Source organism: Methylosinus sp. KRF6 (assembly GCF_018887255.1).
Lineage (GTDB): Bacteria > Pseudomonadota > Alphaproteobacteria > Rhizobiales > Beijerinckiaceae > Methylosinus > Methylosinus sporium.
In genome coordinates this window covers 283345-398687 of record NZ_JAHLJF010000001.1, presented here as the reverse complement: position 1 = coordinate 398687, position 115343 = coordinate 283345, and the positions used below count along the sequence as shown (strand labels likewise).

General features: G+C 64.3%; 89 protein-coding genes and 5 pseudogenes (1 of these 94 running past the window's edge). 66 read left to right on the top strand and 28 right to left on the bottom strand.

Translation table 11 applies throughout. The features are described from left to right. Together KP010_RS01875 and KP010_RS01870 are read left to right on the top strand one after the other, a co-directional pair. Positions 1-2080: the 3' portion of an efflux RND transporter permease subunit gene (locus tag KP010_RS01875; protein ID WP_142861661.1), read on the top strand. It extends 1061 nt beyond the left edge of the window; the window shows 2080 of its 3141 coding nt (coding positions 1062-3141); its start codon lies off the left edge, out of view; it ends in the stop codon at positions 2078-2080. Positions 2081-2497: 417 nt separating this feature from the next. Continuing rightward, entirely contained in the window at positions 2498-3430 is a 933-nt protein-coding gene (locus tag KP010_RS01870; protein WP_371824180.1) for a fatty acid desaturase, read from the top strand. A gap of 214 nt (positions 3431-3644) precedes the next feature. Here the strand turns inward: KP010_RS01870 and KP010_RS01865 are convergent, their stop codons facing one another. After that, a complete protein-coding gene (locus KP010_RS01865; protein WP_216280330.1) occupies positions 3645-4988 on the bottom strand; it encodes a sigma-54 dependent transcriptional regulator in 1344 nt (447 codons plus the stop codon). Then, positions 4985-6709, bottom strand: coding sequence for a HAMP domain-containing sensor histidine kinase (locus KP010_RS01860; RefSeq protein WP_216280329.1), 1725 nt, complete (start codon positions 6707-6709; stop codon positions 4985-4987). Before KP010_RS01860 ends, KP010_RS01865 begins: the two co-directional genes overlap by 4 nt. Positions 6710-6879: 170 nt before the next feature. On the opposite strand from KP010_RS01860, the gene KP010_RS01855 reads away from it, so the two are divergent. From KP010_RS01855 to KP010_RS01825, 7 genes are all read left to right on the top strand, one after another. After that, on the top strand, positions 6880-8130 hold the full coding sequence (locus KP010_RS01855; RefSeq protein WP_142861665.1) for an NAD(P)H-binding protein: 1251 nt from the start codon (positions 6880-6882) through the stop codon (positions 8128-8130). 3 nt (positions 8131-8133) lie between these two features. Then, a complete protein-coding gene (locus KP010_RS01850; protein WP_142861666.1) occupies positions 8134-8604 on the top strand; it encodes a DUF2269 domain-containing protein in 471 nt (156 codons plus the stop codon). A 15-nt stretch (positions 8605-8619) separates the two neighbouring features. Beyond that, positions 8620-9585: a DUF4166 domain-containing protein gene (locus KP010_RS01845; protein WP_246659693.1), complete on the top strand. Its 966-nt coding sequence runs from the start codon at positions 8620-8622 to the stop codon at positions 9583-9585. A 195-nt stretch (positions 9586-9780) separates the two neighbouring features. Further along, positions 9781-10026, top strand: coding sequence for a type II toxin-antitoxin system ParD family antitoxin (locus tag KP010_RS01840; RefSeq protein WP_108918434.1), 246 nt, complete (start codon positions 9781-9783; stop codon positions 10024-10026). Next, on the top strand, positions 10013-10333 hold the full coding sequence (locus tag KP010_RS01835) for a type II toxin-antitoxin system RelE/ParE family toxin (protein WP_142861667.1): 321 nt from the start codon (positions 10013-10015) through the stop codon (positions 10331-10333). Before KP010_RS01840 ends, KP010_RS01835 begins: the two co-directional genes overlap by 14 nt. A gap of 170 nt (positions 10334-10503) precedes the next feature. Beyond that, positions 10504-10968 (top strand): hypothetical protein, encoded by a 465-nt coding sequence (locus KP010_RS01830; RefSeq protein WP_142861668.1) that lies wholly within the window; start codon positions 10504-10506, stop codon positions 10966-10968. A 55-nt stretch (positions 10969-11023) separates the two neighbouring features. Next, positions 11024-11329: a hypothetical protein gene (locus tag KP010_RS01825; protein WP_142861669.1), complete on the top strand. Its 306-nt coding sequence runs from the start codon at positions 11024-11026 to the stop codon at positions 11327-11329. 82 nt (positions 11330-11411) lie between these two features. Here the strand turns inward: KP010_RS01825 and KP010_RS22570 are convergent, their stop codons facing one another. Beyond that, on the bottom strand, positions 11412-13841 hold the full coding sequence (locus KP010_RS22570; RefSeq protein WP_246659694.1) for an APC family permease: 2430 nt from the start codon (positions 13839-13841) through the stop codon (positions 11412-11414). Positions 13842-14040: 199 nt separating this feature from the next. Between KP010_RS22570 and KP010_RS01810 the strand changes: the two genes are divergently transcribed. After that, entirely contained in the window at positions 14041-15204 is a 1164-nt protein-coding gene (locus KP010_RS01810) for an alpha/beta hydrolase (protein WP_142861670.1), read from the top strand. A 28-nt stretch (positions 15205-15232) separates the two neighbouring features. On the opposite strand, the gene KP010_RS01805 is transcribed toward KP010_RS01810, so the two are convergent. Next, a complete protein-coding gene (locus KP010_RS01805; RefSeq protein WP_216280327.1) occupies positions 15233-16162 on the bottom strand; it encodes a LysR family transcriptional regulator in 930 nt (309 codons plus the stop codon). 114 nt (positions 16163-16276) lie between these two features. Here KP010_RS01805 and KP010_RS01800 point away from each other — a divergent pair, with 114 nt between their 5' ends. The 3 genes from KP010_RS01800 to KP010_RS01790 all read left to right on the top strand — a co-directional run bounded on the left by KP010_RS01800 (position 16277) and on the right by KP010_RS01790 (position 18068). Then, positions 16277-16975, top strand: coding sequence for a pirin family protein (locus KP010_RS01800; protein WP_216280326.1), 699 nt, complete (start codon positions 16277-16279; stop codon positions 16973-16975). A 61-nt stretch (positions 16976-17036) separates the two neighbouring features. Further along, complete coding sequence (locus KP010_RS01795) at positions 17037-17465, top strand: DoxX family protein (RefSeq protein WP_142861673.1); 429 nt, start codon at positions 17037-17039, stop codon at positions 17463-17465. Between the two features lie 147 nt (positions 17466-17612). After that, positions 17613-18068, top strand: a complete 456-nt coding sequence (locus tag KP010_RS01790; RefSeq protein ID WP_142861674.1) for a YaiI/YqxD family protein — start codon at positions 17613-17615, stop codon at positions 18066-18068. A 60-nt stretch (positions 18069-18128) separates the two neighbouring features. Here KP010_RS01790 and KP010_RS01785 read toward each other — a convergent pair whose 3' ends face one another. After that, complete coding sequence (locus KP010_RS01785) at positions 18129-19847, bottom strand: DEAD/DEAH box helicase (protein WP_142861675.1); 1719 nt, start codon at positions 19845-19847, stop codon at positions 18129-18131. A 400-nt stretch (positions 19848-20247) separates the two neighbouring features. Here KP010_RS01785 and repA point away from each other — a divergent pair, with 400 nt between their 5' ends. From repA to repC, 3 genes are all read left to right on the top strand, one after another. Beyond that, positions 20248-21375: a plasmid partitioning protein RepA gene (gene repA, locus KP010_RS01780; protein WP_246659708.1), complete on the top strand. Its 1128-nt coding sequence runs from the start codon at positions 20248-20250 to the stop codon at positions 21373-21375. After that, positions 21372-22388, top strand: coding sequence for a plasmid partitioning protein RepB (gene repB / locus KP010_RS01775; RefSeq protein WP_185966386.1), 1017 nt, complete (start codon positions 21372-21374; stop codon positions 22386-22388). Before repA ends, repB begins: the two co-directional genes overlap by 4 nt. A gap of 169 nt (positions 22389-22557) precedes the next feature. Beyond that, positions 22558-23892 carry a plasmid replication protein RepC gene (gene repC, locus KP010_RS01770; protein WP_142861677.1) on the top strand — a complete coding sequence of 445 codons (1335 nt, stop codon included), beginning with the start codon at positions 22558-22560 and terminating at the stop codon, positions 23890-23892. Between the two features lie 42 nt (positions 23893-23934). Here repC and KP010_RS01765 read toward each other — a convergent pair whose 3' ends face one another. From KP010_RS01765 to KP010_RS01755, 3 genes are read right to left on the bottom strand one after another with little or no spacing between them, the layout of a single operon-like run. Continuing rightward, positions 23935-24849, bottom strand: a complete 915-nt coding sequence (locus KP010_RS01765) for a recombinase family protein (protein ID WP_216280325.1) — start codon at positions 24847-24849, stop codon at positions 23935-23937. A gap of 36 nt (positions 24850-24885) precedes the next feature. After that, positions 24886-25161 carry a toxin-antitoxin system HicB family antitoxin gene (locus KP010_RS01760; protein WP_216280324.1) on the bottom strand — a complete coding sequence of 92 codons (276 nt, stop codon included), beginning with the start codon at positions 25159-25161 and terminating at the stop codon, positions 24886-24888. Continuing rightward, entirely contained in the window at positions 25158-25580 is a 423-nt protein-coding gene (locus KP010_RS01755; RefSeq protein ID WP_216280323.1) for a putative toxin-antitoxin system toxin component, PIN family, read from the bottom strand. Before KP010_RS01755 ends, KP010_RS01760 begins: the two co-directional genes overlap by 4 nt. Positions 25581-26047: 467 nt before the next feature. On the opposite strand from KP010_RS01755, the gene KP010_RS01750 reads away from it, so the two are divergent. Next, positions 26048-27106 (top strand): RHE_PE00001 family protein, encoded by a 1059-nt coding sequence (locus KP010_RS01750; protein WP_371824179.1) that lies wholly within the window; start codon positions 26048-26050, stop codon positions 27104-27106. Here KP010_RS01750 and KP010_RS01745 read toward each other — a convergent pair. From KP010_RS01745 to KP010_RS01735, 3 genes and pseudogenes are all read right to left on the bottom strand, one after another. After that, positions 27079-27326, bottom strand: a pseudogene (locus KP010_RS01745) (transposase); the annotation flags it as partial. The gene KP010_RS01750 and the pseudogene KP010_RS01745 overlap by 28 nt on opposite strands. 105 nt (positions 27327-27431) lie before the next feature. Then, positions 27432-28421 carry a glycosyltransferase family 2 protein gene (locus KP010_RS01740; protein ID WP_142861681.1) on the bottom strand — a complete coding sequence of 330 codons (990 nt, stop codon included), beginning with the start codon at positions 28419-28421 and terminating at the stop codon, positions 27432-27434. A gap of 57 nt (positions 28422-28478) precedes the next feature. Further along, complete coding sequence (locus tag KP010_RS01735; RefSeq protein WP_142861682.1) at positions 28479-29399, bottom strand: glycosyltransferase; 921 nt, start codon at positions 29397-29399, stop codon at positions 28479-28481. Positions 29400-29634: 235 nt separating this feature from the next. Between KP010_RS01735 and KP010_RS01730 the strand changes: the two genes are divergently transcribed. From KP010_RS01730 to KP010_RS01720, 3 genes are all read left to right on the top strand, one after another. Further along, on the top strand, positions 29635-30714 hold the full coding sequence (locus KP010_RS01730) for an endo-1,4-beta-xylanase (protein WP_142861683.1): 1080 nt from the start codon (positions 29635-29637) through the stop codon (positions 30712-30714). A 50-nt stretch (positions 30715-30764) separates the two neighbouring features. Continuing rightward, positions 30765-31793 carry a glycosyltransferase family 2 protein gene (locus tag KP010_RS01725; RefSeq protein WP_142861684.1) on the top strand — a complete coding sequence of 343 codons (1029 nt, stop codon included), beginning with the start codon at positions 30765-30767 and terminating at the stop codon, positions 31791-31793. A gap of 260 nt (positions 31794-32053) precedes the next feature. Next, on the top strand, positions 32054-33493 hold the full coding sequence (locus KP010_RS01720) for a lipopolysaccharide biosynthesis protein (protein WP_142861685.1): 1440 nt from the start codon (positions 32054-32056) through the stop codon (positions 33491-33493). 117 nt (positions 33494-33610) lie between these two features. Here KP010_RS01720 and KP010_RS01715 read toward each other — a convergent pair whose 3' ends face one another. Beyond that, the gene (locus KP010_RS01715) at positions 33611-33751 is read right to left on the bottom strand and encodes a hypothetical protein (RefSeq protein ID WP_185966387.1); all 141 of its coding nucleotides are present in this window, start codon (positions 33749-33751) and stop codon (positions 33611-33613) included. Between the two features lie 170 nt (positions 33752-33921). On the opposite strand from KP010_RS01715, the gene KP010_RS01710 reads away from it, so the two are divergent. The 4 genes and pseudogenes from KP010_RS01710 to KP010_RS22565 all read left to right on the top strand — a co-directional run. After that, positions 33922-34179 (top strand): hypothetical protein, encoded by a 258-nt coding sequence (locus KP010_RS01710; RefSeq protein WP_142861686.1) that lies wholly within the window; start codon positions 33922-33924, stop codon positions 34177-34179. A 204-nt stretch (positions 34180-34383) separates the two neighbouring features. Beyond that, entirely contained in the window at positions 34384-35499 is a 1116-nt protein-coding gene (locus KP010_RS01705; RefSeq protein WP_216280322.1) for an RHE_PE00001 family protein, read from the top strand. Between the two features lie 100 nt (positions 35500-35599). After that, positions 35600-35797, top strand: a pseudogene (locus KP010_RS01700) (IS66 family transposase zinc-finger binding domain-containing protein); the annotation flags it as partial. A 62-nt stretch (positions 35798-35859) separates the two neighbouring features. After that, positions 35860-36060 (top strand): annotated as a pseudogene (locus KP010_RS22565) (IS630 family transposase); the annotation flags it as partial. A 293-nt stretch (positions 36061-36353) separates the two neighbouring features. On the opposite strand, the gene KP010_RS01695 reads toward KP010_RS22565, so the two are convergent. Next, positions 36354-37004, bottom strand: a complete 651-nt coding sequence (locus KP010_RS01695; RefSeq protein ID WP_246659698.1) for a TetR/AcrR family transcriptional regulator — start codon at positions 37002-37004, stop codon at positions 36354-36356. 119 nt (positions 37005-37123) lie between these two features. On the opposite strand from KP010_RS01695, the gene KP010_RS01690 reads away from it, so the two are divergent. The 3 genes from KP010_RS01690 to KP010_RS01680 are packed head-to-tail and all read left to right on the top strand — an operon-like array spanning position 37124 to position 40223. Further along, entirely contained in the window at positions 37124-39127 is a 2004-nt protein-coding gene (locus KP010_RS01690) for an FUSC family protein (protein ID WP_142861689.1), read from the top strand. Beyond that, a complete protein-coding gene (locus KP010_RS01685) occupies positions 39124-39315 on the top strand; it encodes a DUF1656 domain-containing protein (RefSeq protein WP_142861690.1) in 192 nt (63 codons plus the stop codon). Before KP010_RS01690 ends, KP010_RS01685 begins: the two co-directional genes overlap by 4 nt. Positions 39316-39329: 14 nt before the next feature. Continuing rightward, positions 39330-40223, top strand: a complete 894-nt coding sequence (locus KP010_RS01680) for an HlyD family secretion protein (RefSeq protein WP_142861691.1) — start codon at positions 39330-39332, stop codon at positions 40221-40223. 205 nt (positions 40224-40428) lie between these two features. Here KP010_RS01680 and KP010_RS01675 read toward each other — a convergent pair whose 3' ends face one another. The 4 genes from KP010_RS01675 to KP010_RS23180 form a co-directional block, all read right to left on the bottom strand. Then, complete coding sequence (locus KP010_RS01675) at positions 40429-41574, bottom strand: AGE family epimerase/isomerase (protein WP_142861692.1); 1146 nt, start codon at positions 41572-41574, stop codon at positions 40429-40431. Positions 41575-41751: 177 nt separating this feature from the next. Beyond that, positions 41752-42990 (bottom strand): HAD-IIIA family hydrolase, encoded by a 1239-nt coding sequence (locus tag KP010_RS01670; RefSeq protein ID WP_142861693.1) that lies wholly within the window; start codon positions 42988-42990, stop codon positions 41752-41754. A gap of 51 nt (positions 42991-43041) precedes the next feature. After that, a complete protein-coding gene (locus KP010_RS01665; RefSeq protein ID WP_142861694.1) occupies positions 43042-43932 on the bottom strand; it encodes a hypothetical protein in 891 nt (296 codons plus the stop codon). Between the two features lie 627 nt (positions 43933-44559). Then, positions 44560-44904 (bottom strand): hypothetical protein, encoded by a 345-nt coding sequence (locus KP010_RS23180; RefSeq protein ID WP_371824245.1) that lies wholly within the window; start codon positions 44902-44904, stop codon positions 44560-44562. Here KP010_RS23180 and KP010_RS23175 point away from each other — a divergent pair. Continuing rightward, entirely contained in the window at positions 44860-45531 is a 672-nt protein-coding gene (locus KP010_RS23175; protein WP_343219782.1) for a glycosyltransferase family 4 protein, read from the top strand. The two genes, KP010_RS23180 and KP010_RS23175, sit on opposite strands and share 45 nt — an antisense overlap. A gap of 98 nt (positions 45532-45629) precedes the next feature. Here the strand turns inward: KP010_RS23175 and KP010_RS22560 are convergent, their stop codons facing one another. Continuing rightward, positions 45630-46160 carry a hypothetical protein gene (locus KP010_RS22560; protein ID WP_253203947.1) on the bottom strand — a complete coding sequence of 177 codons (531 nt, stop codon included), beginning with the start codon at positions 46158-46160 and terminating at the stop codon, positions 45630-45632. Here KP010_RS22560 and KP010_RS22555 point away from each other — a divergent pair. Further along, on the top strand, positions 46143-46793 hold the full coding sequence (locus KP010_RS22555) for a glycosyltransferase family 4 protein (protein WP_371824178.1): 651 nt from the start codon (positions 46143-46145) through the stop codon (positions 46791-46793). The two genes, KP010_RS22560 and KP010_RS22555, sit on opposite strands and share 18 nt — an antisense overlap. Further along, positions 46790-47887, top strand: a complete 1098-nt coding sequence (locus KP010_RS01650) for a GHMP kinase (RefSeq protein WP_210244269.1) — start codon at positions 46790-46792, stop codon at positions 47885-47887. Before KP010_RS22555 ends, KP010_RS01650 begins: the two co-directional genes overlap by 4 nt. Positions 47888-47957: 70 nt before the next feature. Here KP010_RS01650 and KP010_RS01645 read toward each other — a convergent pair whose 3' ends face one another. Together KP010_RS01645 and KP010_RS01640 are read right to left on the bottom strand one after the other, a co-directional pair. Next, the gene (locus KP010_RS01645) at positions 47958-49313 is read right to left on the bottom strand and encodes an ATP-binding protein (RefSeq protein ID WP_142861695.1); all 1356 of its coding nucleotides are present in this window, start codon (positions 49311-49313) and stop codon (positions 47958-47960) included. After that, the gene (locus KP010_RS01640; RefSeq protein WP_142861696.1) at positions 49310-50029 is read right to left on the bottom strand and encodes a response regulator transcription factor; all 720 of its coding nucleotides are present in this window, start codon (positions 50027-50029) and stop codon (positions 49310-49312) included. Before KP010_RS01640 ends, KP010_RS01645 begins: the two co-directional genes overlap by 4 nt. Before the next feature lie 209 nt (positions 50030-50238). Here KP010_RS01640 and KP010_RS01635 point away from each other — a divergent pair, with 209 nt between their 5' ends. The 21 genes from KP010_RS01635 (at position 50239) to KP010_RS01535 (ending at position 92246) form a co-directional block, all read left to right on the top strand. Further along, positions 50239-51486 (top strand): MdtA/MuxA family multidrug efflux RND transporter periplasmic adaptor subunit, encoded by a 1248-nt coding sequence (locus KP010_RS01635; RefSeq protein ID WP_246659701.1) that lies wholly within the window; start codon positions 50239-50241, stop codon positions 51484-51486. After that, positions 51483-54590: an efflux RND transporter permease subunit gene (locus KP010_RS01630; protein ID WP_216280321.1), complete on the top strand. Its 3108-nt coding sequence runs from the start codon at positions 51483-51485 to the stop codon at positions 54588-54590. Before KP010_RS01635 ends, KP010_RS01630 begins: the two co-directional genes overlap by 4 nt. Beyond that, positions 54587-57871, top strand: coding sequence for an efflux RND transporter permease subunit (locus KP010_RS01625; protein ID WP_371824177.1), 3285 nt, complete (start codon positions 54587-54589; stop codon positions 57869-57871). The genes KP010_RS01630 and KP010_RS01625 overlap by 4 nt, the downstream gene beginning before the upstream one ends. Continuing rightward, positions 57868-59274, top strand: a complete 1407-nt coding sequence (locus tag KP010_RS01620; protein ID WP_142861698.1) for an efflux transporter outer membrane subunit — start codon at positions 57868-57870, stop codon at positions 59272-59274. The genes KP010_RS01625 and KP010_RS01620 overlap by 4 nt, the downstream gene beginning before the upstream one ends. A 650-nt stretch (positions 59275-59924) precedes the next feature. Next, a complete protein-coding gene (locus KP010_RS01615; RefSeq protein WP_142861699.1) occupies positions 59925-60626 on the top strand; it encodes an energy transducer TonB in 702 nt (233 codons plus the stop codon). 82 nt (positions 60627-60708) lie between these two features. Next, positions 60709-61503, top strand: coding sequence for an STN domain-containing protein (locus KP010_RS01610; RefSeq protein ID WP_185966389.1), 795 nt, complete (start codon positions 60709-60711; stop codon positions 61501-61503). Positions 61504-61674: 171 nt separating this feature from the next. Continuing rightward, positions 61675-62217 carry a sigma-70 family RNA polymerase sigma factor gene (locus tag KP010_RS01605; protein WP_216280320.1) on the top strand — a complete coding sequence of 181 codons (543 nt, stop codon included), beginning with the start codon at positions 61675-61677 and terminating at the stop codon, positions 62215-62217. Positions 62218-62637: 420 nt separating this feature from the next. Next, the gene (locus tag KP010_RS01600; RefSeq protein WP_371824176.1) at positions 62638-63624 is read left to right on the top strand and encodes a DUF4880 domain-containing protein; all 987 of its coding nucleotides are present in this window, start codon (positions 62638-62640) and stop codon (positions 63622-63624) included. A 209-nt stretch (positions 63625-63833) separates the two neighbouring features. Continuing rightward, positions 63834-65618, top strand: coding sequence for a ShlB/FhaC/HecB family hemolysin secretion/activation protein (locus tag KP010_RS01595; RefSeq protein ID WP_216280319.1), 1785 nt, complete (start codon positions 63834-63836; stop codon positions 65616-65618). Then, positions 65618-67474 (top strand): MotA/TolQ/ExbB proton channel family protein, encoded by a 1857-nt coding sequence (locus tag KP010_RS01590; protein ID WP_216280318.1) that lies wholly within the window; start codon positions 65618-65620, stop codon positions 67472-67474. Before KP010_RS01595 ends, KP010_RS01590 begins: the two co-directional genes overlap by 1 nt. A gap of 5 nt (positions 67475-67479) precedes the next feature. Further along, positions 67480-67884, top strand: coding sequence for a biopolymer transporter ExbD (locus KP010_RS01585; protein ID WP_142861703.1), 405 nt, complete (start codon positions 67480-67482; stop codon positions 67882-67884). A 51-nt stretch (positions 67885-67935) separates the two neighbouring features. Beyond that, positions 67936-68685, top strand: a complete 750-nt coding sequence (locus tag KP010_RS01580; protein WP_253203519.1) for an energy transducer TonB — start codon at positions 67936-67938, stop codon at positions 68683-68685. A 65-nt stretch (positions 68686-68750) separates the two neighbouring features. Further along, positions 68751-70598 (top strand): putative porin, encoded by a 1848-nt coding sequence (locus tag KP010_RS01575; RefSeq protein WP_216280317.1) that lies wholly within the window; start codon positions 68751-68753, stop codon positions 70596-70598. 3 nt (positions 70599-70601) lie between these two features. Beyond that, positions 70602-71198 (top strand): hypothetical protein, encoded by a 597-nt coding sequence (locus KP010_RS01570; protein WP_216280316.1) that lies wholly within the window; start codon positions 70602-70604, stop codon positions 71196-71198. Continuing rightward, a complete protein-coding gene (locus tag KP010_RS01565) occupies positions 71195-72238 on the top strand; it encodes a peptidyl-prolyl cis-trans isomerase (protein ID WP_216280315.1) in 1044 nt (347 codons plus the stop codon). Before KP010_RS01570 ends, KP010_RS01565 begins: the two co-directional genes overlap by 4 nt. A 20-nt stretch (positions 72239-72258) precedes the next feature. Beyond that, positions 72259-72786: a YbjN domain-containing protein gene (locus KP010_RS01560; RefSeq protein ID WP_159289023.1), complete on the top strand. Its 528-nt coding sequence runs from the start codon at positions 72259-72261 to the stop codon at positions 72784-72786. A gap of 115 nt (positions 72787-72901) precedes the next feature. Next, entirely contained in the window at positions 72902-85414 is a 12513-nt protein-coding gene (locus KP010_RS01555) for a filamentous haemagglutinin family protein (RefSeq protein WP_216280314.1), read from the top strand. Positions 85415-85488: 74 nt separating this feature from the next. Continuing rightward, positions 85489-86169 carry an acetyltransferase gene (locus tag KP010_RS01550; protein ID WP_216280313.1) on the top strand — a complete coding sequence of 227 codons (681 nt, stop codon included), beginning with the start codon at positions 85489-85491 and terminating at the stop codon, positions 86167-86169. Between the two features lie 6 nt (positions 86170-86175). After that, complete coding sequence (locus KP010_RS01545; protein WP_216280312.1) at positions 86176-87315, top strand: DegT/DnrJ/EryC1/StrS family aminotransferase; 1140 nt, start codon at positions 86176-86178, stop codon at positions 87313-87315. Between the two features lie 545 nt (positions 87316-87860). Then, positions 87861-90140, top strand: a complete 2280-nt coding sequence (locus KP010_RS01540; protein ID WP_216280311.1) for a glycosyltransferase — start codon at positions 87861-87863, stop codon at positions 90138-90140. An 18-nt stretch (positions 90141-90158) separates the two neighbouring features. Then, positions 90159-92246 carry a glycosyltransferase gene (locus KP010_RS01535; protein ID WP_216280310.1) on the top strand — a complete coding sequence of 696 codons (2088 nt, stop codon included), beginning with the start codon at positions 90159-90161 and terminating at the stop codon, positions 92244-92246. Between the two features lie 255 nt (positions 92247-92501). Here KP010_RS01535 and KP010_RS01530 read toward each other — a convergent pair whose 3' ends face one another. Beyond that, positions 92502-94280, bottom strand: a complete 1779-nt coding sequence (locus tag KP010_RS01530; protein WP_216280309.1) for a substrate-binding domain-containing protein — start codon at positions 94278-94280, stop codon at positions 92502-92504. A 508-nt stretch (positions 94281-94788) separates the two neighbouring features. Next, positions 94789-96549 (bottom strand): substrate-binding domain-containing protein, encoded by a 1761-nt coding sequence (locus KP010_RS01525; protein WP_216280308.1) that lies wholly within the window; start codon positions 96547-96549, stop codon positions 94789-94791. Between the two features lie 327 nt (positions 96550-96876). Between KP010_RS01525 and KP010_RS01520 the strand changes: the two genes are divergently transcribed. Next, the gene (locus KP010_RS01520; protein ID WP_216280307.1) at positions 96877-99105 is read left to right on the top strand and encodes a tetratricopeptide repeat protein; all 2229 of its coding nucleotides are present in this window, start codon (positions 96877-96879) and stop codon (positions 99103-99105) included. 58 nt (positions 99106-99163) lie between these two features. After that, on the top strand, positions 99164-100204 hold the full coding sequence (locus KP010_RS01515; protein ID WP_216280306.1) for a tetratricopeptide repeat protein: 1041 nt from the start codon (positions 99164-99166) through the stop codon (positions 100202-100204). 66 nt (positions 100205-100270) lie between these two features. On the opposite strand, the gene KP010_RS01510 is transcribed toward KP010_RS01515, so the two are convergent. From KP010_RS01510 to gspD, 3 genes are all read right to left on the bottom strand, one after another. Then, entirely contained in the window at positions 100271-100831 is a 561-nt protein-coding gene (locus tag KP010_RS01510) for an RNA polymerase sigma factor (protein ID WP_142864394.1), read from the bottom strand. A gap of 181 nt (positions 100832-101012) precedes the next feature. Further along, the gene (locus tag KP010_RS01505; protein ID WP_142864395.1) at positions 101013-101594 is read right to left on the bottom strand and encodes an A24 family peptidase; all 582 of its coding nucleotides are present in this window, start codon (positions 101592-101594) and stop codon (positions 101013-101015) included. Beyond that, positions 101591-103966, bottom strand: a complete 2376-nt coding sequence (gene gspD, locus KP010_RS01500; RefSeq protein WP_371824175.1) for a type II secretion system secretin GspD — start codon at positions 103964-103966, stop codon at positions 101591-101593. Before gspD ends, KP010_RS01505 begins: the two co-directional genes overlap by 4 nt. 204 nt (positions 103967-104170) lie before the next feature. On the opposite strand from gspD, the gene KP010_RS01495 reads away from it, so the two are divergent. The 13 genes from KP010_RS01495 (at position 104171) to KP010_RS22545 (ending at position 114008) form a co-directional block, all read left to right on the top strand. After that, positions 104171-105832, top strand: coding sequence for a GspE/PulE family protein (locus KP010_RS01495; RefSeq protein ID WP_216280305.1), 1662 nt, complete (start codon positions 104171-104173; stop codon positions 105830-105832). 4 nt (positions 105833-105836) lie between these two features. Next, a complete protein-coding gene (locus tag KP010_RS01490; protein WP_216280304.1) occupies positions 105837-107042 on the top strand; it encodes a type II secretion system F family protein in 1206 nt (401 codons plus the stop codon). Then, complete coding sequence (gene gspG / locus KP010_RS01485; protein ID WP_142864398.1) at positions 107039-107518, top strand: type II secretion system major pseudopilin GspG; 480 nt, start codon at positions 107039-107041, stop codon at positions 107516-107518. Before KP010_RS01490 ends, gspG begins: the two co-directional genes overlap by 4 nt. After that, on the top strand, positions 107505-107948 hold the full coding sequence (locus KP010_RS01480; RefSeq protein ID WP_216280303.1) for a prepilin-type N-terminal cleavage/methylation domain-containing protein: 444 nt from the start codon (positions 107505-107507) through the stop codon (positions 107946-107948). The genes gspG and KP010_RS01480 overlap by 14 nt, the downstream gene beginning before the upstream one ends. Beyond that, a complete protein-coding gene (locus KP010_RS01475; protein ID WP_216280302.1) occupies positions 107938-108384 on the top strand; it encodes a prepilin-type N-terminal cleavage/methylation domain-containing protein in 447 nt (148 codons plus the stop codon). The genes KP010_RS01480 and KP010_RS01475 overlap by 11 nt, the downstream gene beginning before the upstream one ends. 9 nt (positions 108385-108393) lie before the next feature. After that, positions 108394-109191, top strand: a complete 798-nt coding sequence (locus KP010_RS01470; RefSeq protein ID WP_216280301.1) for a prepilin-type N-terminal cleavage/methylation domain-containing protein — start codon at positions 108394-108396, stop codon at positions 109189-109191. Further along, positions 109188-110129 (top strand): type II secretion system protein GspK, encoded by a 942-nt coding sequence (locus tag KP010_RS01465; protein WP_142864402.1) that lies wholly within the window; start codon positions 109188-109190, stop codon positions 110127-110129. Before KP010_RS01470 ends, KP010_RS01465 begins: the two co-directional genes overlap by 4 nt. 5 nt (positions 110130-110134) lie before the next feature. Continuing rightward, positions 110135-111190, top strand: a complete 1056-nt coding sequence (locus tag KP010_RS01460) for a PilN domain-containing protein (RefSeq protein WP_142864403.1) — start codon at positions 110135-110137, stop codon at positions 111188-111190. A 4-nt stretch (positions 111191-111194) separates the two neighbouring features. Continuing rightward, positions 111195-111746 carry a type II secretion system protein GspM gene (gene gspM / locus KP010_RS01455; RefSeq protein ID WP_142864404.1) on the top strand — a complete coding sequence of 184 codons (552 nt, stop codon included), beginning with the start codon at positions 111195-111197 and terminating at the stop codon, positions 111744-111746. After that, complete coding sequence (locus KP010_RS01450; protein ID WP_142864405.1) at positions 111743-112204, top strand: hypothetical protein; 462 nt, start codon at positions 111743-111745, stop codon at positions 112202-112204. Before gspM ends, KP010_RS01450 begins: the two co-directional genes overlap by 4 nt. Positions 112205-112321: 117 nt before the next feature. Continuing rightward, positions 112322-112783 carry a hypothetical protein gene (locus tag KP010_RS01445; protein WP_142864406.1) on the top strand — a complete coding sequence of 154 codons (462 nt, stop codon included), beginning with the start codon at positions 112322-112324 and terminating at the stop codon, positions 112781-112783. 62 nt (positions 112784-112845) lie between these two features. Then, positions 112846-113577, top strand: coding sequence for a lytic transglycosylase domain-containing protein (locus tag KP010_RS01440; protein ID WP_142864407.1), 732 nt, complete (start codon positions 112846-112848; stop codon positions 113575-113577). 53 nt (positions 113578-113630) lie between these two features. Then, positions 113631-114008: a hypothetical protein gene (locus tag KP010_RS22545; protein ID WP_371824174.1), complete on the top strand. Its 378-nt coding sequence runs from the start codon at positions 113631-113633 to the stop codon at positions 114006-114008. Positions 114009-114144: 136 nt separating this feature from the next. Here the strand turns inward: KP010_RS22545 and KP010_RS01430 are convergent. The 3 genes and pseudogenes from KP010_RS01430 to KP010_RS01420 all read right to left on the bottom strand — a co-directional run. Then, positions 114145-114580, bottom strand: a pseudogene (locus KP010_RS01430) (SufE family protein). A gap of 64 nt (positions 114581-114644) precedes the next feature. Then, positions 114645-114944, bottom strand: coding sequence for a hypothetical protein (locus KP010_RS01425; RefSeq protein ID WP_142862697.1), 300 nt, complete (start codon positions 114942-114944; stop codon positions 114645-114647). A 104-nt stretch (positions 114945-115048) separates the two neighbouring features. Then, positions 115049-115270 (bottom strand): annotated as a pseudogene (locus KP010_RS01420) (transposase family protein); the annotation flags it as partial. Positions 115271-115343: the final 73 nt, after the last annotated feature.

Here is a 115343-nt window from a genome sequence, read left to right as displayed (position 1 = left end):
CATGCATTTGCGCAGCGCGCTCGTCGCCATCGTCATGCTGCCGATCGGCGTGCTCATCGCCTTCGCGGCGATGAAGGCGATCGGCGTCGGCTCCAACATCATGAGCTTAGGAGGCGTCGCCATCGCGATCGGCGCTATGGTCGACGCCGCGATCGTGATGATCGAGAACGCGCATAAGCATTTGGAGCGCGCCTCGCCCGAAAAGCCCCGCGTCGAAATCGTGATCGAGGCGGCGAGCGAGGTCGGGCCGGCGCTATTCTTCAGCCTGCTGGTCATCACCGTGTCTTTCCTGCCGATCTTCACTTTGGAGGCGCAGGAAGGAAGGCTGTTCTCGCCGCTCGCCTATACGAAGACCTTCGCCATGGCGGCGGCGGCGCTGCTCTCGGTGACGCTGGTTCCGGCGCTGATGGTGGTCTTCGTGCGCGGAAACATAGTGGCGGAAGCGAAAAATCCGCTCAATCGCGCCTTGATCTGTCTCTATCGTCCGATCATCGCGCGCGTCTTGAAGGCGAAGACGGCGACCATTCTCGTCGCCGTGATTGCGATCGTCATGACGATTGTCCCGGCGCGCCGGCTCGGCGGCGAATTCATGCCGACATTGGACGAGGGCGCCCTGCTCTATATGCCGACGACGCTGCCCGGCCTTTCCGTCACCAAAGCCGCGGAACTGTTGCAGACGCAGGATCGCATCATCAAATCCTTTCCCGAGGTCGCCTCCGTCTATGGCAAGGCCGGCCGCGCCGCGACGGCGACCGATCCGGCGCCGCTCGAAATGTTCGAGACCATCATCGCGCTGAAGCCGAAAGACCGATGGCGAGCAGGAATGACGACGGGCCGGCTGATCGCCGAACTCGACGCCGCTCTGCAATTTCCCGGCGTCTCCAACGCCTGGACCATGCCGATCAAGGCGCGCGTCGACATGCTCGCCACGGGCATACGCACGCCGATCGGCGTGAAGATTTTCGGTCCCGATCTCGCGCAGATGGAGGGGCTGGCGCGGCAGGTCGAGGCGGCGCTGAAGCGCGTTCCCGGCACGGCGAGCGCCTATGCCGAGCGCGTCAATGGCGGCTATTTTCTGGACATTGTTCCCGATCATCCGGCGCTCGCCCGCTATAATCTGATGATCGGCGACGTGCAGGAGGTGATCGCCACCGCGCTCGGCGGCGAGACGATCACGACGACGGTCGAAGGGCGCGAGCGCTACGGCGTCAACATACGCTATCCTCGCGAGTTCCGCTCCGATCCACAGACGATCGCGCGGGAAGTGCTCGTCCCGCTGCCGCGCGGCGGCGCCGTCCCGCTCGGCGAGGTCGCGACCATCGAACTGACGCGCGGCCCGACGGCGATCCGCACGGAGAACGGCCAGCTCGCGGTCTATGTCTTCGTCGATGTGCGAGATCGCGATCTTCGCTCCTATGTCGCAGAGGCGCAGAAGACCGTGGCGCAATCGGTTGCCTTTCCCGCCGGCTCCTATGTGAGCTGGAGCGGGCAGTTCGAGTATATGCAGCGCGCGGCGGCGCGGCTCGAAATCGTCGTTCCGCTGACGCTCGCGATCATCTTCCTGCTGCTCTATCTCAATTTCCGCCGCTTGACGGAAACGCTGATCGTGATGGCGTCCCTCCCTTTCGCGCTCGTCGGCGGCGTTTGGGCGATGTGGATCATGCGGTTCGATCTCTCGGTGGCGGCGGCGGTCGGCTTCATCGCGCTCGCCGGCGTCGCCGCGGAAACCGGCGTCGTCATGCTGATCTATCTGGATCAGGCCATGAGGGAGCTCGCCGCCGAGCGCGCCGCGCAGGGACGCGCCGTCACGCGCGCCGATCTGCACGAGGCGATCATGCGCGGCGCCGTCGAGCGCGTGCGTCCGAAAATGATGACGGTCACGGCCATTATCGCGGGCCTCGCGCCGATCCTGTGGAGCGCCGGCGCGGGCTCGGAGGTGATGCAGCGCATCGCCGCGCCGATGATCGGCGGCATGGCCTCCTCCACGGTTCTGACGCTCGTCGTCATTCCGGCCATCTACGCCCTCGTCGAGGGCGTCCGCACGCCCGCCGCAGATGGCGGGGCCGGCTCTCGCCGATAGTCTCGAGAATGGTCTCGCGGGCGGCGGCCGTCTCGAGCGGGACCGTCTGGCTCAAAGCTCAGCTTTCGTCAGCAGGAAAAGCATCTTATGCTCTTGTTCCAGGTTGTCGGCTCTGGAATCGCTCGACGAATGCCGCCGAGCCTGCGCCCGGCGGGAGGGGGCCTCCCGCGATTAAGATTTGACAGCGGCCTCGGCTTGGCCCGATACGCAAGGGCTGCGGCCTCGAACTGTAGCCGAGCAGGCTAAGCGGGTATTCCATTGAACCAACAACAAGCAACTGCGCCCGCCCGGATCGATCCGGACCTCCTGGACGCGAAAAATCTGGCTCAGCGTATCGCTGCGTTGCGGGCTTGGGCTCGCGAGAAGGGGTATTACAACGTGCCGTTGTGGGAGCGGGCGCTCCGCTGCCTCGAGCTCGTGGCGGCCCCCACGCTCGCTTTCCTCCTGCTCGCGCAGGGCGGCTTCGCCGCGGCGCTCGGCGCTTTCATTCTCGGGCTGCATTATCCGCGCACGGCCTATCTCGGCCATGACGTCGCTCACAACCAATGGGGGCCGCGCGGCGAGACGAAGGCGCGCATCATGTTGCGGCTCGTGTCGCTCGCCCAGGGTTTCGGCTCGACCTGGTGGATCGAGAAGCACGAGCTGCATCACGCCTTTCCGAACGCCTGCCGCGTCGAAGCGGACGGGACGCGCACGCCGATCGACGGCGATATCGATTCGCCTCCCTGGCTCGTCTGGGACAAGTCGCTGGCCCGATACAACGCCAAGGCGCGCCAAAAAGGGCTCGGCCGCGCGCTGTCCTTCGTGCTGCCGCGCTTTCAGGTGCCGCTTTTCTTTCCGATCCTTTCGGTCGCTCGCTTCAATTGGAGCTGGCAGAGCATCGACGTCGCTCTGACCAAGGAGCAATGGATCGAAGCGGCGCTCTGCGCCGCCCATTGGATTTTGGGATTTACGCTCGCAGGCTTGCTGGCTCCGGGCGCGGCCTGGACGGGCTGGCTCTGGTTCCTCGCCGCGCAGCTGATCGGCGGCTTCATCCTCGCCTTCGTGTTCGTGCTCAACCATACGGGCATGGAAGTCTACGACGCGTCGGAAACCAAGGGATTCTACGACCGGCAGGCGCGCTCGACGCGCAACACGCCGAGCTCGCCGTTTCTCGATTGGCTGACGGGCGGACTGAACAGCCAGATCGAGCACCATATGTTCCCGAGCCTCTCGCGCAGAAGCCTGACCAAGATGCGCAAATTAACGAAAGCGGCGATGGAGGAATGCGGCTACGCCTATGTGACGCTCGGCAATCGCGAAGCGATGCGCGCCGTGCTCGTCACGCTCGGCGAAGCGGCCTTTGCGTGACGATCGGCCATTCGGACGCCGCGCTTTGGCGCGCGGCGTCGGTTCGGCCCGAACAAGCGCCGGATATCTCGACCCAGGGGCGGCATCCTCCCACACCAGCCAGAATTCCGCTCGTCGACGAGAAGCGTTCCGACCACGGCGCGCCTGAGTGGGCCGCGCACATTGCGGACGCCGTCTACGGCGTTCTACGGCATCGCTATGAGATGACGCTGGGCTATCGCAACCCCAGCCTCGCCATCATCTTCAACAGCCCGACGCGGGAGACGCCGAGACGGCGGGCCGCAGCGCTATGATTGTGCTCGGTGGCGGCGAGCGCGGCGCCGATCATGCGGCGCTCCAATTTCTCCTGCGCTTCGGGAAGCGTTTCGGCAACAGCTTCCGCCGAAGGCAGAACTCCGCCGCCGCGCGCGAAATTCAAATCCTCGGCGGAAATCGTCGATGATTGCGGATCGGCGAGCGCGGCGGCGCATTCGATCATCGCTTTCAGCTCGCGGACATTGCCGGGCCAGGACTGCGCGACGAGCCAAGCGAGCGCCTCCTGCGAGAACCGCAATTTGCGCTTCTTCGCCGCTTGGCCGAGAAAATGTGCGGCGAGAAGACCCAAATCTTCGCGCCGCTCGTCCAGCGCCGGCGTGCGAATAACGACTCCGCGCAGGCGATAATAGAGGTCCTCGCGAAAGGCGCCGGAAGCGATCATCGCCTCCAGATCGCGGTGCGTCGCGCTGATGATGCGCGCATCGGCGCGCCGCGCATCGCGCCCGCCGACGGGCGTATAGGTACCTTCTTGCAGGAAGCGCAGCAGCTTCACTTGGCAGGGAAGCGGAGTCTCGCCGATCTCGTCCAGAAACAGCGTTCCGCCGCGCGCCGTCGCGACGAGGCCTGGGCGATCGGCATGGGCGCCGGTGAAGGCGCCTTTGAGATGGCCGAATAATTCGCTCTCGATCAGCTCGGCTGGGATCGCGCCGCAATGGACGGAGACGAAAGGCCCGCGACGCGCGCTCACCCTGTGCAGCGCATGAGCGACGAGCTCCTTGCCGGAGCCGGTCGGGCCGAGGATCATCACGGGAACCTCGGCCGGGCCGATGCGGCGGATCATATCCTTCACATGCGCCATGGAAGGGCCATTGCCGATCAGCCCATCGTCGGAACTCGCCTTCTCCGACCGCAGCCGCGCGATCTCGCGCTCCAGCGCCGCTTTGGCGAGCGCCCGCTCGACGCAGAAACGCAGCAGCTCCGGCTCCACGGGCTTGGCGAGAAAATCCCAGGCGCCGAGCGCGACGGCGCGCAGCGCCAGCTCATGCTCGCTATGCGCCGTCAGCACGACGGTGACCGCGCTCGAAAACTCCGGCAGCAGCGACAGGCCCGCCTCGGGCGTGCGCTCCGGCGGCATGACGAGATCGAGAAGCACGAGATCGGGCCGCGCCTGCGCGAAGGTTTCGCGCGCAGAAGCTGCGTCCTTCGCCGTCACGACATGATAACCTTCGCGCGTCAGAAAGGCGCCGGCGACGCGCGCGAAAGCGGGCTCGTCGTCGACGATGAGGATCGTCTCGCCGCTCACGCCGGAAACCTCAGAGTGACGCAGGTGGAGAAGCCCTCGCGCGCGCCGAGCGCGACGGAGCCGCCATGCGCCGCCATGATCTTGGCGACAATGGCGAGGCCGAGCCCCGTGCCTTCGCTGGAGCGCGAGACGAAAGGCTGAAACAGCCTGTCTTTGATCTCATCGGGCACGCCGGGACCATCGTCACAGACATGAATGAGCGTCGCATCCCGCGTCGCCTCGACGAAAATGGCGATGCCGCCGCCGGCGGCGCGCGCATTGGCAATGAGATTATCCATCGCCTGAGCGAAGCGAAACGGATCGGCGCGCAAATGCGCATCGCTCGCGATGTGAGTCTCGACATCGCCGAAGGCCGCGGCGAGATCGATGTCGACGGGCTCGATCTTCCACGGCTTGGCGTAGTCGAGCAATTCGGCGACGAGACGATTCATGCGCCGCGTCTGCTCTATGATCTCAGCGCGCGTCTCCGCCGGCGCGGCGGCGGCGGCCATATTCACGATGTTGAGCGGATTGCGCAGATCATGCGCGATCGTCGAGGCGAGCATTCCGAGCTCGGCGAGCCGCTCGCTCTCGGCGCGGCGTCTTCGGCGGTCGATGTCGTCGAGGCTCTGCGCCAGAATATCGGCGTAGACAATGGCGAGGCGGCGCGCGCCCGGCGGCGAATCCTCGAAGCCCGCGAGCCGCGCCTCCCATTTGCCGCCGTCATCGGCGCAGCGAAGCGCCGGCTCCGGCCCATCGCCGAAAAGAGTCACATCGACGAAGGGGCGCATGGCCGCGCGCAAATGCGTGCGCGCGATCTCCATCGCCTCGTACGGCCTATCCGCGCCGGCGAGCTCGCCACGCCATAACGCGATCATCTCGGCGGAAATCTCTGGGCCGGCGTAGACGAGCCGATCCGCCGCGCGGCGGATGGGCTCGCCGAAAGCAAAGGCCAATGCCATGGCCGTGGCGACGACGAGCCACAGGGACGGGAAATCCATCGACAGCGCGACCAAGCTCAAAGGCGCTGCGGCGAGCAATCCGGCCACGGCGGCGGCGAGCAGCAGCACGAGCGCATAGGCGGCGGCGCGTCGCGCCCAGACATTGGCGGCCATCAGTTCATAGCGCAATATTCCGTAGACGAGCAGCGCCGGATAGATCGGCAGAGCGAGAATGGACCAGGGCGCGACAGCCATGCCGAATAAAGGCGGCGCGAAGGAGACGACGGTCGAGAGGCCGACGAGCGAGGAGACGAGAACGATGGCGATCTCGCGTCGGCGCTTGCCCTCCGCGCGGCGCAGAGCGAAAGCCATCAGGCCATTGCCATAAGCGGCGAGGCCGATCGCGACAGCGACGCCGAAGAGGCCGGCGCCCTCATAGCGAAAACCGCGCAGGCCTGCATGTGTTTCGAAAAAGGCGCCGGCGCCGAAGATGAAAAGCAATAGGGTCGCGCCAGCGCCGAGCGCGTGGACGATCGGAAGCTCGCGCGCGCCCTGCCCCGTCAGCCGGATCGCGAAATCGACCGCCATAGCCGAGCCCAGCGGCGCCAGCGCCATGGCAGCCGCGCCGATGCGCTCGGGCAAAATCAAGCCGAGGGCGAAAAGCCCGACGATCACGACGAAGGCCGCGAGTCGCTTCGCGCCCGGCGCGACGCCGGCGCGAGCCAGGAGAAACGCCGAAAGCGCGACGCTCGACAGGAAGGTCGTCGAGATGGAGAGGGTGAACAGCAGGCTCGGCGTCATCGCCCGACTGTATCCTTAGTATATAGGGGATTCAATGATATCTATCTCTAAGGTTTACAGCATACGTATTAGGGTGACTTAAAAACATATAGTTACATAGTGGTGCCGCCATTGCCCATAGGTCTCCCGAAGGCGAAGCTTTTTCGCCCCCATTGCCGAGGAGACCGATCTTGGCCCGCATTCTCATCATCGGCGGCAGCGGATTCATCGGACGGCATATCGCCGGCCGGCTTCGCGACCGCGGCCATAAAGTCGTCGCGGCCTCGCGCCGCGAGGTCGATCTCGCGCGCGACAGCGAGGCGCGGCTTCGCGATAAAGTCGCGAGGTTCGAGATCATCGTCAATTGCGCCGGGCTTGTTCGCGACGACGGCGCCAACAGCATGGCGGCCGTCCATGCGGAGGGCGCCTGCAATCTGTTTCGCGCCTGCCTCGCCGCTGGCGTCACGCGGCTCATTCACATCTCGGCGCTCGGCGTCGAGAGTGACGGCGGGACGCTCTATCAGCGCAGCAAGGCGGTCGCCGAAGAACGGCTCGCGGCGCTCGATCCCGAAGGCGCGCGCCTCGATTGGCGCATATTGCGTCCGTCGCTCGTCGTCGGCCGCAGCGGCGCCAGCACGCGCTGGCTGCTCGCCGCCGCCGTATTGCCATGGCTTCCGAACTTCGGCGATGGCGCCTGGCGCTTTCAGCCCGTGCATGTCGGCGATCTCGCCGAAGTCGCGGCGCGTATCGCGGAGGGAGCCCCTTCGCCGCGTCGCCTCGATGTCGTCGGCCCGGAGCCGATGACGACGGATGCGCTGCTCGCGCTCTTGCGCGAATGGCTCGGCCTGAAGCCGACGCGCTTCTTTCGCGTGCCCTATCGGCTCTTTCTGCTCGCGGCGTCGATCGGCGGACGCTTCTCGACCGGCCCGCTCAATCGCGAGGTGATAAAGCTTCTCTCGCGCGGCAATGTCGCCGATTGCGCGCCGATGACTGCGGCGCTCGGCCGGCCGCCGCGCGCTATTCGCGATGCTCTGGCGCTGGAGCCGGCGTGCGAGGCGGACAGGCGGGCGGCGCGACTGTTCCTCCTGCCTCCCGTGCTGCGCTGGAGCCTCGGCCTGTTGTGGGTCGCGACGGGCCTGCTCTCCTTCGGGCTCTATCCGCAGGAGAAGAGCTATGCGCTGCTCGCCGAGATCGGCGTCCATGGCGCGCTCGCCGACTTTGCGCTCTATGGCGGCGCGGCGGTCGATCTCCTGCTCGGCGTGCTGTTGCTGCTGCGATGGCGCCCTGCCCTCACCGGCGCCGCGCAACTCGCGACAATGCTCGCCTTCACCATCATCGCGACGCGCCTGCCATCCGATTATTGGCTGCATCCTTTCGCGCCGCTCCTCAAGAATCTGCCGATCGCAGCGGCGATCCTCGTCATGATCGCCTTGGAGGCCTGACCCATGCTCGATCCTCTCACTCTGAAGACGGCTCATATCGTCAGCTCGACGATATTGTTCGGCACGGGGCTGGGCACGGCGTTTCACGGTCTCGCGAGCAATTTGCGCGGCGATCTGCGCGCCATTGTCGTCGGCAACAGAAATGTCGTGCTCGCCGATTGGCTGTTCACGACGCCCGCCGTCATCGTGCAGCCTGTCACCGGCGTGCTGCTGGCGTTGGATCAAGGCTGGCCGCTCGATACGCCCTGGCTGCTCGCGGCCATCGCGCTCTATCTCTTCGTCGGCGCCTGCTGGCTGCCGGTCGTGTGGCTGCAAATCCGCATGGCGCGCATCGCCGAACAATGTCTCGAGAAAGACGCGCCGCTGCCGCCGATCTATGGAACCTATTTCCTCTGGTGGTTCGCGCTGGGCTGGCCGGCCTTCATCGCCATGATCGCGATCTTCTGGCTGATGGTCGCAAAGCCGCAATTTTGAAAAATGGAGATAGAAATGACCACTCTGTTCCAAGACCTGCTCGCCGAGCGCTTCGATCTCCTGCCCGCGCCCGTCCGTCGCTTCCACACGCTCGAGCGCGAGATTTTTACCGGCGGCCGCGCGAAAATCTCCGCGCAGGGCCGAGGACTCGGAGCCACCTTGCTCGCCTTTGTCGCCGGTCTTCCGGCGCCGGGCGAGAATGTCGAGACGCACGTCCGCTTCACGCCGCTCTCTGGAAAACGGGAATTCTGGCGGCGCGATTTCGCCGGGCGGCGCTATGAGAGCGTCATGCGGGCGGCGCCAAACAGGCGCCTGATCGAGCATTTCGGCCCCTTCGATCTCTATTTCGATCTCACCGCCTCGCCCGTGGGTCTGCGCTGGTCGCTGGCCGAATGGCGGTTGCTGAAAATCCCGCTGCCGCGAGCGACGACGCCGATGATCGAATGTTTCGAGAGCGCCGAGGGCGAGCGCTTCGCCTTCGACATAGATGTCGTCTTTCCGATCGTCGGCCATGTCGTGCATTACAGCGGCTCACTGGCGGAGACGCCGGAGGATGCGCCGATCTTCGTCTATGATGGCGTCTGCGCTCTCTGCGACTGGACTGTTCGCTATGTCCTCGCACATGAGATCACGCCGTCGATCCGCTTCGTCGCGATACAATCCGAGGAGGGACGCGCCTTGGCGCGAGAGGACGATATCGACCCGGATGCGCCCGAGAGCTTCCTCTTCATCGAGAACGGCCGGCTGATGAAAGACTCCGAGGCGCTGCTCGCGCTCGCCCGGCAATTGCGCGGACCGGCGCGCGCCGCCCCTCTTACCCGCCTGCTGCCGCGCTTCGTCGCCGATGCGCTCTATCGCCTCGTCGCGTGCAACCGCTATCGTTGGTTCGGCCGAATAACCGCCTGCCCGGTCGCCGACGAGAGCATCGAGGCGGACCGCCGACGCGTGAGTGCGGATAGCGGGCGCCGCCGAACGCTCTAGGCCTTTGTTTTAACGCGCTTCCAACGCCGAAGCGGTGTCCACTTCGGCTGGAAACGCTCAGTGCCGCGGGGCCGGCGGCAAAAGGCGCTTTTTCGCCCGGCGTCGACCCGCGCCGAATTTCAGATAGCAAACTTTGCCATCTTTATTGACAAAAAATCACCGTCGTCATAGGGTTTCCTGAAAAGGAGAGGTGTAATGGCCACGATGAATGTTTCGCTGCCCGAGGCGATGAAGGCGTGGGTCGAGCGCCAGGCCGAAAGCGACGCCTATGGAAATGCGAGTGACTATATCCGCGATCTGATCCGCAAGGACCAAGCGCGGAAGGAAGCAATCGCGACGTTGCAGGCCGCTATCGCCGAGGGGATAGCGAGCGGGCCGCCGCAACCTTTCGACGCAACCGCCTTCAAGCTGCGTATGAGAGAGCGGCATGTCGTCCGATGAAATAGGTCGATATCGTCTTTCCCCCCGCGCCTTGGCCGATCTCGACGAGATATGGCGTTTTTCCGCGGAATCATGGTCCATCGAACGAGCAGATCTCTACATCGATGAAATGGTGCGGATTTTCGAGTTGATCGCCGCCATGCCGATGCTGGCGCGCGAGCATCGCGAGTTCGACCCGCCCGTGCGCATCCATGTTCATGAAAGTCACCTGATCATATACGAGGCAGCCGAAGATCATGTTTCCATCATACGCCTGTTGGGCGGACGGCAGGATTGGGTCTCGATCCTGAAAGCGGCCGATCTGTGAGGCGGGTCGTGGCGGCCGCGCGAGGTTCGATAGCGTCGAATTCCCGACCGATCTGTCTGCGCCACTTCACGCCGGGAGTGAGCGCCGAAGTGGCGCGCAATATGCGTATCGGGGGCGGAGCCCGGCGTCCTGGTCGGGTTTCCGACGTCGAAAGCGATAAGGAGCCGATCTTGCCGTCATTGCGAGAAGCCCGCGCCACCGTGACATTGGCGCCCGCGAAACCCACGGGATTGGGCGATTTGGGAGTCCCATTGGGCGACGCCACAGTGGTGAAAAAGGGGCGCGCGCACGAGTTTCCGCAGCTTCTGGCCGATGGCGCGATCGGTCGCCGCTTCCAGGACCTTCGCGTCATCGGGATCAAAACGGCCGAGGGCGAGGTCGTCACGGCGAAATTCTTCGTCCAATTCGAGGTGTTCGGCGACAATACGGCGGCGCCGGCGAACGGGGTCGGTTTCGACGCCCTTCTCTTTGCGGGCGAACAGCAATTGGCGAGCCTGTCCTCGAGCAGCCTGTTCCTGCCCTACGGCAATTTCTGGTATCCGAACCGCTTCGTCTTCGAGACGGCGGCGGCGGACTTCGAGCGCGCCGATCGCTTGGAGTTCATCGCGAAGCCGGAAGAGGTTCGTATCGCCTAGTGGCGAACCACGAGCGGCGTGGCGCCGTCCGGTTTCTCCTATCGAGCGAAGCGACATGAATTATCCGTTGGTCAAACGCGTGTCGCGCCGGATGTTCGGCGACATGCTGCGGATGATGCTGAGCGAGAAGCTCTTTTTCGACCTGACGCTCGAAGAGGGCCGTGCATTGTCGCGCGTTTTCACGGCCATCGCCTATGACTGGCGGCGGAACGATATCGTTTATTTGAGCCCGGTCGGCGGCGATGAGGAATTCTCGGGCGCGGTCCGGCAAGACGGCGTCCATGTGGAAACAGCCGATGGCGTCCATCATTTGAGCTGGGAAGATGTGACGGAACTCGCCGAGCGCTTGGCCGTGGAATGAATGGTTTCCCCGGCGGCTCGGACGAGGCGCGATCGCGGGGTCCGGCTCGGCCTCGCGATCTCTCCGTCTCGATAACAGCGCTTCACGGCGTCGCAGCCTTCTTCTGCGCGTTCGTCTCCGAATTCTCGCTCCGTTTCTTGATCGCCAGCAGGAGATTGGAGTCCGACTGGCGCCAACGATAGCCGATCCCGAACGGGAGCGGCCGATGTCCTTGCGTCTGGTGCAGCCTGGCCAGCCGCGCTTGATAGTTCTTCGAGAAAATGGCGATCGGCCCGCTGTAGCGGCCATAGGCGTCGAGCCGCCAGTCGGGGCCGAAGCTCGCGACGGGAATGCCGCTGTCGTCCTCGACGATGGAGACGCTGCGGGTGAGCAAAAACTCCCGCACCTGCGAGAAATTGCCGCTGTGCAAGAGATAGGAGGCGCTTTTCAGCAGAGCCGAGCCCGCTCCTTGCTTGTCGAGAAATGCCTGCAGTCCGTGCTTCGCGAAGCTGGCGTCGGAGACGTCGGCGCTGAAGAAATAGAGCGTCTTGCGCGCGCCGTCCGGATTGGAGAAGACGATTTTGACGCCCGCGACGCGCCCTTTCGCCTCTTCTCCCGAATGGAGCTCGCCTGCGTCGTCGAGGCCGACGAGCTCGGCGCTTTCGATCGTCTTTCCCGCGCGCGCCAAAAAGACGTAGAGCACCGGCAAGGCGCCGCCGACACGGCTCGCGCGCAACTGCCGCTTCATGTCCTTCGTTATGAAGAAGCTCAGATTGAGCGCCGATTGCGTCGATGCGTGCAAGGCGCGCAACGCGCCGTCGACGCCGCTGCGCGGGAGCGTCTCCAGATCGGGAATCTGGCCGACGGGCTCGAGCCCGGCGAGAACATAAGTCGAGGCGTCTGGAAAAAAGCTGTTGGCGTAGAGAAAGTCGGGTCCGCTGAACATATAGAACAGCACCGGAGACGCGGGCACATTGTTCTTGGACCAAGCGCGAATTTTGGACAGCTGGCGATCTTCGACGCGCTTGAACGCCGCATCGAAGCCATGTGAATGCGCCTTCCATCCGGCCTGACTCGTCAGCGGCGCGAGCGGCGAATCGGAGGCGACAGACAGGCCGGCGAGGATGCGCGCATTGTCGTTTGCGCTCGCCGCGCGCGCGCGCGGCGCCGCGATGACGATGACGCAGGCGATGAGAACGGCCCAGACGCCGATCCTCGTCGCGCGCCGCGAGGAGTTCGCAGCATAGAACAGCAGGCCGCAGAGCATCACGAGAAGGCCGGACAGTGATTGCGCGGGTTGAGTGGTGAGCTGAAAATACATCATGTAGAGCGTCGCCGTGAGAAAGATGATGGGCGTGATGGGGTAGCCCCACGCCCGATAGGGCCGCGGCGTCTCGGGATTGGTGAAGCGCAGCTTGACCATGCCGAGCACAGTGAGAAACGAGCAAGCCGTGAGGCTGAATTGGATGAAAGCGAGCGCCGATTCGAAGCTCTGCGTCGCCAGCAGCAGGCTCGCGACAGCGAGCTGAAGCAGGATCGCGGCGCGCGGCGCGCCATCCGCCGAGCGCACGGCGAAGACGCGCAGAAGCGGCATGTCCTCGCCCATCACCATGGCGACGCGCGGACCGATCCACATCATCGCGCTGATGGAGGAGACGAGGCCGAGCGAGATCAGCCCGCCGACGATCTGGCCGCCCTGCGCGGCGAATATATGGTTCGCCGCGACTTGCGCGACATCGACGCGGCCGGAGAGTTCGGCGAGCGGCGCCGAATTGAGGAAGGCCGCGTTGAGCCCGAGATAGAGAAGCGTGACGACGCCGGTTCCGATGAACAGAGCCTTGGGCAGATTGCGCTGCGGGTCGCGAATCTCGCTCGCGATATAGGTCGCGGCGTTCCAGCCCGAATAGGAATAGGCCACGAAGACGAGTCCTATGGCGAAAGGCGCGCTCATAATCCGGTCGAGATCGTCGAGGCGCGGAGCCTCGGCCAGGCGTCCCATGCCGTCGGTCCAAAATCCTGCGAGAATGAAGGCCAGGATCAAGGCGATTTTCAATCCCGTCGTGGCGATTTGAAACGCGCCGCCTCGACGGACGCCCGAGAGATGAAAAATGGTGACGATCCAGAGCGCGCCGAGCCCGAGCAGCGTCGGCGAAGCGCCATAGGCCAGTGGCTGCGCATATTGTCCGAAGGCCATCGCCGTGAGCGCGACGGGCGCGGCGAAGCCGACTGTCGCGGACAACCATCCGGCGACGAAGCCGGCGGTCGGATTGAAAGCGCGCGTGAGGAAATTGTATTCGCCGCTCGATCGCGGAAACATGGCGGCGAGCTCCGCATAGCAGAAGGCGCCACAGATCGCGATCACGCCGCCTGCGAGCCATAAGGCGAGAATGGCGACGGGCGAGCCCAGCTCCTTCACCTGAAAGCCGAGGCTCGTGAAGACGCCGACGCCGATCATGTCGGCGACGACGAGCATGGCTGCGGCGCTCAACGCCACGCGTTTGGCGCCGCCGCCGGCCGCGATGTCTTTCGTCATTGCAAAATATCCAATCCGCGAAAGCGAAATCGCCTCTCGAAAAAAAGACATATTCGCGCGTGACAAATCGACCACGGTCGACATCCCGTCGCCGTTAATTCTCGCTTGCGCGCAAAGCTGCATCTTTAGTCGTGCGGCCGCCATCGGGAGCGAGCGTCGCGGAGCGGCGCAGGCCCATACGCCGAGGATTTTGAGAACTTTGAACCCGGAACGAGACGAGACTCGTCGGGCGACGCCTTCGAGCGCGCGCCACTCGCGCAATGCGGCCATTATCGTCGCGCTCGCGCTGACGATCGGTTGCGCCGTGACCTCGGGCATGGCGTCCGGCGATTCCGCGACGCCGACCTCTGTCGAAACCGTAGAGAAGCGGTCGGCTGCGGAGGAGACGAAGGCGGAGGAGACGAAGATTGTTCACGCCGATGGCGTGACCGAGCTCGTTGCTTTCGATTCCGCGCCTTTCCCCTTCGATGGCGCCGCGCCGGGCAAGCGTCCGTTTCTCGATGTCGCCGTCGGCGGCCGCAGGGGCCATCGCGCCCGCAATGGCGGCGTGCTGTGGGCGGACGAGACATTCGGCGATCGGCGCGTGCTGCTTCACATTCCGCGCGACTTCGATCCCGCTCGACCGGCGACGATCGTGGTCTTCTTCCATGGCTTCGGGGCGACGCTCGCCCGCGACGTGCGCGACCGCCAGCTGGTGCCCGAGCAGATTTCCGCCTCCGGCGCCAACGCCGTTCTGATCGCCCCGCAATTCGCCGTCGACGCCCGCGACGGCAGCGCCGGCCGTTTCTGGGAGCGTGGCGGCTTCCGGCGCTTCCTCGACGAGGCGGCGCGCCGCTTGGCGCGGGCTTATGGCGATCCTGCGGCCGAGCCCTCGTTCCGCGCTATGCCCATCACGCTCGTCGCCTATAGCGGGGGCTTTCTGCCGGCCGCCTATAGCATTCGAGACATGGAAGGCGATGCGCGCCTGCGCGGCGTCGCTCTGCTCGACGCCGCCTATGGCGAGCTGGACGTGTTTGCGCGCTGGATCGAGAAGCGGTCGGGGTTTTTCGTCAGCGCGAGCACGGGCTCCACCGCGGGCCAGAACGCCCGATTGCGGCAAATGCTCGCCGCGCGCGGCGTCGCTTTCGGCTCCGACGCCGAGCGTATCGGACGCGGCGTCACTTTTCTCCACACGGGCGACGCCTATTCGCATCGCGATTATGTGACGAAGGCCTGGACCCGGGAGCCGATACGCGATCTCCTGGCGCATATGCCCGATGTGGTCCGCCGCGATGTCGCCGTCGCCGCCTGGAGCGGCCCGCCGGATGGCGACCGCCGATCGGCGATGGCCGAAGACGAGGAGCCGCGGCCGAACGGCCGATAGGCCGCTCACGGCGGCCGGGCGAGGCGGGTCAGAGGTCGCTCGCACCTTCGACCGGCGCATCCGCCGCGCCGAGCGCGACGAAGCGGTCGACGAGCCAGGAGGCGGCCGGCCCAGGCGGAGACTCCCGCCGCCAAATGCACGAAAAGCGATAGTGGTCGCCCGAATGATCCGGCATTGCGAGCCGCGCCAGCGCGCCCGCCGCCAGATCGCTCGCGACCATGTGCAAGGGCATGTTGCCCCAGCCGACGCCCTCGCGCAGCAGAGCGTGCTTGGCGCCGAGATCGGCGAGCCGCCAGGTGCGCGGGCTGATCACCGAGAAATCGCGTCCCTCGGTGAAGCGCGAGCGATCCGTGAGCACGAGCTGCGTATGTTCGCGCGCGGCGCCGGGCGGGATGCGCGCCATGCGCCCCAGAGGATGGTCGGGAGCCGCCACCGGGATCAGCGTCGCCGATCCGGCCGCTATGCTCTCTATCCCCACGACGCCGAGCGCGAGCGGCCCCGACACGCCGATCATCGCCGCGCCGCCCTGCACCATCGCCGTGACCGCGCCGAGCGCCTCCATATGCAGCCGCAGCTGCACCGTCGGGAATTGCTGCGCGAAATCCCGAAGCACGGCCCCTACCCGCTCCGTCGGCAGCATCACATCGACGGCGAGATCGACCTCCGCCTCCAGCCCTTCGAGCAGGCCTTTGACCTTGGCGCGCAAATCCTCGACTCCGCGCGAGATCGCCCGCGCCTCCGCCAGCAGCGCGCGTCCGGCCACGGTGAGCCGCGGCTTGCGCGTTCCCTCGCGCGCGAACAGCTCTAGGCCGAGCTGCGCCTCGAGATTGGCGACGCCATAGCTGATCACCGAGACGGCGCGGTTCAGCCGCCTCGCCGCGCCGGCGAAGCTGCCGGCGTCGACAATGGCCAGGAAAATGGTCAGCTGGTCGAGGCTGGGCGTCCCTGGATCGTTCACTTTTCAACTTTCTCGAATAGTTCGGCCAAAATTATCCGACTGAACAGAAGGGCGCGCAACCCCTAAATCCGTCTCCATCGGACCGCGACCGATCACGCGACAGGAGATTGAAAAATGATCGAACTGAGACCTTTCGGCGGCCTCGGCGGCGCCGATCACGGCTGGCTCGACGCCAAGCATCATTTCTCGTTCGCCGGCTATCACGACCCCGAACGAATACATTGGGGCAATCTGCGCGTCTGGAATGACGACACGATCGCCCCGCATTCCGGCTTTCCGACGCATCCGCATCGCGACATGGAGATCGTCACTTATGTCCGCGAGGGCGCGATCACGCATCAGGACAGCCTGGGGAACAAGGGCCGCACCGCGGCCGGCGACGTGCAGGTGATGAGCGCAGGCTCCGGGATCGCGCATTCCGAATATAATTTCGAGAGTGAGCCGACCCGGATCTTTCAGATCTGGATCCTGCCGACGACGCGCGGCGGCGCCCCCGGCTGGGGCTCCCGCCCCTTCCCCAAGGGCGCGCGTTCGGGCCGTTTCGTCACGCTGGCTTCCGGCTTCGACACTGACGGCGACGCGCTGCCGATCCGCACCGATGCGCGCGTCCTCGGCGCGACGCTCATGGCCGGCGAGACGGCGGAATATGCGCTCGGCCGCGAGCGCAAAGCCTATCTCGTGCCGGCGACCGGCGCCGTGCGGATCGACGATGTGCGCGTGAACGCCCGCGACGGCGCCGCCATCAGCGATGTCGAAATCCTGCGCGTCACAGCGCTCGAGGACAGCGAGCTCGTTCTCGTCGACGCCGCGTGAGCCCAGGGCCGGCGCCGGCGCGCCGGCCGCCATTCAAATCATGAAAAAAAGGATCGAGACAATGACCAAAGTTCGTAACGCGGATTACGCCGCTCTGCTGCTGCGTGTGAGCCTCGGCGCGCTGTTTCTCGCGCATGGGCTGCTCAAAGTTTTCGTGTTCACCTTGCCCGGGACTGCGAAATTCTTCGAGTCGCTCGGCTATCCGCCGCTGCTCGCCGATGTCGTCGTGGCCGCGGAGATCGGCGGGGGCCTCGCATTGATCTTCGGCATTTTCACGCGCCTCGTCTCCGTCGCGCTCATTCCCGTGATGATCGGCGCGCTGATCGTGCATCTGCCGAATGGCTGGCTGTTCTCGAATGCGAAGGGCGGATGGGAATTTCCGGCGCTGTGGACGGCGCTTTTGATCGTGCAGGCTCTGCTCGGCCCCGGCGCTTTCGCCGCGAGGCTCCCTCGCGCCGAGGAACGAGCGCGCGAGACATCCGCGGGCTGAGCCAATGATCCGGCTTTTCCAGTAGCGACGCGCCGGGGGCGTGGGAGCGCTCGCGCCTCGCGCGCCCGGCGAAGCTTTCGCGGCGGCGCGTCCCTCGGCGCCCATCGGCTTGCAAAGCCGCCCGCGACGATCGAAAAGTCGGGCGCCATGACGATCAAGATCTACATCGACGGCGACGCGTGCCCCGTGAAAGACGAAACGTACAAAGTCGCCTCACGCTACGGCGTGCAGACTTTCGTCGTATCCAACAGTTTTTTGCAAATCCCGCGATCGCCGCTGATTACCAGAATAATCGTCGCCGCCGGAGCCGACGTCGCCGACGATTGGATCGCGGAGCAGGCCGTCGCCGGAGATGTCGTCGTCACCAGCGATATTCCTCTGGCTGCTCGGATATTGGCGAAGGACGCGCATCCGATCGCGCCCTATGGCCGCGCTTTTACAAAGGACTCGATCGGTCTGGCGCTCGCGCAGCGCGCGCTCATGGAGCATATCCGCTCGACGGGCGAGATCGCCGGCGGGCCGCCCCCCTTTTCCTCCGCTGACCGGTCGAAATTCCTTCAAGCGTTGGATCGAGCCATCGCCCGACAGCAAAGAGAGCGGTGAGCCGATCGGCGCTTTCGCTATGCTGGCCGTCGTTCCCACAGGACCGCGCTCCGAGAGGGGTCAGCTCCTCGGCTTCTCGGACGGCCTCGCCTTCTGCTTTCGCTTCGGCTCCGCGCCTCTCTTCGGCGGCTTGGCGCGCCTCGGTTCGGGCGAGTCGTTCAACTGTTCCACGCGAATATTGTCGCCGCCCGGCCGGCGCATGTTGACGATGAATTGCGCCGCGACCGGCTCGGCGATTTCGACTCTGGTTTCATGCTCTAAAATGACGATCGCGCCGATGTCGTGTCTCGTGACGTTCCCTTTCCGGCAGAGCATCGGAAGCAGCCATTTCGGATCGGCGTTCTTCTTGCGGCCGAGGTCCAGCCGGAACCATGCGGCTGCGCCCGGCAGGCGGGTCGGACGGGGGGCCTTGCCGGGCTTTTGGCTCGACGCTCTCGGCTCATGCGCGTCCCGACGCTGGGGTTCCTGCCCGGGATCGACGACGGTTTCGATCGCGGGAAGCCGCGTCTGGTAGAGGCGGACGAGCATTGCGCCGAGCTGCTCGGGCGTTCGCTCGGCGAGAAGCCGCTTCGCCGCTTCGAAATCCTCTTGCGTCGGCGGCTCCAGCAGCAGCGGATCGCGCATCATCCGCTTCTGATCGAGCGCGCGAATCTCTTCGGCGGAAGGCGGCCCGCTCCAGCTGCACTGAACGCCGGCGTCGCGAAGCAGCCGTTCGGCGCGATGGCGCCGCGCCGGCGGAACGAGCAACGCGCTCACGCCCTTGCGGCCGGCGCGGCCCGTCCGGCCGCTGCGATGCTGCAGAGCTTCGGCGTCATGCGGAAGATCGGCGTGAATGACGAGGTCGAGATTGGGAAGATCGATGCCGCGGGCGGCGACATCCGTCGCGATGCAGACGCGGGCCCGCCCGTCGCGCAGCGCCTGCATGGAATGATTGCGCTCATGCTGGCTGAGCTCGCCCGACAAGAGCGCGGCCGCAAATCCGCGCTCGAGCAAAATCGCGTGCAGATGGCGGACGGCTTCGCGCGTGTTGCAGAACACGATAGCCGTCGGCGCCTCGAAATAGCGAAGAAGATTGACGGTCGCGAATTCCACATCCTTAGGGGCGACGCGAACGGCGCGATAGTCGATGTCGCCGTGACCGCGTTCGCCACGGGCGACGTCGATCCGCCGCGCGTCGCGCTGATAGCGCTTGGCCAGAGCGGCTATGCCTTTCGGCATCGTGGCCGAGAACAGCAGCGTTCGCCGCTCCTGCGGCGTCGCCTCGAGAATGAATTCCAAATCCTCCCGAAAGCCCAGATCGAGCATCTCATCGGCTTCGTCGAGAACCACCGCGGCGATGCGCGCCGTGTCCAACCCGCCGCGCTCGATGTGATCGCGCACGCGCCCGGGCGTGCCGACGACGATATGCGCGCCCTCGGACAATTTGCGGCGTTCGAGGCGCGCGTCCATTCCGCCGACGCAGGCGACGATCCGGGCCGAGGCGTGCTCATAGAGCCATCCGAGCTCGCGTTCGACCTGCAGCGCGAGCTCGCGCGTCGGCGTGACGACGAGCGCGAGCGGCGCTCCGGCCGCTGGCAGACTGTCGGCGTCGTCGAGAAGCGTGGAAGCGATCGCCAGGCCATAGGCGACGGTTTTGCCAGATCCCGTCTGCGCGGAAACGAGAATGTCCCCGCCCTGCGCTTCGTCGGACAAGACCGCCGCCTGCACGGGCGTCGGCGAAGCGTAATTGCGCTCGGCCAAGGCTTTGGCGAGCGCGGGACGGGCGTTCAGAAAGGTCACGAGTGATTTGCCTTGGGTGGGGGCGCTGGGCGGCGAGCTTCGCTGCGCGCTCGTTTGGGGCTCACAGGAGCCGATTGCGCCGCAGAAGGAAATCGCACACTACGTCATTTCCGGCGCAGGCGCCACACGGAGCCGAGCCATCGCCGCGCCGGCGGCGACGTCGCCGTCGAAGCGCTCTTTCCACGCGTGGGAGCCGTCGACAGGGCTCTCCGTTAGGAATCGATTAACCCAATACGACTTGCAAAGAATCGAGAATCGGCCTCTAGTCACAGACGGAAATTAGCCGTTTAACGCTCAGGAACCGTTTTCTGTGACGAGCAACTTGGACGCCCTGCCCTATTCGGCGCCGGAAAGCGCGCTGCAGCGAATGACCCGCCATGCGAAAGTCTTGTCGGGGCAGATGCAGGCGTTGAGCGCCACGCTGTTTCCGCCAGCGGCTCGAAAGACCCTGCGCTCCTTCTCCTCTGGGGAGGTGGCGCGCTTTCTCGGCGTGTCGGACGGCTATCTCAGGCAATTGTCGCTCGACGGTCTCGGTCCGGAGCCCGCGGTGACGGGCGGCGGGCGCCGATCCTACACGCCCGCGCAGATCGGCGAGCTGCGTGTCTATCTGGCCGGCGCGCGGCCGAAGGAAGCGCTCGGCTTTCTGCCGCATCGGCGCACCGGCGACAAGCTGCAGGTCATTGCGGTGGCCAATTTCAAGGGCGGGTCGGCCAAGACCACGACCTCCCTCTATCTCGCCCAGTTTCTCGCGCTCCAGGGCTATCGGGTGCTGGCCATAGACCTCGATCCGCAGGCCTCGCTCTCGGCCATGTTCGGCTATCAGCCGGAGTTCGACATCGGCGAGGGCGAAACGCTCTATGGCGCGATTCGCTATGACGAGGCGCGCCGGCCGATGCGGGAGGTGGTGCTGCCTACCTATTTCGCCGGCGTCTCGCTCGTCCCCGGCAATCTCGAGCTCATGGAGTTCGAGCATCACACGCCGCGCGCCATGGCGGAACGATCGTTGCGTGGCGGCGATCTCTTCTTTCGGCGCGTCGGCGGAGCGATCGCCGAGGTCGCCGACGAGTTCGACGTCGTCGTGATCGATTGCCCGCCACAGCTCGGCTATCTCACAATGGGCGCGCTGAATGCGGCCACAGCCATGCTCGTGACCATTCATCCGCAGATGGTCGATGTGGCCTCCATGAATCAATTTCTGCTCATGACCTCGGACGTCATGACGGTCATAGAGGAGGCCGGCGGCCGGCTCGATTACGATTTCATCCGCTATGTCGTGACCCGGCACGACCCCAATGACGTGCCGGAAACGCAGATCGTCGCTTTGCTGCGCAATCTCTTCGGCGATGACGTGCTGGGCGCGACGGTGTGGAAGTCGACAGCCGTCGCCAATGCCGGCCTCACCAAGCAATCGCTCTACGAGCTCGAAAGAGGCTCGGTCGGCCGCGCCGCTTTCGAGCGCGGGCTCGAATCGGTCAATGGCGTCAATCGTGAAATCCTCGGTCTCATGGAAAAGGTCTGGCGGCGATGAGCAAGCGCTCGGATACGATCCGCTCCCTCTTCGCGCAGCCCCCCGCGCCGATGTTGTCCGCAGACAACAATCCGGAGCCGCGCCGCGTCGCGGCCGGGGCGGTGCGCTCGATGAAGGACACTTTCTCCGACATAGAGCGGGAAAACGAGGCTCTGCGGGCCCGCATCGCCGCCGGCGAGCAGGTGATCGAAATCGATCCCGGGCTGATCGACCCCTCCCCTTTCGCGGATCGGTTTCCGCAAGAGGACGACGCTTCCTTCGAGGCGTTGAAGCAATCGATCGCCGATCGTGGGCAGGAAATCCCCGTCCTGCTGCGCATCAGCCCCACGCTGCCCGGCCGCTATCAGACGGCCTTCGGCCATCGCCGCATTCGCGCCGCGCTCCAGCTCGGCCGTCCGGCGCGCGCCATCGTTCGCACGCTGGACGATGATGACCTCATCATCGCGCAAGGCGTCGAAAATTCAGCCCGCGAGGATTTGAGCTTCATCGAGCGCGCGGTGTTCGCTTGGCGGCTGGAGAGCGCCGGACGCGCCCGTTCGGTCGTTCAGCAGGCGCTCGCCATCGACAGGGCCGAGGCCTCCAAGCTGATATCGGTCGCGAAGGCGGTGCCAGAGGATATCGTGCGGGCCATTGGAAAGGCGCCGAAGATCGGTCGTGGCCGCTGGCAGGAATTCGCCGAGCTTTTGCGCGATGGCGACGCGCTGAAGCGCGCGCGCGCGGCTGCCGCCCTCCCCGCCTTCTCGTCGCTCGACGGCGATGCGCGTTTCGCGCGAGCCGTCGCCGCGGCGAAGCGAACCGAGGCCGAGCAGCGCCCCGCCCGGCCGATCATAGAGATCAAAGACGCCGCGGGCCGATCGGTGGCGGAAATTCGCGCCTCCGAGCGCGATGTCAGAGTAACGCTGGCGAAAGCGGATGGAAGCGCATTCGCGCAATTCCTCGCCGCTCGCCTGCCCGAGCTGTTCGAGGAGTATCGATCTTTCGACGCCGGCGACGGCGTATCGAAAGGCGCGTGAGCGTCGGCGAGAGGAGACCAGCAAAAGAAAAAGGCCCCCGAAACGATCCCGCCCCGGAAGCCCTTCTCGATGTGTTGCGACTGAGAGAATCCCACTTCCGCGAATCACTGTCAAGAGTCGGCGCCGTTTCGGCGAGCGGATTTCTTTTGCCCGAACGAGGCAAAGGAAGATGCAGACACGTCCAACGACGCCCTTCGGGCGGCGGCCGCTGTCGCTCGCCATGGTGGCGAGACAGACCGCGACCGAGAATTTCGCCGCAATGCCGGGCGCGGCTGAGACCGTCGTCCACAAATGGCGACTGTTTCGCGCGCTCACCGAAGCCAAGGAGCCGCTCGGCGTCACCGAGCGCGCGCTATCCGTATTGCACGCGCTGCTGAGCTTTCACCAGGAGACAGCGCTCTCATTGCCAGGGAATGACGCGCAGTGCGAGCCGGTGGCCGGAGCCGCCGGCGGCATCGTCGTGTTTCCGTCGAATAAGGAGCTCTCGATCCGCGCCCATGGCATGGCGCCGGCGACTTTGCGCCGGCATCTCGCCTGCCTCGTCGAGGCCGGGCTGATCATCCGCCGCGATTCTCCGAACGGCAAGCGCTTCGCCCGCAAAGGGCAGGGCGGAGCCATAGAGGACGCTTTCGGCTTCGACCTCGCGCCGCTCGTCGCGCGCTCGAGTGAAATCGAGAATCTCGCCGAGGAGGTGCGGGCGGAGAATCGCGCGATCGCGCTGCTACGCGAAAAGATCACGCTCACTCGCCGCGACATCGTCAAGATGATCGAGACCGGATTGGAGGAGGGCGTCTCGGGCGATTGGGACGAGGCGCATCAGCGCTATGCGACGCTCTCGGGGTGCTACGGACGGGGGCTTTCCCGCGCCGATCTGGAGGCTTTGGCCGGCGAATTGGCCGCTCTAGCGGCGAAAATCCACAAGTCGCTGGAAACGCACATAAAAGCTCAAAATATGAGCGGCAATGAGTCTCAAACTGAGCGTCACATACAGAATCAAACCACAAAAACTTCTGATCTTGAACCTAGCCTTCAAGAAGGCAGGGCCGATCCATCCGAGCCGAATCTCGAAGAGCCCGGGGGAGCGATCGACCGCGCCCCAGAAACATCCTCGTATCGTCCCCGAACCGTCGATCCCAAGCCGACCCTTCGCGCCTATCCGCTCGGAATGGTGCTGGAGGCCTGTCCAGACATCGCCGATTACGGCCCGAGTGGCGAAATCTCCTCGTGGCGAGACCTCGCTGCTGCGGCGGCGACGGTGCGCTCGGCGCTCGGCGTTTCGCCAGACGCCTGGTCCCAGGCCTTGGACGTCTTGGGCGAGCATGACGCCTCGATCGTCATCGCCGCGATCCTGCAACGTGGCGATGAGATCAAAAGCGCCGGAGGCTATCTCCGCGTCCTGACCGAAAAGGCGAGGGCAGGGGAGTTCTCGCTCGGATCCGTGCTGATGGCGCTGTTGCGCGGCAAGGCTGGGAAGGCGGCGCGCGAACGCAAGAGGACGGGGTGACGTGGCTGCGCATTTTCGGACGCGCCTCGGCGGTCCGCGCGCTCACAGCGTTTCGGCGTCGAGCAACCGGAGCTTTTCGGCGCGGTCGAGCAGGCTTTTGACGGAGGAGGGCGCCCAGCGCGTTCCACCGCGCGGCGTGCGCTCATACATGGCCTCGAGCTGCGCGCCGATTTGCGCGAGCGTCAGATCGGGATTGGCCCGTTTGATCCCGGCGACGAGCGTGACCAGGCGCTCGCTGCTGACTTTTCGGCTGGCGGCTTGCTGAAGAAGGCGGGGCTCGATCAAACCCTCAGCGGCAAAGCGTTTGACGGCGCGCTTCAGGCGCTCGACGGTCCATTGGGGCAGGGGAGCGCCGCTGGCGGCGTCGCGCTTGGCGTTGAGCACGCGCACGACATCCTGCCAGCGGTGATCCGGGCGCATTTGCCGGACGACCGGCAACCAATGTTCGGCCGTTCGATTGACGCGCTCGAAATAATTCGCCGCCTTGGCGTCGACGATGCGCTGGATGGCGTCGCGGTCGCCGGCGCGCAGTTTTGGGTTGCCGCCGATGCGGCCGCGCTTCTTGGCGGCGCGCAGGCCGTCCTTGGTGCGCTCGCGGATCAGGGCGCGCTCCAACTCGGCCACGGCGCCGAGAACCTGCAGGGCGAACCGGCCCTGCGGGGTCGTGGTGTCGATGGGATCGGCGAGCGATTTGAAATGCGCGCCCTTGGCGTCGAGCTCGGCGATCAGGGCGAGGAGATGCGACAGCGAGCGGGCCAAACGATCGAGCCGCGCGACGACCAGCACGTCGCCGCGGCGCACCCGCGAAAGGGCCTTGGCGAGTTCCGGCCGCGAGGCTTTCGCCCCCGACATATGCTCGCGAAAAATCTCGACGCAGCCGGCCGCCTTCAGCACATCGGTCTGCGCGTCCGTGACCTGATCCTCGGTCGAGACGCGGGCGTAGCCGATCAGGGGCATTCGCGCTGGTTTCCTTCCGACGAAATCAGCGACGGACTATTTGCGAGCCGTTCGATAAGCTTCAGGAATCTCGTCGTCCGCAACCGGCGGAGCGCCACCCTCGCGGCGCATGATCTGGTCGAAGGCGCTCCAATCGGTCCGGCCTTTCTTTTCCGCGAAATAGCGAGCGGTCCGTAACGCCGAAACCTTTTCGGCCACCGCCGAAGCGACGAACTGGTTGAGGCTCGTGCCATCCTCGGCGGCGATCTTTTCGGCTTCCGCCTTCATCGAAGCGGGGAGCCGAAGCGCATAAGCGGCTGTTTTGGTTTTCATTGCACTATCCTCATCAGCGTATCTCTCGGCGTGAGAACGTCGATCCCAAAGCGCTCTCGCACAAGTCCGAAGTCACGCAAATTGAACGTGACGATCGTCGCGGCCCGCCCATTCACCGCCGCCTCGAGCACCAACTCGTCGCCCGGATCGCGCAATTGCGGCCTCCAAAGGAACCAGATTTCGACCGGCTCGATCAGATCGATGATCGCGTCGAGAAACTGACCGACCTCTTTCATCGACAGGCCAGCCGCTTTTCGATGTTCGTCGCGCAGACACACGGCCTCGTATTCGATCGCGAGGGCGGCGCTGGCCAAAAGCTGGAGCCGTCCTCGACGCGCGAGCTTGAGAAGCTCGGCGGAGGCTCCGCTTGGGCTTCGAAGTGCTGCGATCAGGGCGTTCGTATCCAGAACTAATCTCATTGCTGCGACGATATCATATCGCCCATGATGTGATCAATAGGCGAAATTTCAATTGTTATTAATATCACAAATCGGTCGTTTGAAATCGCATCCGAAGGCCGAAGTTCGCCGCCCACACACGGAGGCGAGCAGGAGAAAGGCCCGAAAAACGGCCCTTTTCGTCGATTTTCGGGCCGAAAGCCCACCTTTGGAACCGTCCCGAGGCTAGCTTTCGGCGGCCACGGCGACGCATTTCGATCCGGTCGGCGAAAGAGAAAATAGCATCCTCTATCACTCAAGTGAAAATTGACTTAGATTGATAATTGCCTTGGTTCGCGTGGAATTGAAATGGGGTTAGATCTTCCCGGATCTGTTTCATTCGAGCGCCTGCAAGCGCCCTTCGAGAGCGCCTCGGACGCCCTCGCGGTTTCGACGAGCGGCTTCGCTCCAATCCCGTCGCCGAAGCGTTCGTTCTTCCGCACGAGCTCGTGCGGGCGCACGCCGTTCTGCTCACGCGCCGTCGCATAGCCGATCGCGATTCGGCCTGGGCGTTGACGACCGAGGGCCTCGCCAGTCTACGTGGCGCAGGGAGATCGCATGATGCGGTGTCCGAGCCGACCACTGGTTCGGGCGCCATGGGCGAGGCGGCGGATCTGGAGCCGGATGACGAGGACGACGGGACGATCCTTACAGGAGAATTCGCCGAAATCGATGAATTGCTGGCGCGAACGTCACGCCCGATAGAGCGAATCCAGCCGGCTCCGCCGAAGCGGGACGACTCTGGTTTGGTCTACGACGAAGATTGGGACGATCAGGCCCGCTTCGCGGAGTGGCGCGAGTGTCTGAGCCGCACCCGGAACCTTCCGCCTTTGATGGCGGCGAGCATCGCGCTCGATGCTTGGGAGGAGATCGAGCCGTTACAGCGCAGCGCTTGGCTCGGCCCCTTGCTCGCCGCGGCCTTGCTCCGCTCCCGTGGAAAGACGCGGCAGTGTCTCACAGCGCTGCATTCGGGATTTCGACACGCCAGATATCGTCGAGTTGGACGAGATGATTTCGAATCACGATTGGTCGCGTTCGCCTGTGCGATCGAAACGATGGCGAAGGCGGACGCGAAGGAGCTCGACAGATTGACGCTCGCGCGCGAGCTCCTGCTCAGAAAATGCGAAGGCCGAAGAACGAATTCGAGGATGTCGCAGCTCGTAGATTTATGTCTCGCTTCGCCGGTCGTCACCGTCCCTCTTGCCGCCAAGGAGCTTCGAGTCTCTCAACAAGCCGCCACCACGATGATCGACGAACTCTCGTCGAACCTTCGCGAGTTGACCGGACGCGGGCGATACAGGGCGTGGGCAGCTTCCGCAACCATTCGACGGCTTCGTCGAACACGCCAACGAGAGACGTCGCTCGTTTTCGCGAGCGGCGATCTTGGTCGAGGCGCTATCGAACCCGGCGAGTGGCGGATTGACGTGGGCAAAGCCTTCTTGAATTTGGTAGGAAAAAAGGGGTATGGCGGCATGACAGTCAGCGTCAGTTCGCCGATCTTGGCGTGAAGCGCCTTCAAATCGACCGCCGCTTCCTTCGCTCCGTTTTTTCCTGACCGAAAACGCCCGCCGCGCCTTCGAGAAGCTGGCCCTTTCAGGTCGTGATCTGGTTCGGATGAACGTCGAACTGCTGCGCGAGTTCACTGAGCGTCTTCTCGCCCTCGATCGCAGCCAAAGCCACTTTCGCTTCAAACGCCGGGGAATGCGTCCGGCGGCTCTTCTTCGTCATCGAATGCTCCTGATTCGCAGCGAGAATCCTCGCCGCTGTCAGGCAGAAAATCCACTCGAGCGCTGTCCGAATTTCCGAGGCCGGCTCCGAGCGTGTGCGGCGACGTCACATCGATAGGTGGGGTAAGTCTCTCGGCGTCGCATTCGGTCTGCTTGGCTGCTTATAGGGGCTGGGCGAAAAGCCGAACGCCGCGAGATTGCGTCCCGCGGCGATGCAGATCGGATGCAATGTCGGCAATAGGCAGCGCGTTCGCTGAAACATCGAGACAGCGCGCAACGCCGAGAGCGGGAGCGTCAAGAAATTCTTGATGAAGATCAGTGAGCGACCGAGAAGGCTCGGATAGCGTTTGCAGTCGATCTGATAGTTGATTGCGCCAATGGCGAGGCCACGGCGCAAGATCCAGCCGGCCTCCATGCGCTGCGCCGGAACGCTCTCGGTCACGATCGCATCGTTGCTCCAATAGGTGGTGAATCCCTTCGAGCGGCATCGCTGGAAGAAATCCATGTCGCCGCCGCCGAGAAAATTGAATCGGAGGTCGAAGTAAGGGGCGTCGAAGGACTCGAACACATGGCGTCGGATCAGACAATTTCCCGAGCCGAGAAGCGAGGGAATGAAACGGGAGAAAGACAGGCCGGGATCGAACACCGGATGAAGCGTGGCCGCGCGATCGGGAGCGGTCTCGAAGAAGCGAACAACCGGCCCCCCGACGATGTCGGCGCCGCTCTGTCGCGCCCCGCCGGTCATCTCCAGAAGCCATAACGGGCTCGCGATCTCGTCATCGTCGATCATGAGAATGAATTCGGCGCTCGGGAAACTATCGAGAGCCGTCTCGAAGGCGCGATTGATCGCCCGGCAATTTCCCCGTTGTGGCTCGACGACACATATTCCTCGAAGCGCCCCCGATTTCAAAAAGGCATCTGCGACGGTCTTGCCCTCGCGACATTCGTCGTCGTTTTCGACGATCACGACCGCGAAATTCACGCCCTCGACTTGATGAGCGAGCGAGGCGAGCGTCTTTTCGAGATGGATCGGGCGACGAAATGTCGGAACGCAGACGACTGCCGCGACATTCGATTCGGTCTGAGAACCCGACACTGTCTTTTCTCCTGTGCTCCCGTCGAAAGCAAGCGGGCGTCCAATGGGGGACGCGCTCTAAATTCCCGCTGCGGCTCCGACCAATCGAAGCACGACCTTCGGCGCGTGCGACGGAAGCGCCATGATCGCTCGCGTCGCTTGACGAATTGCTCGCAGATAGGCGCCGGAGCGGAATGTCTGGCAAGCGAGATAGGTGCGCAGATGCGCTTCTGATCTGCGGCGCAGACGGGCCAGTCGACGGGAGTCGAAGCGTCCGCAAATCAGCGGATCCACGAAAACGCGCTCCAATGCTGTCTCATATCGGCGATAGTCGATCGACGAGTCCATCATCGTGCCGCAACGGTGAACGCGATAATCGAGCACATGGGCGTTCGGTCGCCAGACGATCCGTCCGGTTGCCGCCAATCGGCAGAAGGCGTGCCAATCTTCGCAGTGACGAAGCGTCTCGTCGAAGCCGCCGATACTGTGAAAAATGTCGATGCGGATCAGCATCACGCCGCCATTGACCAGGAAGTTTCCAGCGAGAAGCCGTCCGAGAACGTCTCCGCTGGGTTTGCGCATGCCGCGGATGAATCGTCGGCGTCCGATGAACGCTCCGTTCTCGTCGATCCGATCGTAGTCGCCGTAGACCGCGACGCAATCGTCATCGACGCCGGCGAGCAGCTCGGACACCGCGCCCGAGCGCAAGCGATCGTCGGCGTCGAGGAAAACGACCCAGGATGCGGCGGCGTGCGAGCAGCCTCTCGACACGACTTCGTCAAGACCCGAATTGCGCGCGGCGGAAACGCCTTGCCGAGTATTCTCGATCAAAACGATGCGCGGATCGCTCATGGTGCGGACGACTTCGACCGTGCCGTCGGTGGAGCCGTCGTCGACCACGACGATCAGCCCCACCTCGGCTTGGACACAGGCGCTCTCGACCGCTTCTGTGATGAAGCGCGCGCCGTTCTTGACTGGAATGACTACGCTGACGCTCATTCACATCACCTTCCAAACTCGTTCCAGCTGAACCCGAACCTGTATCAAAAAGAACCGTTTCGGCCGGATGCCGGTCGGAAGCAGCAACCACTAGACCAATTTCTGCGTGTTCTGGCGTTCGAGCCGGACGAAGTCTGCTTTGGCGCGGTTTTCCTCAGGTCGGCCGCTGCTGGATCGAATTTTGCTGCGATGGCCATCCGAAGCCACGTTCTTCTCAAAGAGAGATTGCTTCTTCATGAAGTGGAACAGACGCAACGTCCTGACCTCCTGCCTCGGAGCCGCTGCATTCGCGGCGACGCCCGCAGCTGCGAATGCGGCGACGTCCTCGTCGAGGAAAGCGCAGCGGCGAGTGCCCTATGGCGCGGCGCTCGGACTGGCCGATCTCGATTCCGATCCACGCCTCGGGGCGGCGATCGCCGAGCTGTGCAGTTTGATCGTGCCCGTCGACGAGTTGAAATGGAGCAGGTTGCGGCCGAACGCCTCGACCTTCGCTTTCGAGCGCGCCGATTCGCTGATGTCGTTCGCGCAGCGCAACGGGCTCTCCATGCGCGGTCATACGCTCGTCTGGTATGCTTCGATGCCGGAGTGGACGAAGGCGATCGACACGCCGGCGAAAGCGGAGCGCGCGCTCGTCGAGCATATCGAAACGGTCGTCTCCCGTTACCGCGGGCGCATCCGTTCGTGGGACGTGGTCAACGAAGCGATTCCAGACATCGCGCGCCGTCCGACGGATCGTCGCCCATCGCTCTGGTTCGAACTGCTCGGCGATCGTCACTTCGCGCTCGCGTTTCGGACGGCGGCCGCCGCCGATCCTCAGGCGCAGCTGGCGCTCAACGAATATGACGTCGAATTCGGCGACGAGCATTTTCCGGCGAAGCGGGCGGCGTTCCGCAATCTCGTCTTCCGCCTCTTGGACGCCGGCGCGCCGCTCCATGCGGTGGGCCTGCAATGTCATTTGCGCGGGGCGAAGGCGATCGATCGCGACGGTCTCGGGCGCTTCGTCGGCGAACTCCATGCGGCGGGAGTAAAGGTGCTGATCACGGAGCTCGATGTCCTCGACAACGAGCTGCCGCCGTCTCCCCTCGAGCGAGACCAGATCGTCGCCCGCCAAGTCGGCGATCTTCTCGCTACGGTGACTGCGGCCGGCCCGCTCGACGCCGTGCTCACCTGGGGCATTTCGGATCGCTACAGCTGGATTCCTTATATGTTCCCGCGCCGCGACGGTCTGCCCAACCGGCCGCTTCCGCTCGATCGCGACTTCGGACGCAAGCCGTTCATGCAGACGATCGACCGCTTCACCGGCAGGACGGCGTAACCGCGCGCGCCGATCCGATCTGACGTAGATCATTCTCGAAAAGGCCTGTCATGACCGTTCGATCAGCTCTGCAAATCAATATGCATCCGCTCGACGCCCGCCATGTGGCGCACACGCTCGGACACGAGCTCGAGATCTGGGGCGGCCAGGTGGAGCGCGTCACGCTGACCATCGACACGAAGCGCAGCCGCACCGGCCGTTACCGCGGCGCGAGCTATGACGAGAACTGTAAGCAGCTTTTCGATCATATCGAGACATTCGCGGCGCGTTTTTCCAATCTCGAGATCGTGGAGGTCGACTATTCTCCCGCCGCGCGCGAGGCCGTGCGGCGGCGCTATTTCGGCTCCAGCGCGGACGTGCCGGAAAAAGCCTATGATGGCGGGCCGTTGCACGCCTATTTCTACGGACTGCTCCGCGCGGACGCCGATTATGTCGTGCATATGGACAGTGACATGCTATTCGGCGGGGGAAGCCGAGCCTGGCTCGACGAAGCCATCGGCTGGCTCGAGCGGACGCCCGACGCGCTCTTCGCCAGTCCGCTGCCGGGCCCGCCGACGGTCGACGGTTCGCTCGCCGATCTGCATCGCTATTTTCCCGGAAGCGAGGCGCTGCCGAGGCCGACACGCCTCGCCGCCGATTATCCTGCTTATGGTTTCCATAGCGTGAGCACGCGCATTTTCGTTCTCGACCAGCGACGCTTCGATGCGCGCGTCGGCGCGCTCGAGATCGTGCGGCCGAACGCGAAGCGTCGGCTTCGAGCGCGGATCTACCGCCAATCGCCACTGTCCCTGCCGGCAGAGGAGCTCTTTACCGCGGCCATGAGGCGCCACGGACTGCGCCGCATCGACTTTCTCGGATCGGGAAAGGGCATGTATTCACTGCATCCGCCCTATCGTTCAGAAGCCTTCTATCGAGAGCTGCCGAACCTCATCGCCCGCATCGTCGCCGGCGATATTCCGGATGCGCAGAGGGGGGATTACGACGTCAATTCGAGCATGATCGATTGGAGCGACGCGCTCCGGGAGAAAACGAGAGCGCGGCGTCTCTATCGCGCGATCCGCGATCTGGTTCGCTCCTGAGTCCGCGGAGGAGTCGGCCGTGTCGTATTGGCACAGGCGATCGGCCGTAACCGATCCGCTTTCGGCCGATCGCCGCTGATAGCGCGTGTTTTCTCCTCAATTCTGGTTTTGGCACGCGAGTTGCGCGGCTCGCGTTACCGAATACGAGATGTCTGCGGCTAGGATTCGTCGGCGCTTACGCGCGAGGTTCATCCGGCAGGAGCCCGGTTCACGCGACGAGGCGCTGGAAAAGCGCATAATCTGGAGAGATCGAGCCGAAAATGCTGTTTCGCCACACCTCGCACTATCTGACTGCGAGCGCCGTCTCGGGGATCTTTGGCTTTCTGAGCGCCGTCGCCTTCACGCGCCTGCTCGATCCCGCCGAATATGGCGTCTATGTGGTCGGCGTCAGCGTCGGCGGCTTCGTTTCCGCGGTGCTGTTCACCTGGGTGCGCTATTCGGCCATGCGCTTTCAGTCCGAGGGGGATGGCGTCGACGTCCGCGCGACCTCGTTGGCCGCGTATGGTCTCTCGGCGGCCGTGGCGCCCGTGGCGGTCGCCGGCGTTGCCTATTTTTCCGGGCTGTCCCCGGCGCGCGCAGCCTGCGCGCTGGTGTTTTCGCTGGGCCTCAGCCTGTTCGAGCTCGGACAGGAGTTGCTGAAGTCGCGGCTGCAGACGAGAGCCTATGTCCTCTCCTCGATATTGCGTTCGGTCGCAGCCTTCGGGCTCTGCCTCGTCGTGGCCGGGCTCGGCGGCGGCGGCGTTGGTCAGCTGGCGATGGCCGCCGCGGCCTATTTCGTGGCGATCGCCTATTCGACGCCAGCGATCTGGATGCGGCCGATCGCGCCGATCGATCTCTCGAAGCTGAAGACCTTCCTTCGTCTCGGAGCTCCGATCACGATTTCCGGCTTCGTCTTTACGTTCCACAGCTCGCTCGACCGGCTGTTCGTCGCGTGGTCGCTAGGCGATAGCGCCGCCGGACTCTATGGCGCCTCGGCGGATCTCATCCGCCAGATCATCCTCATCCCCTCCAGCGCCGTCGCGGCGGCGGCCATCCCTCTCGCGGTGCGCGCGCTCTCCGAGGGAGACGAGGACGCTGCGCGTCTTCACCTCGAGGAATCCGGGGAACTGCTGCTCGCTATTTTGCTGCCCGTGTCGATAGGCGCGGCGTTGACCAGCCCTCATCTCGCTTCGTTTCTGCTCGGCCCGGCCTTTCGCGAGACCGCCGCGACGATCATGCCGATCCTGGCCTTCGCCTGGCTGTTCTCGTCGATCTCGAATTCCTACGTCCACATCAGCTTTCACCTCGCCAAGCGTCCGGAACTGACGATCGCTCACGGGGCGGCGACGCTCGCTGTCAACGTCTGCTCCCTTTGGCCGCTGACCGAGGCCTTCGGACTGCCCGGCGCGGCGATTTCTCTCGTGCTGGCGGAGGGCGTCGGGTTATTCGTCGCCTTCGCGATGACGCGCCATGCGCATCCGATGCCGTTGCTCGCCCGCCCGCTGCTGCGGGTCGTCTCCGCCAGTGCGATCATGACGCTGGCGGTGCTCGCGGTCGAGACATTGCTATCCGGTCGAAGCGGCGTGTCATTCACTGTGCTGGCAGTGAGCGGGGCCCTCGCCTATGGCATTGCCGCTCTGGCGCTCGACATAGCCGGAGCCAGGTCGCTCGCCCTGGGCGCGCTGAGCGGACCGCGCCTCAATCTGCTGCGGGCGCGATAAGGCGGCACGAGCACAGATCCCCGCATAGGCGCTAAAATGAGCGAGCCATTTTCTGATAGCGACGTCTTTGAGGCGGCCACGGAGATGTCGCGGCTGCGTTGGCGTGAAACGGCCGATTTACGCGCGGATTAAAATCGGCCGATCAATCAGCCCTCGCTCCGCCCCTTTGATCGACAACCCCTCTGCGGTGATCGCAGCTTCGACAAGCTTGCCTGCGGACGCGAGCGTATCGATTTCATTGAGCCGCGATTCGAGCAAGGCCGTTCGCTCGGTACGCCAGTCGTCGAAGCGATCCGTGACCGCAAGTCAATTCGCCTTCCTGTCGCCGAGCGACAAAGGCCGCGGCAAAAGGAAATCGCCGAAGGCGCGGAATGCGCGGCTGCGCTGAGAATAGCCGTTTCCTTTGCGATGGCCCTATAACGCGCGCGATGAATCCGTCGCTCGCGATCTGGCCCGACGCCGAGGCTTTGAACAAATTGCAGGCGCTCGACGATCCTGACGAGGTTCTTTCGGGCCGGCGCCTCAGGCCAATCACGCAACCAGGCGAGCGGCGTGCGATCTCTGCCGTCGCTGACAGCGATCAATGCCTCCAATTCGGAGATCGTCCGCTGCTCAATTCCCTCGACGAGATTCTTGTGGGTTTGCTTTCGAGCGCGCGCGAGCCGCCAGATATCTCAATGCCTTAATATCTACGCAACTCCATCGGCAAGATACCAGTAAACCTCCGTCAGCGCCTTAGCGTAGGATTTTGGGAAGATTCTGCGATGACCCCTTTCGGCTGCCGCAGCGACGCGTTTCGATCCGGTCGGCGAAAGAGAAAAAGGCATCGTCTATCACTCAAGCGATGTTTGAGATAATTTGATAAATGTCTTGATTCGCACAGGATTAAAATGGGATTTTCGTTTCCCGCCTCGGTCTCATTCGAGCGCCTGCAAGCGCCTTTCGAGAGCGCGTCGGACGCCCTCGCGCGTTTCGACGAGCGGCTTCGCTCCAGTCCCGTCGCCGAAGCCTTCGTTCTTCGCGCGCATTTCCACGACGCCTGCGCAGCCTTGTGGCGCGCGGGCGAATTCGTGCAGCTCGAAGACCTCGTGCTTCATGACGCCGGAATGGACGTGCGCACGCCGACGCACGAGCTCGTGCGGGCGCACGCCGTTCTGCTCACGCGCCGTCGCATAGCCGATCGCGATTCGGCCTGGGCGTTGACGACCGAGGGCCTCGCCAGTCTACGTGGCGCAGGGAGATCGCATGATGCGGTGTCCGAGCCGACCACTGGTTCGGGCGCCATGGGCGAGGCGGCGGATCTGGAGCCGGATGACGAGGACGACGGGACGATCCTTACAGGAGAATTCGCCGAAATCGATGAATTGCTGGCGCGAACGTCACGCCCGATAGAGCGAATCCAGCCGGCTCCGCCGAAGCGGGACGACTCTGGTTTGGTCTACGACGAAGATTGGGACGATCAGGCCCGCTTCGCGGAGTGGCGCGAGTGTCTGAGCCGCACCCGGAACCTTCCGCCTTTGATGGCGGCGAGCATCGCGCTCGATGCTTGGGAGGAGATCGAGCCGTTACAGCGCAGCGCTTGGCTCGGCCCCTTGCTCGCCGCGGCCTTGCTCCGCTCCCGTGGAAAGACGCGGCAGTGTCTCACAGCGCTGCATTCGGGATTTCGACACGCCAGATATCGTCGAGTTGGACGAGATGATTTCGAATCACGATTGGTCGCGTTCGCCTGTGCGATCGAAACGATGGCGAAGGCGGACGCGAAGGAGCTCGACAGATTGACGCTCGCGCGCGAGCTCCTGCTCAGAAAATGCGAAGGCCGAAGAACGAATTCGAGGATGTCGCAGCTCGTAGATTTATGTCTCGCTTCGCCGGTCGTCACCGTCCCTCTTGCCGCCAAGGAGCTTCGAGTCTCTCAACAAGCCGCCACCACGATGATCGACGAACTCTCGTCGAACCTTCGCGAGTTGACCGGACGCGGGCGATACAGGGCGTGGGCTGTCATTTGATAGATGGAGCGCGACAGTCATTCGCGCCGATGGTGAGATCTTGCCGGGCGACGCCGGCGCCGACGACGGCGTGTCGCGCTCAAATGCTACTCGGCGTTGAATGCCCGCACATCTGCCGCGCATCGAGACCGTCGTCGATATCGAGGACAAGTCTTGCCCCTGCTGCAAAGGCGCGCTCCACCGGATCGGCGAGGATGTCTCCGAGCGTCTGGACATCGTGCCGGCGCAGTTCCGCGTGCTGGTGACGCGGCGTCCCAAATACGCCTGCCGCGCCTGCGAGGGCGCCGTCGTGCATGCCTGACGTTCTCACGAAGATCGTCGACGGCCTCGATGAACTCATGCCGTGAGCCTACGCCGCGCCCATCCCCTTCAAAGTCGTGGCCTGAAAACAGCGCTTACGAAAATGCCTGGCAGTTTCTGCGCGAAAACTGGCTGTCCAACCGCGTCTTCAAATCCTACGACGATATCGTCGATCACTGTTGCGCCGCTTGGAACAAGCTCATCGACCAGTCGTGGCGCATCATGTCCATCGGGTTGTGCGATTGGGCCCATGGGTTTTGATCAGTGAGGATTGGTATTATACACGATGCGCCATTTTGCGACGCTGCCGCGTCATGAAATGGGCGTCATGCGAGAGGCTGTGGCGGAACCATTGGAGCAATGGGCGGACCGAAAGCCAGATCGAGAGATCGGCGACGTGGTGCCGGTCCTGGAATCGGCTCCTTCGCGCTCGCATAGAGCGTTTCCAGCCGAAGTGGACTCCGGTTCGGCTGGAAACGCGTCAAAACGAAGACTCTAGAGAACGGCGATCTCGAGCTTCGGCGAGCGTGAAAGAAAGCCGATCGCCGGCCGGCTCAAGCGTCGAAGACGAGATCGAGATTGGCTTCGAACAAATCGCCGATGTCGAGAGGATGGGCGCGATCGAGAAGGCCGTTATGAATGATCGCGAACCAGATCGGCGCGATGAGCAGATGGGGATAATCCTCGAGCTCCGGGCGGCGCAGTTCCCCCCCTGCGCGCGCGGCGACAGCCAAAGCGTGGATCTGTTTCAAGAGCGGCTCGAACATCACGCGTCGGTAGATCTCCGTCATTTCTGGAAATCTCGCGCCCTCGACGAGCATGAGACGGGCGATGGCGGCCCGTCCGTTGCGCTCGATCTCGCGTATCGATACGAGCATGGTGCGCCGCAAGAACGTCGACACCTTTTCGTCTGGTCGGCGATTGGCGGGATCGGCGTCGATCAGCGCGCCCGCGATCTTCTCCCGCACCATGGCTTCGAATAGCGCCTCCTTGGCCGGAAAATAGCGATAGGGCGTGCCTTTGGCCACGCCGGCGCGCCTCGCGACGCCGTCCATGGTCGTATCGGCGTAACCTTTCTCGAGAAACTCGCCGAGCGCCGCATCGACGATGACGCGGCGCGTCTGCGCGGTCTTTTCCGGGCTCGGCCCTCTGCCGGCCCGCCGCGCTTCCTCGCTCTTCGGTGTCTTGGTGGGACCATTCGTCATCTCGATCCTTTCGGCCGGATCACGGCTTGACATAAAATGACCTATTGGTCATTTATACGGAAGGCCGGGCCAGACGCAAGCCCTTCGCTGCGATCGCCGGTCTGCTCGAGGCGGCTTCGATGACATTTTTCGGATCGGGCCATTGGCTGTTCTCGATCAAGACATTCGCCGCCGCGATGATGGCGCTCGCGGCCAGCTTCTGGCTCGACCTTCCGCGCCCCTATTGGGCGCTGGCGTCGGTCTATATCGCGTCGCAGCCGCTCTCTGGCGCGACGAGATCCAAGGCGGCCTACCGCGCCGTGGGCACATTGCTCGGAGCGGCGGGCGCAGTTCTGATGGTTCCCAATCTCGTCGCCATGCCGTTCGCGCTCGCGCTCGCCATGGCGATCTGGTCGGGACTGTGCCTCTATCTCTCGCTGCTCGACCGCACGCCTCGCGGCTATGTGTTCCTGCTCGCTGGTTATACGGCGGCGATCGTCGGCTTTCCGGCCGTCGACGCGCCAGAGACGATCTTCGATCTCGCCTTGTCGCGAACCGAGGAGATTCTCATCGGCATCGCCTGCGCGACGCTCGTATCCAGTCTCGTCTTCCCGCGCTCCGTCGGCCCGGTCGTGGCCGAGCGGCTGGAGGCTTGGCTGCGCGACGCTCGCGCCGCCGCCGTCGCCGCGCTCGATCCAAAAAGCATCGCCTCGGTCGACGCGCATTGGATCGGTCTGGCGACCGAAATGGCGGAGATCGAAACATTGGCCACGCATCTCGCCTTCGACGCTGCGGTCGAGCGCCGATCGCTCGACCAGATGCGTCGCATCGTCCCGCGTATGCTGATGTTGTTTCCCGTTCTATCGACGATCTCCGACCGTCTCGCCGCGCTCGCGGATCTCGGCGGAGCTTCGCCGCGCGCTTCGTCTCTCGTCGGGCAAGCGCGCGTCGTGATCGTCGCGACCGCCTCGGAAGCTGCGGAGACGGACGAGGGCGCGCTGCGACGCGATCTCGAAACCGTGGCGGCGCCGCGCGAAGAGGCTCGATGGCGCGACCTCGTCGAGGCGAGCCTCTGCCGGCATGTCGCCGAATTGCTCGATATCTTGTCCGACTGCGACGAGCTGACGAAAGCGCTCGCGGAAGGACCTCATCGGCCGACGCTCTTGCGGTTCACGGTCGATTCGCGGATCGAGCGCATCCGCCATCTCGACCATGGCGCAGCGCTGCACGCGGCCTGCACGCTGGCCTGCGCGATTTTCGCCTGTTGCCTGATCTGGATCGGCGCTTCCTGGCCGGAAGGCTCTGTCGCCGCGATGATGGGAGCGATCGTCGGAAGCCTCTACGCCTCCCAGGACGATCCTGCTCCGTCGATCGCCGGCTTCATCGAATGGACGATCGTCGCGATGACGATCGCCGGCGTCTATCTTTTCGTCATTCTGCCACATATCCACAATTTCGAGACATTGGCGCTGGCGCTCGCTCCCGTCTACCTCGCCTTCGGTCTCCTCATAGCGTCGCCGCAGACTTTTCGTATCGGTCTGCCGCTCGTCATCGTCACACCGACGGCCATGGCCGTGCAGGAGCTCTATTCCGCCGACGCCGAGAGTTTCGTCAATTCGAGCCTCGCAATGTTCTCCGGCATGGCGCTGACGGCGATCGCGATCGCTCTGATTCGTTCGCCGGGCGCACGATGGCGCGCGCGCGGCTATAGGCGCGCGAACCGAGCCGCCTTCGTTCAGGCCGCCGACCCGTTGGCCGGCAACGACGAGCGCCTCGTCGGTCTGATGCTCGATCGCCTGTTTCTGCTCGCGCCCATCGCCCATGCGGTCGAAGGCGATTTGCCGGAGGCGCTGCGCGATCTGAGAACCGGCCTGAATATTCTCGATGCGCGCCGCGCGCGAAGCGTCCTTCGCGGCTCTCGCCGGAGACGGATCGATGTGCTGCTGAAGCAGCTTTCCCGATATTTCCACGCTGGAGCGCCGACGTCCTCTCGCGCTGCGTTGTCTGCGATCGATCGTGCGCTGGCGGCGGCGCGATGCGCGGGCGACGCGCGCCTGCTGCTCGCCCTGGTCGGCCTTCGCCGTTGTCTGTTCAGCGCCGAACCGCCGCCCGATTGGTCCTTGTCGGAGGCAAAGGTCGGATGAATGCGGAAATCGACATTTTCGGCGTGTTCGTATCGTCGCTGCTCGCCTTTGCGCTCACTGCCTTCATGCTGGAGATCGCGATCAAGCGAGCGCTCGAAGCGATCGGTTTCTACCGCTTCGTCTGGCATCCGGCGCTGTTCAATCTCGGCATGTTCGTCTGCCTGCTCGGCGTCTTCGTTCTGCTCTGACTCGTGGAATCGTTATGAGAATGAGATTGCTCGCCTTCCTGCGTATAGCGACGACTTCGACGCTCGCCGCGGGGGCGGTCATCGTCGCCTGGCGCGTCTGGGCGCATTACGAGCAGGAGCCCTGGACCAGAGACGCCCGCGTGCGCGCCGACGTCGTCGCTGTCGCCGCGGATGTTTCGGGACTCGTCAGCGACGTTCTCGTCAGCGACGATCAGTTCGTTCACAAAGGCGACGCACTGTTCCGAATCGATCGAGAGCGCTTCATTCTCGCCTTGCGGCAGGCCGAAGCGATCCTCGACGGACGTAAGGCCGCGCTCGACGCCGCGACGAAAGATCTCGCGCGCTATCGCGCTCTGGAGGCGACGAAGACGATCGCCGTCTCCAAGCAGCAGCTCGACGCTGCGATCTCCTCGCAGGCCCAGGCGTCGGCGGCGTTGCGACAGGCGGAGACCGATCGAGATATCGCGCGATTGAATCTCGAACGATCGGAAGTTCGCGCCTCGGTCAGCGGACCCTTGACGAATTTCGACTTGAGGCCCGGCGCCTATGTGACGGCCGGAAAAGGCGTCGCGGCGCTGATCGACGCCGCGAGCTGGCATGTCGACGGCTATTTCGAGGAGACAAAGCTGCCGATGATTCATGTCGGCGACCGCGTCACAATTCATTTGATGGGGGAAAAAGCGGCGATTTTCGGGCGCGTCGAGGGAATTGCCGGTGGTATCGAGGATCGTGAGCGGAGCACCGGAACGACGATGCTGCCCAATGTCAATCCGACATTCAGCTGGGTGCGGCTCGCTCAGCGCATTCCGGTGCGCATCGCGCTCGACTCGGCGGTCGGCGACGTCGCATTGATCGCGGGCCGCACGGCGACAGTGATCATCGGTGAAACGAGTCCGACGACGCCGTGATCATCGCCTCGCACAGGGGCAACACGCTAGCGCGGGCTCTGTCGCGAATTTTTCTCGCGGGTCGATTGGGGCGATGATCGCCGGATTGGGGCGGGCGGGATAGTGGGGATGATCGATTTCGAGGGCAGCCGTCTCGAATGTGACGTGATCCATTGGAACGTCCGCTGGTATGGCGTCGAGCACATCGAGCCGAGGCGCGGCGCGCTCATCTCAAAAAGCAGCTGCAATACTGAGCTTCAGCTGCACGAATCGCGCAGCAAAGGTGATACAGGGAGCTCGCGGGGGCAAAATTCATTTTCGGCGCGCCATGGGCGTCGAACTCATCGATCCAGCTGCCAGATATGGCGGGCTCTAGAAATCGAGCGCGCATGGCAGCAAAAAAATCGCTCGTGATCGGGCCGTCGAACCGCTCATATTTCGACCGCATTACATGGGCGGCCTTTGCCGCTTCCGCATAGAACCAAAGCCGAGTCGAGCGATCCACCGCTCCTCCGACAGTCGCGCGAGCAAAAATTCGACCGTCCACGCCGACGCCGGCGCGAAGCGCCGTCTCCCATAGACGCGCGACCGTCGCCGTCTGATCGACGTGTCGAAGCTCGTCATTTTGCTCGAGCAACCATATCCATTCGAAATGATGACCCGGTTCGAATGGAAAATTCGGACCCTCGAGAGGCCCCCAATCAGCGTCGAAAAACTCCACGACAACGGAACTTTCGGCTTGAACCAATCGCCTGAAGAAAAGATCGCGCATCGCCTCGGCTCGTTCGAGATAGACAGAGTTTCTCGTCGCATCGAATAGCGAGAGCAACGCCTCGAACAAATGCATATGCGAGTTCTGCCGGCGTGGACTATCGCCCGCCGGCAGGGACTCGACATAGCCGCCATGCTCGGAACTCATCTCGCGATCCAGAAAGCTCAGAGTCGCATCAGCGAGTGCGATATAGGCGTAATCTCGCGTGGCCTCGAACGCCTTCGCGAGCCCGAGTAGGATGAACGCATGCGTATAGAGATCTCGACGGCTATCGAGCACGGCTCCATCGCGCCCCACGGAAAAAACCCAGCCGCGAGCGCCATCGGCTTCATAATAGCGTTCGATCATCGACGTCCCTGCGCGTGCTACGAGCTCTGCTCCGTCCCCGAACCAGCCCGATCGATGCGCGACGCTGTAACTATAGATCTGACGCGCTTGAACCATGGCTCGTCTGGGCGCATCGAGCAATGGCTCGCCTCGGAGCGAGAGGCGTTCGACGAATGAATGCGTGCGGTCATCCCATCCGTTCGAGGCCCACAGCGGAAGCGCTTTGTCTTTCAGCCACGGGAGAAGCGAGTCCTGCTTTTCGGTTCCGATCATATCGTTTCCTTCTGCGGTTCGAGATCGAAGCCCACGGCGTCGCGCACCGCCGAGTCCTCGGCATACGCCGACGGAATCGCATGGGGATATCGGCGCATTGTGAGTGGCGCCGCCGCGGCAGAATCATTGGGCGCGTCGCGAACCGAAATCGTACGAGCCGCATCCGTCGACGGTTCGTCAGCACATGCGCGTGCGACTGCGAAGAGCTACCACATGCTCGAGCTCTGATCGGGTCGACGCATAGAGATCGCCGCCCTGGAACAATATTCCGCGAATTCCTGCGCGTCTCGCGGCTTCCATGTCGCTCGCTTTGTCGCCGATGAGCAAACTCGAATTCATGTCGATCGGCCACTCGGTCAACGCTCGTCGAATCATGCCGGGGTTCGGCTTCCGATCGGGATGATCTGGATGTCGCCATTCGGCGACGGCTGCGTCCGGGTGGTATGGACAGAAATAGAATGCGTCGATGTGGGCGCCTGCTGCAGCGAGCTGCGTGGACATTTCCGCGTGAAAGCGATCGATATCCGCCGCGCAAAAAAGGCCGTGCGCAACTCCCGCCTGATTGCTGACGACAATGGCCAAAGCTCCAGCCTCGTTGACCAATCGGATTGTCTCGACGGCTCCTCGAGTCCACTCGAGAGCATCGACGCGATGGCAATATCCTGCATCGTGATTGAGCACGCCGTCACGGTCGAAGAAAACCGCGGGCCGGCGCCTGTTTGCGAGATCTAGCCGCGCTTTGCGGAGCGACTCCGGAGTTCCGATGTCGATAAAATAGCCGTCGAACACTTCCCCGAGAATCGTGCGGACGGCGGCGAGCCGAGGATAGACATCGAGCTCCATCGAGCAAGGCGTCTCCTCGACAAAGGTCGACATCTCTCGCCGAAACACGCCCACTCCGGCATTAATGAATGCTGGCTCCCGACCGCTTTCTTTTTCCCGAAAGGCGACGACATATCCGTCCTGCAATCTCACGCTGCCGTAACGCGTCGAGTCCGACTCCCGTCGCAGAGCGAGCACTCCGAGAACGTCCGGCCTAGTCTCCAGACAAGCCGAGAGCCGACGAAGATTGATGTCGAATAGCGTATCGCCATTCGCCAGCAAAAACGTCGAATCGAGCAACGACGCCGCGTTTCTCAACGCCCCTGCCGTTCCCGCCGGCCCGCTTTCGACGACGACGCGCAATGACGCTCCACGAATGGAACGTCCGCAATATCGCTCGCGAATTTTTTCATGCAAGTGCCCGGCGAGCAGAAGAATGTCATCGAAGCCATGGCGAATGATCTCGAGCAGCAATGCGTCGAGGAACACCATGTCGCCGCCGATCGCCATGAGCGGCTTAGGAGTGGAGGATGCGAGCGCGCCGAGCCTCGTTCCTTTGCCGCCGACCAATATCACGGCCTGTCTCGTCATCATCGGCTTATCACCTTCTCGGATCGGCGTCGGTTGTCGAAGGGCTCCCTTGCTTCATCTGCGGATCGGATACGAACTGTCTCGCTTGCAAAATCGCGCCCAGGCCGCTTTCGAGAGCTCTTTCCAGGCGCCGGCGAATACATCGTTGGAAGGAAGGCCGATCGCCCCGGCCCAGTGGGCGAGATAAATTTCTTTCCCTTCGGGATCGAGCGGCTTGCCGTTCGAGAAGGTGATCCCAGGGGCCTTGTAGTAGTTCTCATGGGAAGCGTTCTCGACGCAATGCGGCAGAAGCGCGGTCTTCAGGCCTCGCTTATGCACCACGAAATTCATCAGCGGTTGCGCGAACAATTGGCCTCGCTTGCGAACCTCGTGAAAAATGTCGACATCGGCTCGAATCGTCTCGAGGACATCGGAAAGATCCAGAAAGCGGCTCGACGTAACCCAGAAGCCATCGTTGAACAGCAGCGCGTCGTCCAAGAACGCATGTTTTTTACGGTTCTCGTTGTAGACATAATCGAAGCTCGGCGATGCGACGATGAATTCTCTTTTTCCGCTTTCGAGCCGACCGAAGACGGGCCTCAGATCACGAAAGAGAATCACGTCGATATCGACATACGCGACTTCGTCGAGCGCGAGCGCGAGCGCCTGCAGCTTGCGAAGCCGACGCCTGTGAGAATTGAATATTCCAGGATAGAGTTCGTGCGAGAGCCGGTCGACTTCGACCGGCTCGCTTTCGACCATTGTCGCTCCATAGACCTCGGCCGCCTGTCTGGTCAGGGAGATGTTGTCGTCATAGGGGATGAGATAGAGCGGCAGCGAGGCATTCGTGTCGCGATAGCTTTCCAGAAAGGGAAGCAGCCATTCGATCACCTTGTCATTGGCGACGATCGCGACTCCATAACGACGATCGCGAGCAGCCGATGGAGCGAACCCTGTTCCCGTCATCTAATCTCCTATATTCGTGCGATCGACCGCATCGACTGGCTCGCGCCCTGGTCGGAGTTATGCTCGTGCGGGTCGGCAGGGCCCTCGCGCCCCCGAGTATCGCCTATAGCGCGACGAACATGATCTATAGTTCGAACTGGAACGGAAGCATAACGTCGAGCATGTGGCAAAACAACGGCATTTCTTCGGAAAAGGCGATGTGTTGTTCCACGATAAAATGTCAATTTCAAATCGAATTTGACATTGTTCAGAAATACCTCTCCTCTGCAAAACCGCTAGATGGACGTGGGCTGTTCCGAGAAAGGCGTCTTGAACGGCATGTCGCATTTCGGACGAGTGAAAAATTCCGGTTCGTTTCCGTCTGGCCGCCGCTATCGGCTCGATGGGAAAACAGTCGCGATCGTTCATCCGGCCTGGTCCTCCTGCGGAACCTATCGCGTGATCGTCAGTCAGGCTATGGCGTATCGAGCCCTCGGCGCGCGCGTCGTGTCGATAGCCGTGATGGATGCGCCGACCGCCGACGCGCCTCGAGGCGAGAGATGGCGCCGGTACATTGCCGAAAGCGGCGATTTGCCCGTCGATAAGCAATATCTGTCTGGACCTCCGGCGTATAGCTGGACGAGCTTTTCATTGCTCAAAGACGGGTGGTGGCCATTGATCCATGGCGACCAGGCGTCGTGGCTCGTCGAGCTCTGCAAGCGGACTCCCTTGCCGAATGGCGTCGGCGGCGAAAGTATCGATCTCGTCCATGCCAATCACTTTTTCACGCTCCCTTTGGTGCGCCGCCTGCTTCGAAGTCGTCGTGCGCCGGTGATCTTGGAGACGCATGACGTTCAAGCGTCGCAATTCATGTTGCGCAATCGAGACGGATTCTTCCTGCCTCCGCTCGTCCGCTTCCGCGATCTTCTCGCGATCGAGCTCGAGTGGATGGAAAAGGCGGATTATTGCGTACATCTCAATCGTGATGAGCACGAGACCTTCGCGCGCCTGCTTCCGCGAAAGGGCCACGCGCTCATTTATCCAGCGATCCCGGCGGCGCGTCCGTCACGCGGAGGCGATAGGATTCTGACAGTCGCCAGCGGGCACTTCCCGAACTTTCTCGGAATCAAGTGGCTGCTGGAGGAGGTGCTCCCGCTCGCGCCTTGCGTTCCGATCGACATCGTCGGGGACGTCGACGTAGCGGTGCAGACCCGTGACAGGTCGCTTTTCGACGCTCATCGAGAGCTATTTCGAGGGCGGGTTCCACAGATAGAGTCCGCATACGAGCGGGCCGCTTGCGTGCTGCTCCCCACCTTAGAGGGATATGGGCTGTCGATCAGGACAGCGGAAGCGCTCTCCAGCGGCGCTCCCATCATTGCGACGCCGCTCGCCTTTCGGGGCATGGACGTCGGTGCGCAAATGCTCCGTAATGTCACGCTCGCCGCGGACGCCCCCAGCTTTGCGGCGGCCTTGCGCGCCGCTCATGCGCGCATAGAGGACGGCGTCGACATTCCGGACAGCTCCGCGAGCGACACGCGCCGATTCTTCGACACCGTATTCGGCTTCGACGCCTACGTCGACGCGCTCTCGGAGATCTCTGCAAAGATGTTGACGGCATGAACGAACCTATTCTCCGAGGCCACGAGGGGCCAGCGGCGCTTCTCGGCAAAGAAGTCGCCATCGTGCATCCCGCTTGGCATTCTTGCGGAAGCTATCAGTCAATTCTCGGTCAGCTCGAGGCGTATCGCTCGATGGGCGCGCATGTGTCGATGGTCGCGGTCAGCACCGATCCAGGCTTCATTCCCGAAAGGTCTTGGATTTGGCGGTCCTACATCGAATCGACGCCCGAGCTCGACGGCGAGGCGCGCTTTTATGCCGGCGCACCGTTGAGCGCTCTTCTGTTTCCGAGCTTTCTTCGCGACGCCGTTTGGCCATATGCGCACGGAGATCAAGCAATTATCCGATTGGCTCTCGCGGCGCGATCGCGGCTTTCGGGGCTCCTCGTCGGGAAATCGTTCGATGTCATTCACTGCAATCACTTTTTTCTCATGCCTGTCGCCGAACGTCTCGCGATGGGGCGCTCGCCAATTCTTCTCGACAGCCACGATCTGCAAGCGCGCCAGTTCATGCTGATGAACAGAAGAATTCCCTGGCTGCGCCCGCATACGACATACGAGTCGATGCTGGCGGTCGAGCTCGAGAGCATGCGAGGAGCGGATCTGCTCTTGCATGTGAACATCGAGGAGCATGACATATTTTCGGATCTTTTGCCGGAAAAGCGTCACGCCTTGCTTTATCCGGCGGGACCGGAGGCGCCTAGCGGTCCAGGCGGCGAGGACATCGTCATCATCGCGAGCAACAACACGGCCAATGTCGAAAGCGTGGTCTGGTTCTTGAGGGAGGTCGCGCCGAAAGCGCCGGATATCGATATCAGAATTGTCGGCAATATCGACCTCGGAGTGCGCTCGCGCGCGCCCGACGAATATAGGCGCTATCGCGACTGGTTCGTCGGGCGGGTGGATGACGCGCGACGCGTTTATGAGAACGCGCGACTCGTTTTGCTGCCGATGGTCAAAGGCTTTGGCCTATCGATCAAGACTCTGGAGGCCATGGCGAGTGGGTTGCCGATGATCGCGACATCTGCGGCGCTGCGTGGGATGAAAGAAGACGTCATGAATCTGGGCGACGTGACGGTCGCAGATGACTCGGAGTCGTTCGCGAACGCGCTGAGGCGAAAAGCTCGGGAGCCTCGTCGGACGGAGGCGCAGAGACGAACGAGCGGGGTGAGAGCGTATTTCGACGCTAATTTCTCGCAAGCGGTCTATCACCGCAATCTCGAGGCATTAGTCGCGCCGCTTCTCGAAAGCGGAGATCGGCAATGACGCCGTTCCACAGTCGGTCGGACGCCGCAGTGCGTGGAATGCGAAACGCGGAACTCGCGGCAGGGGCGACGATTCGCTCCCGTGCGCCTCTGCGCCTGGGCTTTGGCGGCGGCGGCACCGATCTTTCGCCATTTTGCGATTGGCAAGGCGGCGCGGTATTGAACTGCACCATCGATCGCTACGCATATTGCTACGTGACCGCACGAGATGATATGAAGCTGGTGCTGGATGCTCGTGACAGAGGCGTTGTCGAGAGCCACGCTTTCGGAGCGCCGATCGAGAGCGCGCGGGGCCTACGGCTGCATCGAGGAATTTATAATCGGTTTCTGCAGGACGGGTTCTTGTCGCGATCTCGCGGCCTCACGATCGTGACGACTACTGATGCGCTCGCGGGATCAGGGTTGGGAACGTCGTCGGCGCTGGTTGTCGCCATTTGCGAAGCGTTGCGGGAATATACGGAAGCGCCTTTCGGTCGGTATGAGCTGGCGCATTTGGCGTTCGAAATCGAGCGTCGGCAGCTTCGCTTGGCCGGCGGCAAGCAGGATCAATATTCCGCGGCGTTCGGAGGCGTCAATTTCATCGAATTTCTCGAGCAGGATCGAGTGATCGTCAATCCGCTCCGCGTGCATAGGAATATATTGTTGGAGCTCGAGTCTTCGCTCGTCATTTGCTTTACTGGTCTGTCTCGGGAATCGGACGCGATCATCCAAGCGCAGATCAGCCGATTGAACTCGAAGGACGAGGAGGTTATCGCCGCCATGATATCCTTGAAGGAGGCGGCTTTCGAAATGAAAGCCGCACTGCTCGCAGGAGATCTGTTCACTTTCGGGGACATGCTCAATCGGTCGTGGCGCTCTAAGAAGAGCACGGCTGCGACCATTTCCAATGATCGCGTCGAAGGGCTCTTGCAGGTCGGGCTCGCGGCCGGCGCCTATGCTTGTAAAGCGTCGGGAGCCGGCGGCGGCGGCTTCCTCATGTTCATGACAGAGCCGGAGAGAAAATCTGCGGTGATGCGTGCGCTGAACTCTGCGGGCGGCGAGGCGACGCCGGTACGATTGACCGGAGATGGCGTGGAGGTCTGGACGCGGCCTTGATGTCAGAAGCGACAGCTTGCAATTGAAGATATGACGATCCAGACACATCGTGATCCTGCTGAACAGGCGTTTATCCGGAGAGACGCTCGTGTGTCGTGGACCGCGCGAAGGCGCTGGACGGGAATACGATTCGCGCGATGAGTCCGTTGGGCTCTCGCTGGAGCAGCTCGAGCGCTCCTTGATGGGCTTCGACGATTTCCTTGACGATGGAGAGACCGAGGCCGACGCTTCCCGATCGGGACGAGCGCGAGGGATCCAATCGAACGAAAGGCTGGATGACGTCCTCGATTCGATTCTCTGGCACGCCGGGGCCGTCGTCGGCCACGTCGACGACGACGCGGCCCCGCTCGATCGAAGCGGAAACAATGACCCGGCTGCCGAAATGAAGACCGTTGTCGATCAGATTCGTCACTGCGCGCTGGATCGCGTTCGGCCGACAAAAGAATGGAATTCCTTCGCGACCTTCATATCGGATATTCGCTCCGGTTTCTTCGAATTCGTCGCAGAGAGTCGAAAGGAGCGCGCCGAGATCGAGCCACTCTTTTTCCTCCTCGTGGAAGGCGCCGCTGAGAAAGGAGACTGCCGATGCCACCATCGAATGCATCAGATCGATGTCGCGCAGCAGCTTGGCTCTGACATTCTCCCCATGTCCGGCCTGAAGCTGCAGCCGCATGCGTGTGAGAGGCGTTCGGAGGTCGTGGCTCACCGCCGCGAGCACGCGCGTGCGTTCGCGCAGAGAGCGCGTGATGCGCTCCTGCATGAGATTGAAGGCCCGCGCCACACGTCTTATCTCGAGCGGCCCTTCCTCGTCGATCGGCTCCATGACGATGTCGCGGCCGAAGGCGTCCGTCTTGTGGGCGAGTCGACGCAAGGGGCCGGTCACACGCCACACCGCCCAGGCGGACATTGCCGCGACGGCCACGCAGAGGAACGAAAGAGCGCTCATGAGGGGAAGGGTCAATCTGACAAAGCGATCGGCTTTCGCATTGCCGGTCCGAATCTCCAGCGCGCGTCCCTCGAAAGGCAGCAGAGCTTGAATATCTGTCGCCGCATCGACGGAGCCGCAGGATCGAACCGTGACCGCCGGAAGGGCGTCGCCGAATTTCGATAGCAGAGCCGATTGAAGCTTCTGCGCGTCTTGGTCGAACCCAGCGCAGGCCCGGGGCGCTTGTGTCAGCTCGACGGAAAAATCGTGTCGCCGGACGCCTGCGGCGATCGCGGCGCGCGCCTCGTCCGGTGCGCTGCGCATCGTCTCGACGAGCGTAGCGATGCGATAGGCGCTCGGCCAGGGCCATGGCGGCGGAGGAGGAGGAGTGGGATCGAAGATCGAAAGGAGAAGGATGAAGAGAAAAAAGGTCGTTGCGGAGGATATTGCGATGATCGAAACGATCTGGCCGAGCGTCGTCGCCAAGAACCTCGGCATCATTCTGCCGAGACCTCGGGCTGAAAGGCGTAGCCATCCGTGCGAATGGTGCGGATGAGCTCAGCCAGCGGATCCTCGCCCGCCAGCTTCCGCCTCAGACGGCTCACCAGAAGGTCGACGGATCGCGGCGCTATGGCGAAGCCCTCGCCGCGTGAGAGATTGATCAGCTCTTCTCGCGAAAGGACGCGGCGGGCGTTCTTGCAGAACACCAGCAGCAGATCGGCCTCGGCGCCGGTGAGCGGCACGCGCAGTCCCGTGGGCGAGCGCAGGAAGCGACGCTGGGGATAGAAAGCAAAGCCTGAAAAACGCAGCACTGGCTCCGTGTCGACAGCGCGAGGGTGTCCGGCGCTCAGCGCGGGCCGTCGCAGCACGGCGCGAATGCGCGCCAGCAGCTCGCGAAGATCGAAGGGCTTGCTGACATAATCGTCTGCGCCGAGCTCGAGGCCGACGACTTTGTCCACCGGCTCGGTGAGCGCCGTCAGCATGATGATACGCGGGCCCTCCGACAAGCGCAAGATGCGGCAGAACTCGAACCCGTCCGCGCCGGGCAGCATGACGTCGAGGAGAACCAGATCGACATCGCAACGCGCCAGAATTGGCTTCGCCTTCTCCGCGCTCGCGCAGGCGGACGCGATGAAGCCCTTCTCTTCGAGAAAGGCGGTCAACAGATCGCGAATGTCGAGGTCGTCCTCGACGATGAGGATGTGGCTTTTGTTCAACGGTTCTTCGCACTCCTGGAACCGAGCGTCCTCGACGAGCCGCCAAATCGGGGATAGGCGCAATTTTGTCGAACGGCAATGCTCCAGCATATGTCGATTATGACACATTGCGTGAATATAATAAAATAACAATAGTTTAGTTGAGAACTGCCGCGGTCTGGCCTCTAAATGCCGGCCGAGAGCCGAGCCGTATAGGCTCGGCGTTGGACGTGACTGTTCTCATGGAAAAGCTCGTCGCATTCTATCGAAACTCGGAGCGACCCGCGACAGCGCGGCTGCGTCTGAGCCGCTGGCTGCTTCCGGCCGCGGCTTTGGCGATCATTGCGGCGCTCATGGTCCGTGCGCCGTGGAAGCGCCCGGCCCCCGGGCCTATGCCTCCCGGCGGCCCGCCCGGCGCAGGCGCGCCGAGCGTCGCTTCCGTTTCGTCCGTCTCGGTGGCGATGACGACGAAAGGCGACGTTCCGATCACGCTGACGTCGCTCGGCACAGTGACCTCGCTCGCGACGGCGACGGTGAAATCGCAAATCAGCGGCTATTTGACCGAGATCCATTTTCGTGAAGGGCAAATGGTCGAAAAAGGCGATCCGCTCGTCGAGATCGATCCTCGGCCCTATGAAGCGGCGCTTGCTCAATACCAGGGGCAGCTCGAGAAAGATCAAGCGCTGCTCGATAATGCGCGGCTCGATTTTCACCGCTACCAGCGTCTGATCAAGCAGGATTCGACGTCCAGGCAGACGGTGGACACCGCGGCGGCGACGGTTCGGCAATATGAAGGGATCGTGCGTAGCGACCAAGGACTGGTCGACACACAGAAGCTCAATCTCGTCTATTGTCGCATCGCCTCCCCCGTTCGCGGCCGCGTCGGGCTGCGGCAGGTGGATGTCGGCAATTACGTCACGCCCTCCGATACGAATGGCGTCGTCGTCGTCACGCAGATCGATCCGATCTCGGTCGTCTTCACGCTGCCGGAAGAGAATTTGCGCAAGCTGATGAAGCGGCTGCGCGACGGCGCGCAGCCGGTGGTGACCGTCTACGATCGCGCCTATGCGGAAAAGCTCGCCGTCGGCGTTTTCGACGCGGTCGACAATCAAATCGACACCAGCACCGGCACGGTGAAGCTTCGCGCCTTGTTCGGAAACGCGGACGGCGCTCTTTTTCCCAATCAGTTCGTGAATGTCGAGCTCCTGCTCGACATTCAGCGCGACGTCGTCGTCGCGCCGGTCAGCGCTGTGCGCAGCGGCGCGCCGGGAACATTCGTCTATGTCGTCAATTCCGACGACACGGTGTCCGTGCGTAGGGTCACGACCGGCGCGACCGCCGGCGGAAATATCGCGATTCTCTCCGGCTTGGCGCAGGGCGACCGCGTCGTCGTCGAAGGCGCCGATCGGCTGAGCGAGGGCGCGAAAATTCGCGTCCCCAGCGCGCCGTCGACCCGAGCGGACAGGGCTCGCCCGTGAATCCATCGCGTCTTTTCATCCTGCGGCCGGTGGCGACGACGCTGCTGATGGCGGCGCTGCTGTTCGTCGGCGTCGTCGCCTGGCGCTATCTGCCGCTCTCGGCGCTTCCGACGGTCGAATATCCGACGATCCAGGTGCAGACATTCTATCCGGGCGCGAGCCCGGAGGTCATGACCTCCGCCGTCACGGCGCCGCTCGAGAAGCAGCTGGGGCAGATGGCCAGCCTGCGCCAGATGTCGTCGAAATCCTCGGCCGGCGCCTCCGTCATCACGCTGCAATTCGATCTGTCGCTGTCGCTCGACATCGCCGAGCAGGAGGTGCAGGCGGCGATCAACGCCGCGACGAATCTGTTGCCGAGCGATCTGCCCGCCCCGCCGATCTACGCCAAGATCAATCCGGCCGACGCGCCGATCCTCGTCATCGCCGTGACCTCGCCGACGACGCCGCTGATCGAGCTGCAGACGCTCGCCGACACGCGGCTGGCGCAAAAAATCTCGCAGCTCGCCGGCGTCGGCCTGGTGACTCTCGCCGGCGGCCACAGACCGGCGGTTCGCGTGCGCGCCGACATACGCGCTCTGTCGGCGCATGGGCTCAATATCGACGATCTGCGCACGACGCTCGGCAACATCAACGTCAACACGCCCAAGGGCACGCTGGACGGAGCGCATCGCTCCTACACGATCGACGCCAATGATCAGATCCAGGATCCGCGCGACTATCTCGATTCGGTGATCGCCTATAAGAACGGCCGTCCGGTCCGCCTCGCCGATGTCGCGAAGGTCGAGCGCGACGCGGAGAACACGCAGCTGCGCGCCTGGGCGAATTCGACGCCGGCGATTCTGCTCAATGTCCAGCGTCAGCCCGGCGCCAATGTCATCAACGTGGTCGATTCCGTCAAGGCGCTGCTGCCGCAGCTGACGGCGAGCCTTCCGTCCTCGGTCAGAGCGGAGGTGCTGGCCGATCGCACCACCACGATCCGCGCGTCGATCGAGGACGTCGAATTCGAGCTCGCCCTGGCGATCGCCCTCGTCGTGATGGTGATCTTCCTGTTTCTGCGCAATCTGCGCGCGACGCTCATTCCGAGCCTTTCAGTTCCCCTCTCGCTCGTCGGCGCTTTCGCGGCGATGTATCTGTGGCGATTCAGCCTCGACAATCTTTCCTTGATGGCGCTGACCATCGCGACCGGCTTCGTCGTCGACGATGCGATCGTCGTCATCGAGAACATCAGCCGCCACATAGAGGCGGGCATACGCCCGTTCGACGCCGCATTGAAGGGCTCGCGCGAGATCGGCTTCACCATCGTCTCTTTGACCGTCTCGCTGCTCGCCGTGCTGATCCCGTTGTTCTTCATGAGCGACATGATCGGCCGTCTGTTCTATGAATTCTCGGTGACGCTCGCCTCGGCGATCGTCATTTCGGCCGTCGTGTCCTTGACCTTCGTGCCGATGATGTGCGCGCGGCTGCTGCGCGAGCGGCCGCCGCAGTCGCAATCGGAGGCGAGCTCTGGCGGCGGCGGCTGGTTCGATCGTCTGCTCGCCGTCTACGACCGGGCGCTCGCCGTCTCGCTCGATCATCAGAATGCGACGCTCGCTGTCGCCGTCGCCACTCTCGCTCTGACAGCTGCGCTCGCTCTCGTCGCGCCGAAGGGATTCTTTCCGGTGCAGGACACCGGCGTCATCCAAGGCGTCACCGAGGCGGCCCAGTCCATCTCCTTCGCTCGCATGAGCGAGCTGCAGACCGATCTCGCCGCGGCGGTCCTCGAAGACGAGGATGTCGCCGGCCTGTCCTCCTTCATCGGCATCGACGGCAGCAACACGACGCTCAACCGAGGACGCATGCAGATCATTCTGCGCCCGAAATCCGAGCGGAGCGCCTCGGCGAGCGCGATCATCCGTCGTATCCAGGCCAATGTCGCCAAGGTCGCCGGCGTCGCGCTCTACATGCAGCCGGCGCAGGATCTCACCGTCGAGACCGAGGTCGGCGCGGCGCAATATCAATTCATTCTCGACAATCCGTCCTTCACGGAGCTCGGCGCATGGACGCCCAAGCTCGTCGCCGAGCTGCGCAAGGCGCCAGGACTCGTCGACGTGACCAGCGACCTTCAGGACGACGGGCTCGCCGCGACGATCGATGTGGATCGCGCGACGGCGGCGCGCTTCGGCATCACTCTCGCGACGATCGACAATGCGCTCTACGACAGTTTCGGCCAGCGCATCGTCAGCACGATCTTCACGCAAGCGAGCCAGATGCGGGTCATTCTCGAGGCCGATCCCGATCTTCGACGTGGGCTCGACACATTCGAGTCGATCTATCTGCCCTCGGCGACGGCGAGCAGCGGACAGGCGCCGCTCTCCGCCATGGCGCGCGTCGTCGTCGGCCGCAAGCGGATCCAGATCGGGCATTTCGCGCAGTTTCCGGCGACGACGATCTCCTTCAATCTGGCGAGCGGCGCATCATTGGGCGATGCGGTCACGACGGTCGAGAGCGCCGAACGCGCGATCGGCCTTCCGGCGAGCTTCGGGACGCATTTTCAAGGAGCGACCGCGGCCTTCCGATCCTCGTTGACGAATGAATTCTATCTGGTGCTCGCGGCCGTTCTCGTGATGTATGTCGTGCTCGGCGTGCTCTACGAGAGCTTCGTTCATCCTCTGACGATCCTCTCCACTCTCCCCTCCGCAGCGCTCGGCGCGCTGCTCGCGATGACGATCACCGGCGCCGATCTCGACGTCATCGGCATCATCGCGATCATTCTCCTGATCGGCATCGTCAAGAAGAATGCGATCATGATGATCGACTTCGCCATCGTCGCCGAGCGCGACGAGGGTTTGACGCCGCGCGAGGCCATTCGCCGCGCCTGCCTTCTGCGCTTCCGGCCGATCCTGATGACGACGATGGTCGCGCTGATCTCGGCCGCGCCGATGGCGTTCGGCTCGGGCAATGGCTCGGAGCTGCGCCAGCCGCTCGGCGTCGCCATGATCGGCGGCCTCGCTGTCAGCCAATTGCTGACGCTGTTCACGACGCCGGTCGTCTATCTGGCGTTCGATCGACTGGCCTTGCGATTGCGGGGCCGCTTCGGCGCGCGGCCGGAGGAGAGCCTCTCGTGAGCATGGCTGCGCTCTTCGTCAGGCGACCCGTCGCGACGACGCTGCTGACGCTCGCGATCACTGTCTCCGGACTGCTCGCCTTCGGAACCCTGGCCGTCGCTCCGCTGCCCAAGGTGGATTTTCCGACCATCATGGTGCAGGCGCAAATGGCGGGCGCGAGCCCGGAGACGATGGCGGCCACGGTGGCGGCGCCGCTCGAGCGGCGCCTCGGCCAGATCGCCGACGTCGCCGAGATGACGTCCGAGAATGCGGTCGGCTCGACGCGCGTCATTCTGCAATTCGGTCTCGATCGCGACATCAATGGCGCGGCGCGCGATGTGGAGGCCGCGATCAACGCCGCGCGCGCCGATCTTCCGACCGCGCTCAGAACCAAGCCGACCTACCGCAAGTTCAATCCCGCCGAGGCGCCGATCCTGATCCTCGCGCTCTCCTCGAGGACGCTCACGCCGGGGCAGCTCTACGATAACGCCGCGACCATTCTCCAGCAGCGTCTGCTGCAGGTCGAGGGCATCGGCAATGTCGACGTCGGAGGCAGCTCGCTTCCCGCGGTGCGCATCGATCTCGATCCTCGCGCTCTGTTCGATTACGGGATCGCCATGGAGGAGATCCGCGCCGCGCTCTCTGCCGCCAACGCCAACAGCGCCAAAGGCGCGATCGACGAAGGCGAGCGCCGCTTTCAGATCTACGCCAACGACCAGGCGAAGCGCGCCTCCGACTACGCAGATCTCGTCATCGCCTATCGCGACGGTCGGCCGGTGCTGCTTCGCGACATCGCAGAGGTCGCCGACTCGGTCGAGAATGTGCGCAATATCGGCTATGTCAACGACAAATCCGCGGTCGTGCTGATCCTGTTCAAGCAGCCGGGCGGCAATATCGTCGAGATCGTCGATCGCGTGAAAACCTTGCTGCCGCAGCTGCAGGCGGCCTTGCCCGGCGACGTCGAGATGAACCTTTCCGGCGATCGCAGCGTCACCATACGCTCGTCGCTGGCTCATGCCGAGCAGTCGCTCGTGATCGCCGTGGCGCTCGTCGTGCTCGTCGTCTTCGTCTTTCTGCGCAGCTTCCGCGCGACGCTGATCCCGGCGGTGACCGTGCCGGTGTCGATTCTCGGCTCCTTCGCCGTGATGAAATTATGCGATTACAGCCTCGACAATCTGTCGCTGATGGCGCTGACGATCGCCACCGGCTTCGTCGTCGACGATTCGATCGTCGTGCTGGAGAATATCACGCGGCACAGGGAGGCCGGCGCCTCGCGCATCGAGGCGGCCATTCGCGGGGCCGGCGAAGTGAGCTTCACCGTCGTCTCGATGAGCGTCTCGCTGGTCGCCGTGTTCTTGCCGATCCTTCTCATGGGCGGCCTCGTCGGGCGATTGTTCCGCGAATTCGCTATCGTTCTGTCGATCGCGATCTGCGTGTCGCTGCTGCTCGCGCTCACGACGACGCCGATGATGTGCGCGCTCTTCCTGTCGGGAAAGGACGAGCGGCCGCAGGGGCGTCTCGCGCGTGCGACCGGCGCGGCGCTCGACAGCGTGCGTCGGAGCTACGATCTCTCTCTGCGCAGCGCGCTCGCCCATCCGCGCCTCGTCCTTTTCTCCCTGTTTCTCACGGTGGCCTTCAACATCTTCCTTTTCGCCGTGGCGCCGAAGAGTCTGTTTCCGCAAGAGGACGGAGGACTGATGATGGGAGGCGTCCGCGCCGATCAGAGCATCTCCTTCGAGGCGATGCGCCGGAAGGTCGAGCAGACGCTCGCGATCATGCGGGCCGATCCGGCCGTCGAGACGGTGACGGCCTCCATCGGCGACGGCGCCGTCAATCAGGCGCGCATGTTCACGACGCTCAAGCCTCTCGACGAGCGGCGGGACTCGGCCTTCGTGGTCATGGCGCGATTGCGCCCCAAGCTTGCGAGCGTGCCCGGCGCCGATGTGATGATGTTTCCGCGGCAGGAGCTGTTTCTGGGCGGCCGCATGAGCTTCGCGCAGTTCCAATATACGCTGCTCGCCGACGACGTCGTCGAGCTGCAAAGCTGGGCGCCCAAGCTCTATTCTGCGATGAAGCAGCAGCCGGCGCTCGTCGACGTCACATCGGATCAGCAGGTCGCAGGCCTCGAGACCAAGGTCGTGATCGATCGGCCGACGGCGGCCCGCTACGGCGTGACGCCGGACGTCATCGACGCGACCCTCTACGACGCCTTCGGGCAGCGCCAGGTGTCGACGATCTACCAGGACCAGAATCAGTATCATGTCGTCATGGGACTCGCGCCGCGCTATCTGCAGGATCCTTCCTCGGTCGAGCAGCTCTATGTCAGCACCTCGGGGGAGACCGCCAGTGGAACCACCTCCACCAACGCCACTTATGGAACCGTCTCCGGCGCCTCGACGAGCAGCTCGACACAATCGACCTCCGGAAGCTCCTCGGCGCGCAACAAGGCGACCAATTCGATCGCCACGAGCAGCGGCGGCCGCGCGTCGAGCGCCGCCGCCATCAGCTCGGGCCGCGCGACGATGATTCCGATCACCGCTTTCGCGCATCTGGAATCGTCGACGACGCCTGTGCAGATCAATCACCAGGGCCAGGCCGCCGCGGCGACGATCTCCTTCAATCTCGCGCCGGGACGCACGCTCGCCGACGCGACCGCCGCGATCGAGAAAGCGGTCGGAGACATTCATCTGCCGAATTCGATCCACGGCTCGTTCAGCGGCTCGGCCGGCGCATCTCAGTCGCTCATCGGAACCATGCCTCTATTAATCGGCTCGGCGTTGCTCGCCGTCTACGCGGTGCTCGGAATTCTCTACGAGAGCTACGTCCATCCGCTGACGATCCTGTCGACGCTTCCGTCGGCCGGCGTCGGCGCGGTGCTCGCATTGATCCTCGCCGGCGCCGATTTCAGCGTCATCGCGCTGATCGGCGTGTTCCTGCTGATCGGCATCGTCAAGAAGAACGCCATCATGATCGTCGATTTCGCGCTGCACGCCGAGCGCGCAGAGGGCTTGCCGCCAGCCGAGGCCGTGCATCGCGCCTGTCTCGCGCGCTTTCGTCCCATCATGATGACGACCTTCGCGGCTCTGCTCGGCGCCGTGCCGCTGGTGCTCGATCAAGGCGTCGGCGCCGAGCTGCGGCGACCGCTCGGCGTCTCGATCATCGGCGGGCTGATCGTCAGCCAATTGCTGACGCTCTATACGACTCCGGTCGTCTATCTCTATCTCGATCGCCTCCGGCTATGGTCGCGCCGGTTCTGGCGTCGCGCCTTTCCGGGATCGAGAGCTGCGGAGCTGGCGGAATGAAGCGCCTATCGATGTTCTTCGGGCTCTGCGGCGCGCTGATGTCGCTTCAGGGCTGCCTGATGGTCGGCCCCGATTATCTGCGGCCCGAGGTCGTCACGCCCGCCGCATTCAAGGAGGCGCCGAAGGGCTGGAAGATCGCCGAGCCGGCCGACAGCGCCGATCGCGGGTCCTGGTGGCGCGTGTTCGAGGATCCGGTCCTCGACAAGCTCGTTCCGCTGGTCGCGATCGACAACCAGAATTTGAAGGCCTATGAGGCGGCCTATCGCCAAGCGCTCGCCGTCGTGCGTGAGGATCAGTCGAGCCTGTTCCCGAGCCTGTCGGCCAGCGCCTCTTCGACGCGCGCGCGCAGCTCCGGATCGATCGCCACGGCGCAGACGGCGGAAGCCACGGCGAGTTGGGAGATCGATCTCTGGGGAAAGATCCGCCGTCAGATTGAGAGCGCCGAAGCCAGCGCGGGAGCGAGCGCCGCGCAGCTCGCCGATCTGACGCTCTCCGCGCAAGCGACGCTCGTGACGGACTATTTTTCACTGCGCTATCAGGACTCGCTGGCGCGTCTGCTGAACGACACGGCGCGCGCCTATGAACGCAGCCTGAAGATCACGCAGAACCAATATGCGGCGGGCGTCGCCTCTCAGTCGGATGTGATTACTGCTCAAACGCAGCTCGAGACGACGCGCGCCTCGGCCATCGGCGCGGAGGTCTCGCGCGCGCAATACGAGCATGCGATCGCGCTGCTGATCGGCAAGCCTCCGTCCGATCTGTCGATCCCGCGCGGGGAGCTGCCGCGCGCCGTTCCGACGCCTCCCGCCGCGCTTCCGTCCTCACTGCTCGAGCGTCGGCCGGACATCGCCGAGGCGGAGCGCAAGATGCAACAGCAGAATGCGCTGATCGGCGTCGCGATTGCAGCCTATTTTCCCACGATCGACCTCGCAGGCGTCGCCGGCTATTCGGGCGCACCGCCACTGGTCTCCGCCAGCAACGCCGCCTGGTCGCTGGCGGCGAGCGGCAGTCTGCTGCTGATCGACGGCGGCGCGCGCGAGGCGACGGTCGACGCCGCTCGAGCGGCATATGAGCAGAGCGTCGCCAATTATCGCCAAACCGTGCTCGCCGCCTTCCAGGCGGTGGAGGATCAGCTCTCCAATCTTCGCATCCTCGCCCGACAAGCCTCAGCGCAGGCGGAAGCGGTTCGGGTCGCGAGGCGCGCGGTCGAGATCGCGCTCAATCAATATAAAGCGGGCGCCTCGGCCTATACGGCAGTGGTCACGGCGCAGGCTGCCGCGCTCGCCAATGAAGAGACCGCGCTGCAAATTCGGCAGAGCCGGCTCGCGGCGAGCGCGAATCTGATAAAGGCGCTCGGAGGGGACTGGAAGGCCACGCTCCCAGCGCGCGCAGCGAACGACTGAAGCGAGAACGGCATCGCCTTCGATGCCAGGATGGCGCTTTTGGAGGCTCTGGCGCAAATGGCGTGAGCGCGCGCTCGACGGCGATCGGGCGTCGCATAGAGCGGCGCGTGAAGTCCTCGGAGAGCATCGAGGCGGCGCTCACACGGAAATCCGATCGTCGAAATATTTGAACAATCTCATCCGACAGGATCATCGAGCGATCAAGCTTTTCTGGGCCTCATGCCCGGGTTCGAGCGATTTCGGCGCGCGTCGGTCACGATCGCCGGGATCGAGCTCATGCATCGGATCAGGAAAGGTCGAACAAACTCCGAGCGGCGGGCGAGACGGCGCCGGAGGTCTGGACCTCGGCGCTCGCCGCCTGATCCAAAGCATCCCGAACCCGACTTCATGGCCGTTCATGAAATTTGCGCCACAGCCCGGCGCGCGAGAGCGCGCGGCCGCGAGCGCACTCGGCGAAAGCTTGTCATTAAACCGAAATATTTCTCGCATGTAAGGGGACGATGGCGGCGACAGGCGGTCGGTCGAAAGCGTGGTCAGACTGTTGCACAGTGCTGATCTAAGTCGGCCTCGAGCGCGTTTGTCCGCGCGCGGGAGAAGGCGACGGTCGGCCACTTCATGTTCTTCCTCGCGTCGAGAGTGGGATCGCTCACATGCCGGATCGGAGCTTGCTGGCTACCAAGCAAGGTGGATGGGCCTCTGCTTGGCTCGCCGCCGCCAGGTCGCTCGAGGTGAGATGGGTGGCCGTCGTGGCGGTGGTCGTCCCGGCGCTTCTCGCCATGGGCGTCTATTGGCTGCGCCATGCGCCCGCGTCGATTTATTCGAAAGCGCAGGACTCGGTCATCGAGGTCCGCCTGCTGTCGCCTCGCGAGCGCGTCGGCCGACCGCAGGAGCCGGGAAGCGGAACCGCGCCGGTCATCCTGGCCGAGCAGCCCGCCGACCCTCCGGAGCCGCCTGTCGTCGAGACGGTCACGACGCTGACGCCCCAGACGCTGGTCGCCGAATTTCCACCGTCCACGGCCGAGTCTTCCGTCGCCTCTCAGCCCCGCATGCTGGCGTCGCACGGTCGGGCGGCGCTCGCCTTTCAGAAGGCGTTACTGGCGCATATAGCCCGTTTTCGGCGCTACCCCGAGGAAGCGCGCCGTGCGGGGCTGAAAGGAACCGTTCAGGTCGTTTTCGCCATGCGGCGAGACGGCATGGTGACCGACGTGCAGATTCGCGCCAGCTCCGGCGAGAGCGATCTCGACGCGGCCGCCGCCGAAACGATCCGCCGGGCGCAGCCATTGCCGCGAATTCCGCGCGAGCTGCCCGAACGCCTGACGATTCTCGCGCCGATCGCCTTCGACATGCTCTGACGCGCCGACGGGGCGCCGCCGAGGAATGACGGGTCCGGGGCGGACGCGCGGCGACGATTGTGACGGATTGTGGAGTTGGATCATGGCCGCGGACGTGTCGACCGATCTGGTTTCGGGGAATGGGCGATCCCTCGCGGGCCCCGCCGGGCGCAAAAAAGACGGCGCCCTGGTGAGCAGGGCGTCGTTCCTACCCTCGGCGCTCGCCGCCACAGGGATCGCCGCTTTCGCCTATGCGGCGTCGGCGCAGGACGATGGCGGGCGGCCGGCGTCGATCCGTTTCTATGACATTCCCGCGCAGCCGCTCGCGAGCGCGCTGGAGGCCTATGGACAGGCCGCCGGCGTGCAAGTGCTCTTCGAGAGCCGGTCCGCGGCCGGGCGTCGGTCCGCGCTGCTGCGCGGCGAATTCACGGCGGACGCCGCCCTCGAGCAGCTTCTGGCCGGAACGAACGTCAAGGCGCGTTACGTCGGGCCGAACGCCATCACGCTCGAGCCGCCCGCTCATCTTCTTGATCTACCGCCGGTTCATCCTCTCGCGTCGGCGGACATTTCTCTCGATCCATTGCGGGTGCAGGCGCTGGGGGACGGCGATCGCGAGCAGGAGCTGCTGCAGGATTATAGTGACGCCGTTCGCAACGACATCGAGAGAGCTCTTCGGCGAAACGCTCGGACGCGTTCGGGCAACTATCGTATCGGAGTCAAGCTCTGGGTCGACGGCGCGCGCAGGGTCGAACGCGCGCAGCTGTTCCAATCGACGGGCGACAGCGAACGTGATGCGGCGGTGAGCGCCTCGCTGCAGGGGCTTCTCGTCAGCCGTGATGCGCCCCCCCACCTGTCTCTCCCCGTTCGCGTCCTGGTCGTCGTCAGATCGCTCAGATAGGTCTCGCCATCCGCTCGCCTCGTTCGAGATCACGGCGCTCCGACGGCTTTGCCGCGTCGCGGCGGTTTGGAGGCGCCTAGAGCGGGACTGTCACAAATTCGTAGTTCTATGTCGTTAGTGACTGCATGTTCTCGAAGTCTCGAGAGCCGGCGGCGTCGGGGCCTGAGTTCCGTGATCCAAACCAATCGTGCTCGCCTGTGCAACCAGCTCGTCGAAAGCTATGACGAGCTGGTGCGGCAGTTGACGAGGCGTCTCGGATCTTCGGATTTCGCTTACGAAGCGCTCCACGAGGCGTTTTTGCGACTGGACCGGGTGGGCGACGCGGCGTTCGTTCAAAGCCCGAAAGACTATATTTTCCGCACGGCCATAAATATCGCCAAGGATTACAAGAAGGCCGGGCGGCGCCGCGTGAGCGCGGCGGCCGTGGATGCGCTTCTCGAAATTTGCGACGAGGCGCCGGATCCCGCGAGGATCGCCGAAGCGCGCTCGGAGATCGAAGCGTTCAAGCGGGCGATGGCCGAGCTTCCGGCGAGGCGCCGCGAAGTGCTGCGCAAAATCGCCGTCGAGGGCCTGACGGCGGAAGAGGTCGCCACGAATTTGCAAGTCACCACCCGGACCGTAGAGGCGGATCTGAAAAACGCTTTGACGCATTGCGCGGATCGTCTGAGGCGCAAGCGCGTCCTTCGGCTGGGGGGGCCGCGGCCGAAGTCATGACAGCGCGGCTTCGCCGCGACCGTCCCGACCGGGTCGGCGACGACGAGAGGCGCGCCGGGTCGAGCGCGTGGGTCGACGATCCAAATCTCTCGGACAAATCTCATCTTTTTTTTAGGAGCCGGCTCCCGGCGGACGATTCTGCGCATTGGCGTTTCGGGATAGGGCCGCGTCGGTCGTCTGAGAATGTGAAGGACCAGAAACATTCGGGAGCGTCGAGGCGGCCTTCGATGACGGGAGCGGCCGTCGTCTCGCTCGCGGCGGCTTCGGTCGCGTCGTCGACGGGCCGCTTCGCGTGTGACCGAGAAATTCCTGTGCGAGAACATTGCTTTAAACCCAGAGAATCGTTTACACAAGCGCGATGCTCGCGCGTTCGCAGGGGAGGATTTTCGCGTGGCCGGCGACGCCGACGAGCCTCGAGCCGTGATTGAGCGGAGCGACACGCCCGAGCTTCGTCCGCTGCTGGACGAAGCTCTCGGCTGGATCGTCCGACTGAAGGCCGGCGAGCCGTCCGTCGCAGACCTCGAAGCATTGCGGCGCTGGCGTGAGCAGAGCCCTCTTCATGAAGAAGCCTTCCGGGACGCTGCGCGCGTCTGGCGTCTCATCGGCGTGGCCGCCCATGAACTCGACGACGAAACGCGCGAGGAAAAGCTCTCCGCGCCGCCGATGGCGCGGCTGCTCCGGGCGCCGTCGCGCCGCGCGTTTCTCGGGGGCGCCGTCGCCGCTTCCGTCGCCGGCTACGCGCTCTTTCGCCCGCCGCTCGATCTGTGGCCGTCTCTGAAAGATCTGTCCGCCGACTTCCGTACGGGCAAGGGCGAACGGCGAATGGTGGCCCTCGCTCCCGAGGTGTCGCTGGAATTGAACACGCTGACGAGCGTAGCGCTGAAACCGACGCCGGGCGCTTTGCAGATCGAGCTGATTTCCGGGCAGGCCGCCATCTCCGTCGGATTGCCGCAGACGCGGCCGCTGGTCGTCCTCGCCGCCGGAAGCCGGATCACGGCGAACGATGCGCGCTTCGACGCGCGCTGCATCGATGGTCTCGTCTCTGTGAGCTGCCTGGACGGCTCGGTGACCGTCGAGCAGGACACGCGCGTCATGCGCGTCGGCAGGGACGAGCAGGTTTCCTATGGCGCGGATGGCGTCATGCGATCCGCGCGCATCGATCCGCGTCGAGTGAGCGCATGGCGGGAGGGGCTGCTGATCTTTCACGACACGCCGCTCGCCGAGGTCGTCGAAGAGGTCAATCGATACAGGCCCGGCAAGATCGTCATCGCCAACGCCGATCTGAGCCGGCGCATCGTCGACGGCGTCTTTCGCGTCGACCGGCTCGAAATGCTGGTGGAGCAGGTTCAACGCCTGTTCGGAGCCCGCGCGATGACGCTGCCGGGCGGCGTCGTTCTGCTCGGCTGACGCGGCTCGGGCCGCCCGCTTCCGCGTCGACATCCGGCGACTCGCCGATCTTTCTGGAAACTCTCTCACGAGCCGTGGAGTCGATTTTTTTTGAATTTTTTTTTCGGGTCCGACCACGCCAAATCGTCTTTTCTACGTAGGAGCACGTTTTTTCGTCGTTCCGGCAGCGGTCTGCCGGGCGTGCGCCTCCTGCGTGTACGAGGAAGCGAATGGTATCGGCGAGGAATCCGGACGGCTGCGCATATGTGCGGTTTCGCGCCGGTCGCGGGCGTGAGATCGCCGCTGTTCTGGTGATATGCGGCGGCCTGTCCGCGTCGACTCCCGCCTTGTCCGCGGGCCAGGCGCGAGACGGCGAGGGCGGCGCGTCGGAAGGCGTCGCCAAAATGTCGTCCCCGGAAGCGCCTGCCAGCAAAGCGTCCGCCGCCGCGCCCGCGAAGACCGCGCCGGAGAAATCCGTGACGGCGCGTTTCGACATAGACGATTTCGTCGTCGACGGAGCCGACCGGTTGACGCAGCTCGAAGTCGAGGAGGCTATCTATCCGTTCGTCGGACCGGGGCGCACCGCCGCCGACGTCGAAAAAGCGCGTGCGGCCCTCGAAAAAGCTTACCGCGACAAAGGTCTCCAGACCGTCGCAGTATCCGTTCCGCAGCAGAACCCGCAGGGCGGCGTCATCGTCCTCAAGGTCGCGGAGCTGAAGATCGGCCGATTGCGCGTGAAGAACGCGCGCTTCTTCGACGTCGACGCCATCAAGGCCAAGGCTCCCTCTCTGAAAGAAGGAATCGTGCCGAATTTCGACGAGGTGACGAAAGACATCGTCGCGCTCAACCAGTGGCCTGATCGGCGCGTGACGCCCGCGCTGCGGGCCGGCGTCGCGCCGGGCACGGTGGACGTCGACCTCGACGTCGAAGACAAGTTTCCCGTCCATGCGAGCGTCGAGTTCAACAACCGCCGCTCGCCCAATACGACGCCGCAGCGCATCATCGGCACGGCGCGCTACAATAATCTCTGGCAGCTCGGGCATTCGCTGAGCTTCACCTATCAGGCGGCGCCGCAAAAACGATCCGACGCCGAGGTCTTCTCCTTCTCCTATCTGGCGCGCGCGCCGGATGTCGATTGGCTCGCGGTCCTCGCCTATGGACTGACGTCGACGAGCGACATCGCAACCGTCGGCGGCGTGAATGTCGTCGGACCCGGCCAGACCGTCGGCCTGCGTGCGGTGATGTCGCTGCCGGCCATCGAGAATTTGTATCACTCCCTCTCGGTGGGCCTCGACTACAAGCATTATGGCGAGATCGTAAGGATCGGAGCGGACACATCTTTCTCGTCGCCGATCACTTATTATCCTCTGGTCGCGGCCTACAACGCCGCCTACCAGACCGAAAATTTCACGACGCAGCTCAATGCGTCCCTCACTTTGAACATGCGGCCGGCGGGCAGCGACGCGACGGCGTTCGACAACAAGCGCGCCTATGCGTCCGGGAACTTCACGCATTTCAACCTCGACGCCTCGCATCTGCAGGAGCTGCCCGGCGGCTTTCAGGGCTATGGCCGGTTCGTCGGCCAGATCGCCAACGGACCTTTGGCGTCGAGCGAGCAGATCAGCGTCGCCGGTCTCGACGGCGTGCGGGGCTATCTCGAGTCGGAGGTGCTCGGCGACACTGGCGCGGCGGGCTCTCTGGAGCTGCGCAGCCCGAACATGGGCGACATGCTGCAGGAAGCGGCGAAGCGCGAGGCCGGCGCGGATCGGCTTCCCGTGACCCTGTTCAACGAGTGGCGGCTGTTCGGCTTCGTCGACAAGGGCGTGGTCGAAGTCATTCATCCCCTCGCCGAGCAGCAGGCGCATTTCAATCTGTGGAGCTACGGCTTCGGAACGCGTGTCAAGCTGATCGACCATGTGAGCGGCATGTTCGTCTTTTCGATGCCGATGATCAGCCAACTCTACACGCAAGCGAAAGAGCCTCGCTTGCATTTCCGTGTCTGGGGTGAATTCTGATGATGACGACGTTCGACAAGCGCTTCCGAGCCGCAAAGACGCTCTTCTGCGTCGTCGCGGCGTTGACATTATGGTCGTCCTCCGCCCTGGCCTGGTGGAACGACGAGTGGCAGCTTCGCAAGAAGATCACCATCGACACGAGCGCCTCCGGAGCCGACATCACCGATGCGATCGGCGCGACGCCGGTGCTTGTGCGGCTGCATATGGGGAATTTTCGCTTTTCCGTCGCCAAGGAGGACGGCAGCGATCTGCGCTTCGTGGCCGGCGACGACAAGACGCCGCTCAAACATCATATCGAGAAATTCGACCCGCTTCTGGGCGAGGCGCTGATCTGGGTCGGCGCGCCGAATGTCCAGCCGGGAGCGAAGACGGAGATCTGGTTGTACTACGGCGACAAGAAAGCCGTCTCGACCAGCGATTCGAAGAACACTTACGATGACGAGGTCTCGCTCGTCTATCATTTCGCGGAGCGCGGAACCCCGGCGCTCGACGCGTCGGCGTGGGGCAACAATGCCTCGAGCGTCGGCCAGCCCGCCGACGGCGCGATCATCGGCGGCGGCTTGCGGCTCGACGGCCGGACGCCTCTGATTCTTCCCGGGTCTCCGTCGCAGGCGCTCACGGCCGGCGGAGCATTCACCTTTTCGGCCTGGATCAAGCCGGCGGCGCTCGCTCCCGTCGCGACGCTCTACAGCCGTCGCGACGGCGCCGACGGATTGGCGATCGGCCTCGACAATGGCGCGCCTTATGTCGAGGTGACCACAGCCGGCGCGTCGACGCGCAGCGGCGCGGGCGCGCCGATCGTAGCGAACGCTTGGCGGCATCTCGCCGTCGTCGCGGACGCGGGGCGGATCACGCTCTATCTCGACGGCCGCGCCTATTCGACGCTCGACGCCGGGCTTCCCGCGCTCAACGCCGCCGCCGCGCTCGGCGGCGATGCGGCCGCGGCCGCGCCGGGCTTCGTCGGCGATATCGACGAATTGCAGCTCGCCAAGAGCGCGCGTCCCGCGGGCTTCGTCAAATTCGCTGCGATCGGACAGGGGCCCGATCCATCCAAGCTCATTTCCTTCAGCGTGGATGAAGAAACCGCGAGCTGGCTGTCCGGCTATATGGTGGTGATCCTGAAATCGGTGACGCTCGACGGTTGGATCGTGATCGGCCTGTTGATGGTCATGGCGGCGATCAGCTGGCTCGTCATGATCGACCGCGCCACCTATTTGAATCGGCAGGCGAAGGCCAATACGCAATTCATGAAGAGCTTTCGCGAGATCGCGACCGATCTCACGGCGCTCGATCACGGCGACGAAGATGTGGCGACATTCGGCGGCCGCATCAGCGAGCGGGACGCCGAGATGATGCGTTCCTCCTCGCTCTACCGCATCTATCACATCGGCGCTTCGGAAATCCGCCACCGTTTCGCGGCTCCCGGCGCGCGCAGAGGAACGCTGTCCGGCCCCGCCGTTTCGGCGATCCGGGCGTCGCTCGACAGCGGAGTCGTCAAGGAGACGCAACAGCTCAATCGGCTGATGGTGGTGCTGACGATCGCGATCTCGGGCGGGCCCTTCCTCGGATTGCTCGGCACAGTGGTCGGCGTCATGATCACATTCGCGGCGATCGCTGCGAGCGGCGATGTGAATGTCAACGCGATCGCGCCCGGCATCGCCGCGGCGCTCGTGGCGACCGTCGCGGGTCTCGGCGTCGCCATCCCGGCCTTGTTCGGATACAATTATCTCATCTCCCGCATCAAGGACCTGACCAGCGACATCCATGTGTTCGTGGACGAGTTCGTGACACGCATGGCCGAATCCTATTCCGAAGACCGCCTCGACACGGTCGAGCGGCGGATCGCGGGGGAGTGACGGCGATGAAGATTCAAGACGACGCCAAGCCGTATGACGACATCAACATCACGCCGATGCTCGATCTCGCCTATGTGCTGCTGGTCATCTTCATCATCATGACGACGGCGACGGTGCAGGGTCAGAAGGTCAATCTGCCGAAGGCCTCCACCGCGCCGAGCCTCGCCACCCAGACGACGAAGGCGATCACCATCGCCAACGACGGCAAGATTTTTCTCGACACGATTCCGGTCACGCTGCCGGAACTGGAGCAGCGGCTCATCCAGCAGAAGGCGCTCACGCCGGACTTTCCTGTCGTTCTGCGCGGCGACGCGCAGGCGCAATATCAGAGCGTGATGGATGTTCTCGATCTCTTGTCGCGCATCGGGCTCACGCAGGTGGGGCTCGCGACAAAACCACTCGTGAAATGAATGACGGCGCCGCGCGGGCGGCGCGGAACCGACATTCGGGAGAAGGCCGCCATGAATTCGCCGACCGAGAGAAGCACTCGTCCGCCTGCGCGAGCGGCTTTCGACGATCGCCGCGCCTATGCGGCGGTGGAGAAGGGCTGGTTCCGGCGCTACAGGGCCGCGACGGCGGTCGGCGCCGCATCTTTGTTGCTCGGCAGCGTCGTCGTCGTGCTGTCCGGGCATGAGGATTTGCCGCCGACACGTCAGATACGCGAGCTGTCGATCGTCAATATCGCGCCTCCGCCCCCTCCGCCTCCTCCGCGGCCGCCCGAGCAGAAGATGATCGAGCAGACGAAGATCGATCAGCCCGAGTTTCAGGATCAGAAGCCTCTCGAAGAACCGAGGAACGAGCCGATCAAGAACGCCAAGAATGACGAGCCTCCGGGGCCGCTGGCGCTCGACGCGAAGGGGAAGGGGCCCGGCGATATCCTCGGCAAGCCGGGAGGGAGTCCTTACGGCGGTTCCGGCGGCGGCGGTGGCGGCGGATGGGGCTCCTACGCGTCGATGGTGCAGTCGCAGCTTCGCTCGGCGCTCGAGGCGCACAAACGGACGCGCAAGGCCACGATGCGCGGCAATATCCGGCTGTGGGCGGATCAGTCGGGCCGTGTGATCAAGGTTCAGCTCAGCGGATCGACGGGCGACGCCGAGCTCGACGCGGTTCTCCGTAACGAGGTGTTCACCAATCTGACGCTGCGCGAGCCGCCACCGAAAGGAATGCCGATGCCGATGATCATCAGGATCACGGAGCAGCGTCCGAGCTGATGCGGGCAAACCGCCTATTGTAACCCGAGCCACGCGTATGGCGCTGAAGATCACTGGGGAGTTCGATGTTCGAGAGAAAGTCAGTAGCGCGTCGGCGTTCGTTGTTCCTCGTCGCCTATATCGGCGCATTTGTCTGCGTGGCGCCCGTTCTGGCCCAGGATTCGGGAGACGAGGAGACGAAGGAAACGAAATTGCCGAAGGTGTCGCGCGCCAAGCCGATATCGCCCAATGCGACAGTCAATCTGGTCAATCTTCTCGTCAAGCAGGGCGTGCTGACGGAAGAGCAGGCGAAATTGCTCATCGAGCAGGCCGCCAATGAGGCCTATGTACAGCGTCAGGCGGCGAAAGACGCGACGGCGAAGGCGGGCGAGGCGGCGAAAGTCGCGGCCGCCGCCGCGACGGCGGCCTCGCCGCCGGGCGCCAAGCATGTGACCTATGTGCCCGAAGTGGTGAAGCGGCAATTGCGGGACGACATCAAGAAAGAGGTCATGGCGCAAGCCGAGAAGGAGAATTGGGCCTCGCCGGGCAAATATCCCGAATGGGCGTCGCGCATCCGCTTCTACGGCGATATGCGGATTCGTTACCGGGGCATCTACTATCCCAGTGGAAACGATCAGGTCAACGCCGTCAATTTCAACGCGATCAATACCGGGTCGCCATACGACGTGAGCAACGCCAACGCCTATTATTATCCGACTTACGATGTCACGCAGGATCGCAATCAGTTTCGCTTCCGCGGCCGCCTCGGAATGCTCGCCGATCTTCATGAAGGCTTCTCGACCGGCTTGCGTTTCGCTGGCGGCGAGAACAACTCGCCAGTGTCTCAGAATCAGACCTTCGCCTACAATGGCGGCAATTTTTCGAAATATTCGCTCTGGATCGATCGCGCCTTCTTCAAATACCAGCCTATCCAGGAAATTTCTCTCACCGCGGGGCGCATGGACAATCCGTTCTGGTCTCCGACCGATCTCGTCTGGTATCGGGACTTGGGCTTCGACGGCTTCGCGGCGCAGGCGAGACACGAGGTCGTCGACGGCGTCACCGCCTTCGTCTCCGGCGGCGCCTTTCCGACGTTCAACACGGATCTGAATGCCGGAATCAACCTTCCGAGCTATGATCAGGGTCCGCCCACCAAGCTCCCGAGCCACGACAAATGGCTCTTCGCGGGGCAGCTCGGCGTCGCCGCCAAATTCGAGGAGAGCTATGCGTTCAAGGTCGCGGCCGCCTATTATGATTTCAGCAAGGTTCAAGGGCAATTGTCGAGCCCTTGTCGCGTCTATAGCGCGTCGGACGCGTGCAACACGGATCTGACGAGACCGTCCTTCGCGCAGCGCGGCAACACCTACATGCCGTTGCGCTCGATCATCGCCGACACTTCGAACAGCGGCGGCACGACCGGCCAATATCAATATTTCGGGCTCGCCCAACAGTTTCGGCCGGTCGTCGCCTCGGGCGAGATCGACTTCGGACATTTCGATCCGATTCACGTCGTGCTCGATGGCGAATATGTTCTGAACACGGCTTTCGACGGTCGGGTCAGGCCGGACATCCTCGCCAACAATCTGATCGGGGCGTTCCAGATCAGCCCCAACACGTGGTTCCCCGGCCATTACGTGGGCGGAAAATACGGCTATCTCGCGAGCGCCACGGTCGGACACAAGGACATCCGTCATCTCTGGGACTGGAACGTCTTCGCCGGCTACAAATATCTCGGGTCGGATGCGATGGTCGACGCATTCGTCGACGCGGACTTCGGACTCGGCGGCACCAATCTGAAAGGCTATTTCGTCGGCGCCAATCTGGGCGTCGGCGAGAATGTGTGGCTCGCGATGCGTTGGATGAGCGCCGACAACATCGCCGGCGTCCCTTATGCGGTCGATGTTCTGCATGTCGATCTCAACGGAAAGTTCTGATCCATGCGCATTCTGGCATTTTATGTCGCCGTGGCGCTCGCGGGTTCGTCGATGACGACGGTCGCGCGCGCCGACGTGGAAGCCGATCGCCTTCGCGAGGCGTTGCGCGGCGCGATCACGCAGCAGCGCGCGCTCGAGGACCAGCGCGCGGCGCTGCAGGCCAAGCTCACCGAGGCGGAGAGCGAGCGCGCGCGACTCAAAGAGCAGATCGGCGCGGCCAAGGCGGAAGTCAAGCAGGTCGAGAAGCAGCACCGCGAGGCCGTCGAGCAATTCAACCAGCGACTCGTCGAGCGGGACGAGACGCTGGAGAAATGGAAAGCGGCCTATGAGGAGGCAGCCGATGTGGCGCGCGCCAAAGACGCGGAGCGCGCGAAATTCGAGTCTCAGGCCGCCGCCCACAAGGCGAGCGTGAAGAGCTGCCGCGCGAAAAATGCGGAACTCGTGAAGCTCGGACACGAACTGCTGCAACGCTACGAGGCGGCGAACTTCGCCGATGTCGCCTTGGCGAGCGAGCCGCTCACTGGCGTGCGTCGCGTCGAAATCCAAAATCTGCTGCAGGACTACGGCGACAAAATTCACGATCAAAAGGTGACGCCATGAACAATGTATCGAGCCGGGTCGCGACCCTGTACGGCGCGGTCCGCGCTCTCGCGATCGGAGCGACGATGTCGGCGGCGATGTCCATGCCGTCGGAGGCTCTGGCGCAATCGCTGTTCGACGGCTTCGCGGCGCCGAAGCCGAAGCCGAGGCCGGCGCAGCAGGCGCCCTCGGCGAGCAAGCCGAAGCCGCCTGCGGAAAGCGCGGGCGTGAATGGAAAGACCTCGGAGGAGGTGGTCGCGCATGTCGGCGGCTCCGAGATCACGGCGAGTCAATTGCGCGCATATTTCGCGGCGCTCGGCGCGCGCGAGCAGGCCGCCATCGTCAAGGAGCCCGCGCTGCTCAGTCAGGCGGTGCGCGCCCTTCTCAATGAGCGGATCGTCCTCCAGGAGGCGATCGCCGAGAAATGGGATCAGCAGCCGCATATCGCGGCGCAGCTCGAGCAAGTGCGCGAGCGCGCCATCGTGGAGCTCTTTCTGCAATCGGTTTCGAACCCGCCGGCGAATTTCCCGAGCGAGGACGAGCTGCAAAAGGCCTATGACGCCAATCGAAGCGCCTTCGTCGTTCCGCGTCAGTTTCAGCTCGGCCATATATTCGTCTCGGCGCCGAAGGACGCCGACCGCGCGACGGAGGAAAAGGCCAAGAAATCGCTCGACGAGATCGAGCGCAAGCTGAAAGCGGCGGGGGCGGACTTCATGGCCGTCGCGCGTGCGGGAAACGAGGCGGCGGACGGCGGCGAGCCGGGCTGGGTGGCGGAAGGGCAGATTCGGCCCGAGATCCGCACGCGCGTCATGGGTCTGGCCAAAGGCGCGGTCTCGGAGTCGATCCATCTCGACGACGGCTGGCACATCGTCAAGCTGATCGACACGAAGGCGTCCTACACGCGCCCGCTCGCGGAAGCGCGCGACCAGCTCGCGCAGCAGATGCGCGCCGAACGGGCGAGCGCGCTGCGCCGCGCCTATGTCAACGAGCTGCTCAAGCGGCATCCGGCGGCGGTCAATGAAATCGCCTTGTCGAATCTGCTCGCCAGCGTTCCCAAATAATCTCCCGCGGAAGGGCGCTCATGTCTGAAACCCTCGTTTCCTCCCTATCGCTCGACGAGCTGCGGGATTTGCTCCAGCAGGCCGGCTACCGCGTCGAAGCCGCGACCGATCCGGTCGCCAATGTCCACTATCTGCGCTCGGCGACGAGCGGACTCGCTTTCGACATTCGCCCCGGCAACCGGCTGACGGGCGATGCGGAAGGGCGTTTCGCGGACGTCGCTTTCGTCTCCATTCTGCAAGTGAACGGCGAACTGCCGCGAGAGCTCGTCAACGGCTGGAATATCGCCCGGCGCTTTTCGCGACTGCAGCTCAGCGGTCCGTTCCTGGCGCTGTGCATGGATGTTTCCGTCGTCGGCGGCGTCACGCGGAGCCATGTTCGGGCCCATATCGAAATCTGGGATCGATTGGCGCAGGAACTCGTCGTCTATTTGCGCGAAGGGTTGCGCAGGCCGGAGGCGAATGGAGCCGATCTCGGCGTCGAGAGAGACGCGGCCGCCTCCGAACGGCTCGAGTCCTCGATAGAACTCGCCGGGCCGTCGTCGCACTGAATATTCTCGCAGGACATTTGGCATCATGAAAGCTCGCGTTTTCGTTCCCGAGTCCCGTGGATCCCGCCGCGGCTCGTCCGCAACCCGCCGCGACCCGAGAGAGTCGGCGATCCCGATGAAGGCGTTTTCGGGCCCGCTCTCGCGCCGCGTCCTGCTGGCCGGAGCGAGCGCGATCACCCTCTCGCTGTTCGTCCTGCACGGTCTCGACGACGCGGCGGCGCGGCCGCTCGGGGGTCCCCCGGGAGTGACGGCGGCGCCGACCGTCGCGGCGGACGCCGCGACGGCCGAAGCGCAGCAGGCCGCCGCCATCGCCAGGCAGAGCCAGGGAACTCTGACGCGCGCGACGCAGGCGATCCAAGCGATGCAAGCCGCGCAGGCGGCGGCGCGCGCGGCGGCCGCGGCGGCGACTTCCAACATAGCCGACGGGCTCAGCGTCGGCGGAAACGGCAAGCTGCCGGGTCTCGTGGTCGATCCGCGCGTCGGAACGACGCCGGGGCTCTGGATCAACGCCGATCTGCCGACGCAATCGGCGAGCAATGGCAAGACGACCGTCACCATCAAGCAGAACGCAGCGCAGGCGGTGATGACCTGGGCCTATTACAATGTGTCGCCCGATACGACGGTCGTCTACGACCAGCAGGGCAATCCGAGCTGGGTGGCGCTCAACCGCATCGACGCGACGGGCACGCCCAGCCAGATCCTCGGCCAGATCAAGGCCGACGGCACGGTTCTCATCATCAATCCGAACGGAATCATCTTCGGCGCCGGCGCGCAGATCAATGTTCACTCGCTGATCGCCTCCTCGCTCGACATAGACGGGACGACATCGTCGAGCGTCTTCAACACGGTCGCCGCCTACAATAAAATATCCCTGAATATCGAGGGGCTCGGCGACATCGCCGCCTATGCGCCGCCGAACGAGGTCGCGGCGAATAAAAATTTTGTCGGCAGCGACGCGGGGATGGGGCTGTTCACGATCGCGCCGCCGACCACCGGGGCGACGACCGGCTACGCCGCCGGCTTCGCCATGGGAACGATCGACGGCCAGCTCCCCGGAGCGACGGGAAGCGGCGCGATCGTCGTTCAGAAGGGCGCGTTCATCGAGACATCGGTGAATTCGACGGGTGACGGCGGCTATGCGGCGCTGCTCGGCTCCAAAGTAACGAATTCCGGCTCGATCACGACGAAGAACGGCCAGATCATCCTCGCCGCGCAGGGAACTGTGTCGCTCGCGGAGCCGCTTTCGACGGCGACCGGCGTGAACACCGCGATCACGGTCGGCACTTCCACGGGGACCATCAATACTGACGCGACCAAGTCTCCTGCTACGTCCTACGTGGGTTTGGTGACGAACGACGGTCTGCTGTCGGCGCCGAGCGGAAATGTGACGGCCATCGGCGGAACAATCCAGCAACTCGCCGTGCTGGCGGCGACCACCAGCGTGAACCGTACCGGCTCGATCAATCTCGCGGCTACCGACGGCAACGTCGTCTTCGGGCCGGACAGCGTCACCGCCATTCTGCCGGACGAAGAGAGCGGCGCGGTTCCGACGGGCACGGCGACGGCCGATTATTTCACGAGCAGCCTACAGCCGAAGATCACGATCTCCGGCGGAACCGCCGGCGGAACCGGCGTCGACTTCCAGCCCGGCTCGCTGCTGCGGGCGCCGAGCGCCGCCGTGAATCTGATTGGAGCCGATGTGCTGCTCGAGAGCGGCGCGACGATCGACGTCTCGGGTCTCGCCGATGTTCGCGTCCCGATCTCCAATTTCCTCGTGACCATCCTCGTCACGCCGAACGAGATCGCCGATTCGCCGCTCGCCGCCGCGCTCATCGGCAAGAGCGTGACGATCGACACGCGGCTCTCCGGCACGCGCTCGGATGGCCTCGCCTGGATCGGCTCGCCGATCGTGGACGCCTCCGGCTACGCCAAGCTGATCCCGAAGTCGATCGAAGAGGTCTTGACGGTCGGCGGCTCGGTGAGCGTCTCGGGGACGAATTTCATTCAAAAGCCCGGCTCCATCGTCGATCTCTCCGGCGGCTATGTGACCTACACGGGCTCGGCGGTGAGCACGACGCGGCTCGTCGGCGCGGACGGCCGTTTCTACGACATAGGGAGCGCCGATTATGGCATCCGCTATGTCGGCGTCACGGCCGGGAGCGGCTTCACGGTCGATCATGGGCGCTGGGGCGTCACCGAGACCTATGTCAATCCGCTGCTGAGCAGGGCGCCTTACGAACCGAGCTACATCGCCGGCGCCAGCGCCGGCTCACTGTCGATCGCATCGGCGCCGATCCTCGCGGGGACGACCCTCGGCGAGACGGTGACGGGGCTGCGCCAGCGCGCCAATGCGCAGGGCGGCGGGACGGCGGTTCAGACCTCGCTCGCGCAATTGCCGGCCGGCGCCTCGCTGACGATCATCTCGGCGAACGCCTCGGTGTCGAGCTATCTGCTCGAATCGAGCGCGGACGCCGGCGAGGATCCTTACGGCCTCGCCTCCTACAGCTATGGCTCGAGCTGGCGCGCGCCCTCCGTCATGCCGGTTCTGACCGATCGGCTGACCGAGACAGGCTTCGCCTCGGTCACGATCCAGGGCTCCGGGACCAATCAACCGACCGTGAACATGGCCACGGGCGCGGTTCTGCAGGTCGCGCCGGGCGGCTCGGTCACGCTCGCCAATGTCGAGTCGATCGACGGCTCGATCATCGCGCCCGCCGGAAAGATCACGCTCTCGGGCCATGTCTACGATAGCAACCTGGGCCCGAAATTGAACACGCCGGATCTGGTGATCGGATCACATGCGCTTCTCGATGTTCATGGGCTCTGGATCAACGACGCCGGGGCTGTCGGCGAGCAATTGCAAGGCTCCGCCTTCGTCAACGCCGGCTCGGTCAGCATCACCACCTTGTCCGCGGCCTTTCAGCTTGCGATTCACGGCAAGAACAATGTCGACGAGACTCAGAGCATAATTCTGTCGCCCGGCAGCGTCATCGACGTGTCGAGCGGCGGCTATGTCGGCTCCAATGGCAAATTGAAGCTCGGCTCAGATGGCCTGCCGATCGGCAAAGGCGGAAGTCTTTCCTTGGTCACTTACTCAGGTGCCTGGAGCAACGGAGACTCAAACGGGGCGTACTACGGAGCGCCGACGGCCGGCAATCAGCCGAATACTGCGACTGTGGTTTTGGACGGGACGATCTATTCCAACGGCTTCGGCGCGGGCGGAACCTTCACATTGCAGGCGCCGACGATCACCATCGACGGACAGACGAGCGCGATCACATCCTATACGTCCGGCGAGCGGTCGGGAGAGATCGTCCTGCCGGCGAGCTTCTTCACCGACAATGGTTTTTCGAATTATTCGCTGACCAGCGTCTATGGCAGCTCGACAGTGACCGCCGGCACGACCGTGCTGCTGCGACAGGCGAATTATCTCGCGTCGAACGAAGCGCTCTTGTCGTTGCCGACGGGCGCGTCGCTGCGCAATGTCGCGACGGTCGGCCTCGCGCCCGACGGCTTGCGCAATCCGGTGAGCTTCGCGCTGCAGGAAAATGGCTATGTCTACGGCGGAACGGGGCCGAGCACGACGGCCGGCACGCTGCTCGACACGGGCGCGCGCATCATCGCGGAAGCCAATGCGTCCAAGCAGGCGACGGTGATGCTGACGGCCGCCGGGCCTGTCACTGTTCTCGGCGAGATCATCGCGCCCGGCGGCGATATCGTTCTGGCCAACACGGGCAACAGCACGAGCGGCGCCAACGGGGCTCTGACGACGGTGGCGCCGCGGCAACTCACGATCGGCGCCGACGCCGTGCTGGATGTGAGCGGCGTCTTTGTTCCCGATCCAACGCAGACCGCCTATCGGACCGGCAGCGCGCTCGACGCCGGGACCATCACGCTCTACGGCTATTCGGTCACTGCGCAGAAAGGCTCGCGCTTCCTGCTCGACGGGACGTCGGCGGAGGTCGAGATTCCCTCCGGCGCGGGGCTGCTCGGGCCGAGCGTCGTCACGCAGAAGATTTGGAGCGACGGCGGCGTCCTGCAGATCGGCGTCAACCAGATTTCCACCCTCAATTTCGCCGGCTCGGTCAGCGCGCATGGCGGCGCGGAACTGGCGAATGGCGGCCTGTTTCGGATCGGAATTCCGGCGGCGAATGTGCCGAGCATTCTCTCCGGTCGCGGCTTGTCGGCGAGCAGCGGCTTTCTGGGCGCTCCCGGGTCGATCTATGTCGAGCCGGCGGGAGCCGTCGGCGCCGCATTGGCGTCGAATACGCCCTTCCAGGGAGGCGCTTTCGTCGGCGTCGACACGCTGACGGGCAGCGGCTTCGATACGATCGAGCTGAACGCTTTGACCACGGTCGCCTTTGTCGGATCGCAGTCGATCCAGGTGCGCGGATCGCTCATCCTCGGAGGCGACCTCACATTGTTGCCAGCGAGTGGCGGCGATCCATTGACCAACAGCGCCTCCTCGATCGGCCACACGAGGGTGGATTTGGCCGCGGGCTATGTGCAGCTCGGTCAGATCTCAACAGGAATTGCTCTGCCTGCTGCGACAGCGAGCGATGGATCGATAAATATTTCGGCGCAATGGATCGATATCGGCAATCCGAGCTACGGCGGTGCCGACACAGGCGCGACCGTCAATTTCCGTAACGCCGGTACGGTGACGCTCGCCAGCGACGACGCGATCCGGCTGATGGGATTTAATAGCTCTCAGTCGAGCAATAATAGTTTCACCGGCTCGCTCGGCGTCGCCGGGGATTTGACGCTGAAGGCGGCGGAAATCTATCCGACGAGCGGAACCAGCTTCACGCTGAAGGCCGGCGGCGCGATCACGATCGAGCAGACCGGCGTCGCCAGCCAGCCGCTCTCGGCCGGCGGGGCGATCATCGTCGACGCCAAGACTATCGTGCAGAACGGCACGCTCTGGGCGCCTTTCGGCCAGATCACGCTCGGCAATAAGACGACGACGCAGAGCGTCACCCTCGGCGCCGAGAGCCTCACCTCCGTCTCCGGCGCCGGAATGGTCGTCCCTTACGGCTATACAGTCGACGGCGAAAGGTGGTTCGTCGGCAATACGTCCTATTCGATTAAAAGTGGAGATTATACCGGCTTCAGCCTCACTTCGAGCCCGACCGAGGCGATCACGCTCAACGGCGCCGATGTCGCCACATCGGCCGGAGCCAGGGTCGATCTCGCGGGCGGCGGCGACTTCTACGCCAGCGAATTCGTCGCCGGCGTGGGCGGCAGCCGCAATGTGCTCGCCGGCTCCGCCGTCTACGCCCTCGTTCCGACCTCCTCGGCCAAGGTCGCCGCCTATGATCCGACCTTCGCCTATACACAAGGAGGCACGATCTTCAACTCCAGCCTGCTGAATGCGGCGGCCGGATCGGCGATCTATATTCCCGGCGGCAATGGCATAGCGGCGGGCTATTACACGCTGATGCCCGGCATGTATGCGACCTTGCCCGGCGCCTATCGCGTCACCGTCGCCTCCACATCGGTGAAGAGCGCGGCGACGCAGAGCTATGCGTCGATGGACGGATCGCTCTATGTGACCGGCAATTTCGCCAATGTCATCAGCGGGACGCGCTCCTCGCAGACCGTGCTGTTCCAATTGCAGTCGCAATCGACCTGGTCGCAATATTCGCAGATCGACATCACATCGGGCGCGCGCTTCATCCGCGATCGCGCGCTCACCGCCGGCACGGCCATTCCCGCCTCGCCGCTCGACGGCGGCGCCCTGACCTTCGCCGCCCGCAATTCTCTCTCCCTCGATCCGGGCAGCTCCTTCGGCTTCGCGGCGGGCTCGAGCCCGCTCGCGCCGGATATCGTCGGCGTCGGTGGCCAATTGGCGATCAGCGCCGCCAAGATTCTCGTGCTCGGCGCCAAGGATTCGGCGGTTCCGACCGGGTCCTCGGGATATCTGAAGCTCTACGCCGACCAGCTCGACAATGTCGGCGCGACCACTCTGCTGATCGGCGGCGCGTCGACCGTCGATTCCTCGGGCAATCTCGTGGTGACGGGCGTCGCGACCGACGTCGAGATCGCCAATGACGCCGAGCATCCGCTGAGCGCTCCGCAGCTTCTCATCGTGACCAAGGCGGGCGGCGACGGCGTTCGCGTCGACGACGGCGCCGCGATCTCCGCCGTCGGAACCGCGCCGAGCAGCGGCGAGCGGGCGATCACAATCTCCGGCGACGGATCGCTGCTGCGCGTCTCGACCGGCGCGATGGTCTCCGTCACGCGCAGCAACGCCACGGCGCAGAACGGTTCGATCCTGATCGGAACGGCGCCGGGAACGTCGACGCTCGTCGACGCCGCCATCGCCAAAGGCGTGACGATCGACGGGGTCGCCGCGCTGACCATCGATTCGAGCGGCGTCAATCGCATCGGCGCCGCCACGCTCATCGCCAAAGCTTTCGATCTCGCCGCCAAGGCGATCGATTTCGGCGGCGCCAGCGCCTCCGGCGGCCTCGCGCTGACCGATGCGAATATCGCCAATTTCGCCGGCGCCGATCTCCTTCGCCTGCGCAGCGCCTCGGCCTTCGATTTCCACGACGCCGGCGGCCTCTCCATCGGCGACGCCGCCCATCCGATCGCGCAGATCGTCTTCGACGGCGGCGGCTTCTACAGCGAGGGCGGCGAGACCAGCGTCTACGCCTCCAATATCACGCTGACCAACACGCAAAGCGCCTCGACGACGGCCAACGGCCTTTCGGGAAGCGACGGAAAGCTGAACTTCATCGCAAGCGAGACGATCACGCAGAGCGCCGGAACGATGACGGCGAACGGCGTCGGGACGATCACGCTGCAGGCCGGCAAATCGATCCGTTTCGTCGGCTCCGGCGCGCTGACGGCGGCCAATGGCGCCGGCGTCGCCGATGTCGTGCTGTCTTCGCCCAATGTCATCGCCGCCAAGGGCTCCACGCAGGCGCTGACGACGAGCGGCGCGCTGGCCATTCGCTCGACCGGCGCGGCGGCCCCCGTCGATGCGACCGAGATCGGCGGCTCCTTGTCGCTGACGGCCGCGAGCATCCTCGATTCGGGCACGATAACGGCGCTGGCGGGAAGCCTGTCGCTGACCGCCACGAAGGGCGATGTGACGCTCGCCGACGGGGCGCAGGTGAACGCCGCCGGCTCGCGCATCGTGCTCGGCTACAGCACGCAATACGCTCCGGGCGGCGCGGTGAAGCTCGTCTCGCAGGCCGGAAATGTAACGATCGCGAGCGGCGCGAAGGTCGATGTCTCGGCCGCCAAAAATCCGGACGGGTCGCTGGGCCCCGGCTATGCGGGCTCGGTCTCCATCAAGACCGCCGATACCGGAACCACGACGCTGCAGGGAACGCTCGACGGCTCCGCCAAATATAAGGACACGGGCGGAAGCTTCGTGCTGAGCACGGGGACGCTGGTCGGCGATCTGCCCTGGGGCGGCTTCACGCGCCGCTTCGGCGTATCCCTCTATCAGCCGAGCGACATCATCGTGCCGGAAGGCGTGACGTTGAACTCGCTCGAAGTGCTGCTCGTCGCCAATCGAGGCAGCATCGTCGTCGGCGGAACGATCGACGCCAGCGGCCCGGCGAGCGGCGGCGTCGCCCTCTATGGCGCGGGAACGAATACGACGGCCGCGGCCGATCCCGGCGCCACCGGCGTCATCATTCGCTCGAGCGCGCGGCTCGACACGCATTATGTCGCGGCGTCGGCGGATGATCCGGGCTACGCCAATGGGGAGAGCGCGCTGAATCAGCGCGGCGGAACGATCACGCTCGGCACGACGGGCGCGACCGACGGAACGGTGAACGCGACCTATGGCTATCAGAATGTGTCCGGCTCGGGAGCGATCGTCGTGGAGAGCGGCGCGGTCTTCGATGTGAGAGGCGGCCCGGGCGGCGAAGGGGTGGACAATACCGGCGGCGCGGTCGTGGTGCGCGCGCCGATCCTGACGAACGACAATGTCAATGTGAGCTTCAAGGGCACGCTCGTCACCAATGCCGACGCCAATGGAAACGCCAGCGGCCAGGGCGTCGTGCTCGACGCTTTCGCCGTGTGGAGCACGACCGATTCCTGCACGCTGATTTCGGGCGGCTGCGGCGCGATCACGAGCGCGGCGCAATATAATGCGCTGACGGCGGCGCAGCAGGCGCAGATGCAGCGGCATTTCGACGGGATCATCGACCCGGCCGGCTTTTTCAACGGATCGGGCGCGCGGATCATAACGGCGACATCCGGCCTCTATCCGAATTCGACCTATGCGTCGCCGGCCAGCGGCGCCTATTTGCCGCATGTCGGCTTCTATCAGAACACGCTGCTGAATTTCGTCCAGAATCCGTTCAGCGGCAATGCGGCGGCGGTGGCGGCCAATTTCGCGGGAGCCAAATTGCAGATCGGCGACAAGCCGGCGGCCGCTCTGCCCGCGAGCTCGCTGCATCTGCGGCCGGAGATCAATCTCGTCAATCCGTCGGCCGGGGTCAATGGCGGCAATGTGACCGTCGCCTCCAATTGGAACCTCGGCGCCGGCGTCTATAATACGGCGACGAGCGCCTTCAATCTCTTCTACCGCACGACCAACGGCGGCGAGCCGGGCGTGCTGACGCTGCGCGCCGTCAACAATATCCAGGTGAATGCGACGATCAGCGACGGCTTCTACGAGACGAGCGATCCCTTCTTCGCCGCCGCGGTCGCGAGCGGTCTGAAAGACCGGGGTCCCTCCCTCGCGGAGGCGGCGAGCAGTTACACTTCGCGGAGCACTTACGGCACATCGGACTATATGCCCGGGATGACGTCGATCGCCGAGCCGCCCACCTCTTTCCCGTCCTCCTATAATCAGCTCGAAAAAAACACTTGGTATGGGCTCTATTACTATGATTATTCGGGCGCCGCGCTCGCCAAAATCAACACTATCGGCCGCGGCGCGAGCTCGCTCTATATCACGACCAACGCTTCCGGCTCCGGAACATTCGACAATGATCCCACGCATTACTCGTCTTATGCCGCCTATGTGGCGGCCTATAACGCCAATTATGTGGGCTCGCGCTATGTCACGGGCGTCGCCGGCGTCCCGGACCAAGCGACGCAGACTTTCACGACGCCGGCGAGCTCGGTGAACGGCGTCACGCAAAATCTGACCAATTTCGACAATAATCCGACGCATTATCAGAGCTATGCCGCATATGCGAGCGCCTATCAGGCCTATGCGGCGAAAATGGGCGGCTATATCACGAGCTATTACGCCCTGTACAGTCAGGCGCCGGCCAATAGCGGCGTCGATCCGAGAACCTATCCTTCGACCATTCTCGCGCCTGTCCCGCCGGCCTATGGCAGCGTCTACGCCGGCGGGGCGATCGAAACCGCCGCGCAATTTTCGACCGACTATCACACCTATTATGCCGGAGACGTAACAACGGCCGTCTATTATAACTGGGCCGCTTACTACACCGGCGCCGCGAACAAGGTCGAGCCGGGCGGCGTCAACGGCAGAAACGACATCAGCACGGTCGGCAAGACGGCGCTGTGGCTCGGGGCGATGCCCTATCTTCCGACCATCGCGGAAACGCCCGAGATCGTCCTCGCGGGGAGCGCCGCGGCGGGACCCGGCAACGCCATCGCCAATAATCCCGCCAATAATGTCACGACCAACGACATCGGCGCATCGGTCACGATCGCGAATTACAACACCACTTCCGTGGCGACGCTGATGCCTGTGAGCTTCGGCGCCAGCTCGTCCTATGATTTCGTCGCCGGGGCTTATTTCGGCGCGGGCGGCGCCTCTTCGGTCGATCCCAATGCGACCGTCGCGCGGAGCGGCGCCGTCGATCCCAAGGCGCCGACGGCGAGCATTGTGATCGACGGACACACCTCCTATGCGGATCCGATCGCCCCAACGAAGACGGTCTATATTCCGACCATAGTGCGCACCGGCACGGGCTCGATCACTCTGGCGGCGGCGGGCAATGTGCAATTCACGGATCCGGTCGTTCAAGGCTCCGTCTACACGGCCGGGGCCGCCGCGACGACGCCCGCCGACTACACCGCGCCGATCCTCTCCAGCAGCTATAACGCAAATCCGAACGGGCTGCTCTCGACGCCGGCCTGGGGAACGGGCGGAGGGTCGATCATCGTCTCCGCCGGAGGCTCCATCATCGGCGTCGCCGCCGCGACGGTCCAGGAATTGTGGCCAGACTGGTTCTTTCACCTCGGCAAGTCGGACGGCGACAGCACGCCTTTCTCCGGCTGCTCCGTGGCCGGCTCCGCCGCCTGCCAGACTTCGGCCTGGGTCAATTATGCGAGCTTCTTCCAGAATTTCGGCGCGCTCGGCGGCGGCAATATCACGCTGCGGGCGGGCGGCGACATCACCGACGTCGCCGCCTCCATTCCGGAGACGCTCATCGTCGCCGGCGGCTTCACCGCCGCCGATCCGCCACACGCGATTTATTACGGCGGCGGCAATCTGCTCGTGCAGGCGGGCGGCGATCTCAATTCCAGCGCCTTTCTGGTCGGGCGCGGCTCCGGCCGCATCGAGGTCGGCGGCTCCGTGAAGCAGACTGTCGACAATCCGATCACCAGCGCGAAGGATGCGGCCCCCTATCCGCTGCTGCTGGCGGTCGAGGAGGGCTATGTCTCCGTCGCCGCCAAGGGCGATCTCACGCTCGGGACGCTGCTCGACCCGGCGACGGCGATGTATGGAAGAACAGGAGCCTACATTCCGTTCCTGATGACCGGTAATGGAATCTTCTCGTATTTGCCGGGAACAACCGCCACTACCGACACTTGGGGCAGTCCCTTCACCAGCTATGGCGCGCAGGCGGGGCTCTCGCTCTCGACCCTCGCCGGCGATGTGAATGCGATGACGGTGACGGCCGGCCGCAACGGGTTGGCGTCCACCTTGCTGCCGCCGCGCCTCGACATCGCCGCGCTGCAGGGTGATATCAACGTCGACGCCGGCGGCGTGCGGACGATCCTCGCCTATCCGACCGACAGCAACGGGCATGACACGGCGAGCCTGTCGCTCGCGGCGGCGGGCTCGATCAAAATCGCCAACAGCCTCACCGTGGGCGCTCCTCTGGCGACGCGGATCGTCAATTCCATCTCAGACGCAACCCAATCCTCATATATCAATCCGCTCGGCTACTCCTTCTACACGCTCGCGCCGTCGGAGCTGACGAACAGCGAGACGGTGCAGATCAGCGCGGGCGTGAATCTCGATGGGAGCCTCACCGTCGAGCGGCCGGCGCAAATCCTCGTCGGCCGCGACATAGGCAGCAGCGATCTGGGCGCCCTCAGCGGGTTCAAATTCACCGGCCTCAATTTCACCGATGCGGATGTGACCAGCGTCGTCGCCGGCCGTGATCTTACGGGCGAATATTATCTCTATGGCCCCGGCGCGCTGCTCATCGAGGCCGGCCGCAATATTCGCAAGCCGCTGGGCCGCGTGACGGGCGGCGCCTTCAGCGTCAACACGGGCGGCAATGGCTCCGGCGGCGGCAAGGAGTCGAATGGCGAGCTTGTGAAGCTGAAGAGCTATCTGCCGGCGGAAGGCGCGGACATATACATGCTCTATGGAATCGCCAATGGCGTCGATTACGCCGCGGCGATTTCGCATTATGTCGATCCCGCCGCGGCGGGGACGACCGGCATAGATTTCCTCTCCTTCATCGCGGCCAGCCTCGGCCAGTCGCGTGAAGAGGCCTGGACGACGTTCCAGACGCTCGACGCGACGCATCAGCATCTCCTGGTCGACAAGGCCTTTCTGCAATTCCTCACGCAGGTGGCGACGGATTATCGCAATGCGTCGAGCTCCTATTATCTGAAATATGGGCGCGCCTATGAGGCGATCGGGACGCTGTTCCCCAAGAGCCTCGGCTATGCGAATGACGGCAGCGGCGGCGCCGATCGCGCGGCGATCGGACAGCTCGTCATGCCCTTCTCGCTGGTCGAGACGCAAATGGGCGGCGACATCAATATTATCGGGCCCAATGGCGGCATTCGCGTCGGCTCGGCCGGACGCGACACGCTGAAGCCGAATCAGGAAGGCTTATTGACGCTGCGCGGCGGCGCGATCCGCATCTACACGGATCAGTCGGTGCTGGTGAATCAGAGCCGCATCATGACGCAGCAGGGCGGCAATGTGGAGATATTCAGCGGCAATGGCGACATAAATGCGGGCTCCGGGCCGAAGACCTATGTCTCCAATCCGGCGCTGAGCCAAGTGTGCCTGTATTTGAGCGGCTATTGCGCGGTCAATCCGCAGGGTCTCGTGACGGGCGCGGGCATTGGCGCGATCGTCACGCTGCCGACGCAGGACCCGAGCCTCTCCAACGCTTTCCTCTCGGCGCCGCATGGCACGGTGGATTTGGGCGCGGCCGGCGTGCGGGCCGCGGGCAATCTCACCATCGTCGCGCAGCGCGTCACCAACGCCTACAATGTTCAGGCCGGCGGAACCGTTTCCGGCTTGGCGACAGTGACGACCGGGCCGAATGTCGGCGCGCTGACCTCGGCCTCCAGCCAGGCGGGCGCGGCGGCCAAGGCGGTGGACACGCCGCAAGCCGGCGCCGGAGGCTCCGACGCGCCTTCGATCATCACAGTCGAAGTGTTGGGATATGGGGGCTCCGATCGCGCGCCGGAGAGCGAATAAGGCGGTCTCGCGATGTGTCGAAGCGAGGCCGTCGCCGATATCGCCGCATCGAGAATTCAGTCAGGCGGAAATCGATGGGTCGTATTGTGACAGAACGCTCGGCATCCGGACCGGCTCCGCTGATCGTGATCGGGGCGGGCGGTCATGCGAAAGTTGTCATCGAAGCGATCCGGGCGCAGGGACTTTTCGAGCCTGTCGGCTGCACCGATCCCAATGCCGGCGGCGCCAGAGTGCTCGGCGTCGAAATCATCGGCGGCGATGATCAGCTGGACGTGATGCGCGCCGACGGCGTGCGCCATATTTTTGTCGCTCTGGGCGACGGCCGTCTCAGAATGAGGATCGGCGCGGCTCTCCTGCAAAAGGGTTTCGTTCTGCCGAGCGTCATACATCCCGCGGCGACGATATCGCCGTCCGCCCGGATCGGGAGAGGAGTCGTCGTCATGGCTGGAGCCGTTATCAACGCGGAAGCCAGCATAGGAGACTTCGCCATCGTCAACACTCTGGCGTCGATCGATCATGATTGCGTGCTCGGCGCGGGCGTGCATGTGGCGCCGAGGACGGCCCTCGCGGGCTGTGTCCAGTTGGGCGAGGGCGTTTTTCTCGGCGTCGGCGCCGTCGTCAAGCCGAACGTCAAAATCGGAGATCACGCCGTGGTCGGCGCGGGCGGCGTCGTCGTGAGAGATCTGCCGCCGGGGATCGAGGCCGTAGGCGTGCCGGCAAAGCCGCGAAGCAAAAAGCCGTCGAGTGAAAGGTGAGTCCGCATGTCCTATTTCCACAAACGAATTCCGATCGCCAGCCCTGTGCTGGACGGAAACGAGATGCAGTATGTGCGGGAGTGCCTGGAATCGACTTGGATTTCCTCGCATGGAAAGTTCATCGACGCGTTCGAGCGCCGGTTCGCGGAGCTTTGCGGCGTCGAGCACGCGATCGCTTGCAACAATGGAACCACCGCCTTGCATCTGGCCCTCGTTTCGCTGGGCGTCGGCGCGGGTGACGAAATCATCGTCCCCGATTTGACTTATATCGCCACGGCCAATTGCGTCCGCTACTGCAACGCCGATCCTGTTTTCGTCGACTGCGAGCCTCGCACCTTCAACATCGACCCCGCCGCGATCGAGGCCAAAATCACTCCTCGAACCAAGGGCATCATCGTCGTTCATCTGTTCGGTCAGCCCTGCGACATGGATGAAATTCAAAAGATCGCCGATGCGCACGGCCTCTTTATCGTGGAGGATGCGGCGGAAGCCCATGGCGCGAAATACAAGGGGCGTCCGGTCGGGAGCTTCGGCAAGTGCGCGACTTTCAGCTTTTTTGGAAATAAGATCGTCACGACCGGCGAGGGCGGAGCGGTCGTGACGGACGATGATGAATTGGCGAGCAGACTTCGTCTGCTCAGAGGTCAGGGCATGGATCCGGAGCGGCGATATTGGTTTCCAGTGATCGGCTATAATTATCGCATGACCAATATTGCCGCCGCTATCGGCCTGGCGCAGCTGGAGCGCGTCGATCGGGCGCTCGCATTCAGAAGGCGGCTCTCGGCGTGGTACGACGAAGCGCTCGCCGATGTCGACGTCATCCGTCCCTATGTCGAGCCTTGGGCGGAACACTCGTTTTGGATGTACACGATCAAGATGGCGCCGGATGCGGCGCTCTCTCGTGACCAAGTCCTGGCGGCGCTCGACGCTCACGGAATAGAGACGCGACCGGTATTTTATCCCATGCATGTCCTGCCGCCGTACCGGCAGTCCGGGCATGATCTGCGAAACGCGGCCGATTGCGCGGAAACGGGCCTGAGCCTTCCCACTCACGAGAGGTTGACCCGAGCGGATGTGGCGCGCATTTGCGATGTCTTGCGTCGTGCATTGACGCCGGAGCGCCAATTACTGCATGTGCGGCCGTGATTGCGGGCGTCGGAAACATGTTCGGAAACCTCGCCGACGGACAATCTATGGCTCCATGCCGTCAGACGCGCGTTCACTGGTGGAAAGCCGGGAGGACGGCGGCCGAGTCGTCATGCCTCGAGGCGCCGCCGGCATGACCTTTTTCGGGCCCGATATCCCGCGTTCCGCCAGCCTCGTCGCATCGGTTTCACAATAGAGCCGCAAGAAGGAGCCGAAGGCGTCATCGCGATATGCGACGTCTGCTTCGGCCTGAGGACACCGTGTTGCGCGCACGAGAGAAATCGAACTTCCTTCAATACACTTCGGCTACCAATTCCGGCGCTATGCCGCGACCGGTGGATTTGCCGTGAAGAGGGACATCAGCCTCGTGAGCGACATCCGATGACAGTGTCCCATCACGATCGCGCGACATCGGACCGCCCTCTACGGCGCGTCTCATACGGCGACGGCTATCGACGCCATTACATTGCTATTCGTCGACGCTCCTCGCGTTCGAGCCTCAGCGAAAGGTCTGCTTGAAAATGCATGGTGAACGAACAGTCTATGTGGATGCGCGTTGTCTGCAGCAGGCCGATTATAGAAATCGAGGAATCGGGCGTCACTTTCGGGGCTTGTTGAAGGCGATCCCCTCGGATTTGCGCAGCGCGACCAAATTGGTCGCGCTCGTGGATCCGGCCGAGCCGATATTGTCGCTGTCGGATGTCGCGATCTTCGATGAAGTGACGGACCGGTTCGTTCCCGTCGACAACGCCATTTTATTCAACGGCGCGCCGCTGAATAATGGCGAGAGATGGAGAGTCCCGCCGGGCTCGCATGTGATTCGCGTCGGCATCGTCCATGATTTCATCGCCCATGATTTCCCAGGCCTCATCCGCTCGGACTCGCTCGCTCGCTCATTGCTGCGGAACACGCTCGAGCTGCGCTCGTACGATCTTCTCCTTCCGAATTCGCAAACCTCCGAAAATCGACAAAAGGCGCTCGTGTCCAGCTCGATCGCCTCGATCGTGACGGGCATTGTCGTCAAAGACGATTTTTTCGCATCGGAGAGGCGTGAGGTTTCGCAATATGAATTCCCTGACCGCTTCTTTCTCGTGGCGGCCGGCGACAATCCGCGCAAAAACGTGGAAACGGCGATCAAGGCGTTCGGACGAGGCGCGTCGACTTTCGGCGGCGCGCATCTGATCATCGTAGGGGGCTATGATTGGGCGGCGCAGGCGCGTGTGCGCTCCTCGGTCGGTCCGATAGAGGCCGTGGACTGGTCCCGGGTGCATTTCCTTCCGCATGTCAGCGACGACACGCTAGCCGAGGGGTACCGTCGCGCGGTCGCGACCATCGTCCCTTCATTCATCGAAGGCTTTTCTATGCCGATCGTCGAGGCGATCGCTTCCGGCGGAATTGTGATCGCTTCTTCATGCGAAGCTCACCGAGAACTCGTCGAATTTCCCCTGTTCGACCCGAAATCCGCGGACGAGCTCGCCGAGCTCATGACGTCCAGCGCGAATGATGCCGCTTGGCGCGCAAAAGCCACAGCGCTTCAGAAGGGCGCGGCGGACCGGTTTCGGTCCGAGGCGATCGGAGATCGCGTCTGGCCGCAGATATTGTCTTTCCGTCGCAGCGCTCCTTCGTCGGCCGACGTCGGCCCTCGAACGGAGGTCTCCGCTCGGCGACGTGGCGACCGTCCGAATATTCTTTTCGTGACGCCATATCCGCCGGAGGCCACGGGCGTCGGTCAGCTTCATGCCGAAGGTATGCCGGCGTTTCTGGAGCGGGCGGACGTCACCGTCGCCACGCTGAAGGCTCCCCGGCGAGCCATGGGCGTGAGGCATCCGAGAGTCATCCGGCCGGACGACATTATCTTCTCGGATTATGATCGCATCTTCTATGTGATCGGAAACGCATTGTACCACACCTTTGTCCACGACATGCTTCTCGAGCGCGGAGGCGAGGTCATTCTGCACGATTCTCGGCTGTTCGAATATTACTTGAACGTGCGAGGAATCGAGCGGACCGCCAAGATGGCCGGAGCGGCGCTGGGTCGACAAGTCGGCCAGGAAGAGGTGAGCGCATGGGAGAAAGATCGCCGAAAACTGCCGACGCCGATGCTGGACGAGGTCGTCGAAGCGAGCAGTCGGCTATTCGTATTTACGCCGACGCAGCAGCAGGCCATTCGGCAGTTTTACGGCAAGGAGGCTATTCTCCAGCCTATTCCCCTGCATATCGGCTTCGAGGAGGCTCTTTTCACGCCCCGACGCATGGCCGCGGCCAGGAACAATGTCGGATTCAATTCCAACGCGCTCGATATCTGCTCCTTCGGTTCGGTGGACGCGAGCAAGGGATGTTATGAAATTCTGCTGCTTCTGAATCAGCTTCGAGCTTATGGTTGCAAGGCGAAGCTGCATTTCGTGGGCGCGTGCGACCCGAATCTGGAAGCGCGCATGAAGGAATTGTTCATCGGGCCGTTGGGGATGACGGATTTGGTGTCCTTCCATGGAGCGGTAAAGCAGGATGTCTATACCGATTTTCTTCTGGCGGCCGACTTGGGAATACAGTTTCGGCGCGTGGGATTCGGTCAACCGTCGGGCGCGCTCACGGAATGCATCGCCACGGGCGTCTGGACGATCGCCAATGACGCGCTCGTCGACGCTCATCGGGCGCCACATTACGTCAGACGCGTCTCGGATCGCTTGAGCCCGCTATCGATCGCGCTCACGATTCTCGAGCTCATGGACGAGGTCGACATCTCGGTTCGGGACCATGAGGCTCGCGTGAAAGCCCAGGAGGGCCGCAGTTGGCGCGACTATGTCGCCTCCGTTTTGGACGTCTAGACCGGATAGGAAAAAATCGTGGACGCTCGGATCACCAACTATCTTCTCGAAGGCGCCGTGCTCTTCGACCTGACCGGCTTTTTCGCGGACCCGATGCGAACCGGCGTCCAGCGAACGGTCTATGAATTGTTCCGAAATTGGCCCGACCGGGGATTGACCCCGGTGATCTTCCATCCCGACGGCAGGGTCCGTGTCCTTCCTCATTACACACTCGAAGAGATGGCGCTGTTTTTCGACAAGCCGTCTTCGCAGGTCAAACGAGCGGTGGAGAAAGGCGGAGAGGCGCATGTCAGCGCGGAGGCGGTGGCGCGCCTCGAAATTTATGTCGCCACGCAAGGCGTTCTATTGCCCACGGGGGACGCGTTGGAGGCCTGTCGAGCCGTGCTGGCCGCGGAGATTTTTTTCGATCATCGCGTGCCGACCTTTGGCGATCTCATCGAAAGCAATCAGTCGAAATTTTTCCTTCTCGGCTATGATCTCCTTCCATTCCTGCGCCCCGAGTATTTTCCGGCCCTCGACTGGGCCGACGCCGGCGCATTGCTCGGCTATCTCCACATCATCCGGCGCGCCGAGAATATCGCCGGCATCTCCCATGCGACCGTGGCGGAGCTGCGTCGCGCGCGCAGACGGAAACCGGACGACGACATCCGATTGTTTCCGCTCGGCGCGGATGCATTCGGCCGGCGGCAGTCGCGTCCGGCTCCCGCGGAGCCGACCTTCGTCATTCTCGGCAGCGTCGAGCCGCGCAAGACCCCGGTCGAAACCCTGGTCGCGCTCGATCGTCTCGCATCGGAAGGCAAAGCGTTCAAGGTTCTGCTGATCGGGAGACGGAGAACGCTCGCGCCGGATCAGCAAGCGACGATGGAGCGCATTTTGAGTCGCGCGAGCTGGCTCGAATGGCGCGAGGGGATGACCGACAGCGAAGTTGCGACGGCGATCGCCGATGCAACGGCCGGCATATGCCTGTCGGCTGTCGAGGGTTTCGGTCTCGCTCCGCTGGAATGCCTCAATCTGGGTGTTCCCGTGATCGTTTCGGCGGACATTCCCTCTTTGCGGTTCGTCGGTCCGGAAGGGCAGATTCGTCTGGATTCGCGGAGCCCGGAAGCGATCGCATCCGCGGTGGAGCGGCTCCTCGACCAGGCGGAGGCCGCACGCTTGCGGGATGGCGCGAGCCGATGCGCTTTGCCGCTCTGGTCGACATGCGCGCGCGATATGGCTGGATGGATCGACGAGATCATCGGCACGGCCGAAGAAGCGAGCGACTTCTGGGCTCGCGTGAAGCGGCTGAAATTCGCGTCCGAGGCCAAGAACGCGCCCATGGAATGGGCATCCGCCATGCTGTTCGAGGCCGTGGTCGGAAGGGAGCCGACGCTGATCGACTATGATCGTATCAAGGGGACGCTCGACGAACCGAATTGCGATCGCGCGACAATCGCATTGTCGATCGCCATCATGCTCGGTTCGGGGCCACGCGCTCCATTTCCGATCATCGATGCGATCCTGCGTTCGGAAATCGCGGCGGACTTTCCCACGCTTCCCGATCGGGTCGCGCCTCCCGACGAACGCGTTCACGAATTGCTTATGTCGGTCTATTCCGCCCCCAGTGGGGACACGTTCGCGCAGCGCCTTTGCCTGGAGCTCTTCAATCGCCTTCCGGAGGAGGCGGACATGGCGCGCATCCTCCGCCCCGAGGTATCGAAGGTAGAAGCGATTATGGCCGAGGTGTCGTCGGAGGCGTTCCAGTCGCTTCGCAATAAGCCTTGTGACCCGGATGTTCTCTGGAGCTTCCTGCTCCAGGATATCGAGCGTGACGATTATCTCGCGCCACTGCTCGCCATGCAGGGCAAGCAGCTGATAAACGAAGGATACAGAAGAATTTTGGGGAGAGTTCCCGATGTCGTCGGGTTCAGAAATTGGTCTGCGGCTCTCGCATCTCGGCGCCTCGGCGGCAAAGACATGATCCTCGAATTGTCATCCTCCGAAGAGTATCTCTATAAAGATCCCGATGCGAGACTGACCAGCCGCGCTTTGGCGCGCGTCGAATTCGGAACTGGCGCCCTCGCGGACGCGCCCGTCCCCGAGAATGCCGTCGGCTCGGCGGTCTAGCCGGAATATCGGTCGAGCAAGCTCGTCGTCCTCGCGCGCTCTCCCGAGCAATAATCGGCGATGGACCGAAATTGTTTTTCGCGTAGCGGCTTCTCTACGGCGTGTCGAGTCCCGGCGGTCGACGCGCCCGAGGGCCGCATCGGCTCGCCCGGATGACGAAAATGTTATTCGCATGTTCAGAAATATCGACGGCTTCAGGCGGCAACCGGGCGCGCCTTTCGGCGCGCCCGGCGGTTCGATCGAGATCGAAAGATTTTACTGGGCGCCGGTTCCGGTCACGCTCGAGCAGCCGTTGGCCGGGCTCGCGCCATAGGCGGCGATCGCCGTCGAGCTGGCCGAGTCGAGATAAATGCTGTTGATCGCCCCGGTCCAGTCGTGGAACGGGTCCGTCGACGCCGACGGCAGAGGCCCGAAGCCGTTGACGACGATGACATCCTCGGCGTTGCCGGCCGGGGACGACAGCTTGTAATGCCACTTCAGATAGCTCACGACATCCGAGGCGCGGGTCGCGGCGGCGACGCTGTCGCGGCCGGCGCCATAGCAGCTATAGAAAAAGCCATAGGCCGTGCCGGTGAGCGGATAAGCGCCGTCGGCGGGCGCCAGCGGGAGCTTGGAGAGACCGGTGATGGCGACCGAAGTTCCGCTGCCCGGCAGATAGGTCGTGGCCGGCCAAGCCTGAGCATAGACGTTCCACTCGTTGAAGTCCGCGGTGGTAGGCACGGAGAGAGCCGTCCAAGCCGCTTCGGCGCCAAGCGGCGACGGCGTGGCGAAGTCGGCCGGAACCGTCGTCCCGGTGGGCGTTTGGCCGGGGTGATAGACGGCATTGGCGCGCAGATAGTCGTTCTGCACATTGGCGGCGTAGGGCGCCGTCGACGTGACCGGATTATTGGGCAGGACGAAATCGGCGCTCAGATAGCCGATATAGCCGTAATTCGCCGAGCTGTTGCCGACCGCCGCCGCGACAGCGTCGCTGCCGGCGGCGCTGACGGTATGGAGCGTGCGGCCAAAGGCCGTGACCTTGTTGATGAGCTGCGTGAAGTTGTTGTTGGGCAGGACGGTCGTCGAGAAGATCGTCTGATAGCCATTCGTGCCGTCATCGAGCAGCGGGCAGACCGCCTTCAGATAGTTGGTGAAGATGAAGCTCGTGCCGCTGCCGTCCGACCGATAGACGATGTTGATCGGCGTGCTGACGCTGGCGTAGGGCGTGCCGCCGCCGGTACCGGGCGTACCGGCCGTGCTGCCCGCGCGCCAGGTGTTGGCGGCCGCAAAGCTTTCATGACCGATCGTGCCGTCGGCCTTGAGATAGGCGATGCTGGCGGTCGAGTTCCAATCCGTCACGAGGCCGGAGAAGATCGCGCAGATCTGCGCGGACGAGAGCTGGATGCGGCCGCCGTACACATTGCCGGGAATCTGCGACTTGATCGTCCAGGTGGTGCCGCCGGCCACCGTGGCGCCGGTGTTCTGATCGACTGCCGGCAGATTGACGGCGACGGCGACCGGCGCCTCGAACAGCGGAAGCTGGATCGGCTGACCATAGCTCGCCGTCGGGAAGCTCGTGGAGCCAGTAGCCAACGTCGTGTGGTTGATCTGGTCCCAGTTGTAGAGGGTCGTGGTGTAGATGGCGGTGTAGGTGCCCGGGGTGCTCACGAAGTTCGCGGGCAGCGGCGAGTCGCTCGCGCCGAAGTCGATGCGCGGATAGGGATAGGTCGAGAAGCCGAGGCTCGGGAAGAGATAATCGGGAGGGGTCGCCGGATCCTGACCGGTTCCGAGGAAGCCCTGCGCCGGGTTGTTGGAGATGAAGATGCGCTGGCCCGAGCCGCTGCCGATGGCGGCGTAGAGCAGCAGGATATTCGAGGAGTTGTAGACGTAGAAATTGGCGCTGAGCGCACGCTCGGCCAGAGAGGCGAGCGTGCTGCCGCCGCCGTAGATGCCGTCGCTGGCCTGGGCCGCCGGGGCGCCGATCAGGGCGATGGTCGAAAGCGCGAGCGCGGAGCTCCCGTTACGCAGAGCTTTTTTGAAAGAATGAGCAGACATGTGCTTCTCCTGATGGATCATCGCGTAGGGCCGCGCGAAAGAGTCGGCTTCCTCGACGGAGGCCGCCCGATTCCTGCTCGAAAATGACGTTTTGGTTACAGTTATCCGACAGAGACATGAATATAGGTGAAGTAGATACTTAGTACGCTCGACCTATATCCTCGTCATGTGTCGCCATCTCGCCGCCTTACACTCCATAGACGGCGAAATTCGACCGATCGCGAAGCAAATAATTCGGCGATTGTTTTCAAAAAAAGAGTCGCTGTCGGCGCGTCGGCTCTTTATATTTCGCCGATCACGTGATCGATGTTTCGGGAAGGTCCGCGAAGCCGCCGAAACTCGACGCTTTTTCGGCCGGCGGCGCATGGGCGCGCGTGAGCGGCGGGCCGCTTCCCTCACAAATTTTCGCCTGAGCGAAGAGGCGGACCTCTGCTCCTGTCGAACGCGGCGAAAAAAGACCGAGCGCGCCTTTCGGCGCGCCCGGCGGTTCGATCGAGATCGAAAGATTTTACTGGGCGCCGGTTCCGGTCACACTCGAGCAGCCGTTGGCCGGGCTCGCGCCATAGGCGGCGATCGCCGTCGAGCTCGCCGAGTCGAGATAAAAGCTGTTGATCGCTCCGACCCAGTCACTCCCCCACCCCCACCGCGGCAGAGGCCCGAAGCCGTTGACGATGATGACATCGTCGGCGTTGCCGGCGGGCGACGTCAGGTTGTAATGCCACCTCAGATAGTCCTTGAGGTTGGTGACGCGGGTCGCGGCGGCGACGCTGTCGCGGCCGGCGCCATAGCAGCTATAGACATAAATATAGCTCGTCCCGGTGAGCGGGTAAGCGCCGTCATACGGCGCCAGCGGGAGCTTGGAGCGACCGGTGATGTCGACCAAATTCGGCGAGACGGTGCCCGGCAGATAGGTCGTGGCCGGCCAAGCCTGAGCATAGACGTTCCACTCGTTGAAGTCCGCGGTGGTAGGCACGGAGAGAGCCGTCCAAGCCGCTTCGGCGCCAAGCGGCGACGGCGTGGCGAAGTCGGCCGGAACCGTCGTCCCGGTGGGCGTTTGGCCGGGGTGATAGACGGCATTGGCGCGCAGATAGTCGTTCTGCACATTGGCGGCGTAGGGGGCCGTCGTGGCCGGATTGTTGGGCTGGACGAATCCGGCGCTCAGATAGCCGATATAGCCGTAATTCGTCGTGCTGTTGCCGATCGCCGCCGCGACCGCGCCGCTGCCTTCGGCGCTGGTGGTGTTGAGGGTGCGGCCAAAGGCCGTGACCTTGTTGATGAGCCGCGTGAAGCTGTTGTTGGGCAGGACGCTGGTCGCGAAGATCGAGTGATAGCCGTAAGTGTTGCTCGGGTCGAGCAGCGGGCAGACCGTCTTCAGATAATTGGTGAAGATGAAGCTCGTGCCGCTGCCATCCGGCCGATAGACGATGGTGATCGGCGTGCTGGAGCCGGCGTAGGGCGTGCCGCCGCCGGTACCGGGCGTGCCGGCCGTGCTGCCGGCGCGCCAGGTGTTGGCGTCCGCGAAGCCTTCCGTGCTGTTCGTTCCATCGCTCAGGAGCGTCGGAATGGTGGTGGTCGAGTCGTTCCAATCCGTCACGAGGCCGGAGAAGATCGCGCAGATCTGCGCGGTCGAGAGCTGGATGCGGCCGCCATACGGGGCAGGGTTGGCGGGGAACTGCGACTTGATCGTCCAGGTGACGCCGTCGACCACCGTCGTGCCCGTGTTCTGATCGACCTCCGGCAGATTGACGGCGATAGCGACCGGCGTCTCGAACAGCGGCAGCTGGATCGGCTGACCATAGCTCGCCGTGGGATAGCTCACCGAGCCGGCGGCCGTCCTCGTGTGGTTGAATTGGTCCCAGATGTAGGTCGTGGTGGTGTAGCCGGTCGCGAAGTTCGCGGGCAGCGGCGCGTCGCTCGTGCCGAAATCGACGCGCGGATAGGGATAGGTCGAAAAGCCGAGGAACGGGAAGAGATAATCGGGAGGGGTAGCCGGATCCAAACTGTATCCGAGGAAGCCCTGCGCCGGATCGTTGGAGATGAAGATGCGCTGGCCCGAGCCGCTGCCGATGGCGGCGTAGAGCAGCAGGACATTCGAGGAGGTGAAGTAGTGGGCGCTGAGATCGCGTGCCGCCAGCGAGGCGAGCGTGCTGCCGCCGCCGAAGATGCCGTCGGTGGCCTGGACCGCCGGGGCGCCGATCATGGCGATGGTCGAAAGCGCGAGAATGGAACTCCCGTTGCGCAGAGCGCTTCTGAAAGAAAGAGCAGACATGTGCTTCTCCTGACGAAATCATCGTGCGGGGCTGCGCGAAAGGGCCGGCCTCCGCGACGGAGACCGGCGGATCCCTGGCCGAAAATGACGTTCTCGTTGCAATCAATCGACAGAATCGTGAATAGAGACGCAGAAAATGCTTCCGTATGATCCCCGCGTTCCCGCGATTCCTCGTCGTCACGCCGCCTCGAGAATATAGACAGCGAAAACCCGCCGATCGCGAAGAAAATAATTTGCGAATTTTGTCAGAAAAACGAGTCGCGGTCGGCGCGCGGGCTCTCTATATTTCGCCGATCACATGATCGATTGCTGTCGGAGGTCTATGAAATGGCCGAAGTTCCAGGCTTTTTTCAGCCGAGGGTGCGCGCGCAACTCGCGGACTTCCGCCCCGTCACGCCCGCCGCCGTCGGCGGGTCCCGCCCGCCGACGCCGCCCGCACTGCTCGCGCGCGCGCAAAAGCAATATGCGCGGGGCGTCGATCATGCCCGCGCCGATCGCTGGCGCGAAGCGCTGCGCTTTTTCGAGGAGGCGGCCCGCTGCGCGCCCGATCAGCCGAACTATCATTATGTGCATGGCGTCGCTCTGTGCCGCCATGATCGCTTCGACGAGGCGATCGGCGCCTTTCGGCTCGAATTGGAGGTGACGCCGGACCATGCGCCCTCCTTGACCGAGATCGGCACCTGCCTCGCGCGGACCGGGCGCGCCGGGCAGGGCATTTCCTTTCTGCGGAGGGGGCTCGCGCGAATGCCCAATCTGCCGCTGGCGCAATTCAGCCTCGGCCTCGCGCTGATGACGGAGCGTCGTCCCAAGGAGGCGATCGGCGCGTTCGACAAGGCGTTGGCGCTCGACGGCGCCTATGCGGACGGCTATCGTATGCGCGGCCTCGCCCTCACCATGGAAGGCGAGCACGACAGGGCCGTCGACGATCTGCAGGCCGCCGCCGCGCTGGACAGCAGGAATCATCGCGCGCTGCTCGATCTCGGCTTGAGCCTCGGCGCGAATGCGCGCGAGCAGCAGGCGGCCCGCTTGTTCGAGATGGCCGCCAAAGTGGCGCCGGATATCGCCCTGCCGCAATATGTCTACGGCAATTTCCTCATCAATCACCGCTTGTTCGAAGTCGGCCTGCGATATGTCGATCGCGCCATCGAGCTCGATCCCTTGCAGGCCGAGCCCTATGTCGGCCGCGGCTTCGGCCTGCTCGGGCAAGGCCGCATAGACGAGGCGGTCGCCGCCTATCGACGAGCCGGAGAGCTCAAGCCGGAGAGCGCTCAGATCGCCGGCACGCTGCTGTTCGCCCTGCAGCATTATCCGGGCGTCACCAAGCAGGATCTGCTCGACGCGCACAAGCGATGGGCGGCGCTCTACCGTCCGGCGGCGCCGCGCGACAAATTCGGCTTTTCGAACGATCCCGATCCGACGCGCAAGCCGCGGCTCGGCATTGTTTCGGCCGATATGCATCGTCACGCGGCGGCCTTCCTCACGCTGCGCGCCTTCGAGCAGCTCGGCGCGCTCGGCTATGAAATCTACTGCTACAAGACCGACAGAAAGCGCGAGGACGACGATTTCAGCGAGCGCTTCAAGGCGGCGGGAAAATTCTGGCGCGACGTGTCCGATCTCGAGGACGCCGCTCTCGCCGCGCTGATCGAGGAGCATAGGATCGACATTCTCTTCGATCTCGCCGGCCACACGGCCGGCAATCGCCTCTCCGTCTTCGCGCAGCGCGCGGCGCCGATCCAGCTGAGCTGGGCCGGCTATGTCGGCACCATCGGTCTCGACACCTATGACGGCGTCATCGCCGACCCGGTCGAGATTCCGCCTCGAGACGACGAATTCTACGTCGAGCCGGTCGTTCGCCTGCCCGATTGCTATGTCTGCTATCATCCGCCGACCAAAGCGCCGGATGTGGGCCCGCTTCCCGCGCTCGCGAAGGGCTCGATCACCTTCGGCTGCTTCAATCGTCCGGCCAAGATCAATGCGGAGGTCGGGCGCGCCTGGGCGCGCATCGTCGAGCAGCTTCCCGGCGCGCGCATCCTCATGGTCTATGGCGGCCTGAACGAGAGCGCGACGCAGAAGGCGCTCTACGACGTTCTCGAGAAGGGCGGCCTCTCGCGCGAGCACGTCGAGCTCGTCGGCGGCGCCGAGCAGCCCATATTGCTCGACGCCTATGCGAACCGGGTCGATCTGGCGCTCGACCCGTTTCCCTATTCCGGCGGCGTCACGACGCTCGAAGCCATGTGGATGGGCGTGCCGACGGTCACTTTCGTCGGCGACACTTTCGCCGGCCGCCATTCGGCGACGCATCTCACCGCCGCGGGCCTGTCGGACTTCTGCGCGCAGTCGATCGACGACTATGTGGCGCTCGCCGTCGATTGGGCGCGGCGGCCGGAGGATCTCGCCGCGCTGCGCGCCGGCCTGCGCGACAAGGTCGCTGCTTCGCCGCTGAACGATCATGTCCGGTTCGGGCAGAATCTCTCGAGCGCATTGTCGGAGCTCTGGACGGGGTGGTGCGATCGGCGCCGCGCGCATGAGGCGGGCGGCGCGGAAGCGGCCGCATGAGCGCGGCTGCGGCGAGCACGATGTTTGAACGCAATCGAGTTGCATTCGGGTGAGCGATATGACGCAACAGAATATTCCCGGCGGACGTCATCCAGACTATATCCGCGCCATTCTCGACCGGGCCGTCAAAATGATCGGCGAGGGCCTGCTGGACAGCGCCGAAGTGCTGCTCGGAACTTTGAGCAACGAGCCGAGCACGCGCGAGGTGACGGCCCATCTGCTCGGCGTGATCGCGATGCGGCGCATGGAGACGTCGGCGGCGCAGCTTTTCTTCAAGGCGGCCCTGGAGGCCAATCCACACAATGCGGAGGCCCATGCGCAACTCGGCGCTCTGCTGCTCGACGAACGGCCGGTCGCGGCGGCGGCGGCGTTCGCGGCGGCGCTGACGATAGACGCGCGCAATCCCGATTGGCATGTCGGGCTCGCCACGGCGTTCCAGCGTCTCGGCTTCGACGATCTCGCGAGGGACAATCTCGCCGACGCGCTGGCGCTTTCGCCCGATCATTCCGAAGCTGCGAAGCGCGCGGCGGCGGAGACGCGCGAGATCGACGAATTGCCGCAGGAGGAGGACGAGGCGCTCCTCTGCGACGCGCTGTTCGCGGAGGGAACGCGGCGCCAGGCCGCGGGCGAGCTGGCGCGCGCCGCCGCGATATTCGAGAGGATATTGACGCGCGCGCCGGAGCACGCCTTCACTCTCTGCAATTTCGGCGCGCTCCGCCGCGTCATGGGTGATCTGGACGCATCCGAGGCGCTGCTGGAGCAGGCGATCGCCATCGATCCGAATCTCGCCCCAGCGCGTCTGGCGCTCGCCGAGACGCATATGGCCGCGGGTCGGGATCCGGAGGCGCGCGCGCAATTCGAGACGGCTATCGAGCTCGAGCCGAAAGACGCGGCTGCGCGCGCAGCCTATGCGATGGCCTTGCAAAAAATGGGCGCAGTGCAAGAATCGATCCCCCATTTTCACCACGCTATTCTCCTCGACCAGAATCGGCCGGCCGAATTCTACGCCGCGCTCGGCTCGGCGCTCCAAGCGATGGGAATGCGCGATCGCGCGGAGATCGCGCTCCGCCACGCCGCGGCTTTGGCGCAGGCGCAGTAACGGCGCTTTCGGCTCCGATGCGCGAGTCGAAAGCGCGGGAGCCGACGCAGATCCTCGCGCGAGCGATCATTCATCGGGGAAGGGCGGATTGCGCGGCCGCCGCGACGGCATCCGCTTGCCGATGTCGCGATCGATCTGCCTCGCGCAATCGGTCAGCGCCTGCTTGAGTTCCGTCTGGATCGTGCGTTTCGTCACTCCGAAGCGCTCGGCGAGAACGGAGGAGGGCACTTCGTCGATCGAGACCGCCAGCAAAATATCGCGTCGCCGCGGCGGCATTTCCATCATGACGCGCTTCAACGCCTCGATCTCCGAACGCGCCTCGACGATGCGCTCTGGATCGGGCGCCTCGTCGATGATATCCGACGAGAGCTCGGTTTCGGACGGCCAGCCGAGGAAATCGGATTTGCGCCGAGTGTCGGCCAGCCGCGTGGCGACGCGGAGAATATAGGCTCTCGGACTCTTGATCGGACCGAGTTCGACATTCGACTGCAGCCGCAGAAACGTATCTTGAAGAGCGTCCGCGGCCCTATCCGGCGAGCCCAGTCGGCGCGACAGATGACGCTTGAGGTCTTCGTAGCCCGTGAGAAGCAAATTGATCAAAGTCGCGCGGCTGGCTTCGATCGTCATCGAACACGCTCCGCTTCCATCGCAGCGAGGAGCCACGATGTCTCGAATATGCGCCGACGGATTAGGTCGGCCCGATGACCCGGCAATGACACGCGCGTGATTTTCCTCGATTTGACAAAATTTCCTGCCAACGGATTCGGTCGTGAAGCGCTTGTTTTCCAAGCGCGCTGCATCGTTCGCTTCAGGCGGAGAGCGCCGAGACGAAATAGGCGAGCCATAGCGCTGGACACAGGTAGGCTCCGAAAGGCAGCCTCGTCTCGGCGTCGACCCGCACGCCCCGCAGACGGGCGAGACCGACGGCCACGAGCGCGGCGCCGGCCGCGAGAATGATGCAGAGCGGCGCGAATTCCAACGGCAGCCAGGCGCCGATCGCCGCGGCGAGCTTCACGTCGCCGAGCCCGAGGCCCTCGATCCCTCTCAGCCGTGCGAATATTCGTCGGACGAGCTCGAAAACGCCTGCGACGCACAAGGCTCCCACGGCGGCCTCGAGGACAGCAAAGAGCGGATCTTCGGCGGCGAGGAGCGCCGCGGCCGCCAGGCCGGCGAGCGACGCTCCGAACGTCACATGATCGGGCAGGAGGAAGGCGCGCGCGTCCATTTCCGCGCCGGCGATCATCAGCGCGCCGAGCGTGGTCGACGCGACGGCCGCGGGCCAACGCAGCGATAGAAGGGAGACGACGGCGACGGCGGACGTTCCGGCGATGACGAGCGCCAAATTCGGCCGCGGCTCATCGTCCTCGTTCGGATCGAGGGCGCTGTTCATTTGCGGACGCGATGGTCGCGCGAAAGCGCGGATGCGTTCACGAGGGGCGACGCGCCGCGCATCGATTCGAGCCGCGAACGGAATTCCTCCGCGACGCCCTGCGCGTCAAATCCGTCGCGGATGATTTGAGGCCTGATGAAGACGATGATCTCTTGCCGATTCTTGGTCTTGTCCGTATTGCCGAACAGATCGCCGAGATAGGCGATACGGCGCAGAACCGGCAAGCCGTCCAGCGTGTTGTTCTCCTGCTCGCTGATCATGCCTCCGAGCATCACCGTCTGACCGCTCGTCACCGAGATGGTCGAATGCACGCGCCGTTGGGAGATGGTCGGCGTCAGGCTCGTGCTGGTCGCATTGGAAATTTCCTGCTCGACTTCGAGCTGGATCGTCCCATTGGCGTGGACATGCGGCCAGACCTTCAAGATCACGCCGGTGTCGCGCCTCTGGTAGGAATTGACGACGGAGTTGGTGTTGCTGAGAATATTCGTCGCCGTGCCGGTCGAGATCGGGATTTCCTGGCCGACCTGGAGAAGCGCCGGCTGATTGTCCGCGACGACCAGCGAGGGCGCCGACAGCACCTTGACGCTGGTGAGCGTCGAAAGCGCATTCAAAATGAGGTGAGGCCGCGCCTCCGAACCGAGAACCAGATTGAAGCCGGGAAGCACGCGCTGGAGGACGAGGCTCGTCGCCGTGGCCGAAGCCGATGTCGTCGCGTCGGTCGATTGCGAATCCGAAGCCTGCATCGCCGCCGCGGTCGTCGCATTGGTCATCGAGCCATTGGCTCTGGTGGCGTTGCCGAGGTAATATTGCACGCCGTATTGCAACTGATCCGTCAGCGAGACTTCGGCGACGGTCGCCTCTATGGCCACCTGCAATTGCGGCCGGTCGAGCTCGCGCAGCGAACGTTCGATGACGCGATAGTCATCCTGACTGGAATAGACGATGATCGAATTGTTGCTGCTGTCGGCGGTGATGCGCACATTCTGAAAGACGCCGCGAGGCAGGCTGCCCGGCGAGCTCGCGTCGCTCTTCGCCTCCGCGTCGGCCTCTTTCTTCTCGTTGAAATTCTCGAACGAGGCGGCGATCTGGTTGGCGCCCTGGCCCTGGCCCGCGCTCGCGACGCCGGCTTGGCGCGAATTGGCCCCGGTGGAGGCGTTGTTGCCGAAAGCGCTTCCGGCGGACACCGCATCGAGCTTGGATTGTGCGGCGCTCGCGCCCGGCGCGATTTGGCTCGTCGCGGACTCGCTCGTCGCGCCGGCGCCCTTGCCGACGAAGATATCGCTGAGAATCTTCGCGATTTTCGTGGCGTTGCCGTTTTCGAGACGATAGATGCGCACGGTCGTGCCCGTCGTGTCCGAACGATCGAGGCGGCGCACCCATTGCGTGACGCGCTCCAGCGTCCTCGGACTGGGCGTTATCGCCATCACGGCGTTCATGCGCGCGATCGGCTGGAATTTCACCGCGCCGGCGCCTTGCGCGCCCTCGCCTGTTTCGAAAATCTGCTCGAGCTCGCGGACCAGCGTCGCCGGGGACGTCGATTTCAGCGGATAGACGCCGACGGATTGGTTGCGCATCCACTCGACATCGAGGGCGGCGATCATGTTCAGCACGGCGTATCGATCATTCGTGGGGCCCTGCACCAAGACGAAATTGCGGGCCGTGTCGGCGCGGATCATATTGGCGCGGGTCACGAAATTTTCCGCCGCCTTCACAACGGCGGCGGCGGAAGTGTAGCGTAGCGGAACGATCGTGACGCCGAATCCCGGCTGATCGGCGCCGAAGGTGACGGGGCCCGTGCCATTGGCCTCGTTGATGGGGACGATCCGGATGACGTCATGGTCGCGCACGAGCGCCGCATTGGACATGCGCAGCGCGCTCTCGACCGCGGGCAGCACGTCCTTGCGCGCGATCGGGGCCGTGGCGACGAGCGTTATCGGCGTCGTAATGCGCGCATCCACGACGAAATTCAGTCCCAGCGCATCGCCGAGCAGGGCCTTCGCGACGGTCTGGACGTCGGCCTGATCGAAATTGATCTCGACGCCGTCTCCGCGCTCGGCGGCGCCGGGGGGCGACGGGGTGAAGGCGAGCGGCTCGGCGGCCTTCGTCGTCCGCTGTCCGCCCGCGCCCGGGAAGAGCATCGGGGGCGTCTGCTTCTCTCGGCGGGGGTGATCGGCGAGATATGGAAAGCGCGCGGTCAGATCGGCGGCGCGGACGGACTCGACGCTGTCGCCCGGACCGACGCCGGTCAATTGCTCGGGGGAAGAGCAGGATTGCAGCAGTCCCTGTGACGTCGCGAGAAGCGCGGCGAGCAGCCAGCGCCGGGCCGCAGGAAAAAGTGAACCGGCGCGCCGGCCCGTGGAGCGACAAAACACAACCCGACTCCGAACTAACGAACTTCACGAACAAACTTTCGCCCACGCCGGCGTCCAAATCGAATCGCACGTTCGTGTGACAGAGAGGCAACGAAACCGTGGCCGTAGTCGGGCGTCGGGCGGCGCGACTGTCACGATGACGTCAAGGCGAGTGACTTTACTGAAGAGCAATTTGCTCCGCACCGTGAGTTTCGGTGGTCTTTCATGTCCCAAAGCGCATTTGTCGAGCATCTTTCACGAAAAGGCGTCCTGCGTGAGCCGGAGGCGAACGAAGGCGCGCGCGGCCGCGACATGACCGGAGAGATCGACTGGGCGAGCCTCACCCGGCTGACGCCTTCCGACTTCGCCGACGAGCTCGCGGATTTCTACGCCTGCAAGCGCATCAAGCGCGGCGAGCTCGCCGCCGACGAATTCGCGGGCGGCCGCCTCTCGCATCGCTTCTTGAAGGACGGGCGCCTCTTTCCATTCGCGGACGAAGACGGCCGTCTGCTGCTGGCCGTCGCCGCGCCGGTGGACGCGGAGACGCTGCTCGCCGTCGAGATCGCGCTGGAGCGCAAGACGGAGATCGCGGTGGCGACCGCCGACGAGATCGACGCCGTCCTCGCCGCCGCGTGCGGCCAGGAGCAGGCGGCGGCGACCGCGGAGATCGCCGACGCCGGCTCCGACGATCTCGACGATCTTCGCGATCTCGCGCGCGGCGCGCCGGTGGTGCGCGCGCTCGACGATCTGCTGCGGCTCGCCGTGGAGCAGCGCGCCACCGATCTGCATATCGAGCCCTTCGCCGGAACGCTGCAGGCGCGGCTACGCGTCGACGGCCTCTTGAAAGCGACCCCGGCGCCGCCGGCGAGCATGGCGAAAGGGCTGCTCTCCCGCCTCAAGATCATGGCCGGCCTCAACATCACGGAACGTCGCCTGCCGCAAGACGGACGGGCGCGCATCGTGGTCGCCGGCGCCGAGATCGATCTGCGCGTCGCGACGATGCCGAGCCTCTACGGCGAGGGCGCTGTCATCCGCCTCCTGCGCAAGGGCTCGGGCGTCGTCGCGCTCGACCAGATCGGATTGTCGCGGCGCGACCGCGAAATTTTGACGCATAATCTCCAGGCGCCCTTCGGCATGATCGTCGTCACCGGACCGACCGGCTCCGGCAAGACGACGACGCTCGCCGCCTCGCTCGCCGAGATCAATGAGCCGACGCGCAAAATTCTGACGATCGAGGACCCGGTCGAATATCAAATTCCCGGCGTCAATCAGACGCAGGTTCATCCCGGCATCGGGCTCACCTTCGCGACCTCGCTGCGCGCTTTCCTGCGCCAGGACCCGGACGTCATCATGGTCGGCGAGATGCGCGACGCCGAGACCGCGCATATCGGCGTCCACGCCGCGCTCACCGGCCATCTCGTGCTCACCACGCTGCACACGAACACCGCGGCCGGCGCGATCACCCGACTCATCGACATGGGCGTCGAGAGCTTTCTGCTGGCCTCCAGCGTGCGGGCGATCATCGGACAGCGCCTCGTGCGCATTCTCTGTCCAGATTGCAAGCAGCCCCATGCGCTCACCGCGCAGGACCTCGCCGAAGATGCGCGCTATGCCTCGTTCGGTTTCGCGGAAGGCGAGATCCTGCACCGTCCGAAGGGCTGCGAATGGTGCAATTTCACCGGCTTTCGCGGCCGCCGCGGCGTGTTCGAAGTCATCGAGGCCTCGCCCGTCCTGCGCGCCGCGATCGGACCCAAGACCGATGCGAGCGAGCTGGAAAAAGTCGCGCGGAGCCAAGGCATGACGTCCATGACGGAGGACGGCGTGGCCAAATGCCGAGCCGGACTGACGACGATCGACGAAGTCTTCCGCGTCACCATGAGCGTGTGATCCGATGCCACAGTTTCGCTATCGCGCGGTGACGCCGGCCGGAGACGTGGTCTCGGGCGAGGTCGAGGCGTCGACGCGCGAGGAGGTGCTCCGCCGCATCGAATATCTCGGCCATCTGCCCATAGAGGCGGAGCTCGCGAAAAAAGGACGGCTCGACGCCTTTTCGGCCGGCGGCCGGCCGCCGCCGGCGCGCGACGTCACCATCTTCCTGCGGCAATTGGCTCTGCTGATCGGGGCCGGTCTGACTTTGGAGGCAGGGTTGCAAACGCTCGCGGAAGACGCGAGCAAACCCATTATCCGCTTCGCCGAGGCGCTTCGCTCGGCGATTTCGGCCGGCGACAGTTTCGGCGAGGCGCTGGAGCGTCATTCGAGCATCATCGAACCGGCTTATGTGGCCATGGTGCGCGCGGGCGAGGCGTCGGGCAGGCTGGAATCCGTGCTGGGCGCCATCGTCGAGGATCGCGCCCGCCAGGAGCTGCTCGGCGAGCGGATCAATTCCGCCATTCGTTATCCTTTGTTTCTCATAGGTTCCGCTGTTCTCATCCTGTTTTTCTTCCTGGTGTATGTCGTGCCGCAATTCGAGCCGGTCTTCAAAGACGTCGGCGACCGCCTCAACGGCGGCGCGGCCTTCGTGCTGGCGGCTTCCGCCTGGCTGCACGCCAATCTCTATCCGTTCCTCGGCGGCTGCGTGGCCTTCGCCCTTCTTCTCTGGCTGATCTTCAGCCGCGCGGAATCGCGTGGCCTTCTGATCGCAGGGCTCGCAAAAATGCCGGGCGTCGCGGGGCCGATGCGGGACGGACGCGCGACGCGCGTCATCGGCGCGCTCGGTCTGCTCGTCGGCAATGGCGTCCCCTTGCCGGCGACGTTGAAGATTCTGCGCGATATCGTCGCCGAACCGGCGGCCGTCGCCGCGATCGACAAGGTGCTCGAGCAGGTGCGCAGCGGCCGGCGTTTCGCCGAGGCGCTCGCCGAGACGGATCTCCTGCCTCCGCTCGCCGTCCGAATGCTGCGCGTCGGCGAGGAGACGGGCGATCTCGCCGCCATCGCCGCCCATGCGGCGCAGTTCTACGAGCACAGGCTCGCCCTCGGCCTGGACCGTCTCATGGGAGCGATCGGCCCGGCCGCCATTATTTTCGTCAGCATCATCGTCGGCGCTCTCGTCGTTTCGATCATGAGCGCCCTTCTCAGCATAACGGAGCTCGCCGTATGAACAGATCGCTTCTTTCCAAGCGCGCCGGGCGCCTCCTGCGAACGGCGAGTCCGGGCTATACGCTGGTCGAAATGCTCGTCGTATTGACGATCATCAGCCTGATCCTCGGTCTGGTCGGCCCGCGCGTGCTGAACTATCTCGGCGAGTCGCGCGTCAAGACGGCGAAGCTGCAGATCGAGAGCTTCGCTTCCGCGCTCGATCTCTTCTTCATCGACGCCGGCCGCTATCCGAACGCCTCCGAAGGGCTCGCCGCTCTCGTGCAGCGACCGAGCGGCGTAGACGTGTGGAACGGGCCCTATGTGAAAGGCGGCCGCATTCCCAACGATCCATGGGGCAAGCCCTATCAATATCGCTTCCCGATCGACCACAATCCGCCCTATGAGATCTCGTCCTATGGCTCGGACGGCCAGGAGGGCGGCACGGGGTCGGCGGCCGACATCTCGAATGTCGAACGCGTCGCCAATGCCGAACGTTGAGCGGCAAGGCGGATTCACCTTGATCGAAATGATGGCGGTGATGATGATCATCGCCTCGATCTCCACTCTCGCCGTGGCGCTGGCGCCGGGCTCCGGGCGGGCGCGGCTGAAATCGGTCGCGATCGACACGGCGGCGCTGCTGCGGCGTGAGCGGCTCGGCGCGCTGATGAGCGGCAGGCCGCGTCACGTCGCGATGGACATCGAGAAGCGCGCGTTGCGCGGTGAGAGCGGCGGCGAGGTGAAACTGCCGGCCGACGTCGCTGTCGCGCTGCTCGGAGTGGACGGCGCGGCGGGTTCGCTGCGGCCCGTGGTCCGCTTCGAGCCGGACGGCGCATCCACGGGAGCGGCGCTCGCTTTCGAGCGGGAGAATGTCCGCTTCGAGGTGCGCGTCGACTGGTTCACGGGGGGCGTGTCGATCCATGCGCGGTGACGCGAACCGCCGGCGCGCCGGCTTCACGCTCGTCGAGGCGCTGGTCGCTCTCGCCGTGCTCGTCGCTTTCGCGGGCGCGCTCGGACCAAATCTCTTTCATGCTCGCCGCATTCTGGCGAGCGGCAAGGGGCGTGTGAACGCCGCGCTGCTCTTGCGCTCGCTCATCGCGGCGCCTTTCGACCGCGAGAACGGAGCGCAGACGCGGGAGGGCGAAACCGGCGGCTTTCGCTGGCGGGTCGCCGCCCGGCCGATCGTTCTCGACACCCCCGTCTTCGACGGCCCGCCTCCAGGCAGGAGGGAGGAGGGGAGGGCGGACAAGGAGGGGAAGGAAGAGGACGAGCCGAAATGGACGGCCTATCGCGTCGAGGCGCGAGTGGTCTGGGGCGAGGGGCAAGCGATCGCAGCGGAGACGATCCGTCTCGCGAAGGCGCGATAGGAGGGGGCGATGGCGGAAGGCGGCGCCGCGGACGAAAGAGAGGCTCGCGCGGGCTTCACCCTGGTCGAGACGCTGGCGGCGCTCGCCGTCGCCGCCGCGATCATCGTCGGCGCGGCGGAGCTCGTTCACCATGTCGCGCTCTATTTCGATCGCGGGGCGCTCGGCGTGACCGAAGCCGAACGTTTCGCGTTGGCGATGGATCGGCTGTCGCGCGATTTCGGCGCCGCGCGTTTCGTCGCCGCGTCCGCGGAGCGGGACGAGCGGCGGTCCGAACCGGGCCCGTCCGGCGCGGCGCGAAAGGGCGACGAAAAAAAAGCTCGGGTCATCGCATTCGAGGGCGCGCCTGAACGAATCGTCTTTGTTTCGGGGAGCGCCGTCGGCGCTCGCGCCGCGCCGGAGGAGGCGCTGACTCTCGAGGTCGAGCCCCTGCGCGACGGCGTGACGCGGCTGGTGCGGCGGCGCGCCGTCTGGCTCGGGCCGCGCTCGGGCCTTTTCGCCGAGGCGGCGAGCGACGCCGTCGTGCTGCTCGAGGGGCGTTACGAAATATCGTTCGCCTTCGCGCGGGCGGACGCGTTCGGCGCGCTGACCTGGGTCGACAGTTGGACGGGGCGGACCGAACTGCCGCGGCTCGTGCGCTTGCGGCTCGTGGATCCCGCGTCCGGCGCGAATCTCGTCGTCGGCGCGGAATTCATCGTGTGGGCGGACGCGCCGGCCGCTTGCGCGCGAGACGCGCCGGACTGCCTGCCCGGCAAGACCGGCGCGCCAGGCGAGAAGAAGGCGCCGCCGCCGCCCGAGGAGCCGACATGAGCGCTGGCTCCCGCCGGAATCCGCGCCGCGGCGTCGTGCTCGTCGCCGTGCTGTGGACGATCGCTATGCTCTCCGCCCTCGCCATGGCGGCGGCGGCGGGGTTTCGCGGTTTCGCCGGCGTTCTCGGCGTCGATCGCGACCGCGTGCAAGCGGAAGCGCTGTTCACGGCAGGGCTGGAGGCCGGCGCGGATCTTCTCGCGAAATATCGCGGCCGGCCGCTGACGCCTGTCGAGACGCGCATCTTGCTTTCGGCGGGAGCCGCGCGCGTGCGGCTCGGCGACGAGCTCGCACGGATCGACATCAACAAGGCGCCGGTGGAAGTATTCGCCTCGCTGCTCGCCGAAATCGGCGCGCCCGACGCTGGGGAGGTCGCTCGGGAGATCGTCCTGTGGCGTGACGGCGTGGTGAAGACCGTCGCCCAGGGAGAGGCGGCCGAGCCGCGGCGGCAGGCGGCGGGCCCGGCGCCCCCGCCGCAGCGCCAACAGCCGGCCAAGCAGGGATTCGAGCAGGTTTTCACCAATGTCCGCCAGATGACGCAAATTCCGGCCGTGACGCCGGCCTATGCGCGCCTCATGGCGCCCTATGCGACAGTGTTCGGCGATGAGACGGTCAACGCCGCGACTGCGTCGCGGCAGGTCTTGCGCGCCTTGCCCGAGATGACCGAGGCCAAGATCGAGCAGCTTCTCGAAGCGCGGAGCGCGGCGCCGCTCGAGCCGGCGCGACTCGACCAGATTCTCGGCTCTGCCGGGCGCTATGCGAAAGTCTCGACCCGTTCGGTGGCGCGGCTTCGGATCACGATCGCGCTCGCCGACGGCTATGCGGCGGCGGCGGAGGCCGTCATCGTCATATTGCCGAAGGATACGCAGCCTTATCGTGTTCTCTCGTTCGAGCAGCTGCCGACGCCGATCGGAACTGACGAACGCCGCTTTTTCGAGTGAAATCCATGTCGGGCTCTGATTTCATCATTCGTTGGATCGATGCGTTGGCGAAATTCGCCGAACGCTCGCGCGAAATTTGGCGAAGCCGCGGCGCCCTCTTCGTTTCCCGAGAGAACGGCGGCTTTCTCATACGTTCCGCCGCCGACCCCGGCGCCCCGGTTCTCGCCGCGTCGGCGGCCGGCCCCTTTTCCGAGGACATTCAGCGGCGCGCGCGAAGGGAAATCGTCCTGCTCGAATGGCCGCAGGAGCGGGTCGTCACACGCCGCATCGCTCTGCCCGCAAAGGCGCAGGAATTCCTGCGCGGCGTCGTCGACAATCGGCTCGATCGTCTCTCGCCCTGGCCCGTCGCGCAAGTTTTCTACGGGCTCGCCGTCGTTCCCGGCGAACAGCCGGCCACTCTCGACGTGCGCGTGTCGATCGTCGCGCGCGGCGAGATCGAGGCGGCCTGCGCGGAGCTCGCCGCTCGCGGACTCGCCGTCGACAGAGTCGTGGCGGCGTCCGCCGACAAGCCGGCGAGCGAGGCGCCGGTCGTCTTGTGGTCGCGGAACATGCGGCAGGCGGCGGAGGACCGGGGGCGCCTGCGCCTCGTCATCGGCGGCGGGCTGGCGGCCTATGTGGCGCTCTGCGCGGGGCTCGGCCTCTGGGCCACGTTCTCCGCGGCGTCGCTGCAGGAAGAGAACGAGACGCTCGCGGCGCGCGCGCGTGCGATGCAGAAGCAGGCGCGGGCCGGCGAGGATCCGCGCACGGTCGCGGCTCTCGGCTTGCCGGAGCGCGCCTGGGCGCGCAAGGAAATGTCGATTTCCGCCGTCCATCTGCTCGAATCCTTGTCGCGGAGCCTGCCGGACGGCGCCTATCTGACCGAGCTCCGGTTCGAGGCCGACAAGCTGCGGATCGCCGGCCTCGTCGAGGACGCGCCGCCGCTGATCGCCGCGCTCGAAGCCTCCGGGCCGTTGTCGCAGGTGCGCTTCTCCGCGCCGACGACGCGCGGCCCCGACGGCAGGCTCTTTTCTTTCAGCATAGAGGCGCAGGTCGCGGCGCGCCTCGCCCTGACGGGAGGATGACGCCGTGCGACTCGATCTTCGACTGGATCGCGACGAGGGCGCGGCGCTCGGGGCGCTGGCGCTGCTCGTCGTCGCCTGCGCGGCGGGCGCCCTGTTCGCGCTCGCGGCGCTGAGCGGCGCGGCTGAGGAAAATGCCGAGCGTCGCGACACGCTGGCGCGTCTCGAAGCCGCGCACCGGCGCGGCGGCGCGTCGGGCGGCCGTGCGAGCGCGCCCGAGGCGGCCTTCATCGCCGCGCCGACGGCGGGACTCGCCAGCGCGCAATTGCAGGCCTATGTCACGCGCCTCGTCAGTGCGCGGCGCGCTGCCCTGGCCTCGTCGAGCGCCCTGCCGGCGACCGGCCAGGAGGCGGCCGACTCCGTCCGATTGCAGGCGACATTCGATATGGAGCCTACCGCATTGCAGGCGCTGCTCTACGAGCTCGAAACCGGGGCGCCCTATGTTTTCGTCGAGGCGCTCTTCCTCCAACCGGAAAGCGCGGGGCGACGCGGCGGCGACCAGCCGTTCTTGCGCGTCACCTTGAACCTGCGCTCCCATTGGCGGCGGACGGCCTCATGAGAACCTCGCTGCTCGCCGCGCTCGCCCTTCTCGTTTGGTCGCTCGCGCGCGTCGCGGCGCAGGAGACGACGGCGCGCGCGCAGGTCAATCCTCTGGCGCGGCTGCCGCTCGAGCGTTTCACCGCGACGCGCGACCAGCCACTGTTCTCGCCGAGCCGACGGCCGCCGCCGCCCGCCGTCGCGACGCGGCTCGAGGTCGAGCCGCCGCCGCCCGAGCCGCCGAACGTCGTTCTCGTCGGCGTTCTGACCGACGAGCGAGGGACGCGCGCTTTCGTCCGGCTCAATCCGATGGACAAGGTTCGCGCCGCGCGGATCGGCGACGACATCAGCGGCTGGAAGGTCGCCGAGATCGAGCCGACCCGCATCGTCCTGGCGCAAGACCGGCGCACCAAAGCCTTCGCGATGTTCGAAGCGAGGCGCCAGTCGACGAAGACCGCTATGCGAAAGACGCAGCGGTAAACTTTGTTTCGGATTTCGGCGGCCTGGTCTTCGGGTTGGACCCTCGCGCGTCGTCTCTCGAATAGGGCCGCCGTCGTCGCGCCGTGGGCCTATTCGTCTCGAAGGCAAAGAACAGCAATGTCGAAGCAGAAACGATCGCCCCTCGCCCGATTGGCGGGCGCCTTGGCGAAATGGCTCGGATCGGGGATCGTGGCGACGGGCGCCCTGCTTCCCGGACCGGCGCCGACGCAGGCCGCCGCCTACCGTTCCCTAGAGGGCGCGCCGGCCGCATGGCTGAACTACGCATCTTTGGTCCAGCGCCGGGTTCAGGACTGGCTCGGGCAGGACGACGAGCCGGGGCGCCGGCTGCGCGCGTCCCTGGAAGCGCGCTCGCAGCAGCAAGGAGCGACGCCGAGTTTCATCGCGCGTCTCTGGATTCTGGCGAATGGAAAAATCGAGCGCGCCGATTTCGAGGGAATAGACGTCGCGGAGGCCGTCGCGCTGCGCGCCCTTTTCGCGGGACGGGATGTGGGCGCGCCGCCGCCGGCCGATATGTCGCAGCCTCTGCATCTGAAACTTTCGCTGCGGGGCCAAAATTGAGCGGCGGGGCGCATGATCGCCGCGAAGCCCGAGCGCGTGGCGGGAGGCGTCCGACTTGGGCGATGCTCGGCGTTCTCGCGGTCTCCGTGCCGCCGCCCGGCGCTCTGCTCGCCGCCGAAGAGACGAGCCAGGGAGCGCCCGCCTCGAAACCGGAGCCGAGCGCGACGCCTTCGGCCGTCGACGCCGCCAGAGCGGCCGCGCCGCAGCAGCGGCCGGGCTCGCCCACCTTCTATCGCGCGCTAGCCGAAGCGGAAGCGCGTCGAACAGGAATGCCGGGCGAGATCGCCGACGCCGTCATGGCGGTCGAGAGCGGCTACGATCCGCACGCCATCGGCTCGGTCGGCGAGATCGGCCTCATGCAAGTGCTGCCCTCGACGGCGCGCGCGCTCGGATTCGTGGGCAGAATCGAGGGGCTCGCGGCTCCCGAGGCCAATATTCACTACGGCGTGAAATATCTCGCGGGCGCCTGGCGCCTCGCCGGCGGCGACCTCTGCACGGCGGTCATGAAATATCGCGCCGGCCATGGCGAGACGCGATTTTCTCATCGGTCTGTCGACTATTGCGCCGCCGTGCGCGCCAAGCTCGCGGCGCGCGGCTATCGCGTCACCGGAGCCCTGCCGATCGCAACCTTCGGCGACGCGCCGCGATTTCGGCTCGGCTCGGCGCTCGGCGCCGGATGTCGCCGAAACTGCCTCGCGGCGTCCGGTCAAGCCGGGCTCGACTTCGGCGCGATCAACTCCCATCTGGATCATGTCGCCGTCCAGGCGAGCGCAAACGCCGTCCGGCTGCGGTGAGGCGTCACGCCGTCGGCGGACGCCGCCGCGATCCATTGTTCGGAGGACCGACCGTGCAATCTCCCATTCTCGCCATTCTGACAGCCATTGTGCTCGCCGCGCCGTGCCATGCGAATGACGCCGCCGCGCCGAACGGCGGACTCGTCATCGGCGGCGAAGCGCCGCGGAGAGCCGCGCTCTCGACCTGCGTCGATGTGCAGATCGGAAACGATCTGGCGTTCGGCTGCCTCAATCGGCGACTGCGGAGCGCGGTCGACAAGGCGCGGCCGTTTGTCGAAGCCCCGCCGGTCGACGCGCGATCCTCCGACCTGAAGACCGGCGTCGTCAACATGCCGGCCATACGCCAGCAATATGGACCAAACTTCGGCGTTTCGGTCATTCCCTATCGAATGCCCGCGGCCCATGGCGGATCGCCGATCCTGCAACGTTGACGCGTCTCCCGAATCTCCGCTTCGGACGGCGGTGGCGGAAATTGCAGGACGGCCCGCATGCGCGCCGGACTCTAGGCTTTTGTTTTGACGCGTTTCCAACGCCGAACCGGCGTCCACTTCGGCTGGAAACTCTAGACTAGACGACGGGTCCGCTGTCGCGAGCTACGAGCGCAGCGCGGGCGTCGGCGCGAATCCGGGCGATCATCGATCTGAAGCCGTTGGAGCGTTGTGGCGTCAGATGGTTTCCCAATCCGAGGCGTTCGAACAATTCGCCCGGATCCGCCTGCAAAAGTTCGGCGGCGTTTTTTCCGAGGCAATATGCCAGCAGGATCGCGACCAGACCGCGGACGATATAGGCATCGTATCACGAGCGACGGCGGAGTGCGATCTTTGTCTTGTAGCGTCGTCCACAGCCAGACCTGACTGACACAGCCAGGCACTCTGTTCTGCTCGGTCTTCAGCTCATCGGGAAAGGATTCGAGAGCGGGTCCGAGTTCGACGACATAGCGATAGCGATCGTCCCAATCGTCGAGAAGATCGAACTGCGTGATGATTTCGTCGATCGTTGTCATGGATCATTTTCCCGAATGTACATGCTCCACCACGAAGACCTCGCCGCGAAAAAAGCCGCCGCCTCTATCGCTGTGTCTTGGGCTCTCCCCATCGGCTCTCCTGTGGATTGGTCGAACTCGCAACGGGACAGTTCTCGGTCGGCAGCTTGGCCTTGCGGATGACGAAGCATCCACATTGCGTGCAGATTTTATGCTCTTTGCCGGCGTTCGACAGTAGACGGTAGACAAGGCGTTCAGCCGGCGCGTCGCCGAGATGATCGCAGGCGTGACATGTCGCGAGACGATGCTGATAAACGGGCCTCGCCACCATTGCAAAGCCGGCTTTCGCCCATCGCGCGAAAGCCGCAGCGGCATGCGCCAGCAATTCTCCGTCTCCTGGGCCCGATGTTTCACGCCCGCCGCCGTCGGGCGTGCGCAGAAGCTCGGTCAGCTGTTCGGCATCTCCTGTCGCCTCCATCAATCGTAGCGCATAGGCGGATCGACGCGGTTCATGAGCAGAGTGAGCCAGCGCCCGCCCGGTGCGCCGTGCTCATAGGGCAGGTAACGGCGCAGGAAGCCGATGTTCTCCTTGCCCCAGGCGGCGATGGCGTCGAAATGATCGCAATCGGCCATGGAGGCGCAGACGACGAGCAGCAGCACCTCGCGGAGCGGATGCGCGACACGCCAGGGCACGCGAGGATCGTCGATGATCGAGAAATGGTCGAGAAGGGTCGTGCCCCTTGGAGAGGTGTAGCAGCGGCGCTCGGGCGCGCGGAGCGGAGGC

Coding starts and splice junctions, on each gene's coding strand:
- KP010_RS01860 (WP_216280329.1), bottom strand. CDS start 6,709: ATGACGCCGAGCCTGCTGTTCACCCTCTCCATCTCGACGACCTTCCTG.
- KP010_RS01850 (WP_142861666.1), top strand. CDS start 8,134: ATGCTCGATCCTCTCACTCTGAAGACGGCTCATATCGTCAGCTCGACG.
- KP010_RS01845 (WP_246659693.1), top strand. CDS start 8,620: ATGACCACTCTGTTCCAAGACCTGCTCGCCGAGCGCTTCGATCTCCTG.
- KP010_RS01840 (WP_108918434.1), top strand. CDS start 9,781: ATGGCCACGATGAATGTTTCGCTGCCCGAGGCGATGAAGGCGTGGGTC.
- KP010_RS01835 (WP_142861667.1), top strand. CDS start 10,013: ATGTCGTCCGATGAAATAGGTCGATATCGTCTTTCCCCCCGCGCCTTG.
- KP010_RS01825 (WP_142861669.1), top strand. CDS start 11,024: ATGAATTATCCGTTGGTCAAACGCGTGTCGCGCCGGATGTTCGGCGAC.
- KP010_RS22570 (WP_246659694.1), bottom strand. CDS start 13,841: ATGACGAAAGACATCGCGGCCGGCGGCGGCGCCAAACGCGTGGCGTTG.
- KP010_RS01800 (WP_216280326.1), top strand. CDS start 16,277: ATGATCGAACTGAGACCTTTCGGCGGCCTCGGCGGCGCCGATCACGGC.
- KP010_RS01795 (WP_142861673.1), top strand. CDS start 17,037: ATGACCAAAGTTCGTAACGCGGATTACGCCGCTCTGCTGCTGCGTGTG.
- KP010_RS01790 (WP_142861674.1), top strand. CDS start 17,613: ATGACGATCAAGATCTACATCGACGGCGACGCGTGCCCCGTGAAAGAC.
- repA (WP_246659708.1), top strand. CDS start 20,248: ATGCAGGCGTTGAGCGCCACGCTGTTTCCGCCAGCGGCTCGAAAGACC.
- repB (WP_185966386.1), top strand. CDS start 21,372: ATGAGCAAGCGCTCGGATACGATCCGCTCCCTCTTCGCGCAGCCCCCC.
- repC (WP_142861677.1), top strand. CDS start 22,558: ATGCAGACACGTCCAACGACGCCCTTCGGGCGGCGGCCGCTGTCGCTC.
- KP010_RS01765 (WP_216280325.1), bottom strand. CDS start 24,849: ATGCCCCTGATCGGCTACGCCCGCGTCTCGACCGAGGATCAGGTCACG.
- KP010_RS01760 (WP_216280324.1), bottom strand. CDS start 25,161: ATGAAAACCAAAACAGCCGCTTATGCGCTTCGGCTCCCCGCTTCGATG.
- KP010_RS01755 (WP_216280323.1), bottom strand. CDS start 25,580: ATGAGATTAGTTCTGGATACGAACGCCCTGATCGCAGCACTTCGAAGC.
- KP010_RS01735 (WP_142861682.1), bottom strand. CDS start 29,399: ATGAGCGTCAGCGTAGTCATTCCAGTCAAGAACGGCGCGCGCTTCATC.
- KP010_RS01730 (WP_142861683.1), top strand. CDS start 29,635: ATGAAGTGGAACAGACGCAACGTCCTGACCTCCTGCCTCGGAGCCGCT.
- KP010_RS01725 (WP_142861684.1), top strand. CDS start 30,765: ATGACCGTTCGATCAGCTCTGCAAATCAATATGCATCCGCTCGACGCC.
- KP010_RS01720 (WP_142861685.1), top strand. CDS start 32,054: ATGCTGTTTCGCCACACCTCGCACTATCTGACTGCGAGCGCCGTCTCG.
- KP010_RS01710 (WP_142861686.1), top strand. CDS start 33,922: ATGAATCCGTCGCTCGCGATCTGGCCCGACGCCGAGGCTTTGAACAAA.
- KP010_RS01705 (WP_216280322.1), top strand. CDS start 34,384: ATGGGATTTTCGTTTCCCGCCTCGGTCTCATTCGAGCGCCTGCAAGCG.
- KP010_RS01695 (WP_246659698.1), bottom strand. CDS start 37,004: ATGACGAATGGTCCCACCAAGACACCGAAGAGCGAGGAAGCGCGGCGG.
- KP010_RS01690 (WP_142861689.1), top strand. CDS start 37,124: ATGACATTTTTCGGATCGGGCCATTGGCTGTTCTCGATCAAGACATTC.
- KP010_RS01685 (WP_142861690.1), top strand. CDS start 39,124: ATGAATGCGGAAATCGACATTTTCGGCGTGTTCGTATCGTCGCTGCTC.
- KP010_RS01680 (WP_142861691.1), top strand. CDS start 39,330: ATGAGAATGAGATTGCTCGCCTTCCTGCGTATAGCGACGACTTCGACG.
- KP010_RS01675 (WP_142861692.1), bottom strand. CDS start 41,574: ATGATCGGAACCGAAAAGCAGGACTCGCTTCTCCCGTGGCTGAAAGAC.
- KP010_RS01670 (WP_142861693.1), bottom strand. CDS start 42,990: ATGATGACGAGACAGGCCGTGATATTGGTCGGCGGCAAAGGAACGAGG.
- KP010_RS01665 (WP_142861694.1), bottom strand. CDS start 43,932: ATGACGGGAACAGGGTTCGCTCCATCGGCTGCTCGCGATCGTCGTTAT.
- KP010_RS23175 (WP_343219782.1), top strand. CDS start 44,860: ATGGAAAAGGCGGATTATTGCGTACATCTCAATCGTGATGAGCACGAG.
- KP010_RS22560 (WP_253203947.1), bottom strand. CDS start 46,160: ATGCTCCTCGATGTTCACATGCAAGAGCAGATCCGCTCCTCGCATGCT.
- KP010_RS01650 (WP_210244269.1), top strand. CDS start 46,790: ATGACGCCGTTCCACAGTCGGTCGGACGCCGCAGTGCGTGGAATGCGA.
- KP010_RS01645 (WP_142861695.1), bottom strand. CDS start 49,313: ATGATGCCGAGGTTCTTGGCGACGACGCTCGGCCAGATCGTTTCGATC.
- KP010_RS01620 (WP_142861698.1), top strand. CDS start 57,868: ATGAAGCGCCTATCGATGTTCTTCGGGCTCTGCGGCGCGCTGATGTCG.
- KP010_RS01615 (WP_142861699.1), top strand. CDS start 59,925: ATGCCGGATCGGAGCTTGCTGGCTACCAAGCAAGGTGGATGGGCCTCT.
- KP010_RS01610 (WP_185966389.1), top strand. CDS start 60,709: ATGGCCGCGGACGTGTCGACCGATCTGGTTTCGGGGAATGGGCGATCC.
- KP010_RS01595 (WP_216280319.1), top strand. CDS start 63,834: ATGGTATCGGCGAGGAATCCGGACGGCTGCGCATATGTGCGGTTTCGC.
- KP010_RS01590 (WP_216280318.1), top strand. CDS start 65,618: ATGATGACGACGTTCGACAAGCGCTTCCGAGCCGCAAAGACGCTCTTC.
- KP010_RS01585 (WP_142861703.1), top strand. CDS start 67,480: ATGAAGATTCAAGACGACGCCAAGCCGTATGACGACATCAACATCACG.
- KP010_RS01580 (WP_253203519.1), top strand. CDS start 67,936: ATGAATTCGCCGACCGAGAGAAGCACTCGTCCGCCTGCGCGAGCGGCT.
- KP010_RS01575 (WP_216280317.1), top strand. CDS start 68,751: ATGTTCGAGAGAAAGTCAGTAGCGCGTCGGCGTTCGTTGTTCCTCGTC.
- KP010_RS01570 (WP_216280316.1), top strand. CDS start 70,602: ATGCGCATTCTGGCATTTTATGTCGCCGTGGCGCTCGCGGGTTCGTCG.
- KP010_RS01565 (WP_216280315.1), top strand. CDS start 71,195: ATGAACAATGTATCGAGCCGGGTCGCGACCCTGTACGGCGCGGTCCGC.
- KP010_RS01560 (WP_159289023.1), top strand. CDS start 72,259: ATGTCTGAAACCCTCGTTTCCTCCCTATCGCTCGACGAGCTGCGGGAT.
- KP010_RS01555 (WP_216280314.1), top strand. CDS start 72,902: ATGAAGGCGTTTTCGGGCCCGCTCTCGCGCCGCGTCCTGCTGGCCGGA.
- KP010_RS01550 (WP_216280313.1), top strand. CDS start 85,489: ATGGGTCGTATTGTGACAGAACGCTCGGCATCCGGACCGGCTCCGCTG.
- KP010_RS01545 (WP_216280312.1), top strand. CDS start 86,176: ATGTCCTATTTCCACAAACGAATTCCGATCGCCAGCCCTGTGCTGGAC.
- KP010_RS01530 (WP_216280309.1), bottom strand. CDS start 94,280: ATGTCTGCTCATTCTTTCAAAAAAGCTCTGCGTAACGGGAGCTCCGCG.
- KP010_RS01525 (WP_216280308.1), bottom strand. CDS start 96,549: ATGTCTGCTCTTTCTTTCAGAAGCGCTCTGCGCAACGGGAGTTCCATT.
- KP010_RS01520 (WP_216280307.1), top strand. CDS start 96,877: ATGGCCGAAGTTCCAGGCTTTTTTCAGCCGAGGGTGCGCGCGCAACTC.
- KP010_RS01515 (WP_216280306.1), top strand. CDS start 99,164: ATGACGCAACAGAATATTCCCGGCGGACGTCATCCAGACTATATCCGC.
- KP010_RS01510 (WP_142864394.1), bottom strand. CDS start 100,831: ATGACGATCGAAGCCAGCCGCGCGACTTTGATCAATTTGCTTCTCACG.
- KP010_RS01505 (WP_142864395.1), bottom strand. CDS start 101,594: ATGAACAGCGCCCTCGATCCGAACGAGGACGATGAGCCGCGGCCGAAT.
- KP010_RS01495 (WP_216280305.1), top strand. CDS start 104,171: ATGTCCCAAAGCGCATTTGTCGAGCATCTTTCACGAAAAGGCGTCCTG.
- KP010_RS01490 (WP_216280304.1), top strand. CDS start 105,837: ATGCCACAGTTTCGCTATCGCGCGGTGACGCCGGCCGGAGACGTGGTC.
- gspG (WP_142864398.1), top strand. CDS start 107,039: ATGAACAGATCGCTTCTTTCCAAGCGCGCCGGGCGCCTCCTGCGAACG.
- KP010_RS01480 (WP_216280303.1), top strand. CDS start 107,505: ATGCCGAACGTTGAGCGGCAAGGCGGATTCACCTTGATCGAAATGATG.
- KP010_RS01475 (WP_216280302.1), top strand. CDS start 107,938: ATGCGCGGTGACGCGAACCGCCGGCGCGCCGGCTTCACGCTCGTCGAG.
- KP010_RS01470 (WP_216280301.1), top strand. CDS start 108,394: ATGGCGGAAGGCGGCGCCGCGGACGAAAGAGAGGCTCGCGCGGGCTTC.
- KP010_RS01465 (WP_142864402.1), top strand. CDS start 109,188: ATGAGCGCTGGCTCCCGCCGGAATCCGCGCCGCGGCGTCGTGCTCGTC.
- KP010_RS01460 (WP_142864403.1), top strand. CDS start 110,135: ATGTCGGGCTCTGATTTCATCATTCGTTGGATCGATGCGTTGGCGAAA.
- KP010_RS01450 (WP_142864405.1), top strand. CDS start 111,743: ATGAGAACCTCGCTGCTCGCCGCGCTCGCCCTTCTCGTTTGGTCGCTC.
- KP010_RS01445 (WP_142864406.1), top strand. CDS start 112,322: ATGTCGAAGCAGAAACGATCGCCCCTCGCCCGATTGGCGGGCGCCTTG.
- KP010_RS01440 (WP_142864407.1), top strand. CDS start 112,846: ATGCTCGGCGTTCTCGCGGTCTCCGTGCCGCCGCCCGGCGCTCTGCTC.